The organism is Candidatus Binatia bacterium (genome assembly GCA_029243485.1).
Lineage (GTDB): Bacteria > Desulfobacterota > Binatia > UBA12015 > UBA12015 > VGTG01.
Window position 1 is genome coordinate 344,281 of record JAQWRY010000086.1, and the last position, 114,384, is coordinate 458,664.

Annotated in this window: 109 protein-coding genes (2 of these 109 cut by a window edge); 63 read left to right on the top strand and 46 right to left on the bottom strand. The window is 65.7% G+C overall.

Annotated elements, in window-relative coordinates; all coding sequences use genetic code 11:
- From rsmG to P8R42_26400, 12 genes are all read left to right on the top strand, one after another.
- A protein-coding gene (gene rsmG, locus P8R42_26345; GenBank protein ID MDG2308112.1) for a 16S rRNA (guanine(527)-N(7))-methyltransferase RsmG crosses the window boundary here: on the top strand, positions 1–560 show its 3' portion. 97 nt of this gene lie to the left of the window's left edge; the window shows 560 of its 657 coding nt (coding positions 98–657); its start codon lies beyond the left edge, outside the window; the stop codon is at positions 558–560.
- Positions 561–672: 112 nt separating this feature from the next.
- Positions 673–1,467: an AAA family ATPase gene (locus P8R42_26350; protein MDG2308113.1), complete on the top strand. Its 795-nt coding sequence runs from the start codon at positions 673–675 to the stop codon at positions 1,465–1,467.
- A 16-nt stretch (positions 1,468–1,483) separates the two neighbouring features.
- Positions 1,484–2,413, top strand: coding sequence for a ParB/RepB/Spo0J family partition protein (locus P8R42_26355; protein MDG2308114.1), 930 nt, complete (start codon positions 1,484–1,486; stop codon positions 2,411–2,413).
- 654 nt (positions 2,414–3,067) lie between these two features.
- On the top strand, positions 3,068–3,661 hold the full coding sequence (locus tag P8R42_26360) for a polymer-forming cytoskeletal protein (protein MDG2308115.1): 594 nt from the start codon (positions 3,068–3,070) through the stop codon (positions 3,659–3,661).
- Positions 3,662–3,792: 131 nt separating this feature from the next.
- Positions 3,793–4,230: an ATP synthase F0 subunit B gene (locus P8R42_26365; protein MDG2308116.1), complete on the top strand. Its 438-nt coding sequence runs from the start codon at positions 3,793–3,795 to the stop codon at positions 4,228–4,230.
- On the top strand, positions 4,227–4,790 hold the full coding sequence (locus P8R42_26370) for an ATP synthase F0 subunit B (GenBank protein ID MDG2308117.1): 564 nt from the start codon (positions 4,227–4,229) through the stop codon (positions 4,788–4,790). Before P8R42_26365 ends, P8R42_26370 begins: the two co-directional genes overlap by 4 nt.
- The gene (atpH, locus tag P8R42_26375) at positions 4,787–5,335 is read left to right on the top strand and encodes an ATP synthase F1 subunit delta (protein MDG2308118.1); all 549 of its coding nucleotides are present in this window, start codon (positions 4,787–4,789) and stop codon (positions 5,333–5,335) included. Before P8R42_26370 ends, atpH begins: the two co-directional genes overlap by 4 nt.
- A 60-nt stretch (positions 5,336–5,395) precedes the next feature.
- Positions 5,396–6,904 carry a F0F1 ATP synthase subunit alpha gene (gene atpA / locus P8R42_26380; GenBank protein ID MDG2308119.1) on the top strand — a complete coding sequence of 503 codons (1,509 nt, stop codon included), beginning with the start codon at positions 5,396–5,398 and terminating at the stop codon, positions 6,902–6,904.
- Positions 6,904–7,767, top strand: a complete 864-nt coding sequence (gene atpG, locus P8R42_26385) for an ATP synthase F1 subunit gamma (protein MDG2308120.1) — start codon at positions 6,904–6,906, stop codon at positions 7,765–7,767. The genes atpA and atpG overlap by 1 nt, the downstream gene beginning before the upstream one ends.
- A gap of 12 nt (positions 7,768–7,779) precedes the next feature.
- Entirely contained in the window at positions 7,780–9,198 is a 1,419-nt protein-coding gene (gene atpD, locus P8R42_26390; GenBank protein MDG2308121.1) for a F0F1 ATP synthase subunit beta, read from the top strand.
- A 6-nt stretch (positions 9,199–9,204) separates the two neighbouring features.
- Positions 9,205–9,600: a F0F1 ATP synthase subunit epsilon gene (locus P8R42_26395; protein MDG2308122.1), complete on the top strand. Its 396-nt coding sequence runs from the start codon at positions 9,205–9,207 to the stop codon at positions 9,598–9,600.
- 42 nt (positions 9,601–9,642) lie between these two features.
- Positions 9,643–9,888: a hypothetical protein gene (locus tag P8R42_26400; protein ID MDG2308123.1), complete on the top strand. Its 246-nt coding sequence runs from the start codon at positions 9,643–9,645 to the stop codon at positions 9,886–9,888.
- Between the two features lie 432 nt (positions 9,889–10,320).
- Here the strand turns inward: P8R42_26400 and P8R42_26405 are convergent, their stop codons facing one another.
- Positions 10,321–11,349 carry an AAA family ATPase gene (locus tag P8R42_26405; protein MDG2308124.1) on the bottom strand — a complete coding sequence of 343 codons (1,029 nt, stop codon included), beginning with the start codon at positions 11,347–11,349 and terminating at the stop codon, positions 10,321–10,323.
- A gap of 169 nt (positions 11,350–11,518) precedes the next feature.
- Positions 11,519–11,872 (bottom strand): helix-turn-helix domain-containing protein, encoded by a 354-nt coding sequence (locus P8R42_26410; protein ID MDG2308125.1) that lies wholly within the window; start codon positions 11,870–11,872, stop codon positions 11,519–11,521.
- 216 nt (positions 11,873–12,088) lie between these two features.
- On the opposite strand from P8R42_26410, the gene P8R42_26415 reads away from it, so the two are divergent.
- The 6 genes from P8R42_26415 to P8R42_26440 all read left to right on the top strand — a co-directional run bounded on the left by P8R42_26415 (position 12,089) and on the right by P8R42_26440 (position 17,900).
- Positions 12,089–12,643 (top strand): TetR/AcrR family transcriptional regulator, encoded by a 555-nt coding sequence (locus P8R42_26415; GenBank protein MDG2308126.1) that lies wholly within the window; start codon positions 12,089–12,091, stop codon positions 12,641–12,643.
- 40 nt (positions 12,644–12,683) lie between these two features.
- A complete protein-coding gene (locus P8R42_26420; GenBank protein ID MDG2308127.1) occupies positions 12,684–13,775 on the top strand; it encodes an acyl-CoA dehydrogenase family protein in 1,092 nt (363 codons plus the stop codon).
- 22 nt (positions 13,776–13,797) lie between these two features.
- Complete coding sequence (locus P8R42_26425) at positions 13,798–15,030, top strand: acyl-CoA dehydrogenase family protein (protein ID MDG2308128.1); 1,233 nt, start codon at positions 13,798–13,800, stop codon at positions 15,028–15,030.
- Between the two features lie 256 nt (positions 15,031–15,286).
- Entirely contained in the window at positions 15,287–15,448 is a 162-nt protein-coding gene (locus P8R42_26430) for a hypothetical protein (GenBank protein MDG2308129.1), read from the top strand.
- 16 nt (positions 15,449–15,464) lie between these two features.
- Positions 15,465–15,692, top strand: coding sequence for a hypothetical protein (locus tag P8R42_26435; GenBank protein ID MDG2308130.1), 228 nt, complete (start codon positions 15,465–15,467; stop codon positions 15,690–15,692).
- 117 nt (positions 15,693–15,809) lie between these two features.
- Positions 15,810–17,900 carry a thioredoxin domain-containing protein gene (locus P8R42_26440; protein MDG2308131.1) on the top strand — a complete coding sequence of 697 codons (2,091 nt, stop codon included), beginning with the start codon at positions 15,810–15,812 and terminating at the stop codon, positions 17,898–17,900.
- Positions 17,901–17,913: 13 nt separating this feature from the next.
- Here the strand turns inward: P8R42_26440 and P8R42_26445 are convergent, their stop codons facing one another.
- The 3 genes from P8R42_26445 to P8R42_26455 form a co-directional block, all read right to left on the bottom strand.
- Positions 17,914–19,152 (bottom strand): acetyl-CoA hydrolase/transferase C-terminal domain-containing protein, encoded by a 1,239-nt coding sequence (locus P8R42_26445; GenBank protein MDG2308132.1) that lies wholly within the window; start codon positions 19,150–19,152, stop codon positions 17,914–17,916.
- A 164-nt stretch (positions 19,153–19,316) separates the two neighbouring features.
- A complete protein-coding gene (gloB, locus tag P8R42_26450) occupies positions 19,317–20,090 on the bottom strand; it encodes a hydroxyacylglutathione hydrolase (protein MDG2308133.1) in 774 nt (257 codons plus the stop codon).
- A gap of 2 nt (positions 20,091–20,092) precedes the next feature.
- On the bottom strand, positions 20,093–21,298 hold the full coding sequence (locus tag P8R42_26455) for an FIST N-terminal domain-containing protein (GenBank protein ID MDG2308134.1): 1,206 nt from the start codon (positions 21,296–21,298) through the stop codon (positions 20,093–20,095).
- A 78-nt stretch (positions 21,299–21,376) separates the two neighbouring features.
- Here P8R42_26455 and P8R42_26460 point away from each other — a divergent pair, with 78 nt between their 5' ends.
- On the top strand, positions 21,377–22,474 hold the full coding sequence (locus P8R42_26460) for a tRNA-dihydrouridine synthase family protein (protein MDG2308135.1): 1,098 nt from the start codon (positions 21,377–21,379) through the stop codon (positions 22,472–22,474).
- A gap of 142 nt (positions 22,475–22,616) precedes the next feature.
- On the opposite strand, the gene gyrA is transcribed toward P8R42_26460, so the two are convergent.
- The 4 genes from gyrA to dnaA form a co-directional block, all read right to left on the bottom strand.
- Positions 22,617–25,127 carry a DNA gyrase subunit A gene (gyrA, locus tag P8R42_26465; GenBank protein ID MDG2308136.1) on the bottom strand — a complete coding sequence of 837 codons (2,511 nt, stop codon included), beginning with the start codon at positions 25,125–25,127 and terminating at the stop codon, positions 22,617–22,619.
- 36 nt (positions 25,128–25,163) lie between these two features.
- Positions 25,164–27,599: a DNA topoisomerase (ATP-hydrolyzing) subunit B gene (gene gyrB, locus P8R42_26470; GenBank protein ID MDG2308137.1), complete on the bottom strand. Its 2,436-nt coding sequence runs from the start codon at positions 27,597–27,599 to the stop codon at positions 25,164–25,166.
- A 131-nt stretch (positions 27,600–27,730) separates the two neighbouring features.
- On the bottom strand, positions 27,731–28,837 hold the full coding sequence (dnaN, locus tag P8R42_26475; GenBank protein ID MDG2308138.1) for a DNA polymerase III subunit beta: 1,107 nt from the start codon (positions 28,835–28,837) through the stop codon (positions 27,731–27,733).
- Positions 28,838–29,113: 276 nt separating this feature from the next.
- Positions 29,114–30,493, bottom strand: a complete 1,380-nt coding sequence (dnaA, locus tag P8R42_26480) for a chromosomal replication initiator protein DnaA (GenBank protein ID MDG2308139.1) — start codon at positions 30,491–30,493, stop codon at positions 29,114–29,116.
- Positions 30,494–30,906: 413 nt separating this feature from the next.
- On the opposite strand from dnaA, the gene hemL reads away from it, so the two are divergent.
- The 8 genes from hemL to P8R42_26520 all read left to right on the top strand — a co-directional run bounded on the left by hemL (position 30,907) and on the right by P8R42_26520 (position 36,842).
- Positions 30,907–32,178 carry a glutamate-1-semialdehyde 2,1-aminomutase gene (gene hemL / locus P8R42_26485; protein ID MDG2308140.1) on the top strand — a complete coding sequence of 424 codons (1,272 nt, stop codon included), beginning with the start codon at positions 30,907–30,909 and terminating at the stop codon, positions 32,176–32,178.
- Positions 32,179–32,273: 95 nt separating this feature from the next.
- A complete protein-coding gene (locus P8R42_26490) occupies positions 32,274–32,483 on the top strand; it encodes an AtpZ/AtpI family protein (GenBank protein ID MDG2308141.1) in 210 nt (69 codons plus the stop codon).
- A gap of 79 nt (positions 32,484–32,562) precedes the next feature.
- Positions 32,563–32,886 (top strand): hypothetical protein, encoded by a 324-nt coding sequence (locus P8R42_26495; GenBank protein ID MDG2308142.1) that lies wholly within the window; start codon positions 32,563–32,565, stop codon positions 32,884–32,886.
- A 15-nt stretch (positions 32,887–32,901) separates the two neighbouring features.
- Positions 32,902–33,594, top strand: coding sequence for a F0F1 ATP synthase subunit A (gene atpB / locus P8R42_26500; protein ID MDG2308143.1), 693 nt, complete (start codon positions 32,902–32,904; stop codon positions 33,592–33,594).
- Positions 33,595–33,711: 117 nt separating this feature from the next.
- Positions 33,712–34,035, top strand: coding sequence for an ATP synthase F0 subunit C (atpE, locus tag P8R42_26505; protein MDG2308144.1), 324 nt, complete (start codon positions 33,712–33,714; stop codon positions 34,033–34,035).
- A gap of 207 nt (positions 34,036–34,242) precedes the next feature.
- Positions 34,243–35,136, top strand: a complete 894-nt coding sequence (locus P8R42_26510; GenBank protein MDG2308145.1) for a ParB/RepB/Spo0J family partition protein — start codon at positions 34,243–34,245, stop codon at positions 35,134–35,136.
- A 152-nt stretch (positions 35,137–35,288) separates the two neighbouring features.
- Positions 35,289–35,864, top strand: a complete 576-nt coding sequence (locus P8R42_26515; GenBank protein ID MDG2308146.1) for a hypothetical protein — start codon at positions 35,289–35,291, stop codon at positions 35,862–35,864.
- 30 nt (positions 35,865–35,894) lie between these two features.
- Positions 35,895–36,842: an alcohol dehydrogenase catalytic domain-containing protein gene (locus tag P8R42_26520; protein MDG2308147.1), complete on the top strand. Its 948-nt coding sequence runs from the start codon at positions 35,895–35,897 to the stop codon at positions 36,840–36,842.
- 6 nt (positions 36,843–36,848) lie between these two features.
- Here P8R42_26520 and P8R42_26525 read toward each other — a convergent pair whose 3' ends face one another.
- Positions 36,849–37,286, bottom strand: a complete 438-nt coding sequence (locus P8R42_26525; protein MDG2308148.1) for a hypothetical protein — start codon at positions 37,284–37,286, stop codon at positions 36,849–36,851.
- A gap of 152 nt (positions 37,287–37,438) precedes the next feature.
- Between P8R42_26525 and P8R42_26530 the strand changes: the two genes are divergently transcribed.
- Entirely contained in the window at positions 37,439–37,957 is a 519-nt protein-coding gene (locus tag P8R42_26530) for a hypothetical protein (GenBank protein MDG2308149.1), read from the top strand.
- Positions 37,958–37,990: 33 nt separating this feature from the next.
- Here P8R42_26530 and P8R42_26535 read toward each other — a convergent pair whose 3' ends face one another.
- Positions 37,991–38,584, bottom strand: coding sequence for a riboflavin synthase (locus P8R42_26535; GenBank protein MDG2308150.1), 594 nt, complete (start codon positions 38,582–38,584; stop codon positions 37,991–37,993).
- An 84-nt stretch (positions 38,585–38,668) separates the two neighbouring features.
- Positions 38,669–38,905 (bottom strand): hypothetical protein, encoded by a 237-nt coding sequence (locus tag P8R42_26540; GenBank protein MDG2308151.1) that lies wholly within the window; start codon positions 38,903–38,905, stop codon positions 38,669–38,671.
- A gap of 157 nt (positions 38,906–39,062) precedes the next feature.
- On the opposite strand from P8R42_26540, the gene clpB reads away from it, so the two are divergent.
- From clpB to P8R42_26555, 3 genes are all read left to right on the top strand, one after another.
- On the top strand, positions 39,063–41,693 hold the full coding sequence (clpB, locus tag P8R42_26545; GenBank protein MDG2308152.1) for an ATP-dependent chaperone ClpB: 2,631 nt from the start codon (positions 39,063–39,065) through the stop codon (positions 41,691–41,693).
- Positions 41,694–41,773: 80 nt separating this feature from the next.
- Complete coding sequence (locus tag P8R42_26550) at positions 41,774–42,352, top strand: TetR/AcrR family transcriptional regulator (protein ID MDG2308153.1); 579 nt, start codon at positions 41,774–41,776, stop codon at positions 42,350–42,352.
- A gap of 114 nt (positions 42,353–42,466) precedes the next feature.
- Positions 42,467–42,916 (top strand): hypothetical protein, encoded by a 450-nt coding sequence (locus P8R42_26555; GenBank protein MDG2308154.1) that lies wholly within the window; start codon positions 42,467–42,469, stop codon positions 42,914–42,916.
- Between the two features lie 38 nt (positions 42,917–42,954).
- Here P8R42_26555 and P8R42_26560 read toward each other — a convergent pair whose 3' ends face one another.
- The 4 genes from P8R42_26560 to P8R42_26575 form a co-directional block, all read right to left on the bottom strand.
- Positions 42,955–43,659, bottom strand: coding sequence for a CDP-diacylglycerol O-phosphatidyltransferase (locus tag P8R42_26560; GenBank protein ID MDG2308155.1), 705 nt, complete (start codon positions 43,657–43,659; stop codon positions 42,955–42,957).
- Positions 43,656–44,069 carry a VOC family protein gene (locus P8R42_26565; GenBank protein ID MDG2308156.1) on the bottom strand — a complete coding sequence of 138 codons (414 nt, stop codon included), beginning with the start codon at positions 44,067–44,069 and terminating at the stop codon, positions 43,656–43,658. Before P8R42_26565 ends, P8R42_26560 begins: the two co-directional genes overlap by 4 nt.
- 110 nt (positions 44,070–44,179) lie before the next feature.
- Positions 44,180–45,856, bottom strand: a complete 1,677-nt coding sequence (locus P8R42_26570) for a hypothetical protein (protein MDG2308157.1) — start codon at positions 45,854–45,856, stop codon at positions 44,180–44,182.
- On the bottom strand, positions 45,853–46,089 hold the full coding sequence (locus P8R42_26575) for an acyl carrier protein (GenBank protein ID MDG2308158.1): 237 nt from the start codon (positions 46,087–46,089) through the stop codon (positions 45,853–45,855). Before P8R42_26575 ends, P8R42_26570 begins: the two co-directional genes overlap by 4 nt.
- Positions 46,090–46,168: 79 nt before the next feature.
- Here P8R42_26575 and P8R42_26580 point away from each other — a divergent pair, with 79 nt between their 5' ends.
- The gene (locus P8R42_26580; protein ID MDG2308159.1) at positions 46,169–46,489 is read left to right on the top strand and encodes a hypothetical protein; all 321 of its coding nucleotides are present in this window, start codon (positions 46,169–46,171) and stop codon (positions 46,487–46,489) included.
- Here P8R42_26580 and P8R42_26585 read toward each other — a convergent pair.
- The 4 genes from P8R42_26585 to P8R42_26600 form a co-directional block, all read right to left on the bottom strand.
- The gene (locus P8R42_26585) at positions 46,486–48,759 is read right to left on the bottom strand and encodes a UvrD-helicase domain-containing protein (protein MDG2308160.1); all 2,274 of its coding nucleotides are present in this window, start codon (positions 48,757–48,759) and stop codon (positions 46,486–46,488) included. The genes P8R42_26580 and P8R42_26585 overlap by 4 nt on opposite strands.
- Before the next feature lie 55 nt (positions 48,760–48,814).
- Complete coding sequence (locus P8R42_26590; GenBank protein ID MDG2308161.1) at positions 48,815–50,014, bottom strand: glycosyltransferase family 4 protein; 1,200 nt, start codon at positions 50,012–50,014, stop codon at positions 48,815–48,817.
- 3 nt (positions 50,015–50,017) lie between these two features.
- Positions 50,018–51,028 (bottom strand): glycosyltransferase, encoded by a 1,011-nt coding sequence (locus P8R42_26595; protein MDG2308162.1) that lies wholly within the window; start codon positions 51,026–51,028, stop codon positions 50,018–50,020.
- Positions 51,029–51,104: 76 nt separating this feature from the next.
- Positions 51,105–52,259 carry a class I SAM-dependent methyltransferase gene (locus P8R42_26600; protein MDG2308163.1) on the bottom strand — a complete coding sequence of 385 codons (1,155 nt, stop codon included), beginning with the start codon at positions 52,257–52,259 and terminating at the stop codon, positions 51,105–51,107.
- Between the two features lie 85 nt (positions 52,260–52,344).
- On the opposite strand from P8R42_26600, the gene P8R42_26605 reads away from it, so the two are divergent.
- The gene (locus P8R42_26605; protein MDG2308164.1) at positions 52,345–52,998 is read left to right on the top strand and encodes an RlmE family RNA methyltransferase; all 654 of its coding nucleotides are present in this window, start codon (positions 52,345–52,347) and stop codon (positions 52,996–52,998) included.
- Between the two features lies 1 nt (position 52,999).
- Positions 53,000–54,979 (top strand): hypothetical protein, encoded by a 1,980-nt coding sequence (locus P8R42_26610; GenBank protein ID MDG2308165.1) that lies wholly within the window; start codon positions 53,000–53,002, stop codon positions 54,977–54,979.
- 13 nt (positions 54,980–54,992) lie between these two features.
- Here P8R42_26610 and P8R42_26615 read toward each other — a convergent pair whose 3' ends face one another.
- The 6 genes from P8R42_26615 to P8R42_26640 are packed head-to-tail and all read right to left on the bottom strand — an operon-like array spanning position 54,993 to position 59,781.
- Complete coding sequence (locus P8R42_26615; GenBank protein MDG2308166.1) at positions 54,993–57,365, bottom strand: endonuclease MutS2; 2,373 nt, start codon at positions 57,363–57,365, stop codon at positions 54,993–54,995.
- Positions 57,366–57,386: 21 nt separating this feature from the next.
- Positions 57,387–57,872 carry a molybdenum cofactor biosynthesis protein MoaE gene (locus P8R42_26620; protein MDG2308167.1) on the bottom strand — a complete coding sequence of 162 codons (486 nt, stop codon included), beginning with the start codon at positions 57,870–57,872 and terminating at the stop codon, positions 57,387–57,389.
- Positions 57,869–58,114, bottom strand: coding sequence for a molybdopterin converting factor subunit 1 (gene moaD, locus P8R42_26625; GenBank protein ID MDG2308168.1), 246 nt, complete (start codon positions 58,112–58,114; stop codon positions 57,869–57,871). The genes P8R42_26620 and moaD overlap by 4 nt, the downstream gene beginning before the upstream one ends.
- Positions 58,111–58,644: a MogA/MoaB family molybdenum cofactor biosynthesis protein gene (locus P8R42_26630; GenBank protein MDG2308169.1), complete on the bottom strand. Its 534-nt coding sequence runs from the start codon at positions 58,642–58,644 to the stop codon at positions 58,111–58,113. The genes moaD and P8R42_26630 overlap by 4 nt, the downstream gene beginning before the upstream one ends.
- A gap of 10 nt (positions 58,645–58,654) precedes the next feature.
- The gene (locus P8R42_26635) at positions 58,655–59,581 is read right to left on the bottom strand and encodes a cobalamin-binding protein (protein MDG2308170.1); all 927 of its coding nucleotides are present in this window, start codon (positions 59,579–59,581) and stop codon (positions 58,655–58,657) included.
- A complete protein-coding gene (locus P8R42_26640; GenBank protein MDG2308171.1) occupies positions 59,578–59,781 on the bottom strand; it encodes a cytoplasmic protein in 204 nt (67 codons plus the stop codon). The genes P8R42_26635 and P8R42_26640 overlap by 4 nt, the downstream gene beginning before the upstream one ends.
- A 216-nt stretch (positions 59,782–59,997) precedes the next feature.
- Here P8R42_26640 and P8R42_26645 point away from each other — a divergent pair, with 216 nt between their 5' ends.
- Together P8R42_26645 and miaB are read left to right on the top strand one after the other, a co-directional pair.
- Positions 59,998–61,236, top strand: coding sequence for a cytochrome P450 (locus P8R42_26645; protein ID MDG2308172.1), 1,239 nt, complete (start codon positions 59,998–60,000; stop codon positions 61,234–61,236).
- A 65-nt stretch (positions 61,237–61,301) separates the two neighbouring features.
- The gene (miaB, locus tag P8R42_26650; protein MDG2308173.1) at positions 61,302–62,618 is read left to right on the top strand and encodes a tRNA (N6-isopentenyl adenosine(37)-C2)-methylthiotransferase MiaB; all 1,317 of its coding nucleotides are present in this window, start codon (positions 61,302–61,304) and stop codon (positions 62,616–62,618) included.
- Between the two features lie 105 nt (positions 62,619–62,723).
- On the opposite strand, the gene P8R42_26655 is transcribed toward miaB, so the two are convergent.
- Positions 62,724–65,144, bottom strand: coding sequence for a hypothetical protein (locus P8R42_26655; GenBank protein ID MDG2308174.1), 2,421 nt, complete (start codon positions 65,142–65,144; stop codon positions 62,724–62,726).
- A gap of 78 nt (positions 65,145–65,222) precedes the next feature.
- Between P8R42_26655 and P8R42_26660 the strand changes: the two genes are divergently transcribed.
- The 5 genes from P8R42_26660 (at position 65,223) to P8R42_26680 (ending at position 69,731) form a co-directional block, all read left to right on the top strand.
- On the top strand, positions 65,223–65,810 hold the full coding sequence (locus tag P8R42_26660) for an MOSC domain-containing protein (protein ID MDG2308175.1): 588 nt from the start codon (positions 65,223–65,225) through the stop codon (positions 65,808–65,810).
- Positions 65,811–65,825: 15 nt separating this feature from the next.
- Entirely contained in the window at positions 65,826–66,797 is a 972-nt protein-coding gene (locus tag P8R42_26665; protein MDG2308176.1) for a lysophospholipid acyltransferase family protein, read from the top strand.
- A gap of 5 nt (positions 66,798–66,802) precedes the next feature.
- Positions 66,803–67,591, top strand: coding sequence for a lysophospholipid acyltransferase family protein (locus P8R42_26670; protein ID MDG2308177.1), 789 nt, complete (start codon positions 66,803–66,805; stop codon positions 67,589–67,591).
- Positions 67,588–68,280: a glycosyltransferase family 2 protein gene (locus tag P8R42_26675; GenBank protein MDG2308178.1), complete on the top strand. Its 693-nt coding sequence runs from the start codon at positions 67,588–67,590 to the stop codon at positions 68,278–68,280. The genes P8R42_26670 and P8R42_26675 overlap by 4 nt, the downstream gene beginning before the upstream one ends.
- A gap of 83 nt (positions 68,281–68,363) precedes the next feature.
- On the top strand, positions 68,364–69,731 hold the full coding sequence (locus P8R42_26680) for an AMP-binding protein (protein ID MDG2308179.1): 1,368 nt from the start codon (positions 68,364–68,366) through the stop codon (positions 69,729–69,731).
- 12 nt (positions 69,732–69,743) lie between these two features.
- On the opposite strand, the gene P8R42_26685 is transcribed toward P8R42_26680, so the two are convergent.
- Positions 69,744–70,412, bottom strand: coding sequence for a helix-turn-helix domain containing protein (locus P8R42_26685; GenBank protein ID MDG2308180.1), 669 nt, complete (start codon positions 70,410–70,412; stop codon positions 69,744–69,746).
- Positions 70,413–70,548: 136 nt separating this feature from the next.
- On the opposite strand from P8R42_26685, the gene P8R42_26690 reads away from it, so the two are divergent.
- Together P8R42_26690 and P8R42_26695 are read left to right on the top strand one after the other, a co-directional pair.
- Positions 70,549–71,370: a metal-dependent hydrolase gene (locus P8R42_26690; protein ID MDG2308181.1), complete on the top strand. Its 822-nt coding sequence runs from the start codon at positions 70,549–70,551 to the stop codon at positions 71,368–71,370.
- A 91-nt stretch (positions 71,371–71,461) separates the two neighbouring features.
- The gene (locus P8R42_26695; protein ID MDG2308182.1) at positions 71,462–72,880 is read left to right on the top strand and encodes a lipid biosynthesis B12-binding/radical SAM protein; all 1,419 of its coding nucleotides are present in this window, start codon (positions 71,462–71,464) and stop codon (positions 72,878–72,880) included.
- 16 nt (positions 72,881–72,896) lie between these two features.
- Here P8R42_26695 and P8R42_26700 read toward each other — a convergent pair whose 3' ends face one another.
- Together P8R42_26700 and P8R42_26705 are read right to left on the bottom strand one after the other, a co-directional pair.
- The gene (locus P8R42_26700) at positions 72,897–73,673 is read right to left on the bottom strand and encodes a glucose 1-dehydrogenase (GenBank protein ID MDG2308183.1); all 777 of its coding nucleotides are present in this window, start codon (positions 73,671–73,673) and stop codon (positions 72,897–72,899) included.
- 310 nt (positions 73,674–73,983) lie between these two features.
- A complete protein-coding gene (locus P8R42_26705; GenBank protein ID MDG2308184.1) occupies positions 73,984–74,760 on the bottom strand; it encodes a class I SAM-dependent methyltransferase in 777 nt (258 codons plus the stop codon).
- Between the two features lie 55 nt (positions 74,761–74,815).
- Between P8R42_26705 and P8R42_26710 the strand changes: the two genes are divergently transcribed.
- Together P8R42_26710 and P8R42_26715 are read left to right on the top strand one after the other, a co-directional pair.
- On the top strand, positions 74,816–75,268 hold the full coding sequence (locus P8R42_26710; protein MDG2308185.1) for a hypothetical protein: 453 nt from the start codon (positions 74,816–74,818) through the stop codon (positions 75,266–75,268).
- Positions 75,269–75,328: 60 nt separating this feature from the next.
- The gene (locus P8R42_26715) at positions 75,329–76,648 is read left to right on the top strand and encodes a sulfatase-like hydrolase/transferase (GenBank protein MDG2308186.1); all 1,320 of its coding nucleotides are present in this window, start codon (positions 75,329–75,331) and stop codon (positions 76,646–76,648) included.
- A gap of 9 nt (positions 76,649–76,657) precedes the next feature.
- Here P8R42_26715 and P8R42_26720 read toward each other — a convergent pair whose 3' ends face one another.
- From P8R42_26720 to P8R42_26730, 3 genes are read right to left on the bottom strand one after another with little or no spacing between them, the layout of a single operon-like run.
- Positions 76,658–77,428, bottom strand: coding sequence for an enoyl-CoA hydratase/isomerase family protein (locus P8R42_26720; protein ID MDG2308187.1), 771 nt, complete (start codon positions 77,426–77,428; stop codon positions 76,658–76,660).
- Complete coding sequence (locus P8R42_26725; protein MDG2308188.1) at positions 77,371–77,805, bottom strand: hypothetical protein; 435 nt, start codon at positions 77,803–77,805, stop codon at positions 77,371–77,373. Before P8R42_26725 ends, P8R42_26720 begins: the two co-directional genes overlap by 58 nt.
- A 33-nt stretch (positions 77,806–77,838) precedes the next feature.
- Entirely contained in the window at positions 77,839–78,357 is a 519-nt protein-coding gene (locus P8R42_26730; GenBank protein ID MDG2308189.1) for an ACT domain-containing protein, read from the bottom strand.
- A gap of 188 nt (positions 78,358–78,545) precedes the next feature.
- Here P8R42_26730 and P8R42_26735 point away from each other — a divergent pair, with 188 nt between their 5' ends.
- From P8R42_26735 to P8R42_26760, 6 genes are read left to right on the top strand one after another with little or no spacing between them, the layout of a single operon-like run.
- A complete protein-coding gene (locus P8R42_26735) occupies positions 78,546–79,541 on the top strand; it encodes an AAA family ATPase (protein MDG2308190.1) in 996 nt (331 codons plus the stop codon).
- A gap of 3 nt (positions 79,542–79,544) precedes the next feature.
- Positions 79,545–80,498 (top strand): DUF58 domain-containing protein, encoded by a 954-nt coding sequence (locus tag P8R42_26740; protein ID MDG2308191.1) that lies wholly within the window; start codon positions 79,545–79,547, stop codon positions 80,496–80,498.
- Entirely contained in the window at positions 80,495–81,034 is a 540-nt protein-coding gene (locus tag P8R42_26745; GenBank protein MDG2308192.1) for a DUF4381 domain-containing protein, read from the top strand. The genes P8R42_26740 and P8R42_26745 overlap by 4 nt, the downstream gene beginning before the upstream one ends.
- Complete coding sequence (locus P8R42_26750; GenBank protein ID MDG2308193.1) at positions 81,031–82,053, top strand: VWA domain-containing protein; 1,023 nt, start codon at positions 81,031–81,033, stop codon at positions 82,051–82,053. Before P8R42_26745 ends, P8R42_26750 begins: the two co-directional genes overlap by 4 nt.
- Positions 82,053–84,062, top strand: coding sequence for a VWA domain-containing protein (locus tag P8R42_26755; GenBank protein ID MDG2308194.1), 2,010 nt, complete (start codon positions 82,053–82,055; stop codon positions 84,060–84,062). Before P8R42_26750 ends, P8R42_26755 begins: the two co-directional genes overlap by 1 nt.
- Positions 84,053–85,834 (top strand): BatD family protein, encoded by a 1,782-nt coding sequence (locus P8R42_26760; protein ID MDG2308195.1) that lies wholly within the window; start codon positions 84,053–84,055, stop codon positions 85,832–85,834. Before P8R42_26755 ends, P8R42_26760 begins: the two co-directional genes overlap by 10 nt.
- On the opposite strand, the gene P8R42_26765 is transcribed toward P8R42_26760, so the two are convergent.
- From P8R42_26765 to P8R42_26790, 6 genes are read right to left on the bottom strand one after another with little or no spacing between them, the layout of a single operon-like run.
- The gene (locus tag P8R42_26765) at positions 85,819–88,056 is read right to left on the bottom strand and encodes a hypothetical protein (GenBank protein ID MDG2308196.1); all 2,238 of its coding nucleotides are present in this window, start codon (positions 88,054–88,056) and stop codon (positions 85,819–85,821) included. The genes P8R42_26760 and P8R42_26765 overlap by 16 nt on opposite strands.
- Before the next feature lie 54 nt (positions 88,057–88,110).
- The gene (locus tag P8R42_26770) at positions 88,111–90,252 is read right to left on the bottom strand and encodes a hypothetical protein (protein MDG2308197.1); all 2,142 of its coding nucleotides are present in this window, start codon (positions 90,250–90,252) and stop codon (positions 88,111–88,113) included.
- A gap of 20 nt (positions 90,253–90,272) precedes the next feature.
- The gene (locus tag P8R42_26775) at positions 90,273–90,983 is read right to left on the bottom strand and encodes a hypothetical protein (protein MDG2308198.1); all 711 of its coding nucleotides are present in this window, start codon (positions 90,981–90,983) and stop codon (positions 90,273–90,275) included.
- Positions 90,984–90,996: 13 nt separating this feature from the next.
- The gene (locus tag P8R42_26780) at positions 90,997–92,361 is read right to left on the bottom strand and encodes a HAMP domain-containing sensor histidine kinase (protein ID MDG2308199.1); all 1,365 of its coding nucleotides are present in this window, start codon (positions 92,359–92,361) and stop codon (positions 90,997–90,999) included.
- On the bottom strand, positions 92,348–93,034 hold the full coding sequence (locus P8R42_26785; protein MDG2308200.1) for a response regulator transcription factor: 687 nt from the start codon (positions 93,032–93,034) through the stop codon (positions 92,348–92,350). The genes P8R42_26780 and P8R42_26785 overlap by 14 nt, the downstream gene beginning before the upstream one ends.
- Before the next feature lie 32 nt (positions 93,035–93,066).
- Entirely contained in the window at positions 93,067–93,813 is a 747-nt protein-coding gene (locus tag P8R42_26790) for a gamma-glutamyl-gamma-aminobutyrate hydrolase family protein (GenBank protein ID MDG2308201.1), read from the bottom strand.
- An 82-nt stretch (positions 93,814–93,895) separates the two neighbouring features.
- On the opposite strand from P8R42_26790, the gene P8R42_26795 reads away from it, so the two are divergent.
- From P8R42_26795 to P8R42_26810, 4 genes are all read left to right on the top strand, one after another.
- The gene (locus tag P8R42_26795) at positions 93,896–96,112 is read left to right on the top strand and encodes an STT3 domain-containing protein (GenBank protein MDG2308202.1); all 2,217 of its coding nucleotides are present in this window, start codon (positions 93,896–93,898) and stop codon (positions 96,110–96,112) included.
- A 49-nt stretch (positions 96,113–96,161) separates the two neighbouring features.
- The gene (locus P8R42_26800; protein ID MDG2308203.1) at positions 96,162–96,689 is read left to right on the top strand and encodes a VOC family protein; all 528 of its coding nucleotides are present in this window, start codon (positions 96,162–96,164) and stop codon (positions 96,687–96,689) included.
- A 175-nt stretch (positions 96,690–96,864) separates the two neighbouring features.
- A complete protein-coding gene (locus tag P8R42_26805) occupies positions 96,865–99,483 on the top strand; it encodes a RecQ family ATP-dependent DNA helicase (protein MDG2308204.1) in 2,619 nt (872 codons plus the stop codon).
- 97 nt (positions 99,484–99,580) lie between these two features.
- Entirely contained in the window at positions 99,581–101,002 is a 1,422-nt protein-coding gene (locus P8R42_26810) for an AMP-binding protein (protein MDG2308205.1), read from the top strand.
- 21 nt (positions 101,003–101,023) lie between these two features.
- Here P8R42_26810 and P8R42_26815 read toward each other — a convergent pair whose 3' ends face one another.
- The 6 genes from P8R42_26815 to P8R42_26840 are packed head-to-tail and all read right to left on the bottom strand — an operon-like array spanning position 101,024 to position 106,569.
- Positions 101,024–102,190, bottom strand: a complete 1,167-nt coding sequence (locus tag P8R42_26815) for a hypothetical protein (protein MDG2308206.1) — start codon at positions 102,188–102,190, stop codon at positions 101,024–101,026.
- Between the two features lie 37 nt (positions 102,191–102,227).
- Positions 102,228–103,064 (bottom strand): CRTAC1 family protein, encoded by an 837-nt coding sequence (locus tag P8R42_26820; GenBank protein ID MDG2308207.1) that lies wholly within the window; start codon positions 103,062–103,064, stop codon positions 102,228–102,230.
- Positions 103,065–103,085: 21 nt separating this feature from the next.
- On the bottom strand, positions 103,086–103,394 hold the full coding sequence (locus P8R42_26825) for a hypothetical protein (protein ID MDG2308208.1): 309 nt from the start codon (positions 103,392–103,394) through the stop codon (positions 103,086–103,088).
- 2 nt (positions 103,395–103,396) lie between these two features.
- Positions 103,397–104,602, bottom strand: coding sequence for a beta-ketoacyl synthase N-terminal-like domain-containing protein (locus P8R42_26830; protein MDG2308209.1), 1,206 nt, complete (start codon positions 104,600–104,602; stop codon positions 103,397–103,399).
- On the bottom strand, positions 104,599–105,825 hold the full coding sequence (locus P8R42_26835; protein ID MDG2308210.1) for a beta-ketoacyl-[acyl-carrier-protein] synthase family protein: 1,227 nt from the start codon (positions 105,823–105,825) through the stop codon (positions 104,599–104,601). Before P8R42_26835 ends, P8R42_26830 begins: the two co-directional genes overlap by 4 nt.
- 3 nt (positions 105,826–105,828) lie before the next feature.
- On the bottom strand, positions 105,829–106,569 hold the full coding sequence (locus P8R42_26840) for an SDR family NAD(P)-dependent oxidoreductase (protein MDG2308211.1): 741 nt from the start codon (positions 106,567–106,569) through the stop codon (positions 105,829–105,831).
- 77 nt (positions 106,570–106,646) lie between these two features.
- Here P8R42_26840 and P8R42_26845 point away from each other — a divergent pair, with 77 nt between their 5' ends.
- Positions 106,647–108,017: a class I adenylate-forming enzyme family protein gene (locus P8R42_26845; protein MDG2308212.1), complete on the top strand. Its 1,371-nt coding sequence runs from the start codon at positions 106,647–106,649 to the stop codon at positions 108,015–108,017.
- Between the two features lie 17 nt (positions 108,018–108,034).
- Here P8R42_26845 and P8R42_26850 read toward each other — a convergent pair whose 3' ends face one another.
- Entirely contained in the window at positions 108,035–109,306 is a 1,272-nt protein-coding gene (locus P8R42_26850) for an NAD(P)/FAD-dependent oxidoreductase (GenBank protein ID MDG2308213.1), read from the bottom strand.
- A 79-nt stretch (positions 109,307–109,385) separates the two neighbouring features.
- On the opposite strand from P8R42_26850, the gene P8R42_26855 reads away from it, so the two are divergent.
- The 7 genes in view from P8R42_26855 to P8R42_26885 are tightly spaced (at most 52 nt apart) and all read left to right on the top strand, a layout consistent with a single transcriptional unit that may run on beyond the window.
- A complete protein-coding gene (locus P8R42_26855; protein ID MDG2308214.1) occupies positions 109,386–110,333 on the top strand; it encodes a ferritin-like domain-containing protein in 948 nt (315 codons plus the stop codon).
- A gap of 40 nt (positions 110,334–110,373) precedes the next feature.
- Positions 110,374–111,393, top strand: coding sequence for an isocitrate/isopropylmalate dehydrogenase family protein (locus tag P8R42_26860; protein ID MDG2308215.1), 1,020 nt, complete (start codon positions 110,374–110,376; stop codon positions 111,391–111,393).
- Positions 111,394–111,445: 52 nt separating this feature from the next.
- On the top strand, positions 111,446–111,715 hold the full coding sequence (locus P8R42_26865; GenBank protein MDG2308216.1) for a phosphopantetheine-binding protein: 270 nt from the start codon (positions 111,446–111,448) through the stop codon (positions 111,713–111,715).
- Positions 111,716–111,723: 8 nt separating this feature from the next.
- Positions 111,724–112,047, top strand: a complete 324-nt coding sequence (locus tag P8R42_26870) for an outer membrane lipoprotein carrier protein LolA (GenBank protein MDG2308217.1) — start codon at positions 111,724–111,726, stop codon at positions 112,045–112,047.
- Complete coding sequence (locus tag P8R42_26875) at positions 112,048–112,302, top strand: hypothetical protein (protein ID MDG2308218.1); 255 nt, start codon at positions 112,048–112,050, stop codon at positions 112,300–112,302. It abuts the gene before it with no gap.
- A gap of 28 nt (positions 112,303–112,330) precedes the next feature.
- Positions 112,331–113,137 (top strand): hypothetical protein, encoded by an 807-nt coding sequence (locus P8R42_26880; GenBank protein ID MDG2308219.1) that lies wholly within the window; start codon positions 112,331–112,333, stop codon positions 113,135–113,137.
- Positions 113,134–114,384: the beginning of an MMPL family transporter gene (locus P8R42_26885; protein MDG2308220.1), read on the top strand. The gene runs 1,275 nt beyond the window's last position; only the first 1,251 of its 2,526 coding nucleotides appear in the window; the start codon lies at positions 113,134–113,136; the stop codon falls past the right edge of the window. The genes P8R42_26880 and P8R42_26885 overlap by 4 nt, the downstream gene beginning before the upstream one ends.

The window sequence follows — 114,384 nt, forward strand, 5'->3', positions numbered from 1 at the left end:
ACCTGGACCTCCTCGCCGGGTGGAACCTCCGGACCAATCTCCTCGCGACGAAGGATCGCGCAGGTCTCCTCGAACGCCACATCGTGGACTCCCTTGCTGCGGCGTCACTCGTGAGCGAGGCGGGGCCGGGCGCCAGGGTCCTCGACATCGGAAGCGGTGGTGGACTGCCCGGCGTGCCACTGGCGATCGCGTGCCCCGACGCGCGCATCACGCTTCTCGAGCCGCGCCGAAAGAAGGTGAGCTTCCTGCGGCAGGTCTCGCGACAAGGTTCGACGTGGAACATGTCGGTAGAGGGCTGCCGCACGGACGAGTTAGCGCAGAGAAGCGTCGAGCCGTTCGACGTAGCCGTGAGCCGCGCCGTGTTCGCGCCCGACGCGCTCCCGGCGGCCGCGGCCCCCCTGGTCCGAGCCGGAGGCCTGCTCGTCAGCTTCACGACGGGCCAGTCCGCGCCAGCTGCAACGGCCGTGGCGGGCTTCGAAGCGCCGGAGGTCCAGGAATACCGGTTGCCGGCGCATCCGGCAGCGTTTCAACTGGCGGCGTGGCGCCGCCGGAAAAATTGAGTGTTTTCAGCACATCCGCGATGTTTCACGTGAAACATCGCGACTAGTTTCGCGAAATTGGGCCCTAAACTTCACAACCTGCCCCCTCATCTGCTAACTCGGTGAGGCCACCATGGGTAGAGTAATCGCGATCGTGAACCAGAAGGGTGGGGTCGGGAAAACCACCACGGCCGTCAATCTCAGTGCTGGATTGGCCATGGCCGGCCATTCCGCTCTGCTGATCGACATGGACCCGCAGTGCAGCGCCACCAGCGGCGTCGGCATTCGGCTCACCCAGGAGGAGGCCTCGACCTACGACGTCCTCCTGGGACAGTCAACTGCAGAAAACGCTCTGAAGAAGACGATGCTGCCGAGCCTGCAGGCGATCGGAGCAAGCCAAGATTTGATCGGCGCCGAGATCGAACTCGTCAATGTAGAAAAACGAGAAGAGCGCCTCAAGAGCGCGCTCAGCTCGCTCCGCTGGCGTTACGAGTTCATCATCATCGACTGCCCCCCATCCCTGGGGCTCGTCACCCTGAACGCCCTTACGTCAGCTGACTCCCTGCTGATCCCGGTTCAGTGCGAGTACTACGCCCTCGAGGGCCTCACCGCTCTCATCTCCACGATCGGGCTGGTGCGAGAGCAGCTCAATCAGGAGATCGACATCGAGGGCTTGCTGCTCACAATGTACGACGGACGCAACACCCTTTGTCGGCAGGTCGCCGCCGACATCCGGGAACATTTCGCTAAAAAGGTGTTTGAAACCCTCATCCCGAGGAATGTTCGCCTGAGCGAAAGCCCGAGCTACGGCCTTCCAGCCCTGCTCTACGATCCGGCTTCCAAGGGCGCAGTTGCATACGCTGAGCTCGCAAAAGAAGTCGCCGCGAAGCACGCCCCCAAGGCTCGCTCTGCTACAAACGATGTTTGATTCTGAGGAGTAGGGCATGGCTCAACCGCGGAAGGCACTCGGCAAAGGAATCGGCGCTCTCATTCCCTCGGCGGCACCAAGGCGGCAGCCGATGGCGCCTCCGCCCCAGCCCGCCGCCCCCGACGGGGATCGAGTCGAAAAGATCGCGCTGGATGCGATCGAGCTGAATCCGAACCAGCCTCGCGTCCACTTCGGGGAGTCCGACCTCCAGGAACTGTCCGCCTCCATCGCCGAGCACGGGGTCCTACAGCCGATCCTCGTTCGGCCGTTGCCCGAGGGACGCTATCAGCTCATCGCCGGTGAACGCCGCCTGCGCGCGAGCCTGCGCGCAGACCTCGCGGACATCCCGGCCCTCGTCAAGCCAATGAATGACGACGAGAGTCTGCTGGTCGCCATCATCGAGAATGTCCAGCGCGCAGACCTGAATCCGCTCGAAGAGGCGCAGGCGTTCCAAGTCCTCCTCACCGAGTTCGAACTGACCCAGGACGAAGTGGCGAAGCGCGTCGGTAAGAGCCGCCCGGCCATCGCCAACGCGCTACGGCTCCTCCACCTGCCCGAGGACACTCAGCAGGAGATCCGGGCCGGGCGAATCAGCGCCGGACACGCACGGGCCCTGCTCGGCCTCGAAGATCCGGGCGCTCGCGAGACGCTCACCCGCCAGATCATCGATGGCAGCCTGTCTGTCCGCGAAGTGGAGAAGGCCGTCCAGGAGAAGCGGACGAAGCCGGCGAGCAAGCCCGCACCCAAGGCAGATCCCGACGTCGCAATCATGGAAGCCGACCTGAGCCGGGCCCTCGGAACCAAGGTCTCCATCGCGACGACCCACTCCGAAGACGGACGAGGCCGTGTCGAACTGAGCTTCTACTCTCACGACGACCTCGCCCGGCTCGTCGACCTTCTGCGAAGAGCGGCGCACGGCTCGAAAAGCCGCTCCGCCCGGGCCTGACCTCCCAGCGTTCCGCTACACCGCGCGCCCACACCTCGCACCACAGAGGTGCCTGAACCCCCCGGCCACGCCGACTTCGAGACGTGACCTGATCTGCACGATCGGGGCACGCGAGGCACTCCCACGCCCCGTAAGCCTCCAGACCGAAACCGGGGAGCACCGCCCCAAGAACGAAATGCTGCGCATGCCCCTGGGCCGAAGACCAACCTTAAGGGGCGAGACTCGCTGTCGAAGCGGCGCGACTCCCGCGCCCGGCCGAGATAAGCAGAACCTCCCGTGCCCCCCGGAGACCAGGACGAACCACGGACGAAACCCCCACCACGAACCGCCACAAGAGTGATGATCAAAGAAACCGCCGAGATTGATGAACGCCCCTGCCTCGCTGCTTCGGAGCCCAGACCGACTACCATCCCGCTCTAAGAAAGATCCCTGCCTGAGACTTGCAGGATCGTGGGGAGTCCCGCCCCCGCGCGCCAAAACCAGCTATCGGCGCGCCTAATGGAGCGACCCCCATTTTTGACACCCGCGCTGTTCGTGTGGTACCAAAGCGCGTTTGTGGCGCGACGCTGTGGCCGTGTCGGGTGGGCTCTTTTCTGACGCTTCACGGCCCTGGCTCTACACACGCTCACGAACACTCGTCGCACGGAACGATCGATGGCTCTCTTCAAGAAGGACCGCGGGGATTCCGCCGGTCAAGGCTCCGACCCGCAAGCGGGTGGACGCACCGATGCGTCCGGAGCCCACGCTGAAGCAGCGCCGACGAAGGGGGAGGGGAACACGATGGCGGGGCAAGCAATCGGTGCAGAGAGAACACCCATGAGCGGCGCAGGAACGGAAAACGCCATGCTCGGTCGCGGTACCCGGGTTTCGGGCAAGATCACCTTCGAGGGCAAGGCCCGGATCGACGGCCAGGTCGAAGGAGAGATCGTGGCGGCAGACAACCTGGAGATCGGCGAATCCGCTCTCGTCAACGCTCAGATCAACGGCACCGTCATCATAGTTCAAGGAAAGGTCACGGGCGACCTCACGGCGAGCAAGAAACTCGAAATCCGCGCGCCCGGCCGACTCTACGGAAACGTTACGACTCCGAGCCTCGTCATCGAGGAAGGCGTCATCTTCGAGGGACACTGCTCCATGGGAGCGAAAGAGGGTCAGGCCGGCGATCGGGTGACTCTCCTGGCCAAGGAGGAAGGCTCCGGGACCGCAGCGCCGGCAGCACGCGCGGCGGCGGCCTCGAACAGCAAGTAGGAAAGGCCTCCCTCCCAGCCCGTTCATTCCAATTCCCCCTACGGATTCGATTCACACGAGTCCGGGCTCCTGGTGCGTCCCGTGTTGCGGATCCGCGACACGGGCAACCACTGCGAACCGAAAGCCAAGAAATGCTCGAACTACCACCAAAGATTGGTTTTTACGTCTGGATCCCCATCTTCTTCGCGTTCATCTACGCGATGAAAGTAATGGTCCTCGAGCCGACCCAGAAGCTCCTCGATGAGCGCGCCAAGCGCACGACCGGCGCCCAGGCCGACGCCGAGCAGATGCGCGACGCCGCCGCGGAGATGCAGGCCGAGTTTGACCGCAAGCTCGCCGAAGCCCGCATGGCCGGCAACACCGCCGGCGAGCAGGTCCGCCGCGAGGCCGAGGCCAGCGAGCACAACATTCTCGAGCAGGCACGTGGCGATGCCGCGCACCTCGTCGACGAGGTCCGCGGTCGCATCGAGGCCGAAACCGAGACCGCTCGAGGGGCCCTCCGGGCCGATGCGGATGCCCTCTCGAAGCTGGTCGCCGAGAAGGTCCTCGGCCGGGCGATGAACTCATGATCCGTACGATCCTGACAGCGCTCCTCGTCGCAATCCCCGCCTTGGCGCTCGCCGCCGGCGGTGAGGGCGGACACGAGCCGAGATGGTCCCTCACGCTCTGGGGCTTCGCCAACTTTGCGATTTACTGCTTCATCATGAAGCGGTTCGCCTGGCCTCTGATCAAGGATTACCTGCAGGATCGCCGCGACAGCGTCGTCGAGGCTCTCGACGCCGCCGATCGGGCCAAGCAGGAAGCCGAGCTTCTGAAGTCCGAGTTCGAGATGCGGATGAAGACGCTCGAAGGCGAGGCCGCGAAGGCCCGTGCGGAGATCCTCGAGATCGCCCAGAACGAGGCCACCAAGATCCTCGCGCTGGCGGAGAAGACCGCCGAGCACATCCGCCGGGACGCCCAGCTCGTCGCCGACCAGGAAGTCGCTCGCGCCCGCCGCGCTCTGCAGGAAGAATCGGCCGAGCTCGTCACCCAGATGGCCACCACCCTCGTCTCGGCGCAGATGAAGCCCGAAGATCAGGACCGCTTCGTGAAGGACTTCCTGACTGAGGCCAGCGAGGAAACGCGATGACCGGCGGACTGGCAAAGCGTTACGCACGAGCCCTGTTGAGCGTCGCGAAGGAAGAGAACCGCCTGGAAGAGGTCGCAAGCGAGCTCGAGAGCATTTCCTCGTGGCTCGCCGACGAGGAGCTGTCCGACGCTCTGACCTCGCCGGCCCTGACCCACGAGAACCGACAGGCTCTGGTCGCTCAGATGACCGAGTCCCTCGGCCTCTCCGATCTCACCAAGAACTTTCTCGGCCTCGTCACCGAGCAGCACCGCCTCGATCACTTCACGGCGATGCAGCAAGCTTACGGCGACCTGGTCGATCGGGAGCTGAACCGGCTGCGGGCGCATCTGCGTTCCGCCCAGCCCGTCTCCGACGCCCAGCAAGCCGAGATCGGTTCGGCGCTGGAGGCGCAGCACGGCAAGAAGATCCTGCTGTCCGTCGAGGTCGATCCATCCCTCGTTGCCGGCATCACGGTCGAAATCGAAGGAAAGACCTACGACGGGAGCGCTCGGACCCAGCTCGCTAACGTCGCCCAAACCATGTCCCGTCAAGGCTCCGCCGGCTGAGTTTGAGCCGAGCCTGCCCGTCCGACCGCGCACTTAGGAAGACCGAAGGAGAATCACGAGATGGCGATTCGCGCCGCAGAAATCAGCGACATCATCCGCCAGCAGCTCAAGGACTACACCAAGACGCTGGAAGTCCGGGAGACCGGCAAGGTGCTCTCGACGGGTGATGGTATCGCCCGCATCTACGGCCTCGAGAAGGCCGCCATTGGTGAGCTCCTCGAGTTCCCGAACAACATCTTCGGCATGGTGCTGAACCTCGACGAAGACAACGTCGGCGCCGCGCTGTTCGGTGAAGCCCACTTGATCGGTGAAGGCGACGAGGTCAAGCGGACCGGTCGCATCGCCGAGGTCCCCGTCGGCCCCGAGCTCCTCGGCCGCGTGGTCAACGGACTCGGCCAGCCGATCGACGGCAAGGGCGACATCGGCGCCAAAGAGAATCGCCGCGTCGAGCTGAAAGCGCCCGGCATCGTCGAGCGTCAGGGCGTCAAAGAGCCCATGCAGACGGGCCTCAAGGCGATCGACGCGCTCATCCCGATCGGTCGTGGCCAGCGAGAGCTGATCATCGGCGATCGCCAGACGGGCAAGACCGCGATCGCGATCGATACGATCATCAACCAGAAGGGCGGCGACGTGAAGTGCATTTACGTCGCCATCGGGCAGAAGCGCTCGACGGTCGCGCAGGTAGCCGAGCGTCTCACCCGCGCTGGCGCCATGGAGTACACGACGATCGTTGCCGCAACGGCATCGGAGTCGGCACCACTCCAGTTCATCGCCCCCTACGCGGGCTGCGCCATCGGTGAGTACTTCCGCGACAACGGGCAGCACGCCCTGATCATCTACGATGATCTCTCCAAGCAGGCTGTCGCCTATCGGCAGCTCTCCCTGCTCCTTCGCCGCCCGCCGGGCCGCGAGGCGTATCCGGGTGACGTCTTCTACGTCCACTCGCGGTTGCTCGAGCGCGCGGCCAAGATGTCCGACGCCCGCGGCGGTGGGTCGCTCACCGCACTGCCGATCATCGAAACCCAGGCCGGTGACGTCTCGGCGTACATTCCGACAAACGTCATCTCGATCACCGACGGTCAGATCTTCCTCGAGACCGATCTGTTCAACTCCGGTGTCCGACCCGCGGTGAACCCGGGTATCTCGGTCTCCCGCGTTGGTGGCTCGGCCCAGGTCAAGGCGATGCGTCAGGTCGCCGGTTCGCTTCGACTCGATCTCGCGCAGTACCGCGAGCTGCAGGCGTTCTCGCAGTTCGGATCGGACCTCGATCCGGCCACGCAGGCACAGCTCTCACGCGGTAGTCGCCTCGTCGAGATCCTGAAGCAGAAGCAGTACGAGCCGCTCGCGGTCGAGCGGCAGGTCGTGATCATCTTCGCGGCCACCAAGGGTCACCTCGACGACCTCGACGAGTCTTCACTCGCAAAGTTCGAGGTGGACCTCTTCGCCTATCTCGAGACGAAGCACTCCGCTTTGTTCTCCGAGATTTCCGAACAGAAAAAGATCTCCGACGAGATGGAAGGCCAGCTGGCCAGCATCATCGAAGAGTTCAAGCAGGTCTTCGTGAAGTAATGCCCAGCCTCAAGGCCATTCGAACACGGATCAGCTCGGTCAAAAACACCCAGCAGATCACCAAGGCGATGAAGATGGTCGCCGCGTCCAAGTTGCGTCGAGCGCAAGAGGCCGCCGTCCAGGCGCGCCCGTACTCCGAGAAGCTCGAGGGTATGGTCGCGCACCTCCTTCAGCGCGTGGATCCCGCCTTCAACCCCCTCATGAAGATTCCGGAAAGCCAGGAACGTTGTCTGGTTCTCGTGGTCTCGAGCGATAAGGGCCTCTGCGGTGGGTACAACGCGAACCTTCTGCGCGAAGCCGAGGAGTTCGTGGCGGACCAACCCGGCGAGTTCGTCTTCATGACGGTCGGTAGCAAGGGCTACGACCACTTGAAGCGTCGCGAGTACGACATCGAGGGGAAGAACCCGATGCCGGCGGCGAAGGACGCGGCGGCTCTGGCTCGCGAGCTCTCCCGAGCCCTTCAGCGCAGCTATCTCGCTGGCGAGGTAGACCGAGTCGTGGTCGCGTACAGCGCGTTCAAGTCCACGATGACCCAGATTCCGACCATCGAGCAGCTCCTTCCGCTCCAGCACCACGACGAGCCCGAAGGACACGCCGAGGGTCACGAGTACGTCTTCGAACCCAATCCCATCGAGATCATCGGATCTCTCCTCCCGCGCCTAGTCGAAGTCCGAATCCTGCACGCACTCCTCGAAGCCGGGGCGAGCGAGCTGGCGTCCCGTATGACCGCCATGGACTCCGCAACGCGGAACGCATCCGAGATGATCGATCGCCTGACTCTGCAGATGAACCGAGCCCGCCAGGCTCAGATCACCACGGAGCTCATGGAGATCATCAGCGGCGCAGAAGCGCTGAACCAGTAGGAAGAGCAAATCATGTCTGAGAACATTGGTCGCATTACCCAGGTCATCGGTCCCGTCCTCGACGTCGAGTTCGAAACCGGAACCTTGCCCCCGATCTTCAACGCACTCAGGATCACCAACCCTGCAATCGACGACAAGACGGACAACCTCGTCGTCGAGGTCGCGCAACACCTTGGTGAGCGCACCGTGCGCTGCATCGCCATGGACACGACCGAAGGATTGGTCCGTGGCATGGAAGCGAAGGACACGGGCTCCGGCATCTCGGTGCCGGTCGGCGACGCGACGCTCGGTCGCATCATGAACGTCATCGGCGACCCCGTCGACGAGGCCGGCCCGATCGAGAGCGATCATCGCCTCGCCATCCACCAGCCGACTCCCGAGTTCGTCGACCAGGCGACCGAGGTTCAAGCCTTCGAGACCGGCATCAAGGTCGTCGACCTTCTCGCCCCGTACGCACGTGGCGGTAAGATCGGCCTCTTCGGTGGTGCCGGCGTCGGCAAGACCGTTCTCATCATGGAGCTGATCAACAACGTCGCAAAGCAGCACGGTGGTTACTCCGTGTTCGGCGGCGTCGGAGAGCGTACCCGCGAAGGGAACGATCTCTGGGTCGAAATGAGCGAGTCCGGCGTTCTCGAGAAGACCGCTCTCGTCTACGGACAGATGAACGAGCCTCCGGGTGCCCGCGCTCGTGTTGCTCTGACGGCACTGACCGTCGCCGAGCACTTCCGCGATCACGAAGGCAAGGACGTCCTCCTGTTCATCGACAACATCTTCCGGTTCACCCAGGCGAACTCTGAGGTGTCGGCGCTTCTCGGCCGTATGCCCAGCGCCGTCGGTTACCAGCCGACTCTCGCCACCGACTTGGGTGAGCTGCAAGAGCGAATCACCACGACCCGCAAGGGCTCGATCACCTCGGTGCAGGCGATTTACGTTCCTGCGGATGACTTGACCGATCCCGCGCCCGCGACGACCTTCGCTCACTTGGACGCGACGACCGTTCTCTCGCGCCAGATCTCCGAGCTCGGCATCTACCCCGCGGTGGATCCGCTCGATTCGACCTCGCGAATTCTCGATCCGAACATCATCGGCGACGAGCACTACAGCGTCGCCCGTAGCGTCCAGGAGATCCTGCAGCGCTACAAGGATCTCCAGGACATCATCGCGATTCTCGGGATGGACGAGCTCTCCGAGGACGACAAGCTGCTCGTCGGCAGGGCTCGTAAGGTCCAGAAGTACCTCTCGCAGCCGTTCTTTGTCGCGGAGGCCTTCACCGGCTTCGACGGCAAGTACGTGAAGCTCGCCGACACGATCCAGGCCTTCAAGGAGATCGTGGACGGCAAGCACGACGACCTTCCCGAGCAGGCCTTCTACATGGTCGGCAACATGGACGAGGTCCACGAGAAGGCGAAGAAGATCGCCAGCGAGGGATAATCAGCCGTGCGTCTCCAACTCGTCACACCCGACCGTCAGATCCTCGATACCGAGATCGACGAAGTCTATGCCCCGGGCACGCGCGGCCAGTTCGGCGTGCTCCCCGAGCACGTGAACTTCCTGACCGCGCTCGACACCGGCGAGCTGCGTTACCGCGTCGACGGCAAAGACCACTGGGTCGCCGTGAGCGGTGGTGTTGCCGAGGTCCTCGGTGAGGCCGTGACGATCCTCGCCGACAGCGCCGAGCTTGCCGACGAGATTGACGGAGATGCCGCCAAGGCTTCTGCCTCGCAGGCCGAAGCGGCGTTGAAAGACGCAGCGGCCGGAACTCCTGAAGCGGCGGATCTCGAAGCCGAGCTCGCGTGGGCCGAGGCCCGCCAGGCGGTCGCCGCCCGGAACTAGCACACCGCCGCCCGCTGCGGCCGCGCACAGGAGACCAGCTCCATGAAGAACAGCGTCTGGGTCATTTGGATCGGTAGCCTCCTCTCGATGTTGCTTGGAAGCGGCTGGGTCATGACGACCGGTCAGGTCGTCTTCGGGCTGACCTTCGGTGCCCACCTCATCGAGTTCTTCGTGAATCGCTCGCTGTTCGAAAAGGCCGGCGGTTCCATGGGGAACCACTTCATCCAGACGATGATCTACGGGATGTTATACTGGCAGCCGATCAAAGAGCGCCTCGCGTCGGAGTAACGTCCGACCCCGCGCCTCGCGGCGCAGCCCCAGTGGCGAACACACATTGATCACCAGCTGAGGTCCCTGCCATGATCCGAGCATTCGGACTCGCGCTTCACGCGGGCCCCGCTACCGCGCAAGCACCCGCGCCCCTTGGCCCCGCGTTCTAGATCATAAGCAACGTCCCGTTCGGGGCGTACCCGAAGGTGGCCGACGGTGACTTCGTGGTCGGACGAGTACGAAGGCGTTGGTGTCCGCCCGGATGCTCGTCGACCCAATCCAACGCGCTTCCCCTGGAGTAGGCGCGCTCGAAAACGGTGCCGCGCGCCGCGAGCTCGTCGATGAACGGGGAGGTAGCCCGCTCTTCGCCGCAGGTCCCGAGATGATCGAGACGAAGCGTGCCGACCGAGATCAGGATCGGGTTTGCGGGCCCCGGTCTCCGTGCTCGATTCAGCCCGCGGTCGCGACGAGCGGACGGGGCGACGAAAGTACGAACTGCACCTCGTCCGAGTCTGCCGGCCAATCGACCTCGACCGTCTCGCCACCCTCGAGTTGTCCCGAAGCGACCAGACGCGCGAGCGGGAATACCAAACGCTGTTCGAGAACTCTCTTCAGCGGACGGGCCCCGTGCTCGAGATCCGTACCCTCGTCGAGAAGCCGCGAGCAAAGCTGCTCGGTGTAATCCAACTCGATCGGGTCGCCGCGGCGGGCGAGGCGTCGCTCGACGTTCGCCAGCTCGATCGACAGGATGCGCTCGAGCTCTGTGCGCAGCAGGCGCTGGAAGACCACCTTGTGATCGATTCGATTCAGGAATTCCGGCGCGAAAGTCCGCTTCGCGGTCCAGAGCACGGCGTCCTCGATCCGACGATGCACGCGGTCTTCGGGCTCGTTCGTTCCGTGCACGAAGCCCATCGAAGGAGAGAGGATATCACTCACTGCTCGGCTTCCGACGTTGCTCGTCAGGAAGATCAGGCAGCTCGAGAGATCGACTTCCTTGTTGTTGCCCAGCGTCAGGCGAGCCTTGTCGAGGATTCCGAGCAAGAGCTGCCAGAGCGAATCGTTCGCCTTCTCGATCTCGTCGAACAGCAGAAGCGTGAACGGATTCTCCGCCGTCTGGTAGCGCGTGATGTTCGCCGACGAGAGATACGGGCTCGTTTCCTGGTGTCCCAGGTACCCCGGAGGGGACCCGATCAACCGAGCGATCTCGTGACTGTGGCTGAACTCGGCGCAATCGATCTTGAGCATCGCGCGGCGGTCACCAAACGTCGACTCGGCGATCGCCTCGACGAGGTTCGTCTTGCCGGTTCCCGTCGGGCCCAGAAACAAGAACGACCCGAGCGGCCGATCCGGACTGGCCAGACCGGAATGATAGATCTGGAAGGCCTGGAGAGCCGCGTCCACCGCCTGGCTCTGACCAATCACGCGCTCCGACAACGAGCGCCGCAATTGCTCTACCTCCGACCCGAGACGATCTGGCACCAGCAACCGCGAACTGCGCGAGGCTGCTGAACTCCGCCCACCCTCTGCGATCGCGCGCCGTTTCCGGCTGCCCGAACCGCCCCCCTCGACGAGTGCAACTTCTTTCACGGGATGATCTATCGGCCCCGAGCAGGCGTCTCTTGAGTCATGGTCTGAAGAGCCCGAATTCTCAGAGCAAAACGAACCAAGCGACGGCGACCGCCGCGACCGCCGCTACGGCTCCCCCGACCAGCCAACCCGCGGGGACCGAAGGCGGGCTTTCCACCCGTCGAGACGGCTGTTTCTCCTTGCGGACCACGTCGGCGAGGTACCGCGACACGCAGGTCGCCGGTTCCTTTCCGAGGAATTCCGCGTACCGGCGCAGGAACGGAACGACGTAGAACGAGTCGGCAACGAGGGGCGAATCCGCGCCCTCCATCGCCTCGAGGTAGTGCAGGGGCACACCAAGCGATTGCTGGACGTCTTCCAGCGATAGGCCCTTGGCCTCCCGTTCCTCTCGAAGCTCCTCACCCTGACTTGCCACAGTCCGTCCCTCCGAAGAGCACCGCGAACGCCAAAACAGGCTCCTCCGCGAACTCAAGGAATACGAGGGGTGGGCGTCTCCTTCAAGCCTGGAAACCCTTTATTTTCAGGCAATCTGGACTCCGTTGACCCCCTCAGAGACACATACTAAACGTTTAGTATTACAGCTTCCGAACATGGCAGAGCCCGCAGAGCAGAGCCCGGGCGAGGGGGCATTCTGCTCACCGCGGTCGACTGCTTTTCCCGCTACGGCTACGCCGGTACCTCCATCGATCGGATCGCCCGAGCCGCCGGGGTGACCAAAGGCGCGCTCTACTACCACTGGAAAGACAAGGAGCAGCTGCTCTTCGAGGCCGTGACCGAGCGAATCGAGGCCTTCGAGAAATTCGTGCTCGAGCAGATCGAACGCGAGGGTGGGCCGGCCGAGCGGCTTCGCGCCGTCACGCGCCTGTGCGCCGAGAACGCAATCGCGGACAATCACCGCCGGTTCATCCTGACCCTCATGGTCGAAGCCATCGACACCAACCCCACACTCTCCCGACAGTTTCAGGAGATGCTCCGACGGTTCCGGGGCTTCCATCGCCACCTCATCCGACAGGGGCAGGAAGCCGGGCTCTTCCGAACCGACATCGACCTGGCCAGAGCGGCCGAGACCTTTGTCGCCGGAATCCTCGGCGCGGAAATCCAATTCTACCAGGACCCTGAGTCCACCGACCTCCGGCAAAGCTGCGACATGCACGCCGATCAGTTCCTCGCCTGGATCTCAGTCTGACCAACGGACGCCCCTGGCGAGCCTCGAGAGGAAACCTGAAATGTTCGACCTAGAGTTGACCGAAGAGCAGCAGTTGGTGCGCGACACCGTCTCCAGCTTCGCTGAGAACGAAATCCGACCCATCGCTCGCGACAGCGACGAGAGCGGCTCGATCCCGCAAAGCGTGGTCGACCAGGGCTTCGACCTCGGATTGATCCACTCGGCGCTCCCCGAAGCGCAGGGCGGCTACGGCGAGATCCGGTCCTCCGTGACCGGGTCGATCGTCGCCGAAGAGCTCGCGTGGGGAGACGCCTCGATCGCGATGCACCTCCTGACTCCTCGTCTCGTGGCGTACCCCGTCCTCGACGGCGGCACCGACGCGCAGCGCGAGAAGATCCTGCCGCGCTTCACGGAGAAATTCCACGCCGCGACGGCCGCCATGGTCGAACCCCGATTCGACTTCGACACGAACCGCTTCGACACCACCGCGAAGCGCGAGAACGGCTCGTACATCCTGGACGGGCACAAATGCTTCGTACCGCTCGCAGACGAGTCGGACCTGATCCTGGTTCTCGCTCAGGAAGGCGACGAGCGCGCCGGGTTCCTCGTCGAGCGCGCCGCCCAAGGCCTGACGGTGCTCGAGCGCGAGCAGAACATGGGCTTCAAGCCGCTCTCGACCAACGAGGTGAAGCTCGACGGTGTGAAGGTGTCCGCCGACGCCCGCCTCGGCGGCGAAGACGGGTTCGACGTCGAACGCATGGTGAACCTGAGCCGCATCGGTATCGCGAGCCTCGCTGTGGGCGTCGCGCGAGGTGCCTACGAGTTCGCACGCGAGTACGCCAAGGAGCGCACCGCGTTCGGCGTGCCCATCGCACAGAAGCAAGCCATTGCGTTCATCCTCGCCGAGATGGCGATCGAGGTCGATGCGTCCCGCCTCCTCACATGGGAAGCCGCCGCCAAACTCGATAAGGGTGAGGACGCGACGCGCGAGGCCTACTTGGCCAAGCGCTACGCAGGCAATGCGGCACTCAAGATTGCGGACAACGCCGTGCAGGTTCTCGGCGGCCACGGCTACGTGCGGGACTTCCCCGTCGAGCTCTGGTTCCGCAACGCCCGAGCATTCGCTTCCTTCGACGGCATGACGATCGTTTGACCGGCAGGCAAGGAGAACAACAATGATCGATTTCGACCTTTCCCCGAAAGTCCAGGAACAGAAGGAACTGATCCGCGCCGTCGCCGAAGGAGCGATGCGGCCGATAGCCCGCGAGTACGACGAGCGCGAGCACGAGAAGCCCTGGGACTTCTTCAAGATGATGTGGGAGGTGTCCGGCGGCCGCACGATGACCGGCGAGGACTCCAACGAGGACCCCACCGCCCAAGCGAAGAAAGGCCCGCGTGAGAACACCCTCACTGCGGCCATCACCATCGAGGAGCTCTCGTGGGGTGACGCCGGGCTCTACCTCACGATCCCGAACCCGGGACTCGGCGGCGCAGCGGTCCAGGCGGCGGGAACGCCGGAGCAGAAGAAGCGCTTCCTCGCACCGTTCCAGGGCGGCGAGCCGAAGTGGGCCGCGATGGCCATCACCGAGCCGCACTGCGGTTCGGACTCCGCCGCCCTGCAGACGACGGCCGTCCGCGATGGCGACGACTGGGTCCTAAACGGCACCAAGATCTTCTGTACCTCCGGGCAGATGGCCACCGAGAAGTCCGATGGCTTCGTCGTGGTCTGGGCCACGATCGACAAGACGGCAGGCCGCGGCGGCATCAAGTCGTTCGTCGTCCCGGCGCACACTCCGGGCATGAAGGTCATCAAAGTCGAGAACAAGCTCGGCATCCGAGCGTCCGACACGGCAATGATCGTGTTCGAGGACTGCCACATCCCGGCCGACAACATTCTCGGCTCGGCCGAGGTCGCGAAATCGACCGAAGGCTTCAAGGGTGCGATGGCGACGTTCGACGCGACGCGTCCTCTGGTCGCGGCGAGCGCACTCGGGATCGGCCAGGCCGCACTCGATCTAGCGCGCGAGGAACTCGAGAAGCGCGGCCGCCAGATCCGCTATGGCGTCTCGGACGCGAACCTCACCACGATCGAAAGTGATTTCATCCAGGCCGAGAGTGATCTCCAAGCCGCACGCCTCCTCACGTGGCGCGCCGCCTGGATGATGGACCGCGGGCAACGCAACAGCCTCGAGGCTTCGATGGCGAAGGCCAAAGCTGGGCTCGCCGTCACCATCGCCACCCAGAAGACGGTCGAGCTGATGGGACCTCTGGGCTATTCGCGCAAGATGCTCCTCGAGAAGTGGATGCGCGACGCGAAGATCAACGACATCTTCGAAGGCACGCAGCAGATCAACCTGCTGATCGTCGCCCGTCGAATCCTCGGATACTCGAGCAAAGAGCTCAGCTGATTCCGTTGTCCATCGCTGGTTGCCGGTGACAAATCACGTCACCGGCGACCGGCAACTTTCTGACACTCATTTGGATGGTGTCAAGATTTTGCCGGTCGACCCGGGCTTCTCTTCCGCCTCGAAATCCCGATAGCGTTTGCTGCCTCAAGAAAAGGGGAGTCTTTCGGCGCTTCTCGGACATTGCTGCGTTTTTCAGCATCCCGAGCGCGAGTGGCACCCAGCTTGCATAGATCACAGGACAGCCAAGGAGGCTGCCATGAAGCTCACAGTGACTATGCGCGATCTGATTTCTGCCGTTTCCGAATACGCCGAAGACGAGAACGAACTCGTCGCAACGGTCGTCCACCTAGTGCAGAGCGGTCGAGTCAAATTGGTCGGCGGCTCGTGGTCGGACGACTTCACCGAGTCTCCGGCCTGAACCGCGGTCGATTCCGATGGAACCGAGAGTCGAAACGACTCGGCAGAGCGGCGACCGCCGTTTCTACTACGTCTCCGGCGAGCCCGTAGAGCTGTGGGAGGATCCGGAGAAACCGTTCGGGTGGGGGGCGGATGAGATGTCCGCGTACGCCGCCGACGGCTACTGGGACCTGCTCTTCAACGCACTGGTCCTCTCGTCGCTCCTCGACCAGGACGCCGAGACCGGAGAGCCCGAACTCCTCTGAGCAACCGCGGTCGCACCGAGCGACCGCCCCGATTCGACCGGCACGCGTGCGGAATCTGCACGTGGAGACCGGCCCGGCGCTCATGCACACGCCAGCGACAGCGGCTAGCCTGCACTCATGGCAAAGCCCAATCGCCTGGCCGCAGAGCAGAGCCCGTACCTACGTCAGCACGCGCTGAATCCCGTCGATTGGTATCCGTGGGGGCCCGAAGCCCTCGAGCGAGCGCGTAACGAGAACCGTCCGATTCTTCTCTCGGTCGGCTACTCCGCCTGCCACTGGTGCCACGTGATGGAGCGCGAGTCGTTCGAAGACGACTCGATCGCGGCCGTCATGAACGAGGGCTTCGTGAACATCAAGGTAGATCGCGAAGAGCGCCCCGACGTCGACGCGATCTACATGAACACCGTGCAGATGCTGACCGGCTCCGGCGGCTGGCCGCTCACCGTGTTCCTCTCCCCGGACGGGAAACCCTTCTACGGAGGCACCTATTACCCACCGGAAGATCGCTACGGTCGGCCCGGCTTCCCGCGCGTTCTGGAGGCGGTTCTCCAGGCCTTCAACGACAAGCCCTCCGAGCTGACCCGCACGACCGAGCAGCTTCTCGAGGGCCTCACCAAGCTCTCCCAGTTTCAGACGAACGCCGGAGCACTCTCGCGAGCCACGATCACGAGCGCGGCGGAGAAACTCTTCGGCGCCCGCGATGTGACCCACGGCGGACTCGGAGACGCGCCGAAGTTCCCGAACGCCCCGGCGTTCCAGCTTTTTCTTCGCCAGCACTCCGCGGCCGGTCGAGGCGACATGCTCGAAGCCTTCGAGCAGACCCTCACCGCAATGGCCCGCGGTGGCATGTACGACCAGCTCGGGGGGGGGTTCCACCGCTACTCGGTCGATGCTCATTGGCTCGTCCCGCACTTCGAGAAGATGCTGTACGACAACGCCCAACTCGTACCTCTGTACCTCGACGGGTTCGCGGCGACCGGAGAGCCGTTGTACCGCCGCATCGCAACGGAGACGTTGGACTACCTTCTGCGCGAGATGACCGATCCGGAAGGCGGTTTCTACTCGACCCAGGACGCCGACACCGAAGGCGAAGAGGGCCTCACGTATCTGTGGCGCCTCGAGGAGATCGAGAGCCTCCTCGACGAGAAACATGCCCGGGTCCTCACGCGCTACTACCAGGTCGACGAGGTCGGAAATTTCGCGGAGCCGGGTCAGACCGAGCGCCGCAGCATCCTGCACGTGAAACTCTCCATCGACGAGATAGCGAAGCTCCAACAAAAGGAGCCCCGGGAGATCGAGACTCTGCTCGCTGAAGGGCAGGCCACCCTCCTCGCCGCGCGCGAGAAGCGCCCCCAACCCGGTCGGGACGAAAAGGTGCTCACGAGTTGGAACGCTCTGGCCATCCGCGCCTTCGTCCGCGGTGCCTGCGTCCTGGAGGAGCCCCGCTATCTCGACGCCGCCCGGCGCGCGGCTGCCTTCATCGATAGCAAGCTGCGAGATGAGAACGGGCGCCTCTTGCGGACCACCAAGGATGGCGTCGCGCGCTATCACGCCTACCTCGACGATCACGCCTTCCTTGCGGCGTCGCTGCTCGATCTCTTCGAGGCCACCGGGACCAAGAGCTACCTCGACCGGGCCCGGGAGCTCGCCGACATCCTAGTTCGGGAGTTCCTCGACGCCGATGTCGGCGGCTTTTTCTTCACCTCTACCGATCACGAGGAACTGATCGACCGGCCCAAGATCGCCTTCGACAGTTCGATTCCGGCCGGAAACGCGGTCGCGACGGAGACTTTTCTACGCCTCGCCCACCTCGCCGGAGAGGATCGCTACCGCGAGATCGGCGAACAGGCACTCGCACTGTTCGGCGATCTTCTAGAGAAGCAGCCCTTCGGACTCGCCTACCTCCTCGGCGTGCTCGACGACCATCTCCGCGGGCCCCGTGAAGTCGTGATCGTCGGCAAGCGCGATCTGCCGGAGACGGCCGCGCTGGTCCGCGCCGCCCACACGACTTACGCACCGGGGCAATCGGTCTTCGTCGTCGATCCGAACGAGCCCGACGCCTTCGTGCCCGTCCCTGCTCGCGGAAAAACGCAGACGCTGGGCGCCCCGGCGGCGTACGTCTGCGAATCGTTTACCTGCTCTGCGCCCGTCATGGAGCCCGACGACCTTCGTACAATCCTCAAGCGGCGGCCGCTTCCCGATTCCTGAAGGGACGGCGCCGCTAGAGCCCGGCGCGCATCTCCGGGGCGGCGATCGCGCGCAACGCCGCGGCGCGCTCCTCCAGATCGCAGCCGGTGAGACGCGCGACGCCTTGCTCCGTCACGACGAAGTCCACGGTGAAGTTCGGAAGTGAAACCGCGTTTCCTTCCGGCAAGCGCGGCACGATTCGCGAATGCGCCTTTGCCTTCGACCGCATCGCGACGACGGAAAAGCCGCCAGGCGAGTACCGCGCGCCCTCGACGAAATCGAGACTACCGCCGACACCGCTCACGCAGTGGCCCCCGATCGTCGCACCGTTCACCTGTCCGGTCAGATCGACTTCGATCGCCGAGTTGATCGATACGAAGCGCTCGATGCCGGCGAGGTAGGGCAGGCTGTGGGTGACGGTGGTCGGCTGGAGCGACACCCTTGGATCGGCGACGGCCTGCCGGTACATCTCGACCGAACCCGACACTTCTCCAGTCACGACCTTCGCATTCGGCTGGCGATCGAGGAATTCGAGCAGCGGGTCGCTGTACATCCCGGAATGCAGGTTGATTCCGGACCGCTCCGACAGGGCGAGTAGAACCGCTTCCGGAATCGTACCCACGCCGAGCTGGACCCAGGCGTCGTCCGGGATCAGCTCGAGGACATGGTCGACGATCGCGCGATCGATGTCGTCGCAGGATGCACGCGGGAGAGTGCCGAGCGGTCCGGTCGCGTCGACGGCGAAATCGATCGCATCGACGGGAATCTCGGTCGTTCCATCCGACCAGGGCATGTCCGGGTGGATCTCGGCGATGACGAGCTTCGCCGCCTCGACCATCGCCGGATAGATCGCGCACGCACTGCCGAGACTCACGCGCCCGGCGCGCGGCGGCGTGCACTGAATGACGGCAACCTCGGCGGACAGAAACCCACCCCGCCCGAACAGTCGCGGGATATCGCCGAAGCGCAGGGGAAGGAACCCGATCCGGCCACTACGGGCGATCCGGCGAATCGCTCCACCGACCTGCCAAGTCACGTAGCGATAGCCCGGTCCGAGCCCGCCCGTCTCGTGGTCGGTCGCATCGAGATCACCCAGGAACCGGTAGCGCCCGAACTGGAGTCCCGAGTACAGACGCGTCGGGTTCGCCGGATCTCCGCGTGACGCGGCGATTGCGTCGAACACCGACCACGGCTCGATGCAGCCCTGCGGTAGAACGACGCGCGCCCCGGCCGGGATCTCAGAGACGGCTTTGTCGGCCCGAACGCGCTCCACGCGCTAGTGCATCGCCGTCGACATCGGGTTCATGGATTGGCGTCGATCGGCGTTCGTCGCAAGAAACGGCAACGCGGGAAAATCGGCAATCTTCCGAGGAGACGAGATGTCGCGAGGGACGTCGAGGGGCGGCAAGGCATACGCCCGATGTCGACGGCGATGCACTAGAACCCGTCTTTCAAACGGCGTGTCGCTCCGAAGATCTCGACCTCGTCCTCGCCCACGTCCGGGAAGCGCTCCTGGATCGACTCGCGCAGTTCCTGGCTGCGCGTCCGCAGGAAGGGATTCGTCGTGCGTTCCGACCCGATCGTGCTCGGAACCGTCGGCTGACGTTCGCGCCGCCTGGCCTGGGCCCAAGCGAGCTTGTCGGTGATCGCCTTGTTCTTGGGCTCGAGCGTGCTCGCGAACTCCAGGTTCTTCACGGTGTACTCGTGACCGCAATACACCTTCGTGTTGTCGGGGAGCGCGTTCAGCTTCGCGAGCGAACCCATCATCTGTTCGGGATCGCCCTCAAAGAGACGTCCACACCCGGCGGCAAACAGTGTATCGCCAGTGAACACCGACCGGTGCTGCTCGAAGTAATAGGCCATGTGTCCGCTCGTGTGAGCCGGCACCAGGATCGGTCGCGCGGTGATCGTGCCGACGTGCACGGTGTCACCCTCTCGCACCCCGTCGGTGAGCGCCGGGATGCGTCCGTCGTCATCCGCGTTTCCGTAAACCCGAACCGAGATCTTACCCGCGATCTCTTCGTTCCCGCCCACGTGATCGTAGTGGTGGTGGGTCGACAAAACGGTCGTGATCGTGACGCCTTCGGCCTGCGCCGCGGCGAGCATCGGTTCGACCTGGGCGCAATCAACCACGGCCGCAACGTTCTCGGTCTCGTCGATCACCAGATAGCTGTAATTGTCCTGCAGGACGGGGACGGGTACGACGCGCACGATTACCTCCTCGTGGGTTTGCCAGCGTTGGGATCTTCTTCGCTGATCGAGCCGTCCGGCGCCAGCCCGGCAAGGAGGCCGGTGAAATGGTGGAACCGGTTCCGGCCCAGATGGGGGGCGAACGTGACGTAGCTCCCGAAGCCCGCGATCGGCGTCTCTGCGAGGTCCCGTCTGAGGTAGGCCGTATCGAGATCCGGCAAGCCGTAGGGTGCAGAGTCCCCGAGCGCACTGTGAAAATACAGGACGGCGGACAAGGACGGCATCGCGGACAGCTTCGCCACGCTCGAATCGAGGCGCTCTCGCGCCACTGCCGGGTCCCGGGCGGCGAGGGCAAACCGCATCCCCGGGACGACCTCGTCCCCGATGAGAAGGGCGTCCCCATGCGCGTCGGCACCTACGATCGGTCGCAGGAGGGGAGCGTCTGTGGATTGCACTGAATCCGATTCGGCGAGGGCCACCTGGATGAATCCGAGTGCCTCGTCTGGATTTTCGCGCAGGCTCGGCGGAAGCGCTTCGAGAACGCACTCGAGCGCCGGCCGGCCGTCGAGTCGCTCGACGCGATTGGCTTCCGCCTGCGTGATGGTCCACCAGCGACCGATCGGGCTGAACACCGGGCTTCGAATCGGCGCCACCGAAACGCCGCGAAGAACCAGACCCGCCACCGCATTCGTCGAGCTGGTCCCGTGTCCCACCACCGCAGTCTGGCCGACCGCCCCGCTTTCCGTTGCCCCCGCACCGATGACCGACGCGTCGCCGGCCGTTTCGGCGATGCCACTCAAGAGCTCCTCGGGGGCGAGATTGTAGCTGTCGGCGAGCAAGAGAATCGTCGCCGGCGCAGCGTCGTCACCCGCTGCGAGCCGCCCGATCTCCCGGCCGTACTGTTCGGAGCGACCACGGAGCCCCTGGATGAAAAACCGCTCGACGCCGGTCAGACCGCCGACGGCGAGGGCCGAGATTCCCCGCGCTGAAGGCGCCGGATCCCGCGAGATCACGCTCCCCGCCGAGCAACCAATCACCGACCCGATGCCTGCCCGGGTCGATACCAGCCGGGAGATCCTCTCGAAGGCCGGCCCATAGTCGTCGGTCGCGAAAAACACCGCGGCGCGTGACGAATCCGCCCCACCGAGCCCGGCCAGCCCGTCGGCGACCTCCCGGGCCGCTGCGTCCGGATCGGCCTTGCGGGAGGCACTGCTTCTGGCGACCAGCATCCAGCCGAGTCTGCCGTCGTTCGGGCCCCCGGGGCAACGGCCCTTGCGCCGGTCCGCGCCGTCCGGGAACCTTTTCTCATGCAGGGGCTTCGAACGAGCCCGGCTGGGGTCGCTCCGCCGCTGGAGCGATGGAACACCCTGGCCGCGCGCGGAGTTCGGGTCGACTTCCCGTTCTTCTTGGCGCCCATGGTGGGTCTCTCCCACGTGGCGCTGCGAATGACCGCTCGCAGCTACTTCCCGCGCGACACGAACAGCCTCCTGTTCACCGAGATGCTGTCCTCGCGGAGGCTGCCCGCAGAACGCATGGGCGACCGACCGGAAACCGCGACATTCGCTGAAGAGACCAACCTGGTCCCGCAGCTGCTCGGCAACGAAGAGCGCTTCATCGCGGCGTCCCTCGACAAGCTCCAGAGCATGCGACCGGCCGCAGTCGACATCAACATGGGGTGCCCGGTCACTCAGGCTCTGAAACACAACTGGGGGGTCGCGTTGATGGGCGACCCGGCGTACGCAGAGGAAGTCGTGCGCACGACAGTTCGTCTCTCTCGTTGGCCGGTCTCGGTGAAGCTCCGGACCGGGCTCGACGACGACCTCGAATACCTCCTCGATTTCTGTCGGATGCTCGAGGAAGCCGGCGCCGCATGGATCACGCTCCATCCGCGAATCGCCCGACAGCAGCGGCGTGGCTCCGCGAACTGGGACTACATCGCGCGTGTTCGAGACACCGTTTCAATTCCGGTCGTAGGCAACGGTGACGTTCAGACGACGGAAGACGCGTTGTCCCTTCTGAGTCGAACTGGATGCGACGGCGTCATGATCGGCCGCGCCGCCGTCGCGCGGCCGTGGATCTTCTGGCAGATCGGCGAGGCCATGGGGCTGCCCCCACCGCCCGGACGTGAGGGAGACGAGGCGCCTGCGGATGGGTACGAGGAGGGGGCCGAGTTCCACAGCGCCTTCAAGCGCTTCGTCGACATCGCCGAGCCACACTTCCCGGCACGCGACGCGCGAAAGCGCGTGAACTTCTTCGTGCATTGGGGCGCACGCTGGCTCGATTTCGGCCACGAGCTGTGGCGGCGAATCTCTTCGGCACCGGACATGCAGGAAACCCGCGCACGCGCGGCCGCTTTCTTCACGAAGCCGCAACGTATGACGGCGCGAACGGTCCTGCGGGGCTGACTGGGTTCACCGCACGATCGGGTCACGGGCGCCGCTAGCGGGGCCGCGAACTGGATTGCCGATCCCAAATCCGATCGCTCTACGGGGAGCAGGTGACGTCACGCTCCACCCGCTTCCGCACGGTTTGAATTGCGTGTTCCACTCAGGCGTCTTCGGGCGTTTCGGGAACCTCGGGGCTCTCCGCGACCGCTTCGGGCTCTCCGCCCTCCGACTCGTCCGCTTCACCGTCGGCCTGGACATCGCCTTCGACCATGCGGGCAACACTCACGACCCGCTCGCCATCGTCGAGCACGACCATCTTCACGCCCTGCGTGTTCCGGCCGATGACGCGCATCTCGTCGACGCGCATGCGGATGAGCCGTCCGCGGTCGGTCACCAGCATGACCTCGTCGGCCTCGCGGACCTGCGCAACACCGACCACACCGCCCGTTCGATTGCTGACCTTCATGGTGATGATGCCTTTGCCGCCGCGCGTCTGGAGCCGGTACTCCTCGAGCTCGCTGCGCTTGCCCATACCCCCCTCGGAAACCGTGAGGATCGTGGCCTCCGGCGAGAGGACGGAAAGACTGACGACCTCGTCGTCTCCGTCGAGCGAGATCCCGCGGACACCGCCGGCGGAGCGTCCCATCGAGCGAGCGTCACTCTCGCGGAAACGGATCGCCTGACCCGTACGCGTGGACAGAAGAACCTCGTGTCCGTCTTCGACGAGGCCGGCTCCGATCAGGCTGTCGCCCTCTTCGAGGTTTACAGCGATCAGGCCCGAGGCTCTCCGGTTGGAGTACGCCATCAGATCGGTCTTCTTCACAGTACCGCGCCGGGTTCCCAGGATGACGCGAGAACCTTCGGTGAATTCGGGCACGGTGAGGAAGGCCGACAGCTGCTCTTCGGCTCCGAGTTGGAGCAGGTTCACGACGGCCTTGCCGCGCGCGATCCGGCTGCCCGACGGGATCTCGTAGACCTTCCGCCAGTGCACACGTCCCGCAGTCGTGAAGAACAGGATGATGTCGTGGGTCGACGCGACCACGAGATCTTCGATGAAGTCCTCGTCGCGGGCCGTCGCCCCCAGCTTTCCACGGCCACCGCGGCGCTGCGCGCGGTACTCGGTAGCGGCAATCCGCTTGATGTATCCGGCGTGAGACACTGTCACGACCATGTCTTCGCGCGGGATGAGATCCTCGTTGGTGATCTCGTCGCCGGTCTCGATGATCTGCGTGCGTCGCTCGTCGCCGTAGCGATCGCGAATCTCGGCCAACTCCTCGCCTATGATCCGGTCGACTTCCGAGGGGGTATCGAGGATGAACTTCAACCGCGCGATCGTCTCCTCGCACTCCCGGTACTCCTCGAGAATCTTGTCGCGCTCGAGATTCGTGAGGCGCTGGAGGCGCATGTCGAGGATGGCCTGCGCCTGGATCTCCGTCAGGGAGAACGTCGACATCAAGCCCGTACGGGCCTCGGCCGGGTTCGGCGCGGCGCGGATCAGGGCAATGACCGCGTCGAGATTGTCGAGGGCGATCTTCAGACCCTTGAGAATGTGCAGCCTGTCTTCGGCTTTTTTCAGATCGAAGACGGTCCGGCGCGTAATGATCTCGCGGCGATGGTCGAGGAAGACGACGAGCGCTTCGCGCAGGTTCAGCAGCTTCGGCTGGCCGTCGACGATGGCGAGCAGGTTCACGCCGAACGAGTCCTGCATCTGCGTGAGCTTGAAGAGTTGGTTCAGGATGACCTGGCTCACGGCGTCGCGCTTGAGCTCGATCACGATGCGCATCCCGTTGCGATCGGACTCGTCGCGCAGGTCGGAGATGCCTTCGATCTTCTTCTCGTTGACGAGATCGGCGATGCGTTCGATCAGGCGCGCCTTGTTCACCTGGTACGGGATCGCGTCGACGATGATCTTCTCGCGGCCGGTCTTGGGATGCGTCTCGATCTCGGCGCTGGCGCGGATCTGAAGGACGCCGCGGCCACTCATGTAGGCCTCTTGGATCGCCGCTGTCCCCACGATGAAGCCCGCCGTCGGGAAATCCGGGCCGGGGATGTACTTCATCAGGTCGAGCGATGAGAGGCTCGGTTCTTCGAGCAGGGCCAGGCAGCCGTCGAGCAGCTCATTCAGGTTGTGCGGCGGGATGTTGGTCGCCATGCCCACGGCGATACCCGCCGATCCGTTCAGCAGAAGATTCGGGATCTTCGCGGGTAGGATGAACGGCTCGTGCTCGGATTCGTCGTAATTTCCGACGAAATCGACCGTATCCTTGTCGATGTCGGCGAGGAGCTCACCCGCGATCCGCGAAAGGCGGATCTCGGTGTATCGCATGGCCGCAGCGGCGTCGCCGTCGACCGAGCCGAAGTTCCCCTGTCCGTCGACCAAGGGGTACCGCATCGAGAAATCCTGGGCGAGGCGGACGATCGCATCGTAAACCGCGGAATCACCGTGCGGGTGGTACTTACCGATGACGTCGCCGACGATGCGTGCCGACTTCTTGTAGGACTTGTTCCAATCAACCCCGAGCTCATTCATCGCGTGGAGCACGCGGCGATGCACGGGCTTGAGCCCGTCGCGGGCGTTGGGGAGCGCACGGCCCACGATGACGCTCATTGCGTACGCCATGTAGGACTGCCGCATCTCGTCTTCGATGTTGACCGGAATGCGTACTGCCATCTTCGTTCAGACCACCCTAACTGCGGACCGCATGGGTCAGATGTCGAGGTTGCGCGTGTTGAGCGCGTGCTCGTCGATGAATTTGCGCCGGGGCTCTACGGCATCTCCCATCAGCGTGGAGAAGATCCGCTCTGCCTCGGGAGTGTCGTCGACCCGGACCTCGAGAAGGGTTCGGGTATCGGGGTCCAACGTCGTGGCCCACAACTGGTCCGGGTTCATCTCCCCCAGGCCTTTGTATCGCTGGATCTCGAGCCCCTTGCGGGCGTTCGACATGATGTACCGGACCGCCGCCGGCAAGGTCGGCATGGAGAGCCGTTCCTTCGCCGTGATGATGGTGAATGGGGAACGACCCGCTCCAGAGAGCTCACCGGTCAGTCGACGAACCTCCTCGAACTCCGGTGCCGCGCAGAATTCCAAGGACAGAATCGTTCGTTTCTTCGCCGAACCTTCAGCCGTCGTGACCTGGAGGACCGGAAGTTCCCCCGGAGTCGGCTCCGCGATCTCGACTCCGACAAGATCCACTTCCTCGCGGCTCTCTAGTCGTTCCTGGAGGCTCTGGCGGATCGTCTCGAGTAGCCCGGTGTCCCGGAACGCCTCGGGTCCGAGGCGCTCTTCTTCAGCGGCCGCGGAGACCACGTTGCGGCAACGCCCCGCACGCTCGACGATTCCGAGAATTCGATCGAGTCGACCGAAACGCTCGAGAACGGTGGCCAGCGCGTCGCCGGCGAGAGGAACGTCGCTGCCCGTTCCGAGGACTTCGATTTCTTCGCTGCCCTGACGGATCAGGTATTTGTCCAGCGAGGACTCGTCCTTCAGGTATTCTTCCTTCTTGCCCTTCTTCACCTTGTAGAGCGGCGGCTGCGCGATCAGGACGTGCCCGCCCTCGATGAGCTCGGGGTACTGGCGATAGAAGAACGTGAGCAGGAGCGTACGGATGTGGCTCCCGTCGACGTCCGCGTCAGTCATGATGATGAGCTTGTGGTACCGGAGCTTCGAGAAGTCGCGATCTTCCTTGCCGATGCCCATACCGAGCGCCGTGATCAGCAGGCGAATCTCGTTGGAAGACAGCATCTTATCGAAGCGCGCCTTCTCGACGTTCAGAATCTTGCCTCGCAGAGGCAGGATCGCCTGAAACTTCCGCTCGCGGCCCTGTTTGGCGGAGCCGCCGGCGGAATCGCCCTCGACGATGAAGAGCTCGGACAGTGCAGGGTCGCGTTCCTGACAGTCCGCGAGCTTGCCTGGTAGCGAGCCGGAGTCGAGCGCACCCTTCCTGCGGGCCAGGTCCTTGGCCTTCCGGGTCGCTTCCCGCACACGGGCCGCCTCGACGCACTTGCCTACGATCTTCTTGGCGTCGCTCGGGTTCTCTTCGAAGTAGTTCCCGAGGCCCTGGTTGACGAGACTCTCGACGAAGCCCTTCACTTCACTGTTTCCGAGCTTGGTCTTCGTCTGTCCTTCGAACTGAGGCTCGGGAACCTTCACGGCGATGACAACCGTGAGCCCCTCGCGGGCATCGTCGCCCTCGAGACCGTCGGTTTCCTTCTTCAAAATGCCGTTTGCCTGCGCGTAGTTGTTGATCGTGCGGGTCAGAGCGGACTTGAAGCCGGAGAGATGGGTCCCACCTTCGTTTGTGTTGATGCTGTTCGCGAAGGTGTAGATCGTCTCGTTGTAGCCCTCGTTCCACTGCATCGAGACTTCCATCACGACGCCCTCGCGCTCTCCCTCGATGTAGATCGCGGTGGGGTGGATGGCGGTCTTGGCCGCGCCCAGATGCTCGACGAACGAAGCGATGCCGCCCGGGTAGTGGAACTCGTGCGAGCGCTCGGTCTGCTTGTCCTCGATCGAGATTCGCAGGCCCCGGTTCAGGAACGCCATCTCGCGCAGTCGCTTCGAGAGGGTGTCGAAGTTGTAGCTCGTGTCGGGGAAGATGAGCGGGTCCGGCTTGAACGTGATCTGTGTGCCGCGGCTCTGGGTTGTGCCGATCTCCGCGAGGCGATTGTCGGCAGCGCCGCGCTGGTACTTCTGGAAGTACACCTTCCCGTCGCGCCAGATCTCCATCTCGAGACGCTCCGAGAGTGCGTTCACGACGGAGATACCCACGCCGTGGAGCCCGCCGGAGACTTTGTAGGCCCCCTTGTCGAACTTTCCGCCGGCATGCAGCTTCGTAAGCACGACCTCGGCGGCGGAGATGCCCTCGGTCGGATGGATGTCGACCGGGATACCGCGACCGTCGTCGATGACGGTGACGGTTCCGTCGACGTGGATCGTGACGGAAATCTTCGTGCAGTGACCTGCCAGGGCCTCGTCGACCGAGTTGTCGACCACCTCGTAGACCAGGTGATGCAGACCCCGTTCGGTCGTATCCCCGATGTACATTCCGGGGCGTTTTCGGACCGCTTCGAGGCCTTCGAGGACCTTGATCTGGTCGGCCCCGTAACCGCCTGTCACGCCGCTCTGTGCTTCCGTTGAATCCATAGTTAAATCAAATAGTTAAAGGATTGCTTTAACCCCAGTATTCTAGCAGACGCAGGACCAGTTAGACAGGCCGTTCTACGCATGGATGCAGCGTTTTTTCGCCCTCGATGTGGGCGAGGTGAAGACCGCGCTCAGAGGCGCATGGGCATGACGACGTAGCTGTACGTGTCGTCGTCTTCCGTGCGGATGACACCGGGGCTCACGTCGTCGATCAATCCGATCTCGATCTTTGAATCATCCGGCAGAACGGCCAGGACGTCGGTCAGATACCGAGAGTTGAACCCGACTGTCATGTCGTCTCCGTCGTACGAGACTTCGAGATCCTCGCTGGCTTCGCCGAAGTCGGGGCTGCTCGCGGAGACCGTCAGCTGGTTGGCCGAGACGGCGAGGCGAACACCGCGCGAACGATCGCTCGCAACGACCGAAACGCGCTTCAAGGCCGACAGGAGATCGTCCTTGGGAACGGCGGCCCGGAACTTCACTTCACCCGGGATCACCTGCTCGTAGTTCGGGAACTCACCATCGATGAGCCGCATCACCAAGGCAACGTCGGCCAACTCCACTCGAACGACGTTTCCGCCAATGCTGAGCGAGGCGTCTCCGTCTTTGCCGTCGAGAAGCCGGCGCAGTTCCGCCAGGCCCTTCCGAGGCAGGATGATGCCCTTTTCCGGCGCGCTCGCACCCGGCACCGGCTCGTTCACCAGCGCGAGACGGTGGCCATCCGTGCCGACCAGGCGCAGTGTTTCGTCGCTGCCGTTGAGGAAGACCCCACCCAGGTGGGCGCGTGTATCGTCCGTCGAGACTGCGAACAGCGTACGGTCGATCATCCGAGAAAGCGCTTCCACGTTCACCGTGAACTTCGAGACGGCCTCGTTGTCGGCTTGCGGGAACGTCGGGAAATCCTCTGCTGGAAGGCCCACGAGACGGACCCGCGAACGACCGGAAACGACCTCGACGAAGTGATTTTCGAGCAACCGAATCGTGACATCACCGGGGCGAAGCTCGCGAACGAGCTCGTAGAACTTGCGCGCGCCGACGGTGGCGGCACCGGCCTGGGTGACCTTGGCTCCACAACGCCGTTTGATGTGAACTTCGAGGTCCGTGGCAGCGATCGAGAGATCCTCGCCGGCCTCGAGCAACACGTTGGCGAGGATGGGCATCGTGTTGCGTCTTTCGACGACGCCCTGCGTGAGTGCCAATGCCTGCGTGAACTCACCTCGATCGATCGAGAACTCCATCTGCATCGCTCTTTCGGTCTATAGGACCTTGGTCCGCTCCCTATTCTCTCTTTAGGATATTAAAAGAATAGTAGTAGTAGGGGCTGCTGAAAACGGGGACAACTACTCCAACACCTTGTTATTTCTAATAAATCGACTGTGCACGAAGAGCGGAGAGTAATCCGGAGAAACGACGCGAGCGCCGGATTTGTCCGAAAGATCGCAGCTTGTCCGAAGCCGCTCCACAGCCCATCCACAGGGTCGTAACGATGGAGCTTTTGGCTTCGAGACGCAACATCAAGCCCGCCCTCGGGTGAGCTGTGCCTCGAGAGTTTCGAGAGTGGAGGCGAGGCCCGGATCGTTCTGAATTCGGCGTGCGACGCTCTCGGCCGCGTGCATGACGGTGGAATGGTGCCGCTTGCCGAAGTTCTCACCGATGACCGGAAACGAGGAACTCGTGAGTTTGCGACACAGGTACATCGCGCACTGACGCACGGGTGCGATGTGCTGCGTGCGACGCTTCGAGTTCATCTCGATGAGGGTTACGCCGTAGTGCTCGCACACGAGCTTCTTGACCTCGTCGATCGTGAGTTCGCGCGGGCGGGAACGGAAGTGCGGCTTCAATACGTCTTGCGCAAACGCGACCGTGATCTCGCATCCTTGCAAGGATGCGCTCGCGTTGAGTCGCGTGAGTGCACCTTCGAGCTCGCGCACATTGTCGCCGATTGCACTGGCGATGAAGTTCGCGACATCGGGCGATAGTGCGAGACCGGCCGCCTCCGCCTTCTTCTGCGCGATCGCCGTTCGCGTTTCTATCTCAGGGGACTGGATGTCGGCCGTGAGACCGGACTCGAAGCGGTTCCGCAGGCGTTCTTCGAGTCCGGAAATGTCCTTCGGGAACTTGTCGGACGTCAATACGATCTGCTTCCGACCTTCGTGTAACGTGTTGAAAGTATGGAAGAATTCTTCCTGGGTGCGCTCGCGGCCGGCCAGGAACTGGACGTCGTCGAGGATCAGGAGATCGACCTTCCGGAAGCGGTTCTTGAAGTCGCCCATCCGGTCGCGTTTGAGCGACGAGATCATGTCGTTCACGAACGCTTCGCTCGAAAGGAAGACGACCTTGGCCATCGGGTTCTTTTCGAGCACCCGGTGACCGATCGCGTTCGCAAGGTGGGTCTTGCCGATCCCGACCGTGCCGTAGATGAACAGCGGGTTGTATTGCTCACCCGGGTTCTTGGCCACGGCCTGGGCAGCGGCGTGCGCGAACTGGTTGCTCGAACCTACGACGAAGTTCGAGAATGTGTAGCGCGGGACCAGATTCCCCACGCGCGCGTTGGTACGCGTGCGTTTCGGCCTACTGGCCGCTGCCTTTGTGCCAGCGGGCCTCTTCTCGTCCGCCGCCTCTGAAGGCGCATCGGGCTGGAAGAGCTCACGCTGACGACTCGCTTCGACGCGGAATTGAATGCTGGGGGCAGGATGCGATTCGTCTCCGAAGGACGATCTGAGCGCATCGAGATAGTGACGGGTGACCCAGTCACGGTAAAATTTCGACGGTGCTTCGAAGAGCACCTTGCCGCCACCACATTCCGCGACCCGCAGAGGCTTGATCCAGACGTCGAAGTTGCTCTCTCCAAGCGACTTCTTGAGCCTCTCGCGAGCATGGTGCCAAGAGTGCATAGGCCCAGCTTCCCCCCCATTGCCCAAAGGGCTTGTTCACAGCCTTGTCCACAGGTGTGGATAAGGCGAAAACTCTCAGTGGAAACAGATAGTTACCCGTGTCCCCAACGGGCTTTATTCACACTGAGAGAAAACTACCGTGCCATCCCGACGTTCTCGTCCACGACGATTCGACGATGGGTGATGCGTAACCGGATTGTAGATGATCGGTGGAGCTTTTTGAGAAGGTTCACACAGAGGTGTGTGAGGCGGCGTTTCTAGGCCCGCTCGATGAAAGTTGCAAGACGAAAACAAAACGAAGCGATGAAGTCGTTGATGTTTCGGTAGAAAAAACTTTTCCGAGAGGAACCGACACGACTACATCGCGCATGCGTTGCGATGTAGGTCTCTGATTCTCTATTCTTCGTCACAACTTGCACGACACATCGACAAAGTTGCTGACACGCGCAGCCAGTATCATCCCGGCGGGTGTGAACAGTCCCGTTCGCGCTTGGGGTGCGGTTGGCGGCGAACCACGTTTCCTTGTCCGCGGACGCGGTGCGTTCGTTTGGGACGCCGACGGCAACGAGTTCATCGACCTGGTCTGCGCGTGGGGGCCGTTGATTGCGGGACACGCGCACCCCGACGTCGTGCAAGCGGTGACTAACGCGGCAAAACGCGGAACGGGGTTCGGGGCACCGAACCCCGTCGAGATCGAACTCGCCGAGGCGATCGTCGGTTCTTTCCCGTCGATTGAGAAGGTGCGTCTGGTCACCTCGGGCACCGAGGCGACGATGACGGCGATGCGCATCGCGCGCGGCGCCACCGGGCGCTCGCGCGTGATCAAGTTCAACGGTTGCTACCACGGCCATCACGACAGCTTGCTCGTGAAGGCTGGTTCAGGCGCCGCGACACTCGGCGTGCCTGACAGCGCAGGTGTGCCGGCAGCCATCTCCGAGCTCACGAGCGTCGTCGAGTACAACGACCTGGAGTCGCTGCGCGCCTCAATCGCGGCCGATCCGCCTCCGGCGGCGGTCATCGTCGAGCCGGTCGCGGCCAACATGGGAGTCGTTCCACCCTCGCCAGGCTTCCTCGAATCGATCATCGAGCTCTCCCACGAGGTAGGGGCACTGGTCATTTTCGACGAAGTCATCAGTGGCTTCAGAGTTGCTCGGGGCGGCGCGCAAGAGCTCTACGACGTTCGGGCGGACCTCACATGTCTCGGGAAAGTGATCGGTGGGGGCCTGCCCGCGGCAGCCGTTGGTGGTCGCGCCGACCTCCTGGATCTCCTGGCACCGATCGGACCGGTCTATCAAGCGGGAACGCTCTCCGGGAACCCGATCGCGTGTACGGCCGGGCGCGAAACGGTCCGATTGCTCGACGACGGCGCGTACGCGACGCTCGAGCGGCGAGGCGCAGCGCTCGAGACCGGGTTGAAAGATGCGATTGGAACCGCTGGTGTTCAGGCGTGCGTGCAACGAGTCGGCTCTCTGCTGACTCTCTTCTTCGGTGTGGAGTCCGTCTGCGACTTCAAAGATGCGTCGAGCACCGACACGGAAGCCTTCGCAAGCTTCTTCCGTGCCATGATCGAAAACGGAGTGAACCTGCCGCCTTCGCAGTACGAGGCGTGGTTCGTTTCCCTCGCGCACGGCGACGCCGAGATTGATCGGATCCTCGACGCGGCCAAGCGCGCACTCGGCGCGTGACGTTGGTGACCTCAAACGACGAGGCATCCAAGAGTCCTCGCAAACGCGAGAAGCCGGCCGATCCTCGACTGTCCCGTCGCGCCGTTCGCATTCAGATGACGGGGGTCGGTCTCGAGTTCGGCGCGAGTGTGATCGGCGGACTCGCGGTCGGCTACTACCTGGACGAGTGGCTCGGCACGGAGCCGGTATTCGTCCTCCTGTGTGTGTTCGGTGCGCTCGTGGTGACGGTCACGCACCTCGTCGCGCTCTCGCGGCGCCTCGATCGGCTCCGCCGAGCTGACGAAGAGGGTTCCTCCGACGACTGACGCGACGACGGACCCGCCGACCGGAGCTGCCAAGCTGCGTCTGGCGCAGATCGGATCCTGGCAGGCCGCCCTCCTCGCGATGGGCGGGGGGACGCTGGCTTGTCTGGGCCGGGGCTCGGCCGCGAGCCTCGTCGCTGGGGGCTTCATGATGTTCGGAAGCCTGTCTTTACAGCGCTTTGCGGTCACCGCGGCCTTCCGGCGGCATCGACAACCCGGCCTCGCGCTGTCCCTTCTCCTGCTGAAACTGATGCTCGTACTGGCCTTCATCTACGTCGGATTCAACACGGCGCTGATCGCGCCCCTCTCCTTTGCCGCCGGTGCGACGACCCTCCCCGTGGCGATCGTTTTTGACGTCTGTTACGTGGATTGGTCGACGCGCCGGTCGCGCGTGCTCTCGAGCTGAGAGGATTCTGGTCGCATGGAACACCCCGTTACTTGGACATTTTTGCTTGGAATTCCGACGCCTTGGGCGTCGGTCGTCACCGGAGTGTTCGTGATGGCCGTGCTGCTCCTGGTCGCGTCGCGCGCCCGTTCGGCCGTGACTTCCGAGGGCGCGATCATCCCTGACGCGGGCCTAACCCCGCGAAATGTCTTCGAACTCATGGTCGAGGGCCTCGGCAGCCTCGCCGACCAGGTCATCGGGCACGGCAGCAAGCTCTACGTGCCGATCCTGTGCTCCTTCTTCATCTTCATCCTGGCGTCCAACATGCTTGGATTGGTTCCGGGTTTCGGCCCGCCGACGTCCGATTTCGACATCACGCTGGCGCTAGGTGTTTGCTCGTTCCTGATCTTCAATTGGTACGGCTTCAAAGTTCAGGGGATGGGCTACCTGAAGCACTTCGCCGGGCCGATGCTCGCCCTGGCCCCGTTGATCTTCACGCTGGAGATCATCGGCGTCATGGTCCGCCCGTTCTCGCTCGGTCTGCGTCTTTTCGGGAACATGTTCGGTGATCACCTGGTGCTCGAGATCTTCACGGATCTCACCAAGGTCGGGGTCCCGGTCATCTTCTACTTCCTGGGCACGCTCGTTTCGTGCATCCAGGCGTTCGTCTTTACGCTTCTCACACTGATCTACATTGGCCTCTCCGTCGCACACGACGAGGGTCATTAGGAGCTCTTCGCGAGCTCCCAAAACGAACGCCGGTCGGCCTTCTGGGCGATGTTGTGATGAGGATGAGGATAGAGGCGTGCTCTACGAATCCGACCAGGCGAGAAAGGAGAAACATCAATGAATCGCATCAATGGAATTCTTCTCGTCGCTCTCTTGGCGGCGATCGCAGTTCTCGCTCCCGGCACCGCATTCGCGGCTGAGGGTGCAGCGGCTGGCTCGGCTTCGATGATCGCGCTCGCCGCGGGCCTCGCCATCGGGCTCGCTGCCATCGGCGCGGCCCTCGGTCAGGGTCGTGGCCTGGCGGCCGCGATGGAGTCGATCGGTCGTAACCCGAACTCGGCCGACCGCATCCAGACCCCCATGATCCTGGGTCTCGCGTTCATCGAGGCGCTCGCAATTTACGCCCTCGTGATCGCGTTCCTGCTTCAGGCCAAGATCTAAAGCAGCACCTTCGGAACCTCGCGCTCGGCGGCGTCCTGTTGCCGGGCGCGGGGATCCAAGTTCACCACAACCTCTCCTTCTTCCTTGAACAAGTTTTTCTTCAAATACCGGCGGTAAGAATTGACACGCGGTAAGTGTCCCGGGTATTGAGAATACAGGCTTTTTTGTCTGCGCAGGCCTGGGGTTGTAGGTCAGAGGGGGTGTGGAGTGGCTGATGGGGGAGAGGTTCAGCAGACCTCGAAGGCTAAGCCCAGATTCGCCATGGCGGGTCAGATCTTTGGCCGCCGTCGGACGGTGTTCGCAGCTGTCCCGATCGCGGTCATCAAACCAAATCCGAAGCAGCCGCGGCAGTACTTCGATCCTGAGGCGCTCGCGGAGCTGGCCGAGTCAATCAAGGCTCGCGGGTTGCTCCAACCGGTGATCGTTCGCCGTGACGACGACGGTGGTTACACCCTGATCGCTGGGGAACGCCGCCTCCGTGCCGCGGAACTGGCCGGTGTCGGACTCGTTCCGGCCATCTTGAGCAATCACGATCTGCTCGAGGTCGCGCTCGAGGAGAACATCCAGCGGCAGGACCTGAACGCCCTCGAGGAAGCGGAAGCTCTCGCCATCCTGGCATCCGAGCGCGGTTATTCTCACGCCAAGCTCGCCGGGGTGATTCACAAGAGCCGGCCCTATGTGTCGAACACGCTGACGCTCACGCGCCTGCCCCAGGACATCAAGCGCGAGTATCTCGACCAGGGCGCCGTGGTTTCCCGCGAGATCATGATCAGCGTGGCTCGTCAGGAGTCGCCGGAGGAGATGCACGCGCTCTGGAAGCGCGTGAAGCTCGGCGCTCTCTCGGTCCGCAGCTTCCGGCAACGGGCCGAGGCGAAGAAGCCCTTTCTTCCGGTCGTCCAGGTTATCAAGAACACTCGGAAGCTCGGCCGAGCGATCCGGCAGCTGAGCGGCCTCGGCACCCTCGAGGAGGCCCAGGCGGCCACCTTGCGGCGCTCCCTACTCCGGGCCCGAAAGGCGATCGATCGGGTGCTCTCGGAGCTTCCCGAGCAGGAAAAAAAGGCGAATCCGCGGCCTCGTGCCTTGGTCGCAGTCCGCGGGTAGCGGTCTTCTCGGACCTCTCCGCCGCGCGGCTCAAGTTTCTTTCCGGACGGCCGATTTGCGGGTCAAATCCCCGTTTTCGGGTCTACCCCTGTGGAGACAGCTCGGCGATCCAGATACATCGGATATTGGGATTTAGTGGGAGGCGTACGCCGATGAGAACAGCGGTCAGGATGATGGTGGTGGTGGCGGCGGTGGTCGCGATGCCAGCTATGGCAGCGGCCGAGGAGATTGCCTCGAGTATCGGGACGTCTTGGGACTGCAAGGGGCAGACCGAAGAGCGTCCGTACATCTGCGACGTCGGACAGCCGCAGCCGCTCTCGATGACGAGTTTCGTGCAGATCTTGCAGGACGACGCGGCGATTCGCGCGACCGTCGCGCGCATCGGGATGCCGGACGCGGTCGAGCTCCAGCGCGTCCTCGTAAACGATCCCTGGCTGAACTACGAGGTCCGAACGTACTACCGCGACTACGACCGGATGTACGTCTTCGCCCGCGCCTTCGTGCTCGGGAACCCGCAAGTGTCTCTCCTGCGGCACGAGGGTCCGATCCCGCCGCATTGGCTCGCGAGTCATGCGCCGATCGACGTCGACGCAGCGGCGCGGCGCGCCGAACACGCCGCGGCTCGGGCCGAAGCCGTAGCGGAGCGCGCCGAGCGCCTAGCCGACCGGGCCGAGTCGATCGCCGACGCGATGGCCGCCGACTTCCCCCGTCGCTTGCAGAAGAACTGACCGGCTCCGACTAGGGCCGCCCTTTTTGCGATGCGCGCACTTGTCTGGGATGGCCGGGAGCTGGGCTTCGTAGACGATGTTCCACCGCCGACGCCCACGGATGGCACGGCCGTCGTGCGGGTTCGGCTCGCCGGCATATGCTCGACAGATCTCCAGATCCTGAAGGGATACATGGGGTTTCGCGGGATTCTCGGTCACGAGTTCATCGGCGAAGTCGTGGAAGGGCCGCCTGATCTCCAAGGCCGCCGCGTCGTAGGCGAGATCAACTTCGCCTGCGGTCGCTGTGAGACCTGTCAGGCGGGCAGGCCACGGCACTGTCCCGTGCGCACCGTGCTCGGCATTCAGGGGGCTGACGGTGCCTTTGCAGAGCTGGTTCGCCTGCCGGTTGAGAACCTCCACGTGGTGCCGGACGACGTGGATGACCGCACCGGGGTCTTCGTCGAGCCCCTCGCCGCCGCCTTCGAGTCGGACGCACAGACCCGCGACCTCGCGGGCGGCAAGTCCGCGGTCGTCGGCGCCGGCAAGCTCGGGCTCCTCGTCGCACAGGTCCTGGCGGCCCGAGGGGACGACGTTACCGTCGTGTGCCGAAGCGAGGGCGCTCGGCGCCGGGTCGGGGCTCTCGGTCTGCACGCTGCCGACGAGCGCTCCGCGTCTGCGGGACGCGACCTCGTGGTCGAAGCCACGGGCGCGGTAGAGGGACTCGCGATCGCCATGGGTCTAGTGCGTCCCCTGGGTACGATCGTCGTGAAGTCGACCGTCGCGGCGCACCACTCACTGGACCTGGCGCCGATCGTGATCCACGAGATCTCGCTCGTGGGATCCCGTTGCGGGCCGTTCGCGCCCGCTCTCGAGGCCCTGCGGACGGCGGCCGTGTCGGTCGCGCCGCTGCTCGACGAGGTCTACCCGCTCGAGCGGGGGGTCGAGGCCGTCGCTGCTGCGGCCCGACCCGGCTCCCTCAAGTTCCTACTCGAACCATAGGCCGGTTCAGGCCGACTTCCGCATGGTTCGATCTCGCAGCGAGATCGAGTGACGCTTGCCGTTCACGCGGCGGAACGGGAAGCGGTACATGCCGAGCCCACCAGCGTCGCGCTCGGTCTTCCAGTTCCCGAGGCCTTTACGCAGTGTTTCCGGCTCGAAACGAAGTGCCGCGCAGATGTTCTCGAACGAGTACGGCCAACTCGTGTCGGTCGAGTTGATCCAGCTCTCGGCTTCTTCGAAGAGTCGGCGATTGCGACGACCCTGCTCGCCCGCATACCGCTGGTAGGTCGCTACCGCGTCCTCCATTACGGCCAACATGAGACGGACCTCCGGCTGGTCGGTGCGCTCCATCTGAACGCGGTCGCGGTACTGTTCGGGGGTGATGAGATCCGGCTCGAACAACCGAGCGACCACATCCTCTTGTATTACCTGCGCGCCTTCCATAGAGCCTCCTGTGAGTCCAGCCTTCTCACGACGCAAGTCCTGTGCCGGACCCGCCCTGTAATTCCGGGCCGGGCAAGATGTCGATCGGCCTTTTGGCGTCCGGATTTGTGACATATCTTGAGATTGCGACATCAGAACTAGCCACATTGCGTATGGCTGACAAACCGAAAAAACCGATCCTGCCCACCCTGACGCGGTTGGCCGCCGACTCGCTTGTCGAGACTATCGACGGACCTGTGGAGATCGTTAAGCTCGTGGGCAAAGTGATGCCGGTCCTGACGCGTTTCGGGGACGGCAACCTAGGGTTCCGCATGATGACCCAGATCCGCGAGCTCCATGCGGACGCCGATCTCATCCGCCTGACGAATGCGGATGGCCAGGTCCTCCGCGTGGGCCTCGACCACGTCTTCGTTCGCGCGAACGGCGACGAAGCACGCGCCGCGGAGTTGGCGGAAGGCGACGAGCTCGCCTCGGGCTGGAGCTACCCGGCCGGATACGAAGTCCCGGATGCTGAGGAGTACGCTGGGGACGTGCGCGGCAAGACGTGGAGCAACTCGGTAGTCGTTCGCTCGGTCGACAAGGGTGAGCGCGGACCCCTGTACGGCGCGACGGTGAAGGAAACGAAGAGCTACTACCTCACGTTCGGCGCCCAATCGCGCGCCCAGGAGTAGCTCCCGGCGGGTGACGCCCTGCTCTGTCGGGTCCTACGTCGCGGTTTCGACCGCGCGACGTGCGTACCGGGCCAGCATGTCGGCTTCGAGATTGACCGGGTCGCCAGCCCGGCGCTCGCCGAGCGTCGTGACTTCCAGCGTGTGCGGGATCAGGGCGATCGAGAACCGGTCCGCGCCGGGCGAACAAACGGTGAGGCTGATCCCGTCGATCGCGACGGATCCCTTGTCGGCGACGAAGCGGCCGAAGTCTTCTGGGAAGGAGATCGTGAGCCGCTGGCCCTCTCCCTCGGGCTCGAAGGACACGATCTTTCCGACGGTGTCCACGTGGCCGAACACGAAGTGTCCGCTGATCCGATCGCCGACTCGCAGGGAGCGCTCGAGATTCAGTCGAGCGCCGGGTGTCAGAGATCCGAGCGTCGTGCGGTCGAGCGTCTCGACGCTCAAATCAGCGACGAAACCGGTCTCCGTGGTTTCGCGTACGGTCAGACAGACGCCGTTGGTGGCGATGCTCTCGCCGAGGACGAGCTCCTTGGGATCGAGGCCGCCTTCGACGGTGAGGACGGCATCGCCGCCGCGGCGCTCGAAAGAAGCGACGCGGCCAAGGGCTTCAATGATTCCGGAAAACACGAGATTCAGTCAGCCTTCTGCCCGTTCCCACCACCCAACCCTCCGTCCGCGGCGCCCGCAGGCTTCGCGGTCGCTCAGGCGCCGTCAGGCGCTCGGGGGCGGAGCGGGCTCGGGCGCGGCCGCTCCCTCGATGTTCCCGGACTTGGGGTACAGACGAGACGCGGCCCACGGGTGCGAAGCCAGGAGCGGCAACCCCACACCTGTCAGGGCGAATCCGATGACGATCCAGAGGAAGAACTCGTTCAGGATTCCCAACGCCACCATAACCAGACCCCAGGTCGCGATCGCCACGGAGGCTATGAACTGGATGACGAACGACACGCTTTGCGCACTAGCACGGGTCCGGATCACATTCACGCGATCGTCCCCGTCGCCACCCGGTCAAAAGTGCGCGCTGGCTTGCCGATCGCTGAATCGTGCCTATGGTTCTCTAGGTCCGGGACGATAAAAGCCCGGCCGAAAAGGAGAATTTACGCGTATGGATCTGCAGCGCCTGACCGAGAAATCGCAGGAAGCACTTCGTTCCGCCCAGGGACTCGCCAGCCGGCGAGGTCACCAGGGAGTGGACGTCGAGCATCTTCTCGCGGCTCTTCTCGAGGACGAAGGCGGGCTCGCGGGTCGCGTATTGCACAAAGCAGGCACCGACGAGAAGAACCTTCGCGGGTCCCTGGAGCGTGCACTCGAGAAGCTGCCGCAGGTGAGTGGCTCCGGCCACAACCCGGAGCAAGTCTTCCTGACCCAGCGCCTGGCCCGGCTCCTCGACAAGGCGGAGACGGAAGCGAAGGGTCTCAAAGACGAGTACGTGAGTGTCGAGCACGTGCTTCTCGCCATGATGGACGACGGCGGAACCGCCGGCGATCTGTTGACGGCCAGAGGGCTCGACCGCGCGAGCCTCCTCCAGGCTTTGCAGAACGTTCGCGGGAACCAGCGCGTGACGAGCCAGAACCCCGAAGCGACTTACGAGTCGCTGGAGAAGTTCGGTCGCGATCTGACCACGCTCGCCGAGACCGGGAAGCTCGATCCGGTAATCGGTCGTGACGAGGAGATCCGACGCGTCGTGCAGGTGATCTCGCGCCGCACGAAGAACAACCCGGTCCTGATCGGTGAGCCCGGGGTCGGCAAGACGGCGATCGCCGAAGGACTGGCGCAGCGAATCGCGAGCGGTGACGTTCCGGAGGGGCTGAAGGGCCGGCGGGTCGTGGCGCTCGACATGGGGGCCCTCGTGGCCGGCGCGAAGTTCCGCGGCGAGTTCGAGGAGCGCTTGAAGGCGGTTCTGAAGGAGGTGCAGTCCTCCGAAGGAGAGATCATTCTCTTCATCGACGAGCTGCACACGGTCGTAGGCGCCGGCGCGGCCGAGGGCGCGATGGACGCGTCGAATCTTCTGAAGCCCCTCCTCGCTCGCGGTGAGCTGCACTGCATCGGTGCGACGACACTCAACGAGTACCGCAAGTACATCGAGAAGGACGCCGCTCTCGAACGGCGTTTCCAACCCGTCCTCGTGAACCAGCCGTCGGTCGAGGATACGATCTCGATCCTGCGCGGCCTTCGCGAGCGCTACGAGGTGCACCACAAGGTGCGCATCAAGGACGCGGCGCTGGTGAACGCGGCGACGCTGTCCAACCGCTACATCACCGACCGGTTTCTCCCCGACAAGGCGATCGACCTCGTCGACGAAGCCGCGGCGCGCCTGCGCACCGAGATCGACTCGATGCCGGCGGAGCTCGACGAGGTCGCACGGCGCGTCCTTCAGCTCGAGATCGAGCGCGAGGCTCTGCGCAAGGAGACCGATCAGGCCTCGCGTGATCGCCTCGAGCGCCTCGAGAAGGAACTCGCGGACCTCAAGGAGGAAGAGACCTCCCTTCGTGCGCAGTGGGAGACCGAGAAACAGGCGCTCGGTGGAGTCGCAGAGCATCAGAAGAAGCTCGAGGCGGCCCGGATGGAGCTCGACAAGGTCTCGCGGCCGGGGGTGGAGTATGACCCGGCGAAGGCGAGTGAGCTGCAGTACAGCGTCATTCCGGGGCTGGAGAAGCAGATCGAGGAAGGCGAGTGCTCCGAGAACGGCGGTGCCCGTCTGATCAAGGATCACGTCGACGGCGAGGACATCGCCGACGTCGTCGCTCGCTGGACCGGCGTGCCTGTCTCGAAGCTGATGGAAGGCGAGGCGCAGAAGCTCCTGAACCTGGAATCACACCTGCACGAGCGGGTCGTGGGTCAGGACGAAGCCGTCGTCGCGGTTGCCGACGCGGTAGTCCGCGCGCGTTCCGGGCTGGGGGATCCGCAGCGGCCCGTGGGATCGTTCCTGTTCCTCGGTCCGACCGGAGTCGGAAAGACCGAGCTCGCGCGAGCACTCGCGGCGTTCCTGTTCGACGACGAACAGGCGATGGTTCGAATCGACATGTCCGAGTACATGGAGAAGCATTCCGTGTCGCGATTGGTCGGTGCTCCTCCGGGATACGTCGGCTACGACGAGGGCGGTCAGCTCACGGAGGCAGTGCGACGCCGTCCGTTCTCGGTTGTGCTCTTCGACGAGATCGAGAAAGCGCACCCCGATGTCTTCAACGCGCTGCTTCAAATCCTGGACGACGGTCGTCTGACCGACGGTCAGGGTCGCACCGTCGACTTCAAGAACGTGGTCATCATCATGACCTCGAACGTCGGGAGCGAGTTGATCCTGTCGCATGGCCCGGCCATGTCCGATCGCAATTCGCCGGGCTACGCCGGAATGAAGGAAGACGTTCTGAACGCCCTGCGTTCGACCTTCCGCCCGGAGTTCCTGAACCGGGTTGACGACATCGTCGTGTTCCACGGGCTCAAGCCCGAGGATTTGGAGCGCATCGTGGAGATCCAGCTCGATCGGATCCGCGGGCGGCTGGCCGATCGTCAGATCGTGCTGGAACTCACCCCGGGGGCGGTGACGCATCTCGCTGAAGTCGGGTACGACCCCATCTACGGGGCGAGACCGCTCAAGCGTCTCTTGCAGCGAGAGATCGAAACCCAGTTGGCGCGGCGGATTCTCGCTGGTGAGGTGACCGACCGTTCGACGGTCAAGGTCGAATGGAACGGATCCGAGCTGCAGTTCGGTTCCAAGCCACTCGTGGCGGCTGCTTAGGCGTTTGCACAGCTGGCGGATCCCCTTGGATTGACAGGCGCTAACCCGAGGCACTATCAAGAGAATCCGTCAGGAGCAGCATGGACGCGCGCAGCAAGATCCTTGAGACGGCATCGCGACTCTTCGCCACACACGGCTACGACAGCACATCCTTGTCGCTCGTCGCGAAGGACGCCAGCGTCAGTAAAGCGCTGATCTTCTGGCACTTCGAGAACAAGGAGAGCCTCTATGAGGCGGTCCTGGAGAGGACCATCGAGCCGTACCGGATCGAACCGGAACGGATCGCCGGGCAGAGCGTTCCGGATCAGGTAGAGCACCTCATCGACCTGTACTTCGAGTTCGTGACCGAGAACGTTCACTCGGTTCGTTTCTTCCTGAGCCTGTTCCTGCGCGACGACAAGCGGCCGGACGACTTCTTCGCACACGTTCTCGATCTCTACCGCCACTACCGCGGGCTTCTCGCCGGCGCACTGCGTGCAGGTCAGGAAGCGGGAACGCTCACCCGGGACATGAATGTCGACGCACACTCGGCTCTGATCCTGAGCAGTCTGAACGGCATCCTCGTGCAGGCGCTCACCGGCGAGAAGGACGTCGCCTCGCCCGAGCGTCTGGTGCAGGAGCTCAAGTCCAGTTTGGTTGACAGGCTCCGGGTGCAGTGAGACCTTGACGCCGCGGTGAGTCCGCGTGCGTCAAGATCCAGTGCAGATCCGATGCGCGAGTGGGTGCGTCGGATGGCCGACCAAGCTCATCAAAAGGCTGAGGACCGCCCTCGTGTGCCACGCCGGTTGAACCGCGAGAAGGCGTTGTTCGCGCAGCGCGCGCAGCACGTGAAGAACCTCTTCCAACGCCTGGAGATGCTCTGCCAGTCGGTCAACAAAGAGGCCACCGGCACGCCGATCACCGCGCAGCGGACGCTGAAGTCCAAGAACCTCGGCGGCATCGACGTCCCGGACAACGGGCGTCTCGTCTTGAAGTTCCTCGAGCGGCGGATCGAGGTGGTGATCAACCCACTGCAGAGCGTGGGTGGCCGCCCCGCACCCATCGGTGAGGTCGCCACCGCATCGGTAATTCTCTATGACGCCGACGATCCGAGCGGGGCCGACTGTTACGACATGGTGCTCCGCGAAGACGGCTGGCACCGGCGCACCGAGAGCGGCAAAGTCGGTGCCCCTGCTCTTGCCGAGAAGGACCTGAAGCGCCTGATCGAGTGGCTCCTTCTCTGATCCGCGCCGCCGGCGGTCTGAGTTTCGGAACGAGGACTCTAGCCCGGGTCTTTGCCGGTCGCCTGCATGTAGAACGAGAGGCCGGTGTAGTAGGCGGGGTAGAAGAGCGATGCCGCGGCGAGGCCGGTCGCCTTCTCGGGCAACGCCGCTAGCGTCATCAGTCCTAGTACGGCCCATACGACGCCGAGCCCGATCGTCAGCGGCCGCAGGAACACCGTGCGGGATGGGTACACGAACCGCAGGGGCGCGAACACGAGAACCGCGAGTACGCCGGTGACGACGGCGCCCGTCCCGGGGCCGACGTCGAAGACGTAGAGGTAGAACGCGATGATGTTCCAGTAGCTCGGGAAGCCGGTGAAAAAGTGATCGGGCGTCTTCGCGTCGGCGTGACAGAACCGATAGGCGGACGCGAGCAGAGCGGCGCCCCCCGTCAAGTATCCGAACGGTCCCGCGAGGAGTCCGATCTGTAGCATTAGGAAGACCGGAACCACGACGAAGTTCAGGTAGTCGACGATGTCGTCGAGCTCGGCGCCGTTGTATTCCGGCACGACCTCCTTCACTCCTACGAACCGCGCGAGTGCTCCGTCGCTCGCGTCGATCGCAATCGCTGCGCAGAGCCAGAGGAAGGCCTCCTGGATGTCCCCACGAGCACCCGCGAGAAGTGCGAGGAGCCCGATGATCGAACCCAGCGCCGTGTAGAGATGAACGGCCCAGCCGGCGAGGCGACGCCCGCTCGTGATCATCTCGCCACCTCAATGGGGGAGATCGTCGGTTCGAACAGGATCTGCACGCTGTTGCCGTCGGGGTCGGCCACGTAGCAGGAGACGCTGTCGTCGCGGTGCGTCTTGGTACCCTGCAGGATCGTGACCCCCGCCTGTTCGAGCGCCGCCTCGGCCTCGCCGACTTCCGGGGCGGACCCGACGAGGATTCCGAGATGGTCTAGGGGGCCCCCGTCGCGTGAGACCGCGTCGGCGCGGTGCAGCGCGAGACTGTCGCACCCGGAACTCAGGTAGACGTTCTCCGGATCGGGCTGCCAGACCACCGAGAACCCGAGCATGTCGCAGTAGAACCACAGGGCGCGATCGAGATTGCACACCCGCAGGGCCAGGTGACGCATTCCGAGGCTCTTCAGTGCGGGCTTCGTCGCGGACATCGGCGATGGTCTCTATAGCACGGATCGGCCGGGGTGGGATTGGGGCGGTCGAGCAACATTTCCTGCACCAGTAAGCGCGCCCGCGCCGTCCTTCCGCGATTTCGATAGCGTTAGTAAGGCCAGACGCGAACGACGCTGCCGTTTTCCGGCGAGGCGATCACCACCGACCCATCGGATCCGATCGCGATCGGGACCGGCAGCGGTCGGCCGCCTCGTTTCGTCCGGAGGGCGAGGCCCTCCACGACCCGGTGTTCTGTCCCGTCCCTCGAACGCATGAGGAGCGTGCCTTTGCGCTCCTCGGCGATGTACAGCGGCTTTCCGCGCGCCGTCGTGAGACCCGCCGGCCCCGCGAGTTCGCTCGCGACGACGGTAGGCGCTTCGTCGGGTCGGATGCGCAGCACTCGGCCGCCGTCTGGCTCCGCCGCGAGGATCCGCTCGCCGCGCGTCGCGAGCGCGACCGGTGACATCAGCCCGCTGGCCAGGGTGTAGGGCACGGCACCAAGCCCGAGTCGCACGACCCGTCCGGCCCCGGTCTCGGCGATCACGAGGTCGCCCCCGAGTGTGCGCAAGACACTGGTCGGCCAGTCGAGCCCGGACGCGATGCGCGTCGCCTCACCCCGCCGGAGGTCGACCTGTAGGAGCTCGCCCTCTTGGGGTGCGGTGATCCAAACGATCCCGGGAAGGCCGCCGGCGAGGCCCACCGGCGGGGGCATGCCGTCGAATCGGGCGAGGACGAGGAGTTCGATCTTCCCGTCGCGGATGCGCTTGATCGACGCCCGGTCCGCCACGATTAGATCCTGGCCGTCGAAGATGATCCCACCGGGCAGCACGAGGCCGCTCGGGACCAGCATACGGCTCGCACTCGGCCAGGGTTTGAACGCACGCAGAGAACCCGTGGCCTCGTTCGAGAGAACGACGGTTTCACCGCAGACAACGAAGTCGGCTATCCCCGGCGGAAGGCTCGCCAGCGACAGCCCCTGCTTCCCGGCCTCGGGCAGGGTTCGGATTTTGCCGCTCCCCGACTCGAGAACGATCCGTGCACCATCGGGCGCGCGTCCGGTCGCGGCTGGGATGTCGATCCCCTCTGCGAGCACGGTGGTCGCCTTGGTGCGTGGATCGATCGCCACGACCTTGCCGTTCTCGCGCAGCGGGACGAGCAGGGTGCCGTCGTCGTCCTGACTCAGGCGACCCGGGCAACCGAGACTCGTGGCGAGGACCTCGAGGAGGCTGCCGTCGCCTGCGTCGAGTCGCAGGAGCCGCCCCCCTCGCGCGCACTCCGCCGCGATCAGGTCGCCGCTCTGCGCCACGATGATTCCGCGGAGATCGGAGAGCCCGGGGCCGATACGGTCCCAGCGGGTTCCGCCCGGCTGCCGCCGCCAAACGCCGCCGGCCTCGGCGGTCGCGACGTAAAGGACACCGTGCTCGTCGAAGGCGAGATCGGTCGGATGCCGGAAGCCGTGCGGAGTACCGATCCGACCCACGGTCCCGTCCGCGCGAACCGACGAAAGCCGGTCGACGAGCGGCTCTGCGACGTAAATCTGGCTCTCGTGACACGCGAGCCCGCCGGCGCCCCGCAACGGAGAAGCCGGAATCACCGTCTCCAGGCGGCGTGTCCCCGTCGCGCGAACCGACCGGGACGTATCGGTCGCGATGCCGACACCGAGCCTGGAACGCGCCTGCGAAAGCTCCTCGTCGAGGGTCTTCCGATCGGAACTCGCTCCCGCGCAGGCCCAGACTGTGGCAACTGCTGCGGCGAGGGCCCAGCACCGGGCCGAGCTTCGGCTCACCGGGCCGGAGAGCGTTCGACGATGGCCAGGATATCGTTCAGGGATTTCGCCGAGCCCAGGTCGTCGCTCGGGACGCGGATGTCGAATTCCTCATCCAACGCGGACGCGATTTCGACCAGGGACAGCGAATCGAGCTGCGCCACGTCGTTCAGTTGGGTCTCGGGCTCGATGCGCTCGGGCGGGACCCGAAGCACCTCGGCTACCAGATTTCGGGCTCTATCGAGGTTGCTCACGACTTTTCTCCTGGGAGGGAGGTTGGCATCAACTTCCCAGCCCTGATACTTTTCGGGATGTAGCGGATCAGGGGGACGGATGAAACTCGGACGAACAGTGGTGGTGGCAGGATTGCTCGTGGCTCTTTCGGCTTTGCCGGCAAGCGCCGTTGACGATTATGACGACTCGCAGTCCAATCCCTTGCGGTTGGCGGCCTATCTGGTTCACCCGATCGGCTTTCTCGCCGAGTGGTTGGTGACGCGTCCCTTCCATCGCATCGTCTCGCAGGACGATCTCGCGTCCGTCTTCGGTCACACCCCGCACGAAGGATTCGACTACGAGACCTACACCGAAGGTCTGAGCACCGGTGTCACGTACGAGCTTCCCTACACGCCGATCCGCGAACCTACCGCCCGCTAGACCCCTTCCATCCCTTCGACGGTCAGCGGGGCGAAGCGCGCGATCAGCTTTTTGATTCCGGCGCGTTCGAACTGGACCGTGAGCTTGGTGCCCTCGCCGGTGCCTTCTTTGCGGCGGACCACACCGGCCCCGAACTTGGGGTGACGGACGCGCGTTCCGACGCGTAGCGGGACGTCGGCCTCGTCGCCGCCGAACTCCTGGCTCACGCTGTAGTCGATCCGCGGCTCGTCGTCGTTCTCGGGTTCCGGTTCGTCCGAGCCGGTTTCGGCAACGCGTCCGAGGTCTTCCAGGCGACGAGCGGCGTCGGCGCCCGGCCCATCATCGTCCCACGTGCCGACGCGCTTGAGCAGATCTCGCGGGATTTCGCGCAGGAATCGGGACGGAGGATTCCGTTGGCTCTGTCCCTGAAGCATCCGGAAGCGAGCGCGGGAGAGGTGCAGGTGCTCGCGGGCGCGAGTCATGCCGACGTAACAGAGGCGGCGTTCCTCCTCGACCGTCCCGTCGTCAATCGCGCGCGCGTGCGGGAAGACGTGCTCCTCCATGCCGACCAGGTGGACCACCGGGAACTCGAGTCCCTTCGAGTTGTGAAGGGTCATGAGGCTGATCGCGCCACCGCTCTCGCCGACGGCATCGAGGCCGGAGACCAGCGCGGCGCGTTCGAGGAAGGCGTCGATCGCGGTGAGCCCGTCGGGGAGGGCGCCCATGTCGTCGACCTCGCGTGCGGCGCCGACGAGCTCCTCCAAGTTGTCGGCGCGCGTAATCGCTTCCTCGGACCCTTCGGCCTGGAGGCGCGCGAGTAGGCCGGTCTCGTGGATCACCGCCGTCACGATGTCGCCGAGGCTCGAATTTTGTGTGAGCGACCGGAGTCTCGCGATCATCTGCCAGAAGTCGGCGGCGCGCGTGGCGCTCGCCCGCGCGAGCTTGATCGCATCCGGATTCTCGACGAGGCGACTCAACATCACACCGATCGAGACGCCATCGGCTTGTGCCGCCCCGGTGAGCGCCTTTACGGTCGTCGCGCCGATTCCACGCGTCGGAACGTTGATGATGCGCGTGAGGCTCACGTCGTCGTCGGGGTTCACCAGCAGGCGCAGGTACGCGAGGATGTCCTTCACTTCCTTGCGGTCGTAGAAGCGCACCCCGCCGACGAGGACGTAGCGGAGTCCCTGCCGCACGAACTCTTCTTCGAGAACGCGTGACTGCGCGTTCGTGCGGTAGAAGACAGCGACCGAACTGAGCGCGCGCCCGCGGAGGACTTCTCCACTCACGTCGTTCGTGACCCAGCGGGCCTCCGCCCGATCGTCGTTGAAGACCGCGAGGGTCACCTTCTCGCCCTCGCCGTTCTCGGTCCACAGCCGTTTCCCGTGCCGGCCGGCGTTGCGTTCGATCACCGCGCTGGCGGCGGCTAGGATGTTCCCCGTGGAGCGATAGTTTTGTTCGAGTCGGATGATGTGCGCGTCGGGGTGGTCGCGTTCGAACTCGAGGATCGCGCGGACCGTCGCACCGCGGAAACCGTAGATTGACTGATCGTCGTCGCCAACGACACAGAGGTCGCCGGTGCGGCCGGCGATCGCGTCGATCAGGAGATACTGCGCGTGGTTGATGTCCTGGTACTCGTCTACGAGCACGTGGCGATAGCGCCGTCGAAATGTCTGACGGAGATCGTCGTTCTCGGTGAGGAGACGGACCATCGCGGTGATCAGGCTCCCGAAGTCGAGGGCCCCGGCGCGTTCCAGAAGCTCCTCGTACCGGCGCGCTGCCAGGAGGGTTCCCTCGCCGCGGAACCCGTCGCCGGTCGGGCTCTGCGTTCGGAGATCCTGAGCGTGGTTCTTGCTGCGGTCGAGGAACGATCGCAGCATCCGCGGTGACACGAGATCCTCAGGAACTTCGACTTCCTGGAGGGCGCGTCGACACAGGGCGAGGCTGTCGGCGTCATCGTAGATCGCAAAGGAGTTCGGAAGGCCAAGAAGGCCTGCGTAGCGCCGGAGCCAGCGCGCGCAGGTCGAATGGAATGTACCCACGGTGAGCCCGCCGAGGTCGCCGCCGAGGAGGTGCTCGATCCGCGCGCGCATCTCGCGCGCGGCTTTGTTGGTGAAGGTGACCGCGAGAATCTCGTCGGGCTGCGCGCGTTCGGTGTCGACGAGGTGCGCGATCCGGTGGGTGAGGACCCGGGTCTTGCCGCTTCCGGCTCCGGCGAGAACGAGTAGTGGTCCGTCGGCGTAGGTCACCGCTTCTAGTTGCGGTTCGTTCAGTTCACCGAGGTTGATCACCGATCGGCAGAGACTAGCCGACCCGGACGAAAAGGGAACCCGTCAGTGCGGTGCACTAGGTGGGAAACTCCGTGAGCAGGCGGCGCTCGTAGGAGCCGAGACTGTACTCGCGTTCAACGTACGCGCGCCCGCCCGCCCCGAGCCGTTCGCGAAGGTCGGCGGACGTGAGCAGCATCCGCACCGCGGCCGCGAACTCCGCGCCATCCCGAACCCACAGGCCGGCTTCGCCGTCTCGACAGTGATCGACCATGACTTCGGACCGCGCGTTCACGAGGAGGCTGGTTCGCACAGCCATCGACTCGAGCAACACGATGCCGAGACTCTCGAAGGGGGAGGGGTGCACGAACGCGAGCGCGCGCGTCATGAGGTCGAGCTTCTCGACTTCGGACACGAAACCCCGGAGCTCCAGGCCGGGCAGGTCCGGGAGAGACATCGAAGGCTCCCCGATCAGGACCAGTCGAGGCGGGTCTGGCTCGACCCGCCGGAGTGCCTCGTACCAGCCGAGGAGCTCTCCGATGCCCTTCTGCGTGTCGATCCGGCCGGCGTACAGGAGGAACGGCGATGCGTCGGGCGTCGCGGCCGGATCCGGAGGGATCGCGACGCCGTACCCGAGCAGTCGCGCGGTTGGGGTGTGCTGGGGATAGAGCCTCGAGACGAGCCGGATCTCTGCTTTGGTGGAACAGAGGAGCGTCGCCCGGGCGAGCCGGCGCCCCAACACCGGTAGATACGCGGGTGGCTCGTCGTGGAGTGTAGGGACGACGCGCGCCTTCTCGGGGTCGACCGCGAGAAGGCCGTCGTACGTCGTCGGGTACAGGTAGGTCACAAAGAGGACACGATCGAACTCGCCCCGGCGCAGGGTCTCGAGGAGTTCCGGGGCAACGGGGCCCTGTCCCCGGATGAACTCCTCCTGCAGCGCGTCGGGCCACGCGCGCACGCGCTCTTCGAACGCCTTTCGGGTGTCGGCCTCGAGACGCGCGAAGTCGCTGGGGTCGAATCCTTCGTGCAGGAGGCCACTCACCGCAGACCAGCCGCGGGTGCGTCCTTGAGTCACGGGAAAGCGCTGGACCCGCACTCCGTCGATGGTGCTCTCGCCCGCCGGGTAGACGGCAGACCAGGTGTGGTAATCGCCCGCGGTCGTGGTGAGGACTTCGACCTCGTGATGCTTGGCGAGGATCCCGGCCATGAGGGCGGCGTGGCGCTCCGCTCCGCCCAGCAGGTCTGCGCCGTACCTCTGCACTACGATCTTGATCCGCACCGCTCAGATCTCCGCGAGCGCTCGCCGGAGCGAGGTTCGGATGGCGCCTTCGGAGAAGGAGTCAGCGACTCGTTCTCGCTGGGCTGTGACGAGGCGTTCGCGAAGCGTGGCGTCTTCGAGCACGCGATGGACGGCCGCGGCGACGACCTCATCTGCGTCGTCGATCACCATCCCGCTCTCGCCGAGTGTCGTGGCCACTCCCGGCTCTTGCGTTGCCACGATCGGCACGCCGAACTGCGTTGCCTCGATCAGCGGGACGCAGAACCCCTCGTGTTCGGAACAGCACAAGAACAGAGACGCGGTCAGATAGGCGGCCTTGAGCTCGGCTTGGCTCACCGTCCCACAGAACTCGACGCAGTCCGGGTCGGCGCCGCGCGCGCGGTCGAGCTCGACCCGCCCGGTCCATCGATGAAGACGGGGATCCGCGCCACCGACGATTCGCAGAGGCAGAGGGCGACCGTAGAGCTCGCGGTACACGGCCGCGATCCGAAGCAGGCGCCGGTGGCCCTTGTGCGGGGCGATGCGTCCGACGAAGAGAACGGAAGGGCGTCTCTGCCAACGCCGAATCGCGTCCTCGTCGGGAACGAGGTCCGTCATTTCGTGCGCGCGGTGAAACGGGGGTACGATGCGAACGCGCTCCGGAGCGGCACCGGCCTGGCACAGGTCGTCGCTGTTGCGCGGAGACGCCGCCAGGAAACCGGCGATGCGTCGGTCGCGCGCCAGGCGGCGCCGTTGCGCGATGCCCTGCCCGGCGGCGTCGACGAACTCGTCGCTCACCCCAGAGAAGAACTCCGGCGGGGTCACGTTGTGATCGCGGACCACGACCGGACCGGTCGCACGCTCGAGTAGCGCCATACCTTCGTCCCACCGCGCACCGCAGTGGTAGATCGTGACCGGATGTTTGCTCGCAAGGAACCTGCGCGCCGCGGGCAGCCCCTGCGCGCCGTGGTCCGATGAATCCGATCCGGCGAAGAGACGCGCATCCCAGCCATCGATGCGGAGTGCTTCGGTCATGCCGAGGGCGTCGTTGCTCGTCGCATCGGCGCAGGACAGCGATGCGACGAGGATCGCCGCGCTCCGGGTGGTCCTTCTACGCGCGGCCGATGACGGCATAGTCCTGTGGGCCGAATACGACGTCGTTCAGGACGGCCGCGTTGCGCGCGTCGGGGCCGCCGCCCGGCGGCAGTTCCATCCGTTTTTCGGGTTCGACCTCGCCCGAGTAGACCACTTCCGAATCCGTGAAGCCTGCCTCGGTGACGAGGAACCGGAGTGTCAGCGGATGAAGAGCCTGGCGATGCGTCGGATCGATCGTCCAGCTTCGCGAGAAAACGATGAGGCTCGCGAGGTTCACGGTCTCCGCGAGGAACACCCCGCCGGGCCGAAGCTTGCGCTTTGCGAGCTGCAGTAATCGGAGCACGACGGGCAGCGAGAGGTGCTCGACGACCTGCAGCGAGACGACTCCGCCCAGCGAGTCGTCCGGGCAGGCTTCGAGCGCGGCGATGAGGTCGCCCCGGGACGCGTCGAGACCGGCCGCGCGGGCGCGTTCGACCGCCCCTGCTGACTGGTCGATGCCCCGGGCTTCCACCCCGTTCTCCCGCAGGAGGCGCAGGAAGGAGCCGTCTCCGCAGCCCAGGTCCACGACGGGTCCGGCGCTCGCGTCGGGGAAGAACCGCAGATACGGGCGCTGTGATTCCGAGATCTTCGCCGGGCTTCCGCGAAACGCTTCCTCGAACCGCTCGTAGTCGAAGCCCACTTCGCCCGCGGCCGCCACGCCCCGGTCTCGTGCGAGGGCGTCTTCGATCGCGAGGATCCGGCGTTCTAACGCTGACAGCCGCTCCTCGACCCGGGTGGTGCTGGTACCGACCGCGGCCCCGATCTCACCAAGTCGTTCGACAAGGGCGCGATCGAAGGTCGTCTGTTGATCCCAGATGGGTGTCAGGAGGCGGACCAGCAGGCGTTTCAGCCCGAGAACGGGGGCGCCGAGCAGGGCTCGGTGGGAGTGGATACTCCCACCGCGTGGGTCCGCGAGGGCCCGCAATTCGGCGAGGGCACAGGGCAGGTCCCGCAGAAGGAGAGTCGAGCCCGCGGCGGAATCTCCCGCCCCGTCGGAGTCGTTTTCGGGGTGTAGGGGTTCGAGCGGCGCGACGGCGCTCGGCCCGAGTTTCGCGCGCAGTTCTGCCGCCTCGCTCCGCAGTTCTGCGACCAGCGCCTCGATATCCAAGCTCTGCTGGCCTCCTTGGCCCACCGTGGGCGCTCCTAACACGGATCCGTGGGCGACCCAACGGCCGGAATACTCGCAATCCCCGCTACTTGCGAAGCCGGGAAGGCGCGTGCCACGCTTCTCGTCCGGGTTCTGTGAGGTGGCGTACAATCGAAAGGACGCGGCGTACCGCCGGGCGAAGCAGGAGGGGTATCGGTCGCGAGCGGCGTACAAGCTGATCGAGCTCGATCGGCGCTTCAAGCTGTTCCGCCACGGATACCGCGTGGTGGATCTGGGCTGCTGGCCCGGGGCGTGGCTGCAGTACGCCTCGGAGAAGACCGGCCCTTCGGGCCGCGTCGTCGGCGTGGATCTCGCGGAATCCGACCCGATCGGCGGGAAGAACGTTCGGATTCTGGTGGGGGATGTGGCCGATCCGGCCGTCGGTGCTCAAGTTTTCGAGGAACTCGGGGGCCCCGCGGACGTGGTCCTGTCGGATTTGGCCCCGAAGCTCAGTGGGGTGAAGCCCGCAGATGCTGTGCGGCATGCGGACCTCGTGCGCGTCGCGATCGAGCGCGCTCGCGGGTGGCTTCAGCCCGACGGCGCGCTCATTGTGAAGCTCTTCATGGACGCGGAATATCAGGGCCTTATTTCCGAGTTGCGGAGGACGTTCAAGGCTGTACGCTCAGTGAAGCCGGACTCGACCCGGCAGGGCTCGTCCGAGCTCTATACCTGTGCCCGAGGCCTGCGGGGCGACGGAAAAAGCTCCGCCGGCAGTGAGAACTGACGTGGGACAGCGGGTTCCAAATTTCAGCAAGATGCGAGTTTGCCGAGGCCTGATCCTGGCCCTGGTCGTTGCCGGGTTGGGCCTTCTCACAGGCGCGCGTCCGGCGGATGCGGACGTGGTCAACAACCTCATCCTCATCGAGGATGACGGCACCATCCTGGAACCGGCCGATCCGCTGCCGCTGGGGGGGCATCGGGTCGTCCTCACGCCCGCCGCGGGCGGATACACCTCACGCGTCGAACCGGGTGTGGTTCCGGCTGCGCTCGGCGCACGGCTCGCTCTGGGTGCGCCGGACGAACCGGCCCACGTGCCTCTCGTCCGGCCCGTCTCGATGTACGGGCAGTTCCATCAAGATCTTTTCATTCACCCGCACGGCGCCATCAGTTTCGGCGCGCCTCTGCCCGAGGGCGCCGGCGCCTGGGCGACCGACTCCGCGGATTGGCTCGCCGGGCTCGTCGCTGGGCCGCCGGTCCTCGCCGTTCTGTGGAACGAGCTGCGGCCGAACGAGGGCTCGACGCCCGGAGCCGGCGTCTACATTGCAGAGCTTCCCGACCGCGTGGTCGTCACCTGGGCTCGGGTGCCCTCGGCGCGTCCGGCCGGCCAGCCGAACACGTTCCGAGCGGTGCTTCATCGAAACGGGTTCATCGAGCTCGAGTATCCCCGCGTTTCCACCGGCTGGGGCATCGTCGGTCTGTCTCCGGGCAGCGACCGCGTCGGCACCGACATCGTCGACCTCGTAACCGAGCCCGACATCCTGCCGGGCCGCGCGCTGTTTTCCTGGTACCGCGACCGGCCGCGCCTGAACGAGGTCGCGCTGGCCCGACGCGTCTACACCGAAGCGCCCGACCGGTTCGACTTCCTCGCCGTGTTCACCGATCGCGTCGTCGAAGGCTCGCACCTTGTGGGTAGCGTTACCGTTGCGAACGACGTGCAGGGCATCGGCATGCCGATCTTCGATCACGCCCAGGTGTTTGGGAGCCGGAAGCTCGAGCACATCGTGCTCATGAATTCCCTGTCGTTCTACGACGACGATCCAACCAAATCCCCCCGCATTCCAAGCTATGCGTACTCGCCCTCGACGCTTGCCGTTCTCGGTCACGAGCTCGGTCACCGCTGGCTCGCCCAGGCAGGCGAGCCGCTGGTCGCGCCCGGTCGGCGAGGGCATTGGAACTACTTCCTCGACAGTGGCGGGTCGTTCATGGGCGGCAGCAGCCTCACCGAGAACGCCGACGGCACCTTCACGACCGACGAGGTGATGTCGCGGTTCGGTGCCCTCGACCAGTACCTGATGGGAATACGCCCGGCGGACGAGGTCGACGATTTTTTCGTGGTGGAGCGCCCCTGGGGGGTCGACGAGACGGCCAGTGCGGCTCCTTCGGCCGGCTTGACCTTCGCGGGCGAGCGGCGCGATCTCAGCGTGGACGACGTGATCGAGCAGCTCGGTGAACGCACGCCGATCGAGGACGGGGTTCGAACCTTCCAGATGGGCTTTGTCCTCGTCGTACCGCAGGGGGTTGCTCCGGCGCAGGCCGACGTGAACAAGCTGCAGCGGGTACGGCGTGGATTCGGTCCGTACTTCCGAGCAGCCACCGATGGCCGCGCGCGTGTGCGCACCTGGATGCCCCGCGGCACGTTCGCGCAGGCCGCCCCGATCCCCGCGCCGCTGCCTCGCAACCCGTTCATTCTAGGCGTCGACTTCCGTGCCGCGGACGACGGGACGACGGTTGCCTCGGTCGACTTCCTCGACGTCGGTGGCGACCTGCTCGAACTCGAGCTCTCCACGGACGCGAGCATCGGCGTGCCGCCTTCGAGCATCGACCTCGCACCGGCGGCCTTTGGAAATCTTCGCGGCACCGTTTCCTTCGCGCTCCGACACATTCCGGCGGGAGCGACCGAGATTCACCTGGCCCTCGTCGACTCGACGGGGCTGCGCAGCGAAACGTACGCGGTCCCGATCCCCGAAAGCATGTCCGAGACCTGAGCGGGCCTCGGGTCTAGCGCAAGTGGACGATGGTCGCGCCGGATCCGCCGGCGTTCCCTTCGGCTTCTTCGAAGCGCACGACGTAGGGTGAATCGGCGAGGTACTCACGCACGGCGCTGCGCAAGGCGCCCGTGCCGTGGCCGTGGACGATTCGCACGAAGCTCCTGTCGTCCAGTGAGGCTCGATCGAGGAAGGATTCGAGCCGCTCCAGGGCCCGCACCACCCGGGCGCCGACGAGGTTGAGTTCCATCGAGGACGACGTGTCGTCGGACTCGCGTGGAGCCCGGCGGACGAAGTGGGACGGGCCGTGGGCCTTCGGGAACTTGGGCGCCGCACCCCCGAGGCGTCGGAGTTGTTTCGCGGGCACGTCGAACCGGATCGAGCCGCGCTCGATCTGAGCGCGTTCGCCGGCGATTTTCACGAGTTTGCCCCGCACGCCGTTGCCGACGATCTCGACTTCGTCCCCCACAGAGAGTGTCGTCGGGGGCGAGGAGGGCGGTCTCGGGCCCTCGTCGAACGTGGCCGCGCGGCGCTCGTCGACCCGGGCGCTCTGCTCGAGACCGGCCTGGTGCACCCGACGGGCGGCGCCCTGTGGGTCGCGTCGGGCTTCGGCGAGTAGACGGCGCCCCTCGGTCTTGAGTTCCTCGGCGAATCGCTTCGCCTCGCCGAGTTCGTCCGCCCATTTCTTCTTCTTCTTCTCGCGGAGTTCTCCCGCCAGGGTCTCGTGCTCGGTCTGGAGCTTCCGAAGCCGTTCCCTCTCGGTGGCCATCTCCGCGGCGTCGCTCTCGTACCGGCGCCGCTCGGCCTCGAGCTGCGTGACGGCGTCGCCGAGGCTCTGGGCGAGATCTCCTCGCTCTCGTTCGGCCGCCGTCAGAAGGTCTTCGGGCAGGCCGAGGCGGCGTGCCATCGCGAGTCCGAGGCTCGGCCCGATGCTGCCGTAGATCAGGCGGTAGCGAGGCGAGAAGGTGTCTGGGTCGAAGTCGACCGCGGCGACGGTCGCCCCGCCCGAGTTCAGCGCGAAGATCTTCACGGTCTGGAAGTGCGTGGTGGCAAGCACCCGCGTGCCGCGGGAAATAAGGTTCTGCAGCAGTACGCGGGCGAGTGCGGCCCCGTCTTCGGGGTCGGTTCCGGTTCCCGGTTCGTCGAGTAGAACCAAGGAGGCGGAACCGCTCGCCGACAGGATCTCTCCCAGGTTCCGGATGTGGCCCGAGAACGTCGAGAGATCGTCCGCGACGTTCTGTTGGTCGCCGATGTCCGTCCAGACGCCGTCGAAGAGCGGAAGCGCGGCCCCGGCTTCGGCGAGGATCGGAATGCCGGCCTGCGCCATCAGCGACGTGAGCCCCAGCGTCTTCAGGGCAACGCTCTTCCCGCCAGTATTGGGACCGGTGAGCACGAGCAGCTTCGTCTCGGCGTCGAGCTCGATGTCGACGGGAGTGACGGGTCGTCCAGTCAAGACCAAAAGTGGGTGGCGAGCCTTCCGCAAGAAGACCGCGTCGCCGGCCTCGCCGATGCGAGGACAGATAGCGTCGTGTTTTGCGGCGAAGCGGGCGCGGGCGGCGACGGTGTCGAGATCGACCAAGGCGCCGAAGGCCTCTTCCAACCCGTCCGCGAACTGACCCACCATCTGGGTGATCTCGGTGAGGATCCGCGCTTCTTCTTCGGCCTCCTCACGGGCGGCGATCAGGAGCCGGTTGTTGCCCTCCACGGCGAAGAGCGGCTCGACAAAGAGCGTCTCTCCCGAACTCGAACGATCCTGAACGATGCCGGGGAGATCGGATTGGGTTGCGGCGCGCACGGGTACGACGAAGCGCCCGTTGCGAACGGTGACGTACTCGTCGGCGAAAAGCCGGTCGCTCGACGACTTCCGAAACAGACGCCCGAGCCGTGCTTCGATCTCGGATCGAAGCTGCCGCAGTTCGCGACGGACCGCCCGAAGAGCGGGGCTCGCGTCATCGCGCAGGTTCCCTTCCTCGTCGAGTGTGTCCGCGAGCTTCCGACCTAGCTCGGGCATGGAGTGAAGAGAGCCGACCGATCGCATCAGAAGGGGGCGCCCCGACGCGTTCGCCCGGAGGTAGCCGCGCATGAGCCGTACCGCCGCCAGCGAGCTCGCGACCTCTAGGAGTTCCGCACCCGAGAGCCTCGCGCCGAGCGTTCGGGACTCCGAGAGGTGGTGCCGAATGTCCGGAAAATCACCCAGTGGGACCGGTTCGTCCGCCATGAGCGCGATCAGGTCGGAGACGCGGGTCAGCTCGTTGCGGACGACACTCGAGAGCCCCTCCGGCTGAAGCCCGCGACAGGCTTCTTTGCCGGCGCTCGACGCCGCGTGACGCGCGATTTCGGCGAGCAGAGTTCCGAACTCGAGGGTTTCGAGATCCTTGGCGCGCAAGGTGAATGGATCCGTCGGACGCTACTCGGAAGCCGCGCCGCCGTCCTCGTTTTTCCAGACGCCTTCTTTGCCCGCCTGGTCGCCGATCCAGATGGCGCCGCCCTCGAAGAACTCCTTCTTCCAGATCGGCACGACTTCCTTCAGGCGATCGATGGTGAACCGCGCCGCCTCGAAGGCGTCCCCCCGATGGGCGGACGATGCGGCGATGGCGACGCTGGCTTCCCCGATGGGGACGACTCCGGTCCGATGCACGACGGAGATCTTGGCAACCGGCCAACGCGTGGAGGCTTCCGCTGCAATGGACTGGAGTTCCTTCTCCGCCATTGCGGGATACGCCTCGTACTCTAGACGTTCCACGTTCCGCCCGTCGTTGTTGTCCCGGGTCATACCGACGAAGAGAACGGTGGCGCCGGCGCCGGAGTCTGCGGTCGCAGACATCAGGTCGTCGATACGGATCGGCTCGGCGGTGAGGCGAATCATGCCGGAAGTATACGCGGACGTGCTCATCGGCCGCCACTCACCGGCGGGATGAGCGCGATCTCGTCCCCGTCCTTCAACAGCTGCGTCGGCTCGCAGTATTCTTCGTTGACGGCGAGGGAAATGCGCCCGGCGTCGGCCATCGCGGGGAGGTCGCGACGCAGTTCCGCCAAGAGGTCGGCCGCCGTCGTACCGTCGGCGATGTCGTGCTCCATCGCTTTCTTGCCGGTGCGCTCGCGCAGCGAGGCGAAGAACAGAATCTGGACCTTCATGGTGCGATCAATCCGAGGATGTGTCCGAGTTCCGGGCCGATGAGCTTGTCGATCCCGAGTCGGACCGCCTTGGTCGAGCCGGGGAGGGCGAAGACGGCGGTGCGACCGGTGACGCCCCCGATCGCTCGGGACAGCATCGCCGCCGAGCCGATCTCTTCGTACGAGAGGGTTCGGAAGATCTCCCCGAACCCGTCGAGGGGCTTCTCGAGCGCCTCCTGGACGGCTTCGAAGGTCACGTCGCGTGGTGCGACGCCGGTTCCACCGGTGAGAAGAACCGCGTCGGTCACGTCGTCTGCGATGGCTTCGCGCAGGACAGCGACGATCGCCTGGCGCTCGTCCTTCACGATCTCGCGGCGCACGACGTCGTGTCCGGCCGCAAGGAGGCACTTCTTCGCGGTGGCCCCGCTCTTGTCGTCGTCCATCGTTCGGGTGTCGCTCACGGTGACGACGAGGCACCGGACGGTCCGTTTGCCGGCGGCCTTGTGTTGCTGCACGGGGTCGCCGTGCTTGTGGGAATCTCCGTGTGCCATCGGTGTTCTCTCAGCTCGTGCGCGTGATCTTGGCCCAGGCTCCGTCGGGCAGCAGGTCGGCGCAATCGCCCGGATGCAGGAGCCCCGCCAGGATCTCGGCGGACTCTACCAGACGCGGCCCCGGACGGTTGAAGTAGGCGTTTCCATCGACGGCGAAAACGCGGTCGTTGCGTACGGCGGCGAGGGAGTCCCAACGAGACTCCCTGAGGAGGTCGCGAAGCTCGGCGCTGGTTTTGGCGAGATCGAAGCCGCACGGCATCGCACACAGGACGTCGGGCGCCGCGCGCTGGAGGTCCTCGAACTCCATCCATGGGCTGTGGGCGCCGGCGCCGACGAGATCACTCGTACCCCCGGCGGCCTCCACCAATTCGGGGACCCAATTGCCCGCGGCCATCAGTGGTTCGAGCCACTCCACGCAGGCGATCCGCGTTCGCTCGAGTCGGCGCGTTCGTCGCTCGAGGCTGGCCATCCGACCTGCGAGCTCGGTGGCCATGGCCTCGCCGCGGTCCGCAATTCCCGCTGCCGTGGCCACCGTCTCGACGTCGCGCCAGACGTCGCGCAAGCGGCGCGGGCTGAGCGATACGATCTCGGCGGGGGTGCCCGTGAGTTCGCGGGTCGCACCGACGACGTCGTCGTAAGAGACCGCGCACACTTCGCATTGGTCCTGGGTGACGATGAGGTCGGGCGCGAGCTCACCGAGCAGCTCGGTGTGGATCCGGTAGACCGAGAGCCCGCCCTTCACCAGATCGGTCACGCCCTCGTGGATCTCTCGGCTCGATCCGTCGACGTCGATCTTCGGCGCGGTGACAATGGGCAGGCCGACGACATCGGACGGGAAGTCGCACTCGTGCGACACACCGACGAGGTTCTCTCGCAGGCCCAGCGCGCAGACGATCTCGGTGGCGCTGGGAAGGAGCGATACGATCCGGAGGCTCAAGAGAGCACCGATCCGCTGCTCGGCGGCGGTTCTTCGAGTTTGTCCCCGCAGGTGCTCCCGCATTGGGTGCAGAGGTACTCGTACTTGTCGCCCTCGGGCAGGCACAGGAGCAGGTGCTTTCGCACGGGCTGAGCGACCCGACACTTCGGGCAGAGCAGCAGCGAGACCTCGAGCGACTCGAAGCTGGCACGCGGGTCCATGGGCGGAACCTTACCGCCGGGGCCGGACGTGGAACAAGGTTGGGACGGGTAGGGACGTTCTTTAATCTCGTCGGCTTCTTTGATCGTAACTCTTGTCGAGCCTCGATCGTGCACAGCAGCCCGCGCCTCGCCGTTGGGTCGGCCGAGTTGCAGGGGGTCGGAGCGCCATGCTCGCTGGACTCGACGGTCCCGATGCCGGTGGCGTAGACTGCGGGGATGCGGGCACCGCTCTACTCCTCTCAGGCCGACGAGATCTTCAGCGCGGAGGCGATCGAGGATCCGCACCGGCTCTATGCGCGCCTGCGGCGGGAGGCTCCGATCGCCCGCGTCGCGGCCACCGGCGTCCACCTCGTCGCGACCCGTGATCGGATCGAGGAAGTGCTGGACCGCGAGGAGGACTTCTCGGCGAACTTGACGGGAGTCCTCATCCGGGGCGACGAGGGCCAGCCGACCACGCTGGACCTGCCCCAGAATGCCGCCACCCGCGTCATCGCGACGGCCGACGAGCCCTCCCACGCCGTGCACCGGGCGGTCTCCCAGCCGCGAATGTCGAACAGTCGTATCACCGAGCTCGAGGGTCCGATTCGGTCGTGGACGTGTGACGCCCTCGGCGCCTGGATGAAGGACGGCGGTGGCGACTTCATTCCGGTTGCGGAGCTCATCCCGGCTCGGGTCGTCGCCGAGCTTCTCGGTCTGCCCGACGGCGACGTGAGTCGGCATCGCACGTGGGCGATGATGGGCGGCGACATCCTCGCCGGCGACATTGGGCACGAGCAGCTGGCCCGGCTCACCACGGAATCGGTGGAGATGGCGAAGTATCTCGGAGAGCACTTCGAGAACGCCCGCATTTCTCCGCGACCGGAGGTCGACGCGCCCATGCTGCACGCCCTCGCACGCGGCGTGCAGGGCGGGAAGATCGCTACGGACGAAGCCGTCGGCATCGCGACGGTGATGTTCGGTGCTGGTGGAGAATCGACGGCAGCGCTGATCGGGTCGGTGGTCCGGCGCCTGGCGGAGGCACCGGAGGTCGCCGAGTCTCTGCGCGGTGATGCGAAGCTCATCCCGGTTTTCGTCGAAGAGGTCGCCCGCCTCGAGCCGCCCTTCAAGTTCCACTACCGGGCGGTTCGCCGGGAGTGTGAGCTGGGCTCCTTCTCGCTCGTCCCGGGAGACCGTCTGATGCTACTTTGGGCCTCCGCGAACCGGGATGCGGATCGGGTGGAGGATCCCGACGCGTTCCGGCTCGATCGTCGCTTTCCGCGAGATCACCTGACCTTCGGCCGCGGCGGGCACTTCTGCATCGGTGCCGGCCTGGCGCGGCTCGAAGCGCGGATCGTCTGCGAGGAGCTTCTTGCGCGGGCAGGGCACCTCGCGCTGTCGGCCGAAGCGGCTCCGGTGTACGCGAAGAGCATCTTCGTGCGTCGGCTGGAGTCGTTGCCGCTCGCTTATGGTGCCTAGGAACGCCCCGCGAACGGCCGGGGCCCGCCCCTGACGGTCCGGCGCCCGTCCGTTATACCTGGCGGATGTCCGAGCGCCCCGAAGGCACGCCGCGCAAGGTCTTTCTCGAGACCTACGGCTGTCAGATGAACGTCGCAGACTCCCAGCTGGTGGGAGGATTGCTGCAGGGCGCCGGTTACGAGCGGACGCAGGACCCCGCCGAGGCGGACGTCTTGCTCCTGAATACCTGCGCGATTCGGGAACGCGCCGAGGAGCGCGTCCTGGGCCGCCTCGGTGAGCTCCTTCAGTTCAAGCACGCTCGGCCGAGCGTTCAGCTCGGTCTTCTCGGGTGCATGGCCACGCATCTGCGTGAGCAACTGCTCGATCGGGCGCCCTACCTGGATCTGATCATCGGACCGGACGGGTACCGCGATCTTCCGATTCTTCTCGAAGAGGGCGCCGACCCCCGTGTCGACGTTCGGCTCGATCGCGACGAAACGTACGCCGATCTCATCCCCGATCATGGCCCCGGGCCGCGCGCGTGGCTCACCGTCATGCGCGGCTGCGACAAGTTCTGCACGTTCTGCGTCGTGCCGTTCACGCGCGGCCGCGAGCGCAGTCTGCCCCCCGACGCGGTCGTCGCGCAGGTCGAAGCCGCGGTCGCTGCAGGCAAGAGTGAGGTCGTTCTCCTGGGCCAGACCGTGAACGCGTACAACGCGGATGGAGCCGACTTCGGCGATCTCCTGCGCCGCACCGCCGCCGTCGATGGCCTGAAGCGCATCCGGTTCACCTCGCCTCATCCCTCGGAGGTGTCGGACTCGATGATCGACGCGCTCGCGGACGAACCGAAGGTCATGCCGTATCTCCATCTCCCGCTGCAGTCGGCGTCGAACTCGGTGCTCGAAGCGATGGCGCGCGACTACACCATCGAGCAATACCGCGAGCTGCTCGGCCGGGTTCGCGACCGCATTCCGGGCATCGCTGTCTCCACCGACGTGATCGTCGGCTTCCCTGGCGAAGACCAGAAGCACTTCGACGAGACCGCCTCGTTCCTCGATGAGGCGCGGTACGACTTCGCGTATCTTTTCAAGTACTCGCCGCGGGAAGGTACGCGTGCCCACAAGATCCCGGATACGGTGAGCGAAAAAGAGAAGGGTCGTCGCCTCACGCAGCTGATCGAGCGGCAGGAAGAGATCGGCTTCGAGAAGAACCAGGAGCAGATCGGTCGCGAGCTCGAAGTGCTCGTCGAAGGACCGGCGCGTCGCCCCCCGGGCCATGTCGTCGGCAAGAGCGAGACCTTCAAGACGACGATCTTCCGCGATCCGGGAGTAGCGCCCGGCGAGGTCGTCCGCGTCCGTGTCGACGGAGGCAGCGCGCACACCCTCCAAGCCACGGTCGTCTAGCTCCGGGGGCTTCTGCTGATTTCGGCCGGGCGCGGGAGTCGCTGCCGGGCCCCGATCGTCTAAATCAGCCCGCGTCTCGGCCGAGAGGGGCCGTTACCCCTTGTGTCAGAAGGCCTGTCGGGTTCCGAACAGGACCTGGATGTCCTGTTGATCGCGGTCGAGTCGGGTCGCCAGCTCGAGGTAGGCCGAGCCCGGGAAGAAGCCCATGAAGTCGTAGAGGAGGCTGACCCCGACCCCGCCGCCGATGGCCCAGTTCGCGGGATTCACCGCCCGTCCGGCAGCATCGTCGACGTTGCCGGCGTCGAGGAAGAGGCGAACCTGCGGGCGGCGGTACGTCAGGAAGTCCAGGAGGTTCAGGTCGAACTCGGGGTAGACCGCCTGCCTCAGCTCGAACCGCGCGAGGCCGATGTTGCGGGCGAGTTCCTGGTTGATCGAGATGCCGCGGATCGCGCGTTGGCCGCCGAGCGCGTACTGCTCCTGGATGGGAACGCCGGACGCCGAGAAGTCCTGCTCGAAACCGCCGAGAAGCTCTAGTGCTGCGAGCGTGTTCGGCGAGAAGATCTTTGTCGTGCCGCGCAAGCGCGCGCCGTAGCGTAGGAAGCTGTAGTCGCCGCCGAGCGCCGAGTCGTAGCCGTCGACGAACAGTCGGAGGTTCCGCTTCTCCGTCGGGTTGTTGAACCAATAGACGTTGGAATAGTCGTACCGGATTCCGAAGCCACCGATGCCCCCGGTGCTCCGCACGTCGGGGCGGCTATCGTCTTTGAACCCCGAGACGAGGCCCGAGATCTGGTAGAACAGCAGGACGTTGTGTCGGTAGTTGTTTGGGTCGTTTCGCGATCCGAAGTGGAAGCGCGGGCCGGTGCGGAGGCCGTACGAGCGCTCGCTGAAGTACGGCGCGAACACGATGTCCTTGGTGTAGTCGGAGCGTTTGCGCAGCAGGAACAACGCACCGAACCCAAACTGCGACGAGCTCACGTCGATGTCCGCGCTGTCGAGGATGAACTGATACTTCGACCGCTCCCGCCGCGGTCGGAGGTTCGGATCGATGCGCGCCCGGGGGCCATCCGGAACGACGGGAACGCGAGCACTCTCGAGTTCCTCGCGCACCCGGGAAGGCTGCTGTGGTGTCGATGCCTGGAGGGTCTCGGCGAAGGTCACGCACGGCCCGTCGAGTCGTCCGAGGTAGGTCTCGATGGCGGAGGTCAGCGGTTCTTCGCCGACGCTGCGGTCGAGGCGGGCGAACGACAGGCGGGCCGGGGGCGCGACCCGGGCGTAGCTGAAGACGCTCTCGCGCAGTTCGTCGTCCGTCAGCGAGTTCTCGAAGAACGCCTCCACGAACGGGATCTTCGGCGCCGATTCGAAGCGGTCTACGATGGCGAGGAAATCGAGATATCGGATCCAGTCGTGCACGCTCTGGTGGTCCGGGTCCGTCGCCGCGAGGAACCGGTCGGCGAGGTACCAGGCCACGCCTTGCTGGATCCAATTGCGCTGCCCGGGGGGCTCGCACTCCATCATACGAGGCTGCAGTAACGCGGCGTACACGGCCTGCGCGATCTGCGCGCCGTGAAAGCCGCTGAGCACGTCCTGGACGTGCATCGCCCGATCCGAGATCACGATCGGCGCGTCGCTCTGCGAGGTGAGATTCCAGCGCAGCGGGATCTGCGCAACCGTGAGGGCATCGGGCGCCGTGAGCGTGTTGGGCCTGTGGTCGAACGCGTGCAGGACCAAGGTCTGGAACCGCGTGTCCGGCTCGGGGTCCGGCCCGAGTCGATATGCGCGCGGCTCGTGGGGCTCGATGAAGCGGATCTTCGTATCGCCGCGGACGGACTCTGCGATGTCGGCGTCGAGCGGTGCGAGTAGGGCGAGGTTCCGCACGAGAGCGTGGGTCGTGCGGACGCTTCCTCCGTGCCCCGCCGGGAACACGGCGTCCCCCAGCACGAGCGCTCGATCGCTCGGGGCCTGGACGTTCGCGTCGACATTCGCGGGAGGCGGCGCCCAATCGGGGTGCCAGCCTCCATTGTCGTCGCGGGCGACGAGGTAGGGGTGCCACCCGCCGACCGCGGCGAAGCCTTGTTCGGTCACTCCGAAGGGGCCGAAGCGTTTCGGCACGTCGGTGCGGAACGCGACCACGATCTCGACCGACGTAAGCCCGCCCGCGGGAAGGTCGATCTCGAGGAGTGTCTCCTCGTCGGAACCCTGCGGCCGGTCGAGCCGGTGCGGCAATGCCTCGCCCGATGCGAGTTGCACGCCTTCGACTGTGATCCCGCCAGGGTGGAAGATCCCTCGCGGGTACACGTAGCGGCGCGTGGTGTCGTCGACTTCGGGCCCCTCTTTGCGGAACCGATTCGGGTAGAGGTGTAACAGGGCGACGTCGTCGCTGCGCTCGAACCGGATTCGTACCGTTCCCTCGATGACGCCGGCGTCGGGCTCGAGCGATGCCGCGATGTCGTAGCGGGGTGCCGCTGTCGCGACCGCGGCACCGAGGAAGACCTGCAGGAGGGCCAGGAGGAGCCGCGCGCGGTGCATCGGTCTTTCCTAGCTGGCCTCCAGCTTCTTGGAAACGGGTGGGATGAACCGCGCCCGAGGGTCGCGTATCCTACTGGAATGGCCGACGAAGAAGATTACGGACCGCAGGGTGACGAGAGCCGTCACCTACCGCTGGAAGAACTCGAAGCGGCCTGGAGCCGCTTTCCCGCCCCGCCGGCGGACACCGGCCGAGTCGCTCTGATCGTGTCGCGGCGGGCCGATGGCGTGCGGGATACACCTCAGCGGGCTCGCCTCTCGGCCAAAGAGGGCGTGCCGGGCGATCGCTGGGCGCGGCGCACGGGCGACCGGCCCGACATGCAACTCGCGGTCATGCGGCGCGATATCGCCGAGTTGCTCGCGAACGGCCAAGCCATCACGCTGGCCGGTGACAATCTCTTCGTGGATCTCGATCTGTCCGACCAAAACCTCCCGGCCGGCTCCCGGCTGCGGGTCGGCGCCGCGGTCGTCGAGGTTTCGCCCGAGCCGCACAACGGCTGCCGGAAGTTCATGGGTCGGTTCGGCAACGACGGGCTGCGCTTCATCTCGGACAAGGCCAAGCGCGATCAGCACATGCGCGGCGTCTATTGGACGGTCGTCGAGGCGGGCGATGTCGCGGTGGGCGACTCGATAGAAGTCCTCCAGCGCGGGGCCTCGGCACCAGCGTAGACCACCGCCGTAGACGTGGGCGGGGTCCACCCGTATGACTCCTCGGTCATGGCGGGACAGGGCGACATCTCTCTGTCAGGGGCGCTCCGTTGGGACGGGCTCTTCTGGCGCCGAATCGCCTACTACGGGGCCGCCCATGGTCCCGATTGGTGGAAGAAGGGCATGCCGCCGCTATTTGGCTCTCTGTTCTTCGCGCTGATTGGCCGCAACAGACGGGCAGTGGTCCAGAACCTCCGGCAGGTCCTCGGGCAGCCTGGTTGGCGGGCCGAGCATCGAGCGGCTCTGCAGACGTTCATCGAGTTTGCGTACGTGTTCCAGGAGACACTCGAGTTCGAGGGCCATCGTCTGCACGGGTCCGATCTTGCCGACGCCCTCGAGCTGGAGCTCGACATCCAGTACCCGCCGGACTTCGACCTCGACGAGATCCTCGCGCAGAAGCAGGGGCTCATCGTGCTCACCTCCCATTTCGGTTGCTGGGAGATCGGCGCACGGGTCATGCAGAAGCTCGATCGGCCCGTGAATCTGGTGATGGCTACGGAAGCGAACGCGACCGTCGAGCGGTTCGCCGTGGAGAAGAAAGAGCAGCATGGGCTGAAGGTGATCCACTCCGACCGATCCGCGTTCTCTTCGGTGGAGATGATCCGCGCGCTGCGACGAGGCGAGATCGTGGCGATCCAGCTCGATCGCGCGGCACCTGGCCAGGTGACGCAGCCAATCGACTTCTTCGGTAAACCGGCGCCGTTCCAGATCGGGCCGTTCATGCTCGCGAAACTCGCCGGAGTTCCCGTCTGGCCCGTGTACGTCGTGCGATTGGGTCGGCGGCGCTTTCGGTTCCTTCCGGAACCGGTGCGGCACATCGACCGACAGGCGAGCCGGGATGAGGTCGTGGACGTGATGCGGGATGTCATGGGCAGCTTCGAACAGAACGTTCGTGCCTACCCGCATCAGTGGTTCCAGTTTCACGACGTCTGGGACAGTGGTACCTGAGGCGCATGCAGCAGCTACGGATTCCGGCCACACAGTGGGACGACGAACTCGTGACGAGCGTCGGCGCGTCGGCCGCGTCCCGCGCCCGGATCTTCCTGAACCGCATCCTCTTCCGCGCGATGGTGTTCTTCTGTGGAGCGGTCGCCGCGGTCCTGCATCCGCTCTCCCGCGAGAGGGCGTGGCAGTGGGTGGCGTTTTCGGCGCGAAGTCTGGGCGTCGCGACCGGGGTCGAGGTGAAGCTCTTCGGGCTCGAGAATCTCCCCGCCGGCCCGAGCGTGCTCACGCCGAACCACGCGAGCCACTACGACATCGCCGCGTTGCTGGGATACCTGCCGGGCAACAATAGATTCGCCGCGAAGAAGGAGTTGTTCCGCGAGCCGATCCTTGGCGTGGCGATGAAGACCCTCGGAATGATCCCGATCGATCGCGACGATCCCGCGAAGTCGATTGAGCGGCTCAACCGACTTGAAGAAGGTGGCCGCGGCGCGTTCTCGCTCGTGATGTTCCCGGAGGGAACGCGGTCCACGGAAGCCGGACTGCAGCCCTTCAAGAAGGGAGCCTTCGCGCTCGCCATCCAGCTGAAGCGACCCATCGTTCCGATCGCGATTCACGGCACCTCGGGCGTGATGCCGCGTGGCAGGTACCTGTCGATCCGTCCGGGCACCGTGGTCATCGAGGTGCTTCCCCCGATTGAGACCGCGGATCTGATTTACGACGATCGCGAACGTCTCTGTGATCAGACCCGCGCGGAGATCTTCGCGCGTCTCTCGCGGGCGCGAGAAACCGCGGAGTGAGCGAGCCCCGGATTGCGGCGCTGATCCCCTGCCTCGACGTCGAGGGTACGCTCGGCGCGGTGATTCAGGGGGTGCTCGCGCACGTCGATCACGCCCTCGTCGTGGACGATGGATCGACCGACAGTACGAGCGCAGCAGGAGCATCGGCAGGCGCCGACGTCCTGCGGCACGAGAAGAACCTGGGCAAGGGGGCCGCGCTGCGTTCGGGAATGGAACGGCTGCGCGACCAGGGATACACGCACGTCTTCAGCGTCGACGGGGACGGACAGCATCTGACCGACGAGATGCCCGTGCTCCTCGAGGAATGGCGCGAGGCCCCCGATGCCATCGTGGTGGGTGAGCGCATTCGTGAAGAGGGGCAGGAGGTCGCGGGGATCCGGCGGTTCGGGAACGACTTCGCGAACTGGTGGGTCGCGCTCGCGGCGGGGACACGGTTCCCTGACACCCAATCCGGATTCCGGATCTACCCGATTGCCCCGACGCTCGGCCTTGGCGTCCGAGCCGATCACTACGAGTTCGAGAGCGAGGTTTTGATCCTCGCGGCCCGCCGGGGGCTCGATGTGAGGTCGCGGAAGGTGCACGTCTACTACCCTCCGCCCGACCGACTCGTGAGCCACTACAATCCGTGGATCGACACGATTCGGATCATCAAGACCGTCGTCCCGTTCGCGGCCGGTTGGCGTGGATGAGCCGCCGGGCTCACTGGTCATGCCGCTTCCGGCGTGCGACATAGGCTCGCATGGACGGAGGACACGGCAGAGCGGCTCAGCCCGTGGCGTCCCGCGACGAGATCCTACGGTTGGCGATCGAGCGCGCGCGACAGAGCCCTTTCTACGCGCAGCATCTCGAGGGCCACACGCTGGAGTCGCGCAAGGATCTCGCGTCGCTCCCGTTTACGAAGAAGGGTGACCTGACCGCGGCGAGCCCCTTCGGCATGTTGGCGGTGCCGCCGTCCAAGGCGTGGCACTACCACGAGACCAGCGGAACCACGGGCGAGCCGACGTCGACGTGGTCGGGGCTCGACGAGCTGAAGCTGATGGCGACGCGCGTGCACTCGATGGTGCCCGAGCTCGATACCGAGACGATTCTGCTGAATCGATTCCCGCTGTTCGCGCCGGTCTCGTTCGTGTTCGAAGAAACGCTCCGACAGGCCGGAGCCTGTCACATCGCCGCCGGCAACATGAGCTGGGACGTGCCGTTCACCCGTGCGCTCGAGTTCATCCAGCGGCTGAAGGTGACGGCGATCTCGAGTCTTCCGCTCGAGCCCATCCTTCTTCGCGAGCTGGCCCGGGATCAGGGGCTCGATCTCCGGAAGGGTCTCGGCTCTGTCGAGGTGATCTTCTGCGGTGGTGCGGTTCTCCCTCCGGCGCTTCGCCGAGTTATCGAGCACGACTGGGAGGCTCGTATCGTCGAGATCTACGGATCGAACGAGACGATGCTCATGGGCGTCGGGTGCACCGAGGGGCGGCTGCACCTTTGTGAAGAGCTTCTCGAGTTCGAGATCCTGCATCCCGATACCCACGAGCCGGTCGGTCCGGGCGAAGCCGGGATCGTGACGATCACGAGTCTGGTGCAGGAGGTCATGCCGCTCGTGCGGTACGTCACTGAGGACCTCGTTCGCCGCGAGACCGAGCCGTGCCCGTGCGGCCGGGCCGACGAGACGATCGAGGTGCTCGGGCGCCTGGAGGAGGCCGTGGAGATCGCCGGTGGCCGTGCGATGCACTACGAGATTCTGGACGCCGCCTACGAGTTCGCGGACGAGCTCGGGACCCGGATCTTCTTCATCTTGATTCGGCCCCACGAGCTGCGGCTGCTGGTTGAACTCGATGATCCCAGCGGCGCGCATCCCGTAGAGGCAGAGCGCAAGCTCGCCGAGCGGATCGGTCTACCGATCACGGTCGAGCGGCTCGGGCCGAACGAAGTTCTCGATCGCAGCGCGATGTTCCGGACGCCTTCGATCTACAAGCCGTCGGTGATCAGTGACTGGCGCCGCCCGGGACGCAAGCCCATCACGATCATGGAGGCGTTGCTCGAGTGGCCGACGTTCGACGGTCGGACGCTCTTCCATCTCGGCAAGCGTCAGATCCGAAACGCGCTTCGGCGGCGCCGCCTCACGCGCGAAGACGCGCAGCGAAGCTGATCGGGCGTTCGCTCAACCAGGCGGGCGATCGCGCAGAGCGATCGCCTTCTCCATCAGTGCATCGCGGTCCCGGTCCCACGAAAGGGTGCCGAGCACGATCTGCATCATGACGACTTTGCACCGTTGGATTTCCTTCTCGCCGACGCGCGCCTGATCGATCTCGGAGCTGACGCGCTCGAGTGCGGCGACGACACCGACATAGAGAAGCGGGTCGGTCTCGGTGCCGAGCACCTCACTTGCTTCGGCGGTGAACCAGAGGGTGACCGCATCGAGGATCGCCTGGCGCTGTTGGCCTGCATTCGAGCCGGGCCGCATCGCTTCGGCGATCAGTACGGTCCCGATCGGTCCGATCGCTGCCCGCCAGCGCAGATAGGCGTCGATTGCTTTGTCGAGTCGCTCGAGCGGGTCGGCCGCGATCGCGATCGCACCCTTCATCGACTGGATCACCGAGAAGGCCTGCGATTCGGCGATCGCGTCGAAGACTTCATCGCGGTTCGCGAAGAACTTGTAGAACGTCGGCCGTGACACGCCGGCCTCGAGCAGGATGTCCTCGACGCGCGTGTCGTTGTAGCCGTGCTGCCCGAAGGCCTTCATCGCACCCTCGAGAATCCGGATGCGGCTCCCCGCGACGGGGACCTCCCGTTCGCGGCGGCGGCGACTTCGTCGCAGGGGGCGGGGCATGAGATGTCCTAGAGATTACTGCGGTGTTAGTAAATAGCTGATCTTCCGAGGATAACTTTAGCCCGTATTCGCTAGGGTTTCTTCGTGAGTTGCGATTGAACTTGACACGTATGTTAACTTTGCGTACAACACACTCATGGCAACTCCAGCCCATCTCGACATCGAGCAGCGTGATCTCCACTTCGAATTCTCCCCCGAGGAACTCCGCAGCTGGCATCCCGACGGCCCCCACGTCGCGCATCTGTTCAACGCGATGTCGGTCTTCTTCCCCGAAGGCGAGAAGCTCTTCATCGAGGCCGTTCGCCACTACCGCGATCGCATCGACGATCCGCAGTTGTCGGCGGACGTCCAGGCGTTCGTCGGGCAGGAGGCCATGCACAGTCGGGAGCACCGGCGGTACAACCAGGCTCTTGCGGATGCCGGACTCCCCGTGGCGAAGCTCGAAGGTTGGCTCAAGGGCTTCCTCGGCCGACTGAAGACGCGCACGTCTCCTATGGAGCGTCTGGCGATTACGATCGCGCTGGAGCACTTCACGGCGATCATGGCGGGACAGGTCCTCGCCGACGACAGCCTCGGGCGCGACAACGAGGTCGCGAATGCCTGGCGTTGGCACGCAGTCGAGGAGACGGAGCACAAGGCGGTCGCCTTCGACGTCTATCAGGAGGTTTCCAAGCGCCCCGTGCAGGCGTACCTCTTGCGGAGCGTCGTGATGCTCAGCTCCTCGGCGATCTTCTGGTTCCTTGTCTTTCGCTTCCACTTCGCGCTGGTGAAGGCCGATGGTCTCGCGGGTGACGTGCGCGGCTGGCTCGCGTTCGGCCGGTTCCTCTGGCTCCGCCCCGGCATGTTGCGACGGTTGATCGCTCCGTGGGCGCACTACTTCCGACCGGGTTTCCACCCCTGGCAAGAGGACAATCATAAGGTCGTGGACGAGTGGAAAGCCGAGCTCGACCCGGCCTGAACACGGCATCGGTACGCGGCACGGCTTCGCCGTACTGCCGCGCCGCACCTAGGCGTGACCGGACCTGCGTGATATCTCGCCGTGAAGAATGGTGAGTCGTAGTCTCCGCGTCCTGCTGATCTCGGCCAACACCGAGCAGCTCCCGGATCCCGTGTTCCCTCTCGGGGCCGCCTACATGGCGGCCGTGGCCGAGCGCGCGGGGCACGAGGTCGACTCGATCGATCTCTGCTTCCTCGACGATCGGCCGGAGCAGGTGGCCGAGAAGATCCGCGTCTTCGCGCCGGATGTCATCGGCATCTCACTGCGGAATCTGGATTCGTCGTCCTACCCCGAGAACACCTCGTACATCGACGACTACCGGTCGCTCGTCGAGGCGGTCCGCAACCAGAGCGACGCGTTCATCGTCCTCGGGGGCGCGGGCTTTACGGTGATGCCGGCGACGATCATGCAGGTCCTGCCGGCGGACGCGGGTGTCGTGGGCGAGGGGGAGCACGCGTTTCCCTGGATCCTCACGCGGGTCGCCGATCGGGTTGCCCTCGAGACGACGCCGGAAGTTCTCTGCGAGCCGGCGGGACAGGGCGTTCTCGTGACACCTGTGACGCGCATCAAGCAGCTCGATGTCACGGGCGCCCCGATGCGGCAGAGGTTCGACATGGACCTGTACTACGAGCGCGGCGGCGCTTTGAACATCCAGACCAAGCGCGGCTGTATGTTCGAGTGCGTCTTTTGCAGCTATCCGCTCATCGAAGGCTCGAAGGTGCGGATGCGCACGGCCGAGATCGTCGTGGACGAGATCCAGCAGATGCGTGAGGAGTTCGGCGTCCGTCACCTCTTCTTCGTCGACAACATCTTCAACCTGCCGATGCGGCACGCGAAGAACATCTGCGAGGAGATCATCCGTCGCGAACTGGACGTCGAGTGGTCGGGCTATCTCAACCCGAAGTTCATCGACGAAGAGTTGTGCCAGCTCATGGCGCGGTCGGGTTGCAAGGCGATCGAGTTCGGAACGGACGCCGGTTCGGCGACGATGATCGAGAGCCTCAAGAAGGAGTTCGACATCGGCGATCTTCGGCGGACGTCGAAGCTCTGCCACGACCACAACCTGAAGTTCTGCCACAGCCTCATCTTTGGGGGCCCCGGCGAGAACAAACAGACGGTGAACGAGACCCTGCAGCTCATGGACGAGCTTCAGCCGACTGCCGTGATCGCCATGACGGGGATCCGGATCCTGCCGGGCACCGGGATGGTCGACCTGGCGATCCAGGACGGACAGATCGACGAGACGGACAACCTTCTGTACCCGCGCTTTTACATCTCACCCGGGCTGAAGGGGGAGATGATCGAACAGATCGAGGGGCACGCGAAGACCCATCCGAATTGGATCGTGCCCGGCAAGAGCATCCGGACCAATGTCGCGGTCCTGCGGAAGCTGCGGGAGCGGAAGGTGAAGGGCCAGCTCTGGCGGCTCCTTCGACCTGCCAAGGGAACGGGAGCGGCAGCCCGACCCTAGGTCATCGACCGCCGGCTCAGACGGGGAACGGCCAGTTCCCCATGATGAGGCCGCCGTCGATTTCGAGCACCTTGCCGGTCACGAAGCTCGCGGCCGGCGACGCAAGGTACATCGCCCCGATCGCGATGTCCTCGACTTCGCCGAGCCGCTTCATGGGCGTGAGTTCTTCCATCTTCGATCGCGAGTCGTCGTCGAGGAACGGGCCGAGCGACGAGGTGTCGGTCGAGCCGACCGCGATCGCGTTCACGCGCACGCGCGGTGCGAACTCCATCGCGAACTCGCGCGTCATGAAGGTGAGTGCGGACTTGGCCGTCCCGTAGGCAACGAAGCCCGACATCGGGATGCGGCCGGCGGACGAACTGATGTTCACGATCGACCCGCCCCCGCCTTCGAGCATGTGGGGAATCGTAAATCGACTCATCAGGAAGGCGGTCGTGACGTTGAAGCGAAAACACTCCTCGAACGCCTTCTCGCTCGTACGCAGCGCGGGCACGGGAGGGTAGCCCCCGGCGTTGTTCACGAGGATGTCGATGCGGCCGAACTCGTCCATTGCTTTGGCAACGAGGTTCTCCAGCTGCTCGCGTTCGAGAACGTCGCACGCGACGGCGAGCGCTTTGCGACCGAGGCCGCGAACCTCCTCCGCGACTGCCTCGACCTGCTCGAGCGTGCGCGCCCCGCCCACGATGTCGGCCCCCGCCTCTGCCAGCGCGCGGGCGCAGCCGGCGCCGATTCCGCGCCCGGCTCCGGTGATGATGGCGACCTTCCCGTCCAGCCTGAATCGATCGAAAACCATGGCTTCGGATTAGCGCCGAGCGCAGCGGGGCGCCACCAGCCGGCGGCCCCTGTACCAGTGAGAGCGCCCGGCCGTGACAAAGCCGGGCTTCTGTAAGGCCCCGCTTCGGGAGGGACCGAATGCCTGCCCGGGCTTCGAGGGCACGGCGGGGACGAGTGGTCCAGAGCGGTTCTGCGAAGGGGGCTCCCGCGCCCGGCCGAGATCCGGAGAAGCTCCCGTGCCGCCTGGCACTTGCAGAAAAGGGGGGGGGAGCCCCCCACCCCCCCCGGCTAGAACGGGTCGGTTCTGGGGCGCAGTTGGGGCTTCGGGTTCAGCGGTGTCCGACGACCAGGGCCGCTTCGAGCTTCACCCGACTACAGCCCACGGCATCCGGGAAGAACGGCTCCCGGACGTCCCGTGGCGCGCGCCGCACGAAGGACCGCAGCGCGTCGACCGCGTCGCTCGGGGTTGCGCTTCGCCGCACCCACTCTTCGAAATCCATGTCGAGCCACCAACGCGGACCGCCCGCGGCCTTCATCCCGGTGTGCTCCAGCATGCGACACCAGTCAGAGACGCGGTGGTCACGAACGTGGCTCGCGTCCCGCAGGATCTCGAACGTGTTGAGGAAGGTGTCGCCGGCATGATCCTCGGGGGCCACGCTGTCGACGACGAGGAACTTCCCCCCGGGCTTCAGCACCCGCGCGACCTCGGCGAGGGCTCGATCGAGATCCTCATAGTGGTGCGCGCTCTGGCGAGACGTCACCAGATCGAAGTGCGCGTCGGGAAACGGAAGCGACTCCGCTTCGCCGCAGTGCCAGTGGAGGTTCGACAGCGACCGTTCCGCTGCGAGTCGGCGCCCCTGCTCGAGCATGGGCTCGGACAGATCGAGGGCGTGCACTTCGGCGACGTGCGGTGCGAAAAAGAGCGCAGTGTGACCCGCTCCACAACCGAGATCGAGTACGCGCTCGGTTCCGTGCGCGTCAGCGGCAATGAGCATTGCCTCGAGATCGGGGCCCCCGGCGTGCACACCACTCGTGGCGTAGGCCGCAGCGGCAGCGCTGAACTGGGCTTCTACCGCCTGCTTCAGGTTCATCGTAGTCGATTCCATGAGCTGTTCCTTCCGTACTTGCCTTAGGTTAATGATTAACATAGGTTAAATATAAATGGGAAGCAAGCACAAACGAGCTCTCGCGTACGAGGCGATCCGGGTTCTCCAGGAGCTGGCGGACGTTTTCGAAAAACGTAGGCAGCAATTGGCCGCCGAAGCCGGGGTTTCCGACCTGCAATGGCGGGTGCTGGAGCAGGTCGCGGAAGAGGACTTCATGCCGTCGCTCTTCGCTCGGAGCCGTTCGCAGAGTCCCGCAGGCGTTTCCCGGACCCTCCGTCAGCTTCTCGAGCGGGACCTGGTGGGAGTTTCGATCGGACGCGGGGATGCGCGTCAGCGGGAGTACGGACTCACGGCGGCCGGGAAGCGACTCCTAGCGAGCCTTCGGGATCGACGCGAAGAGGCGATCGAGGCCGTCTGGCTGAAGCTCTCGGAGGAGGAGCTCGCCAACTTCGCCGCGATAGGAGCGGGTCTGGGGATACGGCTGCGGGGCTACGCGGGGCGGCACTGAGATTCAGCGGATTGCGTGCGTAGAGTCACCGCGCATACAGTCCGCGCGGGAATCTTCATCGTGACACCACTCCGACAATTCTCGTGCACGCTCGTCGTGCTTGCGATGCTCGGCCCCGGCGTGGCGCTCGCTGCGGAGGAGGAAACCAAGCCTCCGAACATCGTGCTCATCCTCGCCGACGATCACGCGTATCCCTATTTCGAGTTCATGGGCGACCCGACGGTGATCGCACCGAACATCGATCGGCTCATCGAGGGCGGTACGACGTTCAGCATCGGCTACAACACGGCGAGCGTCTGCCTTCCGTCTCTGATCACTCTTCTAGACGGGACCGAACCGTACCCCCGCAGGAGAGGTTGGCCCGAAAAGCAGCCCCACCTCGATAAACGGTCGCTCCCCGGCCGGCTCCAGGAGCGCGGCTACAAGAGCCTGCAGGCCGGAAAGTTCTGGGTGAACGACTACGCGGCCGGAGGTTTCACGGCCGGCACGAAAGGCCCCGACGCTCATGGCCGGCCGTTCCAAATCGCCATGGGGGGCGCCGACGGGCTGGCGGTCGGCCGGACGACGATGGCGCCGGTCTACGACTTCTTGAACGAAGTCGGTGACGAGCCATTCTTCCTCTGGTTTGCACCCGAGCTACCGCACGGACCATGGGACGCTCCGGCGCGTTACCTCGAGCTCTATGCCGATTCCGACATCGATGAAGATGCGAAGCAGTACTACGCGAGCATCTCCTGGTTGGACGATTCGGTCGGCGCGTTGGTCGACTATCTGGAGCACAAGGGGCTGCGCGAGAACACGTTGATCCTCTACCTGTCCGACAACGGGCAGGGGCCCTTCAAGTTCGAGGGGGACCCGGTGCCGACGGGGCGTCGTTCGAAGTCGACTCTGTTCGAACTCGGATTCCGGACACCCATCGTTTTCAATTGGCCGGGCCACGTTCCGGCCGGGGTGGTCCGCGAAGACCTGGTCTCGACGCTGGACATCGTGCCAACCCTGATGAACTACGGCGGGGTCGACGTGCCCGAGAGCCTCACGGGTCTCGACATCCGCACGAACGTCGAAGAGCAGACACGAGTGGATCGGCGCCAGATCATCGGTCGCGCGAGGGGACGCATTCCGGGGTTCGAACCTGAAGGCCTCGAGGGGCTGAAGTGGAAACCGGTGCAGGCGTTCTACCTGCGCGATCCGCGGTGGCACTACATCTGGTACCAGGCGCTCGATCTCGAACTGCTCTTTGACTTGCAACAGGACGCGAAGGAGCGAGTGAACGTGGTCACTGAGCACCCGAAGCTGGTCGCCGGGTTCCGCTCCGAAATCGAGACGTGGAAGACGGCGCCGCTTCCGGGTGGGAGCTCGGCCGCGCCGAAGACCGACTGAGCCGCTGAGTCAGTCCTTCGCGGGAAACGCGAAGCGCGTCGGGTCCTTTGCGGAGGCGGTGTTGAGTAGGTCGGCGTCGCCCTCGGTCAGGTCCCCGAGCGTAGCGAGCATATCGTAGCCGCGGAACTGGGTCTTCGACATGTGCAGAGCCCATTCGGGCTTGGCGGCGAGGCGGGCGACCCAGTCTTGGACCGCATCGTCGAGCGCGTCGTCGTCGACCACCCGGTTCAGCAGGCCGAACCGGTCGGCGGCCTCCGCATCGAAGCGGTCGCACAGGAGGATGATTTCCTTGGCCCGTGCCGGTCCGACGAGGTGGGCGAGGCGAGGTGCGCCGCCCCAGGTGAGCGGGATCCCGAGGTCGACTTCGGGGACGTGAAAGATCGTGCTTCGTGCGGCGATCCGAAAGTCGCACGCCGCGGCGAGCAGCACGCCGCCCCCGATCGCGTGGCCCTGGAGGCGGGCGATGGTGATCGCTTCGCATCGCTCGATCGCTTCGACCGCGCGCTTGCCCATCTGCGCCATGTACCGACGCTCGCGTTCGAGCCCGGTCGGTGCGGCGCTTCGTCCCGGTGGGTCTTTACGATCCGCTCCGGCGCAGAAGGACAGTCCGCGTCCCGCGAGGACGACGACCGAGGTTTCGAACGACGTCTGCAGTTCCTCGAAGACGGCCCGAATCTCTTCGAGCGCTCGGCCACTCAGTGCGTTCCGACGCTCGGGGCGGTTCAGCCAGACCCGGGCGACCTTGCCCTGCTTCTCGAGGGTGAGTGTCTCGTACGACATCTAGACGGCCCTACGGGACGAGGGCGGCCAGATCCACCCGGGCGTTCCGCGGGAGGGGTCGCGTCCCTGCGCCAGGCGCGCCGCGTGGCAATCGCGCGGACGAATCCCATCGTGCGACCGGCGTCCTCGCGGATCGAGTCGACTCCCTTGCGCCAGCTGTCTTCCATGGTGTCGGCGAGCTGCACGTCGAGCTCGGCGGACTTCGCGAGATGACGACGCCAGTACTCCGCGCTCTGCCAGGTCTCGAAGGCCCCCTCCTGGAGCTTGAGCCACTCCATGAGCCACAACGCGTTGGGCCCCGTCTGGTTCCGGAGCATCCAGTCGCGGTCGTACTTGTGGGAGAGCGGGAATCGGTCGTTCGGCAGAAGCTCGGCCATCGTCTCGCTGCGGCGCGCCGAGGCCGGGGTTCCTTACGCGGTCTCCAGGTCGACATCGACCATGAGGTCGTTCGCGATCTCTTCTAGCCCGTCGCGCAGCGCGGCGGTCGAAACCGTGCTTGGCACGTGCAGGCTGGCCTTTGCCTGGAAGAGGGGCTCCCCGGACTCCGGCGCGCTGGTACAGGACGTCTCCAATTCTTCCACGTTCACGCAATGAGCGGCGAGGACTCCGGAGATGTCGCGCACGATCCCGGCCCGATCCCGTCCGACGATCGAGAGCCTGAGGAGCCGCGTCGCGCGATCGTCTTCGACCTCGGTGGGTTCGACCGTGATCCGAAAGCCGTCGGCACCGAGTGCTCCGAGTGCGTGGGTCAGCTCGTCCGCGCGCTCCGCGGGGATCTCGACGCGGAGAAGGCCGGCGAATTTTCCCGCGAGTCGCGCCATTCGGCTCTCGACCCAGTTGCCGTCGTGATCGGCAACGACCTGAGACAGCGAGCCAACCAAACCCGGGCGGTCGGGCCCGATGCACGTCAGAACCAGAGAAGTCTTCATCACCTCTGATTCTCGGCCAGGCCCGGCGCCGGTTCAAGCGCAGCGGCGCACCTGCTGGGGCAGCCCACGCGGCACCGCTCATGAACCAATGTTCATGATCCGGAAAGCTCCCGGACTGGGACTCGGGCCTACCATTCACGTCGAACCACCCAGCACGAAGAAACCATTTCCCTGGAGGAGTCGATCCGATGAACGAACAGGTAGCCGCATTCCCAACCGAGTCCACGCAGCCCAAAGTCCATTTCGAGAGGCTTCGCGAGCATCTGAACCGCCGCATCGTGGGTCAGGAGACGCTGACGGACCGCCTTCTCGTGGCGCTGCTGGCCGATGGCCACCTGCTCGTCGAGGGGGCCCCCGGGCTCGCGAAGACCAAGGCGATCCGAGAGCTCTCGGACGCGGTCGAGGCCGAACACCATCGGATTCAGTTCACGCCGGACCTGCTCCCCGCCGACCTGACGGGCACCGACGTGTATCGACCCGAGGACGGTAGCTTCGCGTTCCAGCGCGGCCCCGTGTTCCACAACCTGGTTCTCGCCGACGAGATCAACCGCGCCCCCGCTAAGGTGCAGTCCGCGTTGCTCGAGGCGATGGCAGAGCGACAGGTCACGGTGGGCCGGCACACCTACGAGTTGCCGAAGCTGTTTCTCGTGATGGCCACGCAGAATCCGATCGAACAGGAAGGCACGTATCCGTTGCCGGAGGCGCAGCTCGATCGGTTCCTGATGCACATTCGGATCGGCTACCCGAACGTCGAGTCCGAAAGAAAAATTCTGCAGCTCGTAAGAGGAGAGGCACGCGGAGAAAATCTCGGGGAGTTCACGACCGTCTCCCAGGCGACAATCTTCGCGGCGCGGGGTGAGGTGTTGGACCTCTACCTCGCTCCGGCGTTGGAGGAGTACGCGATCCAGCTCGTGCTGGCCACGCGCACTCCTTCGGCGTACGGACAGGACCTCGCGAAGGCCGTCCGCTGCGGTGCGAGTCCCCGCGGCACGATCGCCCTGGATCGCTGCGCGCGCGCGCATGCCTGGCTCCGCGGCGCCGAGTTCGTCGCGCCCGAGGACGTCCAGGCCGTTGCGAAAGACGTCCTGCGCCACCGCGTACTGCTGAACTTCGAGGCAGAAGCGGACGGGATGACACCCGACTCGTTCCTCGACGAGCTCATCGCTCGCGTTCCTCTGGTCTGAACCGTGTCTCAGGAACGAGACACAAACTACGGCGTGGTGGCGAGCCTGGACGAACTCGTCCGCCAGCGGTCGCCTTTCCGCTCGGTGGGGATCTCACCCACTGGGCGCGTGCGAACTTTGCAGTCGGGCTCCTACGACTCGGCCTTTCATGGTCGGGGCATGGAGTTCGACGAGTCGCGGGAGTACCAGGCCGGCGACGACGTGAGGACGATCGACTGGCGCGTCATGGCGCGAACTGGCCGCGTTCACACGAAGCTCTTCCACGAAGAGCGCGAGCGACCGGTTCTCCTGCTGGTCGACGCGCGCCTTCCCATGCGCTTCGGCACGCGGGACTCGTTCAAGTCGGTTCTCGCCGCTCGAGCGGCCGCGACTTTGGCGTGGGCCGCTCGCGATGCGGGCGACCGGGTCGGCGGTCTCATCCTCACGCCCTCGGGGCATCGAGAGGTGGCACCGCAACGAACGCGGGGTCGCCTCGTCGGGTTTCTTCGTCAACTGAGCGATGCGACCGCGGACGAGACTGAGGGCACGGCTCTCCCGCTCTCCGAAGGGCTCGCTCGCCTCGGGCGGGTCGCCCGTCCCGGCACGTTGGTGCTTCTCCTGAGCGACTTTCACGATCTCGACGACGACGTCGAGCGCGAGATCGGGCGATTGGCGCGTCGTTGCGACGTCGCGTGTCTACTCGTGCACGACGTGCTCGAGTCGAGCGCGCCGGCGTCCGGGGACTACCGGATCAGTGACGGCGAGCGGGTCCTCCGCCTCCCGACCGAGAACGAAGGTTGGCGTACCGAGTACGCCGAGCGGTTCGCGGAACGACGCAATCGCTTGGAGAAGACGTGCAGTCGCAATCGCGCGGCGTTCCTTCCCCTGCAGACGGGCGAGGACTGCCAGACCGTGCTGCGTGCGGATCGGTTCGCCCGTGCGTTCGGCGGCGCGCGCGCCGCGGGAGGTCAGGCATGAACGCACCCACGGATTTGATGAATGCCGCGGCCGGCGGCGCGCAGGGAGACCCTCTCGCTGCGCTTCGCGGAATTCATTTTCCCGCTGCGGTCGGCATGTGGCCACCGGCCCCGGGCTGGTGGATCGCGCTGGCGGTGGTCGTCGCCTTGCTCGTCCTCACCGTCGTGGGGATCCGGATCCGACGGGCCAGTCTCGCCCACCACGCCCTCTGTGAACTTGAAACCATCGACGGAGCGTCGGCCGACTTCCAGGGGCTGGCGACCTCCGTCTCGGCGCTTCTGCGCCGGGTCGCCCTTACCCGCTTCGGTCGAACCCAAGTCGCCAGTCTGCACGGGTCGGCCTGGCAGGAGTTCCTGTCGGAGACGAGCCCGCGCGAGAAGCGCAGGCGGGTGTCGTTCGACGAGGACATGGGCCAGCTCCTCGCGATGGCGCCGTACGCACCGCCCGGCTCGGCTTCGTTCGAGTTGGAAGGGACGAGCGTAGGACGCAAGGGCGTCGTCGCTGCTGCGCGCGATTGGATCCGGTGGAACACATGATGGAATTCGGTTGGCCTTGGGCCTTTGCGTTGGTGCCCCTTCCCTTTGTCGTGCGCCGCTTCTTCCCCGCTGCGCCGCAGACGCGGGCCGGGGCGCTGCGCGTTCCCTTCTTCGATTCCATCGCCTCGATGCGTGGCGGTCTCCTCCCCCCCACGCTCGGCCGTCGGGCGCTGCTCGCCGTCATGACCACGGCATGGATTTTTCTGGTCGTGGCGGCGGCACGCCCGATGTGGGTCGGCGAGCCCGTCGCGTTGCCGGCAGAAGGCCGCGACCTGATGCTGGCCGTCGACCTTTCGGGCAGCATGGCGCGGGAGGACTTCACTCTCGGTGGGCGCGCGGCCGATCGGCTGACCGTGGTGAAGGAGGTCGCCGAGGACTTCATCGGTCGGCGCGAAGGTGACCGGCTGGGTCTCGTTCTCTTCGGAACGCGAGCCTATCTGCAGGCGCCGCTCACGTTCGATCGACCGACGGTGCAGACGCTGCTCGACGAGGCCCAGATTGGCCTCGCGGGTGAGGAGACGGCGATCGGCGACGCGATCGGGATCGCGACCAAGCGACTCCGCGATCGGCCCGCCGACAGCCGCGTTCTGGTTCTGCTGACCGATGGTGCCAGCAACGCGGGCGCTCTCGATCCTGTCGACGCGGCGCGACTCGCAGCGGCCGAGGGGATCCGCATCTACACGATCGGCGTCGGTGCGGATCAGATTGCGATGCGGAGCGCGTTTGGGACCCGCATGGTGAACCCATCGGCGGACCTCGACGAGCGAGCGCTCTCGGAGATCGCAGACCTCACCGGCGGTGCGTACTTCCGCGCCAAGAATATCGAAGGGCTCGCGAACGTCTATCGCGAGATCGACCGTCTGGAGCCCGCCGTCGCCGAGCCGCTCTACGTACGACCGACCAAGGACCTGTTCGAGTGGCCGCTCGGAATTGCCCTCGCGCTGAGCCTGGGCATCGGACTCGCAGAGATCCGGCCCTCGTTCGGCGCCACCGGCCACGTCTCTTCCGAGGTAGCCTGATGATTCCAACCGACTTTCATTTCGAGCGCCCCCTGTTGCTTCTGGCCCTGCTGCCGGCTGCGTTCGTGCTCTGGCACTGCGTCCGCGCGGCGACGCGTGGGACCGCGTGGCGTGATGCGGTGGATGCGCATCTGTTGCGTCACCTCACTCTCCCCGGAGAGGGAGGCACCCGAACCTGGCCGTTCTGGATGCTCGGCGCCGGCTGGCTTGCTGCGAGTCTGGCGATGGCGGGCCCGAGTTGGGAGCGCGTCGCACAGCCGACGACGAAGACGACCGAGGCCACGGTCGTGGCGCTCGACATGTCCGTTTCGATGGACGCCGAGGACCTCACGCCGTCGCGTCTCGCGCGGGCGCGCTACAAGTTGCAAGACGTTCTCGAGCGTAGCGCCGGCGGACAGGTCGGCCTCGTGATCTACTCGGACGAACCCTTCGTGGCGTCCCCCCTGACCGACGATGGGCGCGTCATCGCGGAGATGATCCCGACGCTCACGAGCGACATCATGCCGGGGCGGGGGAGTCGTCCCGATCGTGCAATCGATCAAGCGGCCGCGCTTCTCGAACAAGCTGGCGTCCCCGGAGGACGGATTCTCGTCTTCGGGGACTCGGCCGGGGACGACCCCTCTGCGACTCGCGCGGCCGCCGCTCGTGCCGCAGAGAGTGGCAGGCGTGTTTCGGTGCTCGCTATCGGAACGCAGGAGGGTGCTCCGGTCCCCGACGGGCGCGGGGGTTTCGCGCGGACGGCGGACGGCGAGAGGTTTCTGGCCAGTGTTCCCGTCGATGAACTTCGGGCGCTCGCGGCGTCGGGTGGCGGTCGGTTCGCGAACTTGACCTCCGGCGAGACCGACCTGGACGTTCTGCTCGCCGAGCGGCTGTCACTTGCGAGCACGAGCGACGATGCGTCGGTATCGGCGGCGAACGTCGAGATCTGGAAGGACGCGGGCGTGTACCTGCTCTTTCTGCCGATCCTGCTCGCGCCGTTGGCCTTCCGACGGGGTTGGCTTGCGGTCGTCCTGATCGGGATCGCGCTCAGTGCGCCGTCCGAAGCGCGAGCCGGCGTGTGGGACGATCTCTGGCAGACCCCGGATCAGCAGGGAGCCGAGGCGCTCGCCGCGGGTGATGCCGAGAGCGCTTCGGACCTCTTCGAGGCGTCCGACTGGCGTGCGGCTGCGCAATACGAGAGCGGCGAATACGAAGAAGCGAGCACCCAGTTTGCGGCGCTGTTCGGGGAGGAGAATCGTTACAATCTGGGGAACGCTCTGGCGCGAACCGGAAAGCTGGAAGAGGCGATCTCGGCGTACGACGAAGTCCTCGAGGCCGAGCCCGGCCACGAGGACGCGACGTTCAACCGAGACCTGGTCGAGAAGCTGCTCGACCAACAACAGCAAGAACAGCAGCAACAGCAGTCGCAGAACGGCGAGGGCTCCGAGGACCCCGAACAGCAGCCCGAGGATGGCGAGGGCCAGGAACAAGAGCAGAGCGAGGCCGACGGGGGCGGCGAGGAACAGCCGCAAGAGAACGCTTCGCAGTCCGGGGGCGAAGGCGCGGAGCAAAAGGAGTCGGTTTCCGAGCAAGCGTCCTCCGAGAGCGAAGGCGAGCCTTCGACCGAGCAACGGGAGACGGCTTCCGGTGAAGGCGAGGAGTCCGAACGAGAGCCGTCCGCTCAGGCGAAGAGCGGCAGTGAGCAGGAAGATCCGTCGAGCGAGCAACAGGCCCAGCGGCCCGAAGTCGAGGAGGGGGACGGATCGAACTCCGTCAGCGACCGCCTCGACGAGGCACTTGAGAATGCCGAGGCCGAGGGGCCGGGCGAGCCGGGTTCCCAGATGGCCGCGACCGAAGCAGCCGAGCCGATCTCCGAAGAGGAGCAGGCTCGCGAACAGATGCTCCGCCAGGTCCCTGACGACCCGTCGGGTCTCCTGCGCGCGAAGATCCATCGCAAGTACGCCGAGAAGCGATTCGCCGAGCAGCAGCGTCGGCTCGTGCAGCAACGAGGAGGCAACTCATGGTGGTGAGCCACATCCGAACCCTGGCCGTCGTCACGGCATTCACCCTCGTGGCCTCGACCGCTTCCGCGGCCGGTCTCGAGGCACGCCTCGGACACTCCGTGGTTCGCGCCGGGGAGCACGTGCAACTCCAGCTTCGTGCGCCCATCGACGGCTCGGTGGCGACGCCCGATCTGTCTCCCCTGGAACGCGACTTCGAGATTCTCGGTACGCAACAGAGTCAGAGAATCACCGTGGTGAACGGACGCCGCGAGGCGAGTGTCGACTGGACGGTCACGCTCCTGCCGCGCAGCACCGGTGAGATCGTGATCCCGCCCCTGCACGCCGGCGCCGCGACGAGCGAGCCGCTTCGGATCCGTGTGGCCGAGGCGGCGCCCCCGCCGAGCCGCGCGGACGCGCCCGACTTGTTCGTCGAGAGCACGGTGGACCAGATCTCGCCGTACGTTCAGGGCGAGGTCCGCTACACGGTGAAAGTGTACGACGGCATCGGGATTCGCGGGGGTGGTCTCACCGCACCGCAGGTCGAGAACGCGCGAGTGACCGTGGCCGGCGAGGGGCGGACCTACGAGGAGACCGTGAAAGGCCGCCGTTACCAGGTCCATGAGCGCGAGTACGTTCTCGCGCCTCAGGCGAGCGGCAAGATGGTCGTCGCCCCGGTGACGCTCGAGGCGCGGATCGCCGACCCGGGCGCGCGCGGCCGGTCGCCGGTCGCCGACTTCTTCGGCGGCCAGGATCCGTTCGGCGCAACGTTCGGACGCTTCGGGTCTGGTCTGTTCGATCAGATGATGAACCCGGGTCGCCAGATCCGGGTGCGCTCGAACGCGATCGAGATCGACGTGCAAGCGCGTCCGGACGGTGCGCAGGGATGGTTCCTGCCCGCCAAGCACGTGGAGATCGCCGAAGCCTTCGAGCCGGCCTCGCCGTCGTTCCGGGTCGGCGAAGCGGTGAAGCGGACGGTGACGCTCCGCGCGCTCGGTGCGTCGGCGGAGCAGCTTCCGGCGTTCGAGATTCCGGCCGTCGAAGGAGTTCGCCAGTACGACGAGGGCTCCCGCGACGGAACCCTGCCAACGGACGATGGGACGGTCTCGGTGCGCGAACAGACCGTTGCGCTCGTGCCCTCGAGCCCGGGCGCGGTGATCCTGCCCCCGGTGCAGGTGACGTGGTGGGATGCGACGAACGAAGTCGAGCGTACCGCGGAGCTGCCCGCGCGCGAGATCCAGGTCCTCCCGGCAATGGGCGCGGCGACCACTGTCCCGGCGCCGGCAAGTGCACCCATTGCCAAGCCGGCCGTAACGAATCCGGAACCGTCGGTGGGCTCGACGGAGCCTGCCGCGAAAGAAACCGGACTTCTCGAGGGATGGCTTCCCGCCCTGGCGGCACTTCTCCTCGGACTCGGGGGTGCTTGGGTCGTTGTGCTGCGCCGCCGGCGTTCCGTGGGTGACCCTGCATCCGAACCCGGTGCGCCCCATCTCCTGAAGGAGGTCCAGAAGGCCTGTGGCGCGGCGGACCCCGCCGGAACGCGGGATGCGCTCGTTCGGTGGGCACGCGCCCGTTTCGGGGTCGGTGCACCGGCGAATCCGCGGATGATCGCGCTTCGTCTGGGGCACGACGAGTTCTCCTCCGAGGCTCTGAGGCTCGATCGCAGCCTGTATGCGCCCGGTGCGGACGCCTTCGATGGGGCGCGCTTCTGGCAGCAACTGCGCCTGGCCCTGCGGGCCGAAGGTGCCGCCGATCGTTCGACGGCGCCGCAGGTTCTCCCGGAGCTCTATCCGTCGAGGTGAATCGCGGATACGCTCGCGCGCGGGGCGAGGAAATACGGACTTTTCCAACCCACGAGGTTCTGCGGGGACGGCTCCTCTCGCTCCGATCGCACCGAGAGCTCCAGGATGACGGCCTTGCCGGCGAACGCGGCGAGGTCGACGGTGGACTTGTTCCAGGCCCGGTCCTCCACCTCCATCGCGGGGTCCAGATCCCTTTCGAACAGGACGTGTCGCGCGGGGTTCAGTGGTTCCTTCAAAACCATTCGGAAGGTGAACGGGCCGCCCTTCACGTCGAGCCACCGGTCGGGGTTCACGCCGAAACCGAAGTTCAGCAGAGTCTGCTTTTCAGGGACGAACACCATGAGGCGAGTTCGTCTGCCGACCGGCTGGGTCAGGACCTCGTCGAACGACCAGGTTTCCCACTTGGCGCCGTTCAACTTCTTGCGGAGCTGACCCGCGAGGGGAATCGGAAGAGACGGGGGCGGTACCTGGAGCCGGAGTCCCATGACGATGGGCCCGTGCGTCTCGCGTGAGAAGACTCGCTCGACCTCGAAGTTCTCGACCAGGTGATCGAACAGCTTCGGCGCGTTGGTTCGGAACGCGCCCAGGTGCTGGTACTGCGAGACACTGTAGATCACGTTCGTGATCCCCTTGTTCTCGAAGTCGGCGATGATCTTCTCGTCGCGGTTCTCGTTCTGCGACGGCCAGACGACGTAGTAGCCACCGGCCGTGGTACGTCCCGCGAGGAACCCCAGCATCGGCTGCACCGGGTACACGGGAACGGGTGTTCCCGGGGGTGCGGCCGCATCGAGGTACTCGACGACGTCTTGAATGATGGGTCCGTTCTGCGGATCGCCGTAGACGCCACCGCGCGGCATGTCGAGCGGCCAATTGATTCGATGCCGCAGGTCGATCATCAGCGCGATGGAAAGACCGAGCGTGCACACCATGACAAAGGCCGTCACGGCGCCTGTCGCTCTGCGCGCAGGAGTCGGAAGCGTCCGCATGGTGTCGTATAGGAGGACGGCACCGAGCGTGATGCTCGGCGGGTACACCATCATGAGGTGGACCCAATCGCGCGGCTTGTTGAACGCCAGCAGGAATCCACCGGCAAACGCGAGGAGGAGAAGCCGTCGTTCACCATAGTCGGGGTCGTCTCCGGCCATACGACCGCGAATGATCTTCGTTCCCCAGAGAGTCGCGGCGGTGAAGTACGATAGGATCGGCGCCCAGTAGAACAGCTTCAGCGTTACGTCCCAGAAGGCCGTGTCGAGGTACAGCGGCCCGCTGCTCATCTCGCTGACGAAACAGCCCGGGCACGGGTACCACCACAAGGTGGCGAGGATGGCAGGGAAGTAGCTGCCGATCTCCGCGCGCAGATTCGAATCCTGACCCCAGAGCGGCCAGAGGTCGGGAAGCGCGGTGAAGTGGAGCTTGTCCATCAGCGTGAATGGGAAGACCCACGTCTGATCGATCATGGCTTCGAGCGCGCCTTGAGACGCGAAGTAGAGAATCGAGGGCACGACGATGGCGAGCGCGGCGAGCCCGAGCGTTGCGCCGGGCAGGAGTGCGCCGAAGAACGTGGGGCGCTTCTTCGCGTCGAGCCACGGGAGAATCAGCAACGCGAGCCCAAGGGAGCCGGTCACGGCGAGCCCGTAGTTCTGTTTGCTCATGATGCCCGCGCCGGCGCACAGCCCGGCGATGAGGACGTAACCGAGGCTGCGTGTTCTTCGATAAACGCAGACGAGTGCGACCGCCGTCGTCATGAGAACGGCGGAAACGAGCGAGTAGCTGTAGATGTGCCAGTGCGGAAAGGCCCAGACGCGGTAGCAGAGCAGAGCGAACACGACGCCGAAACACCAACGACGCGACAGGAGCTCGCGACTAATGCGATAGATGGCCGCGCAGTAGAGTGCGAAGCCGCCCATGGCGAGGATGCGTGTGCTCTCGACGGAGGGCCCGGTGAAGCGAAACCACCACGACAGGAGGTAGAATGCGCCGGGGAACGGCGCGTCGCTCGTGACGTCGCGATACAGGACTTTGCCTCGGTTGAGGTCGTCTGCGATGGCGAGGATGTAGCCCTCGTCCTGAAGGCTGAGCCAGCGGTCATGGATCGGCCACTGGAAGGCGACGGCGACGGCGACTACGGCGAAGCCCAACCAGATGTCGGTGCGGTCGAGCGGCTCCGGGCGGTCCCGGACGACGTCACTCGCGCCGCCGGCGCCTGGGTTCCCGTCACTCATCCGGGCTACGATCACGGATGGCGGTAGCGGCGTCAACGACGGGTGCCGGGGAACTCACGGCTTCATCTGCTTCACGTCGACCGCAACACGTCCGGTGGCGATCGGCGCCTCTGCACCTCGCTGCTCGAGGAAGACCTCGAGCTGCCATCTGCCGGGTGCGCCGAACGGCGGGATGACCATCACGGGTTCGGTCCGCGTTGTGTGCGCCGGTACGTCCGCGAGCAGCCTCGAGAACGGTCCCGAGGGCTGCGTGCGGCCGTCAGGATCTGTCCAGGCGTAGGTCAGCCCGACGAGTCCCTCCGTCGCGACGTTGACCGCGGGCCACGCGCACGGGCTCTCGTTCTCGAAGCGGACCGGAATCGGAATCGGGAACGCCGTCAGCGCAACGACCGCGGGCGCCTCGACCGCGAGGATCCGGCCGGAGCGGCATTCGCTGGCGAGCGCGGCGGTCGGCAGGCCCGTCCAGGTCGCTCTCGTTGGGTTGCCGTCGGCGGTGGCGAGCCGGTCTCGCCACAGACGCTGAGGCTTTCGGGTCACCTCGTAAACCTCGTCCGGCCCGAACCGGGCGATCGGTTCGAGCCCGGCCGTCTGGACATGTTTCCAAAGCGACCGCTCGGATCCGATGAGGTCGTCTCGGTGCACCACGATCCAACGTACGTCGACGGCGTCGACGAGAAACTGCAGAGCGTCCGACGCCGGAAGCTGTCGAATGGCCGTCGTTAGGAACGAAGTCGTGATCGGCTCGTAGCCGCTGTAGCCGTTCACGAGGGGATGCCAGTGCTCGGTGCTCGCCATCATGTAGCGTGCGTTGCGAGCGGCGCCGACGAAATCCCCTTCGATGGATGAGGTTGGGATCTCGAGCACGGCGCCGCCTCGCGACTGCGCGTCGAGCCATTCGTAGACGGGCGCGGCGTTCGCACCCAGGTGGGCGGAGAATACAGGCGACGGGGTCGGTGCGGCGGCTACGGCGCAGGCGACTGCGACGGTGACTCCCGCGCTCGCCTGGAACCACCCCGGGGACCGGCGCGTCCAACGTGCGAAGGCGTGGCCCGCGAGCGCCGCGAGGCCGACGAGCGCGATGATGAAGAAGCGTCGAGGACCGCGAATCGACGAGAAGCCGGGAAGGTAATCGTAGAAGAGCAGGTATGGCGTCGGCAGGGAGACGGCGCCGATCTTCAGGTAAGGCCCGGTCGAGAACAAAACGGCGACACCCACGACGGCCCACAGGGCCCACTCTCGCGCCGTCATGACGATCGGATCGCGCCGGATCGCGCGTGCGAGCCGTTCGGCGAGATCTCCGGCGACGAGGGCGAGGACGGCGACACCGGCGAGCGCCACGAACGCGACGCTGAGGTAGTCCCACGGGGCCCAAGCGTGACCGACGAATCGCGTCGGATCAAACGGCGCGATGATCCCTTCGGCGCGTGCGCGTAGGTACGGCAGTGCAACCGGAGCGGCAATCGCCGCGCCGATTCCCATCGCTGCTACGATGCCGGCGGCGGCACGAAGCGGCTCACGCCGTGTCGCGGTCAAGCGAGCGACGGCATAGGCACCCGCTGCGAACGCGATGAAATACCCTAGATATAGACAGGCAAGGATCTGGAACGCGACGGCGGCAGCCAGTCCGACCAGGTTCCGGAAACGTCGGTGATCGAGCCATAGATCGATCGCCAACAGGGCGAGCGGAAGGGCTCCGGTTGCGAGGTACTGCGGGTGCGGGAATCCCTCTACTCGCCACGGCGCAAACGTGAATGCCGCGCCGGCGACGAGGGCCGCTCCCGCGTTCTTGGTGTGCGAGAACACCAGAGCGAACATCCCGAGCCCGGCGAGCAGAAAGCTCTCGAGCGCCATCGCTTTGAGGACGGCGAGCACGCTTCCGGTTGCCGCGAAGACGGCTCCGGTGACCGGCACGTGCGCGATCATGTTCTCGGACAGTGCGATCGTGTTCGACGCTGGATAGAAGATGTTCCCGTCAAACAAGGCCGTCGGGTCCGTGATCCCGGCTCGGGCGACCCAGCCGAGGATCCACGCGTTGAGCAAGAGGTCGGCGTTCTCGACGGCCGCGAAGAACGACGTGTCGCGCGGAAGCTCGTCGGCCGAGAGGAACCACGGGCGCAGCACCCACGGTGTCATCACGGCGAAGAACATCGCAGCGAGACTGCCCGCGAGCCACGCCCTCTTTCGAGTAACGGACATGGCCTCTCAGGTCTTGCGAATCAGGAGAGGGGTGACCATCTCACGGTGCGCAGCAATCGGCTTTGCCACTGATCTCGGAGGGAAAGCGCATCGTGCATCCACGTGCCGGGCTTCATGTATTGGGGCGGTACCTCGTTGCAGAGCAGGCGCTCCATCGCTTCCGGCCGTTGCACCTTTTGCCAGAGGATCACCTCGCGTCGCTTACCGCTGCCGAAGGCCGTGCGATAGCTTGCGTCGACCGTGAGGATCCGCGGTCCCACCTCGCTCGTCTGTTTCATCTCCTCTGCGTAGTGCGAGCCCGAGCGATCGATGTATTCGTCGAGCTTACCCTCGTACGGCCAGACCGTGTCTTCCATGAAGAGGGCGAGCGGCTTCGCGGCGCCGTCGGTCGGCACCGCGGCGAAGTCGATGTCCTGGCGCGGCGACCAGGGCAGAGGCACGAGCATCTTGGCCTCGACCTCGTGGCGCATCTCGTCGATCCGAGCGGCCCAGTCCGCGAGGTCGCCGGTCTCCACGCGCCGTGCGAGCCGGTCCCAGGCAGCGCCGTCTCGCAGAGCGGTGAGGGTGATGACGCGATACGAGGGACCGGTCCCGTGGGCGTGACGGAGGAAGTACAGGAGGCGTCCGTCGTCGCCCGCCCCGAGGGTCTTCATCCAGCCGTCGCGGTAGACCTCGTCGAACTCCGCCTCGCGTTCGCCGTAAACCTCGTGGGTTTCGTGCAGGAGAAGCATGGCCCCGCTCATATCACGCTTCAGAGCGGACGGGCAGATCGATGGTCACCACGAGTCCGGGGTTCGCGGCGCTCAGGCGGACGTCACCGCCATGCAGGTGAGCGATGGCGCGCACCAGGCTCAACCCGAGCCCGCTTCCGGTCGACGTGCGGCTCGCCTCGAGCCGGCTGAACCGGTCGAAGGCCTTGTCGAAGAAAGCGTCGGGCACTCCGGGCCCATCGTCCGCGACGACGATGCGCACGCGGTCGTCCGCGTTCTCGACCCGACACCGCAGGTGTCCGCCGGTTGGGACGTACTTCATCGCGTTGTCGAGGAGGTTCGTGATGGCCTGTCCGAGAAGGTTCGGGTTTCCGGAGAGACGTGCCGGCGGGCTCTTTTCCATTACGACGGAAAGTCCGGCGTCCTCTGCCGCGGGTTCGTAGATCTCCACGGCGTCTGAGACGATCTTACGGACATCGACGGGCTCGAAGTTCTTCCGGGGTTCACCCGACTCCGCGTGGGCGATCGTGAGGAGCGCGTTGAACATGCCGAGGATGGCGTCGGCATCCTCGATCGTGCCCTCGAGAGCCGCACGATACGCGGCGGGGTCATCCTTTCCGAGGAGTGCGACTTCGATGCGGCTCCTGAGACGCGAGATCGGACTGCGCATGTCGTGCGCGATGTCGTCGGTCACCTCACGCATTGCCGACATCAGGGTGCCGATTCGATCGAGCATCCGGTTCAGGTTCTGGGAGAGCTCGTCGAACTCGTCTCCCCGTCCGGTCTCTGGCATGCGCAGCTCGAGATTGCCCTGCAGGATCTCCTCGCTGTTCTGATTGATCTCGTCGAGGTGGCGCGAGACCCGGCGGCTCAGCAGGTAGGCGCCGCTGACGCCGAGGAGAACCGTGAGGAAGAGTGCGCCTCCGAACGCATTGCCGATCAGAGTGCGGAACCGGGCGCGCTCGCTGACGTTGCGGCCGACCAGAAGTTGCTCCCCGTTCGGCAGGCTATACGTGCGGCCGCGCCCGCGGGCTTTGCTGGTGGCCGCTCCTTCGAGCGGGAACTCGAACAAGTCGCCGTCCTTCTCGATTCCGTTGGGCCACTCGCGCAGGTTGCCTGCAACGTACTGCCGCGTTTTGGTGGCGAGCATGTAGACCGTCGTTCGGCCGGGCTGCTCGGCGGTCGTTCGGGAGACGATCGCGGCCATCTCCGTCACGGTGCGGACGCTCGCGAGTTGGTCGTGCAGGTTTTGCGCATCGTGCTGAATCTGCGCGTCCATCTCGGTTTCGTGCGCGGAGAGCGTCGACCAGTACAAGAAGGCGAGGGCCCCACTCAGCACGAGGATGAACAACGTCGCGTGCAGCAGGGTGTAGCGAAAGATGAGGCTACGGCGTCTCATTCTCCGCCAATCGGTACCCGGCCCCGCGCACGGTGTGGAGAAGAGGGCGCTCGTACCCGGCGTCGATCTTCTGCCGCAGCCGACTGATGTGGACGTCGACGACGTTCGTCTGCGGGTCGAAGTGGTAGTCCCAGACGCTCTCCAGGAGCATCGTCCGCGTTACGACGTGGCCGGCGTGGCGCATCAGGAATTCGAGAATTCGGAACTCGCGCGGCTTCAGGTCGATCGACTGCCCGCTGCGATTCACGGCGCGCGAGAGAAGATCCATTTCGAGATCGGCGACGCGAAGGCTCGTCTCCTGCGCACCGGCGGACCGCGTTCGACGCATCAGAGCTTCGACGCGGGCGAGCAACTCGGCGAACGCGAAGGGCTTCACCAAGTAGTCGTCGCCCCCGGCTTTGAGGCCGGCGACGCGATCGTCGACGCTCCCCATGGCCGACAAGATCAACACCGGAATGTCCGTGCCGTTCTTGCGCAGAGCTTCGATCACCGAGAGACCGTCGACCCCGGGGAGCATCCGATCGACGACGAGAACGTCGTACGGATCCGTGGTCGCCATCATCAGTCCACGAGGCCCGTCTTCGGCGTGGTCGACGACGTAGCCGCTCTCGCCGAGACCCTTGGCGACGTAGCGAGCCGCCTCCAGGTCGTCTTCGATCAGAAGGATCCGCACAGCGTGACTATGCCCGAGTCGGCGCTCGGCTCCTACCGCGACGTCAGAATGCGCCCGCGTTTCTCGCGGCCGAAGAGATGGATCCACTCTCCGAACGTGCGGGCGGCGAGGTCGCAGGCGCTGTCGATCCGGGAAACGGTCTCGCTTCGGATCTCGCCTGCATCGACGGCTCCTTCGAGCGCCGCGATCTCGGCCTGGTGAACCGGGATGCTGAGCCACCGCTCGATCAACGGCGCGTCGACCTCGAGATGGAATTGTAGACCGTAGACCTTTTTGCCATAGCGGAACGCCTGGTTCGGACAGAGGGTAGAGGATGCGAGATGCTCTGCACCGCGCGGGATGTCGAAGGTGTCTCCGTGCCACTGGAAGATCCGCTCGGTCGGCGCGAAGTTCGACAACAGAGGATCGCCGAGCCCAGGTTCCGAAACGCAGACGTCGTACCAACCGATCTCTTTCCGAACGGCCGGGCCGACGGGTGCACCGAGGGCGCGTGCGATGAGCTGGGCGCCGAGGCAGATTCCCAGCACCGGGATGTCGCGGTCGAGGGCATCCTGAATCGCTTCGACCTCGGTCTGCAGGTGCGGAAACCGGTCGACCTGGTCGACGTTCATCGGGCCGCCGAGGACCACGAGACCCTCGTATCCCTCGAGGCTGGGCTTGGCTTCGGGATCGCGCCCGAAGTTAACGTACCGAATCCGCATGCTGGCGGATTTCAGCAACGGATTGAGCGTGCCCAGGATCTCGTGGGCGACGTGCTGAAAGACGAGGACCCTGCGCATGACTGACGTTTCAGTCTATAGGGTGATCGACCGACTTTCACGAAGGAGGGGGATGCCCCCTGCCGGGGAGCATCTTCGTCGAATGGATCTGGATCGAGCCAAGCGGGTTCTCTGGATGGCCGCCCTGGTCGTCCTGGGCTTCCTTCTGCGCACCACGAATGCCGCCGACGTCTTCGTCGATGGTTCGGTCGTCTTTCCCGGAAATGACCCGTATTATCAGGCACATCGGGTCTTTCAGGCGCTCGCCGCCTACCCCTGGGTGCCACTGGTGGATCCCCTTTTGGACCATCCGTACGGGGCGGCGCCCATCTGGCCGCCGCTCTTCCCTTGGCTCCTGGCCGGGCTGGTGAAGCTGGTCGGGGTGCCGGCGTCGAGCCCCGCGGCCGTCGAGACGGTCCTGGCCCTCTCGGCGCCGGTCACGGGCGCGCTGCTCTGTATCCCCGTCTATGCCCTGGCGCGTCGCATTCTGGACGGGCCGGGCGCCTGGATCGCCGCCACTCTGGCGGTCCTGATCCCTGCGCACCTCTGGTATTCGCGACTCGGATTCGTCGACCATCACGCGGCGGTCACGCTCGTGCAGGTCTTCCTGTTCCTGGGCGCACTCGTCGCGCTGCGGGAAGGTCGGTACGCCGGACTCGCCACCGCCCTCACGTTCGGGATGCTGCTCTGGAATGGCTTCGTACTGTTCGCCCTCATCCTCGACGCCTACCTTCTCGCGGTCTTCGCGCTCTCGAGCATCGAGAATCGTGCGCGCGTTGGCCGCGCCGCGGCGTGGAGTCATGGGGTCGCGGCGGTTCTGATTCTCCCGGTCGTCGTCGCGACCGTGCACGCGACGGGTGCGCCGTGGGGTTCCTTCGCACTCTCGTATCTTCATCCGTCGGTCCTCGCCGCGGTTGCGGTCGTCGGGGTCGGGGTTGCCCGAGCGCCGGAACGCGGATTTCTCTGGCTCGCGGTTTTGATGGGGCTGGGGTTGGCCGTTGGTGTCGCGAGTGGGGCGCTCTTCGAAGTCGGCAACTGGGTATTCGCGCGCGACGACTTCATGTCGTCTATCCAGGAAGTCGTGCCGATCTTTCTTCGGTCCGACGGCACGATCAATCTGAGCGGCGCGACGCTCTGGCTCACGCGATTCTGGTTCGTCGTTCCGGTCCTGCTGGTGCTCGTGGCGCGCGGGGCGATGGAGCAGGGTCGCCTCGATGCGGGCAAGCTACTGCTGGTCGTGTGGGGAACCGCGCTGTTCGTCCTGGCGCTGCGCCAGCGACGCTTCGCCGAAGCGTTTGCGCCGGCGCTCGCGATCCTCGCGGCATTCGGCCTGCGGTGGGTGCAGAGCCGGGTCCGGGAGGCGCTGGCGAGTCGCGGGTCACCGCTCTTCGCCCGGACGACGGCGGCAGTGCTGGTCGCCGTCCTCGCGGCGTTCGGGCTCGGGCCCTATTACGAGCCGATTCTCCGCCACCCGGAAGCGCTTTTCGCCATCGTCCACGACGCCGCTCCCGCCTCGCCGCGAGAGATCCCCGCTTCCCAGACGAATTTAGGCCGGCTCGGCGAGATCGCGGCGGAAACCCCGGGCAGCGACCCCCGAGGCGTGATGAATCTCTGGCCCCTCGGCCATCGCGTCCTGTACCTGACGAAACTACCGATCGTGGCCAGCCCGTTTGGCTCCCACATCGGAGGAGAGTCGTTCGACGAAGCGGCGGCGTTCTTCCTTTCGACCCGAGAAGATGAGGCAGTCGAGAGGATGCGCGATCGAGACGTGCGGTACGTGGTGGTCGACAACGACCTCGGGACGATCGGCGCCGCGCTCCTCGCACGCGGGGAGCAGACGAGCGCGTACTACACGCAGACCACGTTGCCCGAGGGAACGCGCTGGGAGTATCAGCCCGCGCTCTACCGAACCCTGTACCTTCGCCTGGCTCTTCTCGCGGGAGTGGGGCTCGACGAAACCATCCCGGCGCTTCAGCACTTCCGACTGCTGGTAGACGCAGAGCGTGATCACGTCTCCGGTCAGCCCAAGATCTTCGAACGAGTCGAGGGCGCACGGCTGCGTCTCGAGGGCCTCCCGCGAAACGAGTACGAGCTCCGCTACGAGTTCGAGTCCGACGCCGGACGGAGGCGAACCTACGTCGCGCGCGTCCGGACCGACGCCCGAGGGTACGGCGAGATCGCGCTGCCGTATTCGTCGGAGCGGCCGGACCTCGGCCAGAATGCACGCTGGCACGTGGACGGCGCCGGCGGGTCCCGGGAGGTGTATGTTCCCGAAGCCGCTGTGCGAGAAGGCCTTCCGGTCGACGTCGATCTGCGGTGAAGAAACTCAGTTTTGACTGCGCCGACGCAGCGCCCTATGCTCGGCGCCAATGAGCTTCCACCATCTGGCCCTGGTGACCCGCGACACGAAAGCGACGCACGAGTTCTACTCCGTAGCCATGGGGTTCACCCTCGCGAAGGTGGAAGTTGGCGCGACGCCCGAAGGTGGCTGGGCCAAGCACTTCTTCTACGAAACCGGCGGCAACGGCATGATCGCCTTCTGGGAGATCCACGATGAGACTACGCCGGCGGAGCACCCGACCGCGATTGCCGGCGGGTTGGGTCTTCCCGTCTGGAGCAATCACCTGGCCTTCACCGCGCGGGACCGCGACGAGCTCGACGCGCATCGGAAGCGCTGGGTCGAGCATGGGCACGACGTCGCCGAGGTCGATCACGAGTGGTGCGTTTCGATCTACACGCTCGACCCGAACGGCATCATGGTTGAATTTTGCCTGACGACGAGGGCCTTCACCGCGGCCGAGCAGAACGAAGCCGAGCACTTGCTACAGGACCCTGCACCGCCCGTTCCGAAGGTCTCACCGCCCACGAAGGTTTATCGGGCGGCCGCAAGCGATTGACTTGATTTCGCTGTGCGACCCAGGTTACGTTTAGCCCAGGTAAGCGGTGCGCTCCGCCCGCGGCTGTTTTCACACGGTTTCTCGTGGTGAGCCGCCCTCCGCGGCCTCGGTACGAATGGTCGTAGTCGAGGTCGTCCGGAAGATCAGGCGCGCGCGCCTTGTGCAGGGAGAGGGCATGGCGGCTGGACCTATGGGCCGGGCGAGCGATCAGTCCTCGAACGCAGGTGGTGGCGGTGGACGCCGCCGTCGGCGCGGTCGAGGTCACAAACGTGGTGGGCGGGGACGCCCCGGGGGCGAGGCTGCGCCCGAGGTCGACGTGTCTTCGCTTCCCGAGCCGAAGAACGAAACGGAACGAGCAGCTCGGCGTATCGGCATTCGTCAGATGCACCCCGAGCAAGAGAGCGGAATCAACGCTGCGCTCGAGGGCTCCGATGTCTTGATGGTTCTGCCGACCGGCTTCGGTAAGTCGGCTGTCTACCAGATCCTCTCGATGCTGATGCCCAAGCCGGTGGTGTTGGTGTCCCCTCTGCTCGCGCTCCTTCGAGATCAGCACGAAAAGCTCATCAAGTACCAGGTTCCGTGCGTCCGGCTGGACGGCACGGTTCGCGGAAAAGCGCGCGCCGAAGCGCTCGAGCGCATCAAGCAGGGTGGCCCGTTGCTCGTAATGACGACGCCGGAGACGCTCGGTTCCGACGCGTTCGCCGAGGTCATCCAGGAATCCGGGATCTCCCTCGCCGCGATCGACGAAGCGCACTGCATCTCGGAGTGGGGTTACGACTTCCGGCCGGCCTACCAGCGCCTTGGCGAACGACTGCGCGCCTTCGGGGCGCCGCCGCTCATCGCGCTCACCGCGACGGCGACCGAGAAGGTTCGCGAAGACATCGTTCGCTTCCTCGGCATGCGCGATCACAAGGTGGTCGCGAGTTCGCCCCATCGTTCGAACCTCGCGTTCGAGGTGATGATCTGTCGCGACACGACGGCGCGTCTACGCGCACTCGCGCGTCTCGCGCAGCGCCTGCGCCGTCCCGGGATCATCTACTGTACGACGACGCGTGAGGTCGACACGGTCTACGCGATGTTGATGAAGCTGGGCATCCCGGCGCATCGGTATCACGGCAAGATGAACGCCGGCGAGCGCAACACGCAGCAGGAACTGTTCATGAAGACGGGCCGTCGGACCGTCATGGTTGCGACGAGCGCGTTCGGTCTTGGCATAGACAAGCCGGACATTCGTTACGTGGTGCACCAGCAGTCGCCCGCTTCCCTTGAGCAGTATGTTCAGGAAGCCGGTCGCGGCGGCCGCGACGGTGCGAAGTCGAACTGCATCCTCCTGTACGACCCCGAGGACCGCACGACCCACGAGGCCCTCCTGGGTCGTAGTCGCCTAAGGCCCGAGCAGCTCTATCGACTCGGTCGCGCTCTCTCGGCGTGGGCGGGTGAAGGTCGCACCCCGGACGTTCCCTCCCTCGCGCTCTCTGCGGAGTTGGGTGACCGAGCGACGACCGCGCTCCTGGTGCCGATCGAAGAGGCAGAGATCATCGAGTTCGACGAGCACAACGTCGTCGTGAAGATTCCGCCCGAAGAAGTGGCCGCGCGGGTGAAGAGCCTCGCCGGACAGTTCGAAAATTTGCGGACGCAGGATTCACGGCGACTCGATTCGCTCGCCGACTACGCGAACAACAGCGATTGCCGAGCGACCTACCTCCGAAGCTACTTTGGTGAGGACGACGGCGAACCCTGCGGCCTGTGCGATACCTGCCGTGGCCGACCCGAGCGCCCCTCGACGTTCTTCCAGGCGATCGCGGCACCACCGAAGCGCGGAAAGAAGCGCGGACGCGGCGGCAAGGGCGGAAAGCCTGAAACGGGTCGGGGGGATCGCTCTCGAAAGAAAAGAGCCGGCGGCGGTCAGCCGCAACGTGGCCAGAAGGCGCAGGGCGATCAGCAGCAGCAGCGACAACAGCCGCGCGACCGGCAGCCGCGCGACCAGCAGCCGCGCGATCTGCAGGCGCGCGATCTGCAGCCTCGTGATCAGCAGGCACAAGAAGGTCAGCCTGGGGGATCGAAGCGGTCGCGTCGCAATCGGCGTCGTCGGCGTCGCGGCGGTCAGGGTCGCGGGCCCGGTCAGGGTTCGGACGCAGCGAACACGCAGGGCCAAGCGAACACGCAGGCCCCGTCGAGCGCGCAGCAGTCATCTCAGGCGCAGGCGGGCAATCGTGCGCCGCGGCCGAGTCGTCCACCCCGCACAGGGGCTCCGAGTGCGCCTGCAACCGCAACACCCGCTGCGACCCAACCCGCACCCGTAGCGGCACCGGTGGCGAAGAAGGTGGCAGCCAAGAAGAGGACAGTTGCCGCGACACCGGCCTCGGCCGCTCCGAAGGCGGTTTCCGCGACGGCGAAGAAGGCGTCGACCGCCAAGGAGGCGGCGAAGAAGACCGTTGCGAAGAAGGCTGTCGCCGCGAAGACCGTGAGCAAGAAGGTCGTCGCAAAGGCCGCTCCGGCGGCGAAGGCTCCCGCCGCGAAGAAGTCGGTCGCCAAGAAGACGGTTGCAAAGAAGGTCGCCACGACCGCGAAGAAGGCCGTCGCGAAGAAGGCCACTGCGAAGAAGGCACCCGTAAAGAAAGCGCCGGCCAAGAAGGTCGCAGCGAAAGCGAAGACGACGACCGTGGCCGCAAAGAAGGCACCCGCAAAGAAGGCGCCGGCCAAGAAGGTCACCGCCAAGAAGACGGCCGCCAAGAAGACGCCCGCAAAGAAAGTCACGGCCAAGAAGGCCGCGAAGAAGACCCCGAAGGCCTGACCGGGAGCAGCTTTCGGTCGCCGTGTCTTCTTCGACTCGCCGTTGTCCAGATCCTCGGAACCATCTCCTCGCGGTCGTCTTGGGTGAAGAGGCGGCGATGCGCGCTTCGGACCCGGCCCTATTGAGCGCGGCGCGCGTTCTCTCCTACGGCGATCTGGCGCGAGCGGTGGAGCACGGCGGGCGGGAGATCGACGAGCGCTTCGCACCCGGCAGCCGGATCCTCATCGCAGGGTACGATCAGATGGTGGTCGCGCTCGCCCTGCTTTCGGCGCTGCAGTCGCAATGCGTCCCGCTTCTCGTCGATCCGCAATCTGCGACGGAGCTCGCGCGGGTCGCAGGGCGCTGGGATGTTGCAGGCGGCGTCGGAGACCCGAAGATTTTGGGTGCGCTCGACGCGGTGATCGACGACACGGCGGTGCTCGGTTGGACGACGGCGGCGGGTCCCGGCGGCGCGGAACTCGAACCCGTTCACGCAGGCGACCCTGCTTTTTGGACCTTCACGTCGGGAACCACCGGCGAGCCCCGGGCTGTGGTCCACGCCCACCGCGGCCCACGAGCGGCCTACGAGGCGTTCGGTCGCGACGTCCTGTCACTCGCGCCGACCGATCGCACGGCGTCGACGGCCGGCCTGCCGTTCGTCTACGCGCTCGGTAACAATCTCTTCTTTCCGCTTCTCGCCGGGGGTTCGGCGATCCTGCCGGCGGACTTGCTCCTTCCGACCGTGCTCGCGGAGGTCCGTCGTCACGACGCGACGGTACTCGTGAGCGGGCCGTGGTCTCTCGAGGCGATGGCGCGTCTCGCCGACCGATCCGACCGGGGGGAAGCGCTGCGTCGCCTCCGTCTGGTTCTGTCGGCCGGGGAGCCGCTCGCGGCGAGCGTGTTCTCGCGTTGGCAGAGCGCGTTCGGCCAGACTCCGCTCGACAATCTCGGATGCACCGAGATGTTCAACTCGTTCTTGTCGCCCCGCCCGGAGGGTGCCCTGCCGGGATCGCTGGGACACGTAGTGCCGGGTTTCGAGGTCCGCCTCGGCGGGCAGCCACCCGCTGCCGGTCGCCGCGGTGCGCTCACGGTTCGAGGCGAGAGCCGCGCGGTGGCGATGTCGTGCGACGATGGGAACGATCAGATCGTCGAGACCGATGGTGAGTGGTGCGAAACCGGAGACGAACTCGAGGTCGACGAGACCGGGCGCTTCACCTATCTCGGCCGTCTCGACGACCGCTTCAAGGTCCGCGGCCAGTTCGTGCGGCCCGCCGAAGTCGAGCGGCGGCTGCGCACCTTGGACGGCATTCGCGAGTGTCTCGTTTCGTCGGAGACCGACGACCACGGTCTCGCGTGCGTCTCCGTCCGGCTCGTTCTCGGTGCGGACTACGATGCGGCCGAAGTCCTGAGAGCGGCCGGCGTGGCCGCGCGCCAAGTCCTCCCAGCGGCGGCCCGCACGCTACGCCTCGAGCGGGTCGAGGCGTTGCCCCGCAGCCCGCGAGGCAAGGTGTTGCGAGAGCGCCGCGCGGCTTCGTCCTAGACGGCGTCGCCTCGTGCTGCACTACCGCGGAGACAGGAAGTTTACGATGTCGCCTGCTTCTCGGTGCTCGGCGAGGATCTCTTCGAACGGGCGCTGGTCGATGACCTCGAACTGACTCGTTTCGAGCGGGAACTTAGCATCCGTCTCGGTGTAAGGTGTCACGGACGCGGAGCCGGCCGACAAGACCGTGCAGATCGGCACGAGCTTGTGCTGGATCTCCTTGGGTTCGCGGGTCGTCAGGACGAGCTTGCCGCTGGGGACAGTGAGCGCAAGCAGCGAAACCAGCCGGATGAACTCTTCGTCACTTGCCCCGCGCGGGCTCCGTCCCTCGCCCGCGGTCAGCCGAAGCCGCGGTAGGGAGAGGTAGACCTCCATCCCGGCCTCGAGCAGATGGCGCGTGTGCAGGATCAACGCGATCATCTCGAATGCGAGATCGGGATTCAAGCCGATCAGGACGCCGGGATTGGCGACGCGGATACCCGCGGCGCGGTCGCGGTCGAAGTTGGCCAGGCGACGATCGTAGTCGGCGCGGGGGTTGTCTGCGCTCTTCCCCATGAACCGGCCGTAGTACTCACGCGAGTACGTCTCCTGGAACGTGCACATGGTGATCTTCGGAGCGACGCTGCCGTCGTCGCGGCGCGAGATCCCGTCGAGAAGTGCGTCCAGCTCGTCGGGCTCGAGCGAGCCGATGTTGATGAGGACGTGCCGGAACTCGAGCTCCTCGGTCGTGCGCAACGCGCGATTCACGAACTCGAGCGCCCAGCCGCGGCGTTCGGCCCGGTACTCGCCGGTGAGAAGGGCGACGGCGTTCATGCCGCGCTTCTTCAACGTGCGGAGCTGCTCTTCGACCTGCTCGGACGGCGCGGTCTGTCGAACGAGCGCATCGTTGTCGCGGCGCATGCCACACATTCGGCACTCGGCGTCGCACGTGTTGGTCATGTACAGCGGCGAGAAGGTCTCGAGGGGAAGGGCGCGGCGCTGCTGCGCCTCGCGGGCGGCGGCGTAGATCGATTCGTGATCGCTCTCGGAAAACCAGAGCCTTGCGGCCTCTTCGGGAGAGAGCTCATACCCCGTGCGTGCACGCTCGAGGAGCGCCGAAGCATCGGCGGAATCGGCGCACTCGCGGCCCTGGGCCAAAATGGCTTCGACTCGCTCGGCGTTGAGCTCGAATTGCTTTGGCTCGGCCATAAAGTCGTCCCGATCTAACCCTGTGGGGCGAGGAGGGTCAATCGGTCTCGAGGACCCACGAGGTGACCTGGGCCGGTTCCGCTCGGCCCTCGACCAGCATGAGTTGCTGGTCGGCCCCGAGGTCGGTGAGGCGCGTGATCCGGCCCGACGGCCAGCGGATCTCCAGCGTGTCGATCGTCTCGGCGTTCGCGAGGCCGAAATGCTGCACTAGCGACGAGGCCGACAGGTAGCTCGAGCCGGTGTGGACCTCGCGCACCTGGCGCTTGCCGCCCGCTTCGAGAGTGAGCCGGGCACCGACGGCGTCGCGGTTGCTCTTCGTTCCGACGAGCTTGATTTCGAGCCAGTGCTCGGGCCCGCCGAGGTTCCGCAGCAGCTGGGCCGGCTGTGCGTAGTTGCGCAGGATGATGTCGACGTAGCCGTCCTGGTCGTAGTCCGCGACGATGGGCATGCTGGACCAGGTCGTAGGTTCGATGCCGATGATCTCGGTCTGGCCGACGAAAGTTCCGCATCCCTCGTTGCGGTAGAAGCGTTGCCCGAGCAGGCCGGAGATCCAAAGGTCCGGGTCTCCGTCGTTCTCGGCATCGAAGAAGACGAGGCCGGATCCGGAGATGGGAAGCTCGGGCGGGAGACCGCTGTCGTCGTTGGCCGGGACGAAGGATCCGTCTGCGGCATTTCGGTAGAGCGTGATGTGGTTCGTGTTGAGAAGGGCGACGTCCTCGAAGCCGTCGCAGTCGTAGTCGGCGACCGCGGACCCGGAGGAAGCGGCCATCTCGCCGATCAGCCGGAACCGGGGCGAGCCGGACAGGTCATGGACGTCGCTCAAGCCGGCCATCTCGGTCACGACCGCGAAGCGTGGCTCCGATGACTCGATCATCTCGCGCGCCTCGATCGTTTCTCAAGTGACGACCCACTCGCCCCCGCTTTTCTCCCAGCGAACTCGCGTCTCGCTGAAGTCTCCCGAGATGTCGGCGGGGGGCGACCAGATGATGCCGTCGCCGGTTTCGACGTCGTAGTTCTTGAGGATCGCGTCGACGTCGCGCGATTTGATGTCGCCGGGGAGGTGGCGGTGGATCGCGGAGTTGATCGGGTCGATCTCGGCCTTGCGCGTCTTCTCCCATTGCTCGACGGACGCCAAGCAGCCACTGAGCAGAGCAAGCGCGACCAGGCTCGAGAGTCCACGAAGCGGAAACGAACAGCGGTTCATCATCAGGGCGAAGCCAACACGTCAATCGCGACAGGCACGAGGACGCCACTGCGCCCGCTGCCGGGGATCAGGATGCGCGAGGGGGCGCCCGAGTCGGCCAGCGCGCCGGGAAGAGAGCCGTGCCCGACGGCGAGGGACGCCAGGGCGACCGAGAGCATGCCCCGTGAGGGCCAGTCTCCGACCAGCCCGTCGAGGCGCCTGTAGGTCGGCGGTGTCGGCTGCGTGCGCTCCAACGCGGAGAGTAGGCAGCGATCGAGCTCGTCCCGCGGCGGGGATCCGTTGGCGCCGCCGAGCACGGCCGAAACCGGGGGGGACGACTGGCCGCGTGTTTCGAGCATCCGGGTGAGCCGCGCGGCGGCTGCCTGGGGTTCCGGTGCGGCGTAGGGTCCGGCCGCGATGGCCCCGCTTCGCGCCACGCCGACCGCGGCGTACGGAGCGCGCCCACGGGCCCGGGCAGCGTCTTCGTACTCGAGGACGACCGCGGCTGCGCCTTCGCCGGGTACGATCCGACCCCGGACGGCGTCTTCTCGCGCGGCCACGGCCGAACTCGCCCCGTCGAGCAGGCGACGCTCACGAAGCGCCCCGAGATAGACCGACCCGAACTCGTCCGCTCCGCCCACGACGACCCGGTCGCACATGCCGGCCCGGAGAAGATCGACCGCAGTCGCGACGGCGATCTCGCCCGAGGCTTCGTGTTCCGAAACGCTCAGATTCGGCCCTCGGATCGTCTGCTCGATTGCGGCGTAACCGCCGGCCGCGTTGAGCACCAGGTTCGGAAACAGGATCGGCTGCCCGGCGCCCGGTCCGTGCTGCAGCACCCGTTCCATGTACTTCTGCGTCTCGCGCTGGTTCCCCAAGCACGACCCGATGACGAGCGCCGTGCGGACCTGGTCGTGTTCGGATTCGAGCGGGAGTGCGGCATCGGTGACCGCCTGCGTCGCGGAGGCCCCGATCATGCGGGAGCACCAGTCCATCCGGCGCAGGTGAGACGACTGGATGTGTTCCTTCGGTTGAAAGCCCCGCACGAACCCCGCACGTCCCACAGCGGGCAGGGCGACCGGGTCGACCCCGCGGGCGAGGCGGGGGTCGTCTTCGGCGAGGGTGCGGACGCCAGCCTCGTCCTTCTGCCACGCATCCCACACGGCGCTCTTGCCGGTGCCCAGAGGGCACACGAAGCCGAGACCCGTCACCACGATGGCGCCGTTCACGGCCGCTCCAGGATCAAGCTGCAGTTGTTGCCGCCGAAGCCGTAGGAGTTGGAGGCCGCACGTCGGAACGCGAGGTCGCGCGGGGCGCCCTGGATCAGGTCGACGGTGCACTCGGGATCGGGATTCGTGAGCCCGATCGTAGGCGGGACGAAGCCCCCGTTCATGGCGAGCACTGTGGCGATGGCTTCGACCGCGCCCGCGGCTCCGAGCAGGTGCCCGAACAGGCCTTTCGTCGACGACACGGGAAGCGCCGACGCTCGCGCTCCGAACACGGTGCGCAGAGCGCGTGCTTCGCACGCATCGTTTTGGGGCGTCCCGGTGCCGTGAGCGTTCACGTACTCGATCTCCGCCGGCGGGACCCCGGCGTCGGAGAGGGCGGTCTGCAGCGCCTGACTCGCACCGAGGCCTTCTTGGTGAGGTGCCGTCGGATGGTTGGCATCGCACGAAAGCCCGGCGCCGAGCAGCCGCGCGAGGACCGGCGCGCCCCGCTCGTTCGCGTGGTCCTCCGCTTCGAGGACCACGGCGGCAGCGCCCTCGCCGAGAGTGAGCCCCTGCCGGTCGCGATCGAAGGGCCGGCACGGTTCCGGCGCGAGAGCTTTCAGGGCGTGGAATCCCGAGTACGTCATGCGGCACAGAGCGTCGGTGCCGCCGGCGATCACCACGTCCGCCGCGCCCGAGCGGATCCAGGCGAGTCCCATGGCGAGCGAGATCGCGCTGCTCGAGCAGGCGGTCGACGGTCCGAGGCGGGGTCCGAACGCTCCGACGGAGGACGCGATCATGCCCGTCGGCGCACCGACCGTCGACGACAGGAGCTGGGGCCGGAGACGGCCGGCCGGAGTCCCGAGTCGCCGTGTGTCGTAATAGGCCTCGGTCTCGAGCATCCCGCCGGTCGAAGTTCCGATCGACGTCCCGATCCGTTCCCGGTCCTCGGAAGACAGGTCGAGGCCGCTGCTGTCGAGTGCATGTTCGACGGCGAACAGGGCCAGACGATCGGATCGCGAACTGCGCCGACGTGCCGCCGCGCCCGCGAGGGCGGAGTCCGGAATCTCCTCGACCTCCCCCGCGATATGAACCCGCAGCCCCTCGGTCGAGAAGAGAGTCACGTCGCGGAAGCGATGGGTGTTGCCGCGCAGGGCCTGCTCGAGCGCGGCGGTGCCGAGCCCGGCGGACGTGATGGCTCCCATGCCGGTGATGACCACGCGACGCTGTGGCTCGGTGGGCATGTCTCAGCGCATGGTGAGACCGCCGTCGACTACCAGCGTGGTACCGGTCACGTAGCGGGCTCGTTCGGAGGCGAGAAACAGGATGGCATCGGCGATCTCGTCCGGTGCGGCGAAGCGACCCGTCGGGATTCGAGCCGACTCGGCCGCGCGCGCCTCGTCGTTCAGCCCGGACACCATTTCGGTCTCGACCCAGCCGGGGCAGACGGCGTTCGCGGTGATCCCGTGGCGGGCGGACTCGGCGGCGAGTGTCTTCGTGAGAGCGAGGAGAGCACCCTTTGCGGCCGCGTAGTTCGCCGCACCCGGCTTTCCGAGGAAGGCCGCGGGGGAGACCACGTTGACGATCCGACCCCATCGGCTACCGATCATCGATCGGAGCCCGGCCCGTGCACAGTAGAAGGCGCCGTCGAGGCTCACGTCGAGGACCTCGCGCCAGGCGCTCGGTTGCAGCATCATGACGAGGGAGTCTCGCGCGACCGCTGCGTTGTTTACCAGGATGTCGATGCCGCCCATTTCCTTCTTGAGCGTTCGGAACATCTCGTCCACGGCCTTCGGGTCCGAGACGTCGGCGAAGCACGCGAGCGCGCCGTCTACCTCGGCCTTGGCGGCCTCGAGTCCCTCGCGGGAGTGGCCCGCATTGAGCGCGACGCGCACGCCTTCCGCGGCGAGACGTTTCGCCGTGGCCAGGCCGATTCCCCGGCTCGCACCGGTGATGAGGGCTCTTTTCCCGGACAGCTCGAGATCCATGACGACTCACGTCCCCGACGTTCAGGGTACGGGCAACATCCTCGCGAAAGCGTGCCGCGGGAGCAACTGGGCGGCGAATGGCTGAGGCTCTCTACCGACACTTCGAAGACCGCCGCCGGGAGTCGCCGGCCGCCGAGGCCGTCCTGGACGTCGACGCGGGCCGTCGATTCACCCGTGATGGGCTGGCGGCACTGGTGGATCAGGTGGCCGGGTCGGTCCGGGCCGCGGCGTCGGAGGCCGGTGTCGTGGCCGTGCAGTCCGAGAACGCTCCGGAGCTGATTGCGGCGGTCCTCGCCGCCTGGCGTGAGAATCTCGTGCCTCTGCCCATCGATCGCGAGCGCGATGTCGCCGAGATCGAGACGCTCGCGCGGTCGCTCGGCATCGGGATGCTGCTGCGCGGGCGGGGGCTCGAGCGTCATGCCATCCCGGGCGTGCGCGCCGAGATCGCCCTCCCGACCGAAGCGGCCGTCCTGAAGCTCACATCGGGCACCACGGGGGAGCCGCGGGCCGTCGCGGTCGCCGGACCCGCGCTCGAGCTCGGAGTCTCCCAGATCTGCTCCACGATGGGGATCAGGGCCGGGGATCGAAACCTGGTGACGGTGCCGCTCGCGCACAGCTATGCTTTCGACAACGTCCTCGGCACACTCGTCATGCAGGGGACTCCCGCCGTGCTGGTTTCGGATCTCGTGCCGCGGCGCCTCTTCTCGGTCGTGCGCGAGACCGGCGTCACGGTGTGGCCGTCGGTGCCGCTCCTCCTCGATGTTCTGTCTCGGTCGCCTGCCGGTGGCGAGGCCCCGCTCGGCTCGCTTCGGCTCGTGATCTCCGCGGGAGCGCCGCTTCCCGCGACGACGCGCGAGAATTTCGCGAAGCGCTTTCATCTGCGACCCCGCACGTTCTACGGCGCCACGGAGTGCGGCGGTATCGCTTTTGACCGGGAGGCCGACCGGGAGGTGCCCGACGGCTGCGTGGGTCGACCGCTCGACGGCGTTTCGATCGACTTGCTCGACGGCGAGGACGGCGTGGGGAGGATCTCCGTTCGAAGTGGCTCCGTCGCGCTCGGGACGCTTCCTACGGCGAGTCCCGAGATCTCGGCTGGCCGGCTTCTCGCTTCGGACCTCGGTCGTCTTGATGAAGAAGGTCGGCTGCATCTCATCGGGCGGGTCGGTCAGTTCGTGAAGATCCACGGCCACAAGGTCTACCCGATAGAAGTCGAGCGCGTCCTGCGGGGCCTTCCGGGTGTCCTGGATGCCGCCGTCGTTCCGTACGCTCGGTCCGACGTTAGTGAAGGCCTGCGAGCGATCGTCGCGGCGGGAGACGGGATCGACCGGGCCACGATCGCGCGTGGGTGCGAACGCGTATTGCCGTCGTACAAGGTCCCGCGCTCGATCGAGATTCGCGACGAGGTCCCGCGGAACGAGCGGGGCAAACTCGATCGCCGCCGGCTCTAGTGCGGCGTACGAGATAGTCAATTATCGAAAACAGATCCGATCACGAGCCGCGGCTGGAGATCGAATCGGCGATGCAGGTACTGGAGCGTCTCGAAGAGCCACACACGCGCGCGAAGGCCGAGAGTGCCTGGCCCCATCCCGGCAAACACGCTGTTCAGCGCGGGTACGAGGCTCCGGAAGATCGCCGCGCCGGACGGTTGGAGCAGCAGGTCGATGAACTCCGGTGTGTAGAAGGAGTCGATTAGCCGCCAGTAGTAGAGGTTCGCTTTCGCTTGCCGGGCAGCCCACTCCGCCAGGATCGCATCGGCGGCGGTGGGTCGCGCGAGACTGTGGTCGAGTGCGGCGGCGGCGGACTCCCCGCCCTGCAGGGCCAGGAAGACGCCCGTCGAGAAGACGGGGTCGAGAAAGCCCAGGGCATCGCCGATCAGGACTGCGCCGTCGCGCGCCGCCGTACCGCTCCGGTAGGAGTAGTTGCTCGTCACGTGGATGGGCGAGACGCGTTCGGCGTCGCGTGTCTTTTCCGCGAGGGCCGGTGTGTGGCGCAGGGCGTATTCGAACGCTTCTTCGGGTGTTCTTTCGAACCGGCGAAGTGCGTCGCCTTGCACGACGAGTCCGATGCTCGTCCGCCCGTCGGCGAGCGGAATCAACCAGAGCCAGCCATCGGTTCGCACCGCCAGCAAGATGTCGCCGGACTCTGCGCCCGAGACCCGGGGGACGCCCTCGAAGTGCGCGTAGATGGCTGCTCGCTGGTGGCCGGGGGCCATCACCTTCGTACCGCGCGCTCGCGCGAGGAAGGTATCCCGGCCACTCGCGTCTACGAGGTGCTTCGCCCGGAACTCGTGCTCTCGGTCCGCGGTTCGCGCGTGAACGGACCACCCATGATCCGTCCGCTCGGCTCGCGCGACCTCGTGTTCCTGCCTTACTTCGGCGCCGGCGCTCGCACAGGCACGCAGGAGAATGTCGTCGAACGTTGCCCGCACGACCTGGAACGCACTGGGAGCCGAGGGGACGAGGCCTTCGTCGAACCGGATTCGGACGGACGGGGTGCCGGTGGCCGTCAGCACGCGTGCGCCGAATTTGGGCACGCTCCCGGAGGCCTCCACTTCGGCGCGTACCCCGAGGCGTTCGAGCAGCGGCATGCTGGCCGGCAGCAGGGATTCGCCGATGTGGAACCGGGGGAAGCGCTCGCGCTCCAACACGATCACGTCTCGGCCGGCTCGCGCCAAGAGGTGTCCGGCCGTCGACCCGGCCGGGCCGCCTCCGATCACCAGCACGTCACACGTTCGCATGGCTCCCAGAGCCCTACCGACCTCGGCGCCACATTGGAACCGGGCGCCTGTCGTTCATTCTTCCCTTTTCAGAGTCGTCGTGATTGGTTTCCCGCACATGGCCGAGGACAGCAGGCAGGCGGCCGAAGCCCCGCGGCCGGAACCGTTCACGTGGCGTCTTCCGAACGCGCCGGTGGACGCCGAAGACGACTGGGTTCTGTACGATCAGTTCATCGATCTGGCGGAGGCCCACCGGTGGAAGATGTCCGACGTGCGCCGAGAGATCGAAGGCGTCGATCCAGCGACGTTGACGGAAGCCGATCACAAGATCGTCGACTGCATCGGTGAGATCGCGATCGTCGCAGGGAATGCTCCGACGATCGTCGTGAACCAACTCTCGGTCATGCTCTTCGATGCCGAGTTCGCCGCGTGGGCGACGTATCAGGTGGGCGAAGAGTCCAAGCACTTCCACGTGGTGCGTCACTATTGCCGTCACGTCGGCCACGCCATGTCGGCCGAGCACACCGAAGCGAACGTGGTGCGGAAGCAGAAGGATTTCGACCCCGACGAGTACCACGACGAGCATTGGGTGACGCTCGTGAACCTGCTGGGTGAAACGCTGAACATCCATCTGTACCAGCAGCTCTCGAAGGCCGCCGACGAGCCGGTTCTGAAGGAGCTTCTGCATCGCATCTCGCTCGACGAACGGCGCCACCAGCAGTGGTTCGTCGCGTACTTCAAGAAGCGCGCACAGGCGGAGGACGCCTACGTGGGGCGGGCTCTCGCGGCGCTACGCGTGATGCTGGGGATCGACGAGCCACCGGACCGCAACGCGCAGCGGCACCAGGGAACCGGCTCGGTCAACTATCTGCAGGCAACAGAGAAGGTGCTGCGGCACGGGTTCTCGGTGCCCATCATCGCGCGCACCGTGCGCGAGCAATGGCAGATTCTCGAGAGCATTTTCGGAGACCGGCTCGACATCGACAAGCGCGAATTCATCTCGCGGCAGACCGCGAGCGCGAGCATGGTCGAACGACAACTTGGTTGAGCGCATCGTAGATCGCGCGCTCGCAAGCTAACGTCTTCCCATGGCTCACGAGGTCGTACTCATTCCCGGTGATGGCATCGGACCCGAAGTTGCCGAAGCCGTCTGCGCCGTGCTCGATAAAGCGGCAGCGCCCATTACTTGGGCGATTCATCTCGCCGGCATTGCTGCGCTCGACGACTGCGGTGAGGTGCTGCCTGAGTCGACGTTGGACGCGATCCGACGCACGGGCGTGGGTCTGAAAGGCCCGTGTACGACGCCCGTGGGAGAGGGCTTCGCGTCGGTGAACGTGAAGCTACGCAAGGCGCTGGACCTCTACGCGGCGGTTCGGCCGGTGCGGAACCTGCCGGGTGTCGGGAGTCGTTACTCGGATGTCGACCTCGTGGTCGTTCGCGAGAACACCGAAGGGCTTTACAGCGGTGTCGAGAACGAGATCACACAGGGCGTCGTCACGAGCCTCAAGGTGGCGACCGACGCGGCGTGCATTCGGATTGCTCGCTGGGCGTTCCACTACGCTCGAAGCCGTGGGCGGAAGAAGGTCACGGTCTTCCACAAGGCCAACATCATGAAGATGACCGATGGTCTGTTTCTGCGCTCGGCGAAGAACGTCCACGAATCCGACTTCAGCGAGATCGAGTACGAGTCCGTCATCATCGACGCCGGCTGCATGAAGATGGTGCAGGACCCGACGCAATTCGACGTGCTCCTCATGGAGAACCTCTACGGCGACGTCGTGAGCGATCTCTGCGCGGGACTCGTCGGGGGCCTCGGCGTCGTTCCCGGCGCGAACCTCGGAAACGAGCGCGCCGTGTTCGAGGCCGTCCACGGGTCGGCTCCGGACATCGCCGGCAAGGGTCTCGCGAACCCGCTCGCACTCCTGATGTCTGCCGTCATGATGCTGAACCATCTCGCGGAAACCCGCTCCGACGAGGCGTGTCGAGAGAGCGCGGCTCGGATCAAGACGGCGTACGACCAGGCGCTCGGAGCCGGCGCGCAGACTCGGGATATCGGCGGAGGGCTCGGCACCAAGGAGTTCACGGCCGCCCTCCTCGAGCGCCTGTAGAGCGTGGTTGTTTCGAGGTCCGCGCGCGGGTAAAACCGCAGCCGGTCGAACCATGACGAGAGCTGAAATCGCGAAACGCGCCAAGGAGATTCTGGTCGAAGGGCTGCGCCTAGAGATCGAGCCCGAGAGTATCGTGAATTCCGAGGGGATCTTCGGCGAGGGCCTCGGCCTGGACTCGATCGACGCACTCGAATTCGTCGTGTTGATCGAAGAAGAGTTCGAGGTTGCCATTCCCGACGAGGAGGTGGCTCGCGTCGCTTTCGCGTCGATCGACGCCCTCACCGACTTCATCGAGCTCGAGCGCCGCGCCGCGGCCAGCTGACCGCACTCGTGGCTCGGCTCTGCGGGGCGACGCTACTCGCCGTTGTTCTCGGAGCACTCGCCCTCCTGCCCGCGCACGCGCAGGACTCTCCGGCGCAGCAGTTGGCGGCGATCCTCGGCAAGCGCACGGGGCAAGCCCTCGACGCAAGGTTTCGCCAGACAAAGCACATCGCGCTCTTGCGAGGGCCGCTCGTGTCGCGTGGAACCGTGCGGTTCGAGCTGCCCGACGGTCTACGCTGGGAAGTCGTCGAGCCGGAGCCTCTGGTGGTTGATACCCGCGGCGGTGTTCTCCGCGTCGGGCCCCCGGACCAGCTGCAAGAAGTGCCGGCCTAGATGCTGGGACCGTTTGCCTCACTCCCGGGTGGATTCTCCGGCATCTTCGGGGCGAGTGCACAGGAGATCTCCGCTGCGTTCGAGGTGGTCGCCGCAGAGGGGGTGGGCGCCTTCCAGCTCACGCCGAAGGACGTGAACCTTGCCCGCGCGCTCGACGGGATCGATCTCGCGCTCGATCCGGAGTCGGGAATGCCGCGGAAGGTCGTTCTCCGCGAGGCCGGCGGCGACCGAAGCGAGATCGAGATCCTTCGCTGAGCCTGCGCGCGCGGTCGACTGGCGATCGGTGGACGTCGGTGACACCGTGATCGGCGTGTGGGTTGCCGTGCGCATCCTCGTTTTCGGGGGACTCGTCGGGCTGCTGGGGTGTGTGCCGCAGCGACCTTGGACGGGGGTGAAGCCGACCGCCCCGTGCCCCGAGGTCGTGGGGAGTGAGATCGAGCGGGTGTGCCGCGAAGATCGGGCCATCGAGACTCTGCAGGCGCGTTTTCGCGCGACCGTCGTCGTCGATGGAGAGGTGCGCAGCACCGACGGAATTCTGCTGGTCCGGCGGCCGGATGCCGTTCGAGTCAAGTTGTTCGGACTCGCGGGAATGACGGTGCATGACGCACTCTGGGTCGGTGATCGCGGCTCGGTGCGCGGTTTCATCCGCCGGCCGCTGTCGGGTGCGCCCATCATGGTGGAGCTCGAACCGGGTGAGAATCTCTCCGAGCCCGAGGCGGAGTTTTCGCTCGCACTGTGGTCTCTCTGGCGTCCGCGCTGCTCGACGCTCCCGACGGCGCTCGCGGCCGAGCCGGGGTGGCTTCGGCTCGATCCCCACTCCGCGCACGCGACGGCTCGTGACGTTCGTGTCGGCCCCCTCGGAGTCGATGAGGAGCGTCTGGTCCGCACGGCCGGAGACGATCCGGACGTCGTCGAGGTGCGCTACCTCGAGCGTGATTGCAGTCTCGCAGGGCTGCTCCCGGCGCGAATCGAGATGGCGTCGCGGGCGCGGGGCTGGCGCGCGACGGTTCGCATCCTGAAGCAAGAGGAGAACGTCGCTCTCGACGATGCCTTGTTCGCGCTGCCGGCCGCGGGCGAGGACGGCTCGTGAGCGAGCCTGCACCGCGCACCCTGACCTACGTGCGGTGGCTCGGGGCGCGCGCCGGTGTGGTGCTGGTCGGCTCGGTGGTCCTGGCGCTGCTCGGCGTGCTCTCCCTCTTTCGACTGGAGTTCGACGTCGGGTTGGTGTCGATGCTGCCCCGCGGTGCGGAACGCTTTGCCGACTATCAGCGCTTCGTCGAACGCTTCGGGGCGCAGGATCTGGTGATCGCGCTGGTGCGGGCTCCGGACCCGGCGACGGCGCGCACCTTCGGGACCGAGTTTGCAGCCGCCCTCGAGGAGCGACCGGAGATCGCCGACGTGCGCGCGCGCGTCGATCGCGAGGCGTTCCTGCGCGCCTTGGGCGAGGGGGCTCTGCCGCGCTTGATGCCCGCCTCCCGCCGCGGCGAACTCGAACGTCGACTTTCACCCGAGAACGTCGATGCGGCCGTCGTCGGCATGCGTAGCGCACTCTCGGTTCCCGGCGCGATCGGACTCCGCTCGGCGCTCGTTTCGGACCCCCTCGGACTCGCAGTCGTTCTTGCGGAAGCCTTGGCGGCCTCCCGCCCCGATCGCGCGCTCGCCCCCGGCGCCGAGTCGCTCACGTCGACGGATGGCAGGAAGCTGCTGCTCCTGATCCGGCCGTTTGAGGCGGGCTACGACCTACAGGACGTGGAGCAACTGGCGCTCTCTCTCGAGGCGGCCGAGCGCGTCGCTCGAGACCGTTTCGGGAACGCCTCCGCCGTCACCGTCGACTATACGGGCGCATTCGCACACGCCCGCGAAGACGCGGCGCTGCTGCATCGCGACATCTCGCTCTACATCTTCCTTGCGTTGGTCGGTGTGCTCGCTGTGTTCTACGCGGGCTATCGGGATCTCCGGATCCTTCCCTTCGTCACCTATCACCTGAGTCTCACGACGTTGCTCACGCTGGCGCTCGGCATCGTGCTGCTCGGCAAGCTGAACCTCATCTCTCTCGCATTCGCGGCGATCTTCTACGGCCTCGGGATCGACGCCGCCATCCACTTCTATACGCGCTTCCTCGAAGAGCGGGTTGCCTGCGAGGATCCGGAGCAGGCGCTCTCGGCTACGATCGATGCGCTTCTTCCACCGACGTTGCTCGCGACGGCGACGACGGCGATCGCCTTCGGGGCTGTCGGGTTCTCTAGCTTGGAGGGCGTGGCCCAGCTCGGCTGGCTCACCGCGATTGGCCTGCTGCTCAACGTGCCGGGCACGTTCGTCGTGATGGCGGCCCTCCTT

What these genes read in the sequence shown, in the direction of transcription:
- P8R42_26670 (MDG2308177.1), top strand. Translation starts at nt 66,803, where the DNA reads ATGCAGCAGCTACGGATTCCGGCCACACAGTGGGACGACGAACTCGTG.
- moaD (MDG2308168.1), bottom strand. Translation starts at nt 58,114, where the DNA reads ATGAAGGTCCAGATTCTGTTCTTCGCCTCGCTGCGCGAGCGCACCGGC.
- P8R42_26645 (MDG2308172.1), top strand. Translation starts at nt 59,998, where the DNA reads ATGCGGGCACCGCTCTACTCCTCTCAGGCCGACGAGATCTTCAGCGCG.
- P8R42_26350 (MDG2308113.1), top strand. Translation starts at nt 673, where the DNA reads ATGGGTAGAGTAATCGCGATCGTGAACCAGAAGGGTGGGGTCGGGAAA.
- P8R42_26400 (MDG2308123.1), top strand. Translation starts at nt 9,643, where the DNA reads ATGAAGAACAGCGTCTGGGTCATTTGGATCGGTAGCCTCCTCTCGATG.
- atpE (MDG2308144.1), top strand. Translation starts at nt 33,712, where the DNA reads ATGAATCGCATCAATGGAATTCTTCTCGTCGCTCTCTTGGCGGCGATC.
- gyrA (MDG2308136.1), bottom strand. Translation starts at nt 25,127, where the DNA reads ATGGCAGTACGCATTCCGGTCAACATCGAAGACGAGATGCGGCAGTCC.
- P8R42_26845 (MDG2308212.1), top strand. Translation starts at nt 106,647, where the DNA reads ATGGCTGAGGCTCTCTACCGACACTTCGAAGACCGCCGCCGGGAGTCG.
- P8R42_26755 (MDG2308194.1), top strand. Translation starts at nt 82,053, where the DNA reads ATGATTCCAACCGACTTTCATTTCGAGCGCCCCCTGTTGCTTCTGGCC.
- P8R42_26865 (MDG2308216.1), top strand. Translation starts at nt 111,446, where the DNA reads ATGACGAGAGCTGAAATCGCGAAACGCGCCAAGGAGATTCTGGTCGAA.
- P8R42_26365 (MDG2308116.1), top strand. Translation starts at nt 3,793, where the DNA reads ATGCTCGAACTACCACCAAAGATTGGTTTTTACGTCTGGATCCCCATC.
- P8R42_26710 (MDG2308185.1), top strand. Translation starts at nt 74,816, where the DNA reads ATGGGAAGCAAGCACAAACGAGCTCTCGCGTACGAGGCGATCCGGGTT.
- P8R42_26425 (MDG2308128.1), top strand. Translation starts at nt 13,798, where the DNA reads ATGATCGATTTCGACCTTTCCCCGAAAGTCCAGGAACAGAAGGAACTG.
- P8R42_26750 (MDG2308193.1), top strand. Translation starts at nt 81,031, where the DNA reads ATGATGGAATTCGGTTGGCCTTGGGCCTTTGCGTTGGTGCCCCTTCCC.
- P8R42_26770 (MDG2308197.1), bottom strand. Translation starts at nt 90,252, where the DNA reads ATGTCCGTTACTCGAAAGAGGGCGTGGCTCGCGGGCAGTCTCGCTGCG.
- P8R42_26595 (MDG2308162.1), bottom strand. Translation starts at nt 51,028, where the DNA reads ATGACCGAAGCACTCCGCATCGATGGCTGGGATGCGCGTCTCTTCGCC.
- P8R42_26805 (MDG2308204.1), top strand. Translation starts at nt 96,865, where the DNA reads ATGGCGGCTGGACCTATGGGCCGGGCGAGCGATCAGTCCTCGAACGCA.
- P8R42_26525 (MDG2308148.1), bottom strand. Translation starts at nt 37,286, where the DNA reads ATGGAAGGCGCGCAGGTAATACAAGAGGATGTGGTCGCTCGGTTGTTC.
- atpB (MDG2308143.1), top strand. Translation starts at nt 32,902, where the DNA reads ATGGAACACCCCGTTACTTGGACATTTTTGCTTGGAATTCCGACGCCT.
- P8R42_26440 (MDG2308131.1), top strand. Translation starts at nt 15,810, where the DNA reads ATGGCAAAGCCCAATCGCCTGGCCGCAGAGCAGAGCCCGTACCTACGT.
- P8R42_26700 (MDG2308183.1), bottom strand. Translation starts at nt 73,673, where the DNA reads ATGGTTTTCGATCGATTCAGGCTGGACGGGAAGGTCGCCATCATCACC.
- P8R42_26775 (MDG2308198.1), bottom strand. Translation starts at nt 90,983, where the DNA reads ATGCTTCTCCTGCACGAAACCCACGAGGTTTACGGCGAACGCGAGGCG.
- P8R42_26495 (MDG2308142.1), top strand. Translation starts at nt 32,563, where the DNA reads ATGGGCGGGGGGACGCTGGCTTGTCTGGGCCGGGGCTCGGCCGCGAGC.
- P8R42_26530 (MDG2308149.1), top strand. Translation starts at nt 37,439, where the DNA reads ATGGCTGACAAACCGAAAAAACCGATCCTGCCCACCCTGACGCGGTTG.
- atpH (MDG2308118.1), top strand. Translation starts at nt 4,787, where the DNA reads ATGACCGGCGGACTGGCAAAGCGTTACGCACGAGCCCTGTTGAGCGTC.
- P8R42_26580 (MDG2308159.1), top strand. Translation starts at nt 46,169, where the DNA reads ATGAAACTCGGACGAACAGTGGTGGTGGCAGGATTGCTCGTGGCTCTT.
- P8R42_26725 (MDG2308188.1), bottom strand. Translation starts at nt 77,805, where the DNA reads ATGGCCGAGCTTCTGCCGAACGACCGATTCCCGCTCTCCCACAAGTAC.
- P8R42_26655 (MDG2308174.1), bottom strand. Translation starts at nt 65,144, where the DNA reads ATGCACCGCGCGCGGCTCCTCCTGGCCCTCCTGCAGGTCTTCCTCGGT.
- P8R42_26850 (MDG2308213.1), bottom strand. Translation starts at nt 109,306, where the DNA reads ATGCGAACGTGTGACGTGCTGGTGATCGGAGGCGGCCCGGCCGGGTCG.
- P8R42_26630 (MDG2308169.1), bottom strand. Translation starts at nt 58,644, where the DNA reads ATGGCACACGGAGATTCCCACAAGCACGGCGACCCCGTGCAGCAACAC.
- P8R42_26460 (MDG2308135.1), top strand. Translation starts at nt 21,377, where the DNA reads ATGCAGGGGCTTCGAACGAGCCCGGCTGGGGTCGCTCCGCCGCTGGAG.
- P8R42_26720 (MDG2308187.1), bottom strand. Translation starts at nt 77,428, where the DNA reads ATGTCGTACGAGACACTCACCCTCGAGAAGCAGGGCAAGGTCGCCCGG.
- P8R42_26355 (MDG2308114.1), top strand. Translation starts at nt 1,484, where the DNA reads ATGGCTCAACCGCGGAAGGCACTCGGCAAAGGAATCGGCGCTCTCATT.
- P8R42_26860 (MDG2308215.1), top strand. Translation starts at nt 110,374, where the DNA reads ATGGCTCACGAGGTCGTACTCATTCCCGGTGATGGCATCGGACCCGAA.
- P8R42_26735 (MDG2308190.1), top strand. Translation starts at nt 78,546, where the DNA reads ATGAACGAACAGGTAGCCGCATTCCCAACCGAGTCCACGCAGCCCAAA.
- miaB (MDG2308173.1), top strand. Translation starts at nt 61,302, where the DNA reads ATGTCCGAGCGCCCCGAAGGCACGCCGCGCAAGGTCTTTCTCGAGACC.
- P8R42_26835 (MDG2308210.1), bottom strand. Translation starts at nt 105,825, where the DNA reads ATGCCCACCGAGCCACAGCGTCGCGTGGTCATCACCGGCATGGGAGCC.
- atpD (MDG2308121.1), top strand. Translation starts at nt 7,780, where the DNA reads ATGTCTGAGAACATTGGTCGCATTACCCAGGTCATCGGTCCCGTCCTC.
- P8R42_26780 (MDG2308199.1), bottom strand. Translation starts at nt 92,361, where the DNA reads ATGAGACGCCGTAGCCTCATCTTTCGCTACACCCTGCTGCACGCGACG.
- P8R42_26550 (MDG2308153.1), top strand. Translation starts at nt 41,774, where the DNA reads ATGGACGCGCGCAGCAAGATCCTTGAGACGGCATCGCGACTCTTCGCC.
- P8R42_26435 (MDG2308130.1), top strand. Translation starts at nt 15,465, where the DNA reads ATGGAACCGAGAGTCGAAACGACTCGGCAGAGCGGCGACCGCCGTTTC.
- P8R42_26810 (MDG2308205.1), top strand. Translation starts at nt 99,581, where the DNA reads ATGCGCGCTTCGGACCCGGCCCTATTGAGCGCGGCGCGCGTTCTCTCC.
- P8R42_26620 (MDG2308167.1), bottom strand. Translation starts at nt 57,872, where the DNA reads ATGAGCACGTCCGCGTATACTTCCGGCATGATTCGCCTCACCGCCGAG.
- P8R42_26800 (MDG2308203.1), top strand. Translation starts at nt 96,162, where the DNA reads ATGAGCTTCCACCATCTGGCCCTGGTGACCCGCGACACGAAAGCGACG.
- P8R42_26490 (MDG2308141.1), top strand. Translation starts at nt 32,274, where the DNA reads ATGACGGGGGTCGGTCTCGAGTTCGGCGCGAGTGTGATCGGCGGACTC.
- P8R42_26790 (MDG2308201.1), bottom strand. Translation starts at nt 93,813, where the DNA reads ATGCGCAGGGTCCTCGTCTTTCAGCACGTCGCCCACGAGATCCTGGGC.
- P8R42_26815 (MDG2308206.1), bottom strand. Translation starts at nt 102,190, where the DNA reads ATGGCCGAGCCAAAGCAATTCGAGCTCAACGCCGAGCGAGTCGAAGCC.
- P8R42_26875 (MDG2308218.1), top strand. Translation starts at nt 112,048, where the DNA reads ATGCTGGGACCGTTTGCCTCACTCCCGGGTGGATTCTCCGGCATCTTC.
- P8R42_26370 (MDG2308117.1), top strand. Translation starts at nt 4,227, where the DNA reads ATGATCCGTACGATCCTGACAGCGCTCCTCGTCGCAATCCCCGCCTTG.
- P8R42_26640 (MDG2308171.1), bottom strand. Translation starts at nt 59,781, where the DNA reads ATGGACCCGCGTGCCAGCTTCGAGTCGCTCGAGGTCTCGCTGCTGCTC.
- P8R42_26825 (MDG2308208.1), bottom strand. Translation starts at nt 103,394, where the DNA reads ATGAACCGCTGTTCGTTTCCGCTTCGTGGACTCTCGAGCCTGGTCGCG.
- P8R42_26455 (MDG2308134.1), bottom strand. Translation starts at nt 21,298, where the DNA reads ATGCTGGTCGCCAGAAGCAGTGCCTCCCGCAAGGCCGATCCGGACGCA.
- P8R42_26745 (MDG2308192.1), top strand. Translation starts at nt 80,495, where the DNA reads ATGAACGCACCCACGGATTTGATGAATGCCGCGGCCGGCGGCGCGCAG.
- P8R42_26520 (MDG2308147.1), top strand. Translation starts at nt 35,895, where the DNA reads ATGCGCGCACTTGTCTGGGATGGCCGGGAGCTGGGCTTCGTAGACGAT.
- P8R42_26685 (MDG2308180.1), bottom strand. Translation starts at nt 70,412, where the DNA reads ATGCCCCGCCCCCTGCGACGAAGTCGCCGCCGCCGCGAACGGGAGGTC.
- P8R42_26760 (MDG2308195.1), top strand. Translation starts at nt 84,053, where the DNA reads ATGGTGGTGAGCCACATCCGAACCCTGGCCGTCGTCACGGCATTCACC.
- P8R42_26840 (MDG2308211.1), bottom strand. Translation starts at nt 106,569, where the DNA reads ATGGATCTCGAGCTGTCCGGGAAAAGAGCCCTCATCACCGGTGCGAGC.
- P8R42_26420 (MDG2308127.1), top strand. Translation starts at nt 12,684, where the DNA reads ATGTTCGACCTAGAGTTGACCGAAGAGCAGCAGTTGGTGCGCGACACC.
- P8R42_26560 (MDG2308155.1), bottom strand. Translation starts at nt 43,659, where the DNA reads ATGATCACGAGCGGGCGTCGCCTCGCCGGCTGGGCCGTTCATCTCTAC.
- P8R42_26660 (MDG2308175.1), top strand. Translation starts at nt 65,223, where the DNA reads ATGGCCGACGAAGAAGATTACGGACCGCAGGGTGACGAGAGCCGTCAC.
- P8R42_26515 (MDG2308146.1), top strand. Translation starts at nt 35,289, where the DNA reads ATGAGAACAGCGGTCAGGATGATGGTGGTGGTGGCGGCGGTGGTCGCG.
- P8R42_26360 (MDG2308115.1), top strand. Translation starts at nt 3,068, where the DNA reads ATGGCTCTCTTCAAGAAGGACCGCGGGGATTCCGCCGGTCAAGGCTCC.
- P8R42_26430 (MDG2308129.1), top strand. Translation starts at nt 15,287, where the DNA reads ATGAAGCTCACAGTGACTATGCGCGATCTGATTTCTGCCGTTTCCGAA.
- P8R42_26730 (MDG2308189.1), bottom strand. Translation starts at nt 78,357, where the DNA reads ATGAAGACTTCTCTGGTTCTGACGTGCATCGGGCCCGACCGCCCGGGT.
- atpA (MDG2308119.1), top strand. Translation starts at nt 5,396, where the DNA reads ATGGCGATTCGCGCCGCAGAAATCAGCGACATCATCCGCCAGCAGCTC.
- P8R42_26765 (MDG2308196.1), bottom strand. Translation starts at nt 88,056, where the DNA reads ATGAGTGACGGGAACCCAGGCGCCGGCGGCGCGAGTGACGTCGTCCGG.
- P8R42_26565 (MDG2308156.1), bottom strand. Translation starts at nt 44,069, where the DNA reads ATGTCCGCGACGAAGCCCGCACTGAAGAGCCTCGGAATGCGTCACCTG.
- P8R42_26705 (MDG2308184.1), bottom strand. Translation starts at nt 74,760, where the DNA reads ATGGAATCGACTACGATGAACCTGAAGCAGGCGGTAGAAGCCCAGTTC.
- P8R42_26795 (MDG2308202.1), top strand. Translation starts at nt 93,896, where the DNA reads ATGGATCTGGATCGAGCCAAGCGGGTTCTCTGGATGGCCGCCCTGGTC.
- P8R42_26690 (MDG2308181.1), top strand. Translation starts at nt 70,549, where the DNA reads ATGGCAACTCCAGCCCATCTCGACATCGAGCAGCGTGATCTCCACTTC.
- P8R42_26820 (MDG2308207.1), bottom strand. Translation starts at nt 103,064, where the DNA reads ATGATCGAGTCATCGGAGCCACGCTTCGCGGTCGTGACCGAGATGGCC.
- dnaA (MDG2308139.1), bottom strand. Translation starts at nt 30,493, where the DNA reads ATGCACTCTTGGCACCATGCTCGCGAGAGGCTCAAGAAGTCGCTTGGA.
- dnaN (MDG2308138.1), bottom strand. Translation starts at nt 28,837, where the DNA reads ATGGAGTTCTCGATCGATCGAGGTGAGTTCACGCAGGCATTGGCACTC.
- atpG (MDG2308120.1), top strand. Translation starts at nt 6,904, where the DNA reads ATGCCCAGCCTCAAGGCCATTCGAACACGGATCAGCTCGGTCAAAAAC.
- gyrB (MDG2308137.1), bottom strand. Translation starts at nt 27,599, where the DNA reads ATGGATTCAACGGAAGCACAGAGCGGCGTGACAGGCGGTTACGGGGCC.
- clpB (MDG2308152.1), top strand. Translation starts at nt 39,063, where the DNA reads ATGGATCTGCAGCGCCTGACCGAGAAATCGCAGGAAGCACTTCGTTCC.